Here is a 115,343-nt window from a genome sequence, read left to right as displayed (position 1 = left end):
AGCCAGCGATGGGGCAACCTGGATATGGGCCTCTCCAGTGACGGCAATTTGCCGCTGCGGTGACAAGTCCGCCGCCCAGCCCGGGCCGACAGACAGCGCAAACATCAGGGCAGAAACAAGAAATCGATTACTCTTCATGTGAAAATCCTCTCTGAACAGCGGATAATGGTGGTCATGATGGACACATACAAGACGGATCATGTGTGTTTTACTTTTCCTCGGCGATCTCCTGCTTTAGAGTTAGCGGGCAAGCCCACATGCTTGCAACACTGTCGTGGGCACAAACGATTTGGATGGTCAAACCACATCATGAAACCGGGCTTTGCGCTATCGCTGTCTCCGGATGGCATTTCCCTCCTGCACCGGGCCGCCGGAGGATGGCGGCTGGTTGGCCGCGTCGCATTGGACTCGTCCGATCTGGACACTGCGCTCGAAGATCTGCGGGCAAAGGCGCAACAGCTGGCCGCCGGAGTGATGTTCTGCAAACTGATCATCCCCAATAGCCAAATCCGCTATCTGACACTGGAAACAGGGCTTGTCGACGGCGACACGCGGATGGACATGGCGCGCACTGCGCTGGATGGGGCCACCCCCTATCCGGTGAGCGAGCTGGCCTTTGACCTATCACAGGACGGGGTTTTGACCCATGTGGCGGCGGTGGCCATAGAAACCCTGGAAGAGGCGGAATCCTTTGCCAACACTCATGGCTTTGGACCCACCAGTTTTGTTGCAGCACCTGGTGAGGAAGCCTTTTTGGGCGAGCCCTTCTTTGGCACCACACGCGCCATCCGCGGCACCGTGGTCGAGCCGGACGGCATCGCCGTGGTCAACATTGGCCCGGCTGATATTCCCGGTCCGCCGTCTGCCTCAGATCTGGATCCAGACCCGGACCCTACCCCAGCGGCCGAAGGGCAACCGGATAAGGCCGATGGCACCCCCCAACCGCCCGAGCCCAAGGCTTCGGGGCATCTGGTCGAGCCAGACCAGATGGATCAAGCCGAAGCCAGCAACACGCGCCCTATCCCAACCCCCGGGTTCAGCAGCCGCCGCCGCAAGGCCTCAGGCAGAGCGCCGGTTCTTGACGGGGCGAACCGGGCGCCTTCGGCAACGGACAGCCACGACACCATCTCTGCACCAGCCCTTTTGCAATCGGCCCCGTCCCTTTTGCAATCGGCCCCGTCCGATCATCCCCGGCCAGACGAGACAACGATACGGGTGGCGGCAGCGCTGCAGGAGCCATCAAAATCTCTCGGCGCCGCCACTGCCGCGCAGGTATCGGCGCCATCGGTCCCTGGTCACGACCAGGATCCAACCCCGGCATCAGCTGCCGACGACACTGGGTTGTCAATTCGCCAACAGACGGCGGCGGCCCAAGACCTGCCTCCTCAATCCCGCCAGCCAACAAGCCAGGCAAAAAGCGAGGCCGCAACAGGCGCGAAATCAAAGGCGACAGCCAAGCCTGCCCCCCCCCCTTCGGCCTCAGGCAACCACAGGACGTTGGCGGCAAACCACCATTCCTGGGACCGGTGTTGGTTGCCGCCCTGTTGCTGTTCATGGCTGCGGTCGCGGCCTGGGCTTTCTCTTCCAAAACCACATGGTTTTCTTCAGGCCAGGAACCTACCGCCGAAGAGACGGTTTCGGCCCCCGTGCCAATCGACGCCACTGTGGCGCCACAATCGCCCGCCCCGCCCCCTGTTTTGCCGGTCCCGGCGATCGAGACTGGTCAAGATCAACGGCCTGAAATTCTTCAACCTCAGGTCAGTGCCCGACCGGACGACCTGATAGACCGGATGGTTGCCCCTGTTGAGAGCGCCTCCCAACCAGCTGGCCTGACAGGCACCGATATTGCCGTTTTGGATGCCCTTCGGCAATCAGAGCCTACAGATCTGGTTGCCGAAGCCATCTTTGATGCGGTTGAAGGCCTCCAGGTTGCGCCCATTATAGAGCTGTCTCAGGCCGCCCAATATGCCGCTGTTGGTATTTGGCAAAGCGTTCCAGAGATGCCGGAGCTACCGGCGGTGATCGGCCTTGGTGATCTCTATGTCGCCTCCATCGACAATACAGACCTGTCGCAGGACGCCGTGGCCCTGCCCCTAGCAAGTGGCCTAGCCACCGACGACCCATTGGATTTCGTCACCTCCCCGACCATAGCTGGCAGTGCATTTGATCTGGATGAACGCGGTTTGGTACGCGCCACCCCGGACGGGACGATAAATCCCGACGGGGTGATGATTTTCCTGGGGCGACCCAGCCCGGTTCCACCGCCAACGCCCAACCGCCCCGATCCGCAGGCTGAGGCGCAGATCAATGAACAGCGATCGGTGCTGGCGCGGCTGCGACCGCGGACGCGACCGGATGATTTGCAGGAACAGGCCGAACGGGCGCATCTTGGTGGTCTCAGCCTGGCTGAACTGGGCCAAAAACGCCCGCGCTCCCGCCCCGCCAGTTCGCGCCCGGCAAATGAGAACAGCCTGCCCGCGACCGAGCAGGCCATTGCCACCTCAACTGTGCCCAGATCGCGACCGGTCAATTTTGCCAACCTTGTCGACCGGGCTCAGCGAAACACAAATAATACAGCGCCAGCCTCGGCCTCGGCCTCCATTGCCGGCATTCTGAATCAGCCCGCGACCATTGCCCCGACCACTGTGACCCCCTCGATCCCAACCTCAGCTTCGGTCGCCCGGCAGGCGACGATGGAGAACTCGATAAACCTGCGAAAGGTCAACCTGATCGGCGTTTATGGAACCCCCTCGAACCGCCGCGCGCTGGTTCGCCTTGCCTCAGGGCGATATAAAAAGGTCATGGTTGGCGACAAGATTGACGGCGGTCAGGTGGTGGCCATCGGCGACACCGAATTACGCTACCAAAAGGGCAGTCGCAGCCTGACCTTGAAAATGCCAAACGGCTAGGCCATTTGTCCAATACTGACGCGTTCGGCGCCGCAAAATGTTGGCTTGAATTGCGCGACCACCGCCATATACTCACCAAAAACGCGCAAATCTCCCGATTTCATGTGGGATTATGACACAGGTACGCAAATGCTGGATGCAATAGACACCACACTCCTCGCCGCCCTACAGAGCAACGCCCATTTGACCGCGCAGCAACTGGGAGACTTGCTTAATCTCTCGCCCAGTCAGGCTGGACGACGGCGCCAAAGACTGGAAAGCGAGGGCTATATTCAGGGCTATTTTGCCCGCCTTGACGCCACAAAAATAGGCCTTCTGATCCAAGGGTTTGTGCAAGTCTACTTGCACAGTCATGGCCCCGAACAATCCGCCAGTTTTGCAAGTCTGATCAGCACCCGCCCTGAAATCACCTCGGCCTGGACGATGACCGGAGACGCGGATTACTTGCTGCGGGTCTATTGCGCTGACCTACCTGGATTGAACACTCTGCTGCATGAGGTACTGCTGCCCCATCCAGCCGTGGCCCGGGTACACAGCCAGATCGTTATGGACCAATTAAAACGCGACGCTCCGCTGCCGACATAGGCGGCAATTAACCGTTTCGGAAGGAGTTACCTATAAGAATTTTGGCGAGCAACATAACCTGAATGGGATCGAACAAGTGTCTTTTCATGATCGTCGTAAAGAAAGCCGTCCAACATCTGGCGAAGCCCCATTTGGTTTGGGAGAGGTGTTCTTCTCCCGCACGGACGATCGCGGTATCATTCGGGCCTTCAATTACGTTTTCCAACGCGTGTCCGACTATCAATCTGATGATTTGTTGGGCAAACCGCATAATGTCATCCGTCACCCGGACATGCCTCGCGGCGTATTCCAAATTTTTTGGGACACTCTGAAGGCCGGAGGCTCCATGGGGGCTTACGTCAAGAACAAAGCAGCGGATGGGCTGCATTACTGGGTGTTTGCGGTTGTTGTCCCCTGCGGCGAGGGCTATTTGTCCGCCCGCATCAAACCCACCAGCCCTCTGTTCGCTACAGTCGTGACCGAATACGAAGCCCTTTTGGCGGCAGAACAGGCTGAGGGTTTAAGCCCCGAAGACAGCGCCCAACGTCTGTTAGACCGACTGAAGACACTCGGCTTTGACGATTATCACAGCTTTGCCGGCCATGCGCTGACCGAAGAATTGATGGCCCGGGATACTGGGCTGAAAAATGAAGAAGACCGGAAAATAAAAGACTTCAGATCAATGCTGCAAAACTCTGATGATCTGACCAAGGAAACAGCGGCTCTGGTTCAGGAATTTGAGGCGATGCGAACCATCCCACATAATTTGCGTGTCATCGCATCTCGGATCGAACCTGCCGGTGGACCCGTGACGGTTCTCTCTCAAAACTACGGCACCATGTCACGCACTATGTCTGACTGGTTTGCCACCCATGTCTTGGGTGAAGAAAGCAACTTTGCCTCGATCAAAAGCGCCGTAAACGACAGTATGTTTGTTGAATGCATGGCCCGGATTTTGGTCGAATGTGACGTTCAACTGAAAAGTGAACAGCGGTCCGCGACTGGAATTGTTATGGAGGACGAGCGCAAAATCCTTGCAAAACTGGTCTCTGAACAACGTGATCGCGCCCGCGTCGGCATGGTCAATGTCAATTCCGAATCTGACCGTATCTTGAATGCCTGTAAAGTCATGCACCGCCACTTCCTCGGGCTCAGCTCGACGCGTGTTTTGTGCAAAATCGAAAGCGCCCGCCTGCCCACCGAAGGCGAGGCACTCACCGCCATCATCGATCAACTTGGTGTCTTTCAGGGCAGGATCTCGGCCCAGCTAGACCGGATCGTCACGCTCAGCACAGAGATCCAAGCCGTCGATTTCTAGCCATAGTTTCGAAAATTGGACAGCAAAGCCGCCCGCCCCCGGTCCTCCCTCTTTAGAACAAGGGACGGGCGGCTTTGGGTCTCTTGGTCACGGCTTCGGTTTGGGCAGGCGGGTCGGGCTGGGGAGCCTAAGCTCGACGCCATATAAGGGCCGCGCCGACGGCATTGGCGACCTCAATCTTCGGGTCTGCGGGTCAAAAAACTGTGACCCTGTCCAGCCTGCCCAGATCGTCATCCGGCCAGGCCCACAGACCAATGCCAAAATCCATTTCAGTCAAACGCGCGACGCGCCTGTGCATGGGCCTGTGCATGGGCCTGCCTGGCCACAGCATATCCCGTCGCAGCCAGTTGAAAAACCTCAGGGTTTCCGTGTTGTCCGATTAGGCGTCGCGTTCCAGAATCCATTCGACCTCTGGCGCCGCAACAAAACGCCACTTGCGCAGCGGTCCTGCCATCACGTTCAGATAATACATCTCAAAGCCATAGGGTGCTCCGCAGGGATGGTGACCACGCGGCACGCAAACCACGTCACCGTCCTGAACCGCCATGGTTTCGTCCAATTGCAGATCATCGGTATAGACACGCTGGATTCCAAAGCCATTGGCTGGATTTAACCGGTGATAATAGGTCTCTTCGAGATAGGTAATATTGGGGTAATCATCCTCATCATGGCGGTGTGACGGGTAGGACGACCAGTTTCCCGACGGGGTAAAGACCTCGGTCACCAGCAGGCTGTCGCAATAGTCTTCGTTTTCCATGGCGATATTGTTGATGTGGCGGGTGTTGGAGCCCTTGCCGCGGGAGGTCAGTTCGATCCCATCCGGGCCAATCCGCCGCGCCTCATGGCCCGATTTTCCGGGCGCGGTGCACACGGCGATGGTGCAGTCGGTTTGCGCAGTGGCTTTCCACTCGGTGCCGTTGGGCAAATACAGGCAATGCGGAGCGGTCTTTTCAAAGACATTCATCCGGTCGCCCAGCACCCCCCAGTCCTGACCAGCGCCAGTGATCGCCGCCTTGCCTTCGATCATCACCAGAATGACCTCTTTATCACCGGTCAGCTCCTCGGCGGTCTCGCCCGGGCGCAGCTTATACAGACCAAAGCCAACGTAACGCCAGCCAGCCGATTGCGGCGTGATGTCATGCACCTTGCCGTGGTTGCCAAATGGTTTGTTCAGAAGATCTCTCATGTCAGCCCCACTTCGTTTGCAATAGATTTCAGGGTTTTAAGCCCCAGAGATTGATATTTCAGCGGGTCGTGGACAGCGGGGTCCTGTTCGGCCTCGATCACGATCCAGCCGTCATAACCCTGATCCGCAAGGATACCGAGAAGAGGCGTGAATTCAATGCCGCCCTCGTCATCACCCGGCACGGTAAAGACACCCCCGCGCACGCCATCCATAAAGGACAGGCCGTTATCGCGCACCTCTGCCATCACCGCAGGGCGCACGTTCTTGGCATGAAAGTGGCTGACACGATCGATGTATTTCCTCAAAATCGGTGCCGGGTCCTGGCCATTGGCACCAAAATAGGCATGGCCGGCATCAAACAGCAGTTTGGTCGCCGGGCCAGTTGCCGCCATAAAGGCATCAATCTCAGCCGGAGTTTCAACCACCGTGCCCATGTGGTGGTGATAGGCCAGTGCGATGCCCTGATCAGCGCAATATTGCGCGATCTCTTCGACCTTGGCCGCAAACGCCACCATCTCGGCGGCAGACAAAACCGGTGCGTCATTGACCGGAACCGCCGAGCCCTGCACCGAGTTCGAAGTCTCGCAGACGATCGCCACCTTGCAGCCATTGTGCTTTAGCTTGTCGAGATGCGGCTGAATGGCTGCTTTCTCGTCCTCGACGCTATGCGCCAACAGGTTCAGCGAGTGCCAGCCCGAGATGAATTTCAGCCCGTAGCTGCCCAGCAACTGTTTCAGCGCCTCCGGGTCGTCCTGCGGCCAGCGATGGCCGTTCTCGATACCCTCAAAGCCAATCACCTCGCCGGCCTCGTGCAGAATGCGCTTGGTCGGGATATCCGCACCCAGGCTCTGGTCGTCATCATTCGCCCAGGCAATTGGATTGGTGCCAAATTGGATCATAGTCGTCTCTCCGAAACGGGACATGTTGCCCGCAAGATTGGTCGTTCAGCGTTTAGTTCACCAAGTGCTGACGTTGTTTGTTTGCAAGATATGCCGCATAGGCCTGTTGCTTCTTGTCGCTGGAGCTCTGCTCGGGCACCGCCACATCCCACCAGGAACCAGCCTCGCCAAAGCCCGGACCATTGGTCGGGTCGGTGTCGATGACGATCACGGTGGGGATGTTGCGGCCTCGGGCCGCGGCAATCTGGGCTTCGAGATCGGCGATATCGCGGGCCTTGACCGCATGTGCGCCCATTGATCCGGCATGGGCGACATAGTCGATCTCGGGTTGCTGCTCGACGTTGCAGTCCTTGTAAAGATTGTTGAATTCTTCACCGCCGCAGCCCTGTTGCAGGCGGTTGATACAGCCATAACCACGGTTGTCGGTCAGCACCACGGTAAAGGGCACCCTGCGCATGACGGCCGTGGCCAGTTCCGAGTTCGCCATCATGTAAGAGCCATCGCCGACAAAACAGATCACCTCGCGCTCGGGGCTGGCCAGTTTCAGGCCCATGGCTCCGGCAATCTCATAGCCCATGCAGGAATAGCCATATTCCATGTGATAGCCCCCCTGCGAGGGCTGCCACAGCAGTTTCAGCGCCCCCGGCATGGTTCCGGCGGCACACATCGCTACGGCATTTTCACCGGTTGCGCGCTGCACCGCCCCGATGACTTCGCAGTCCATTGGCAGGTAGCCCTCAGGTGTGCCGGTGCGCGGCGCACAGTGCGCCGTCACCGCATCAAGCCAAGCCGCGCGGGCAGCGGTATCAGGTGACGCTGCCTTATGATCACCCAGTGCCGCCGAGATTTTATCGAGCGCCACTTTGGCATCCGACAGCAGCGGAACTGCGCCGTGTTTCATCGCGTCATAGGCGGCGACATTGATCGAGACAAGCTTGCGGTCAGGGTTGCTGAACAGCGACCAGGATCCGGTGGTGAAATCCTGAAACCGGGTGCCAACACCGATGACCAGATCGGCCTTTTCCGACAGGGCATTTGCAGCCGCTGACCCGTCCACACCCGAGGCGCCAAAGTTCAGCGCATGGCTCTGCGCCAGACAGGACTTGCCGGCCTGGGTTTCCACCACCGGAATGCCATGTTTCAGGGCAAAATCCCCAAGGGTCTGTTCCGCCTGAGAATAGATCGCACCGCCGCCGGCGACGATGATCGGGTTTTGCGCGCTGCGGATCAGGCTGATCACCTCGGCCAGTTCATGCGCGTCGGGTTCCGGGCGACGAATGCGCCAGATCTTGGGTGCAAAAAAGGCTTGTGGGTAGTCATAGGCCTCGGCCTGCACATCCTGGCAGAAGGACAGCGTGACAGGGCCACAACTGGCCGGGTCTGTCATTGTTGCCAAGGCGCGCGGTAGGCAAGTCAACAGCTGTTCCGGCCGGGTGATCCGGTCAAAATAGCGTGACACCGGGCGCAGGCAATCATTGACCGACATCGCCCCATCGTCAAAATCTTCGACCTGCTGCAACACCGGATCCGGGCGCCGGTTGGCAAACACATCGCCGGGAATCAACAACACCGGCAGCCGGTTCACATGTGCCAGCGCCGCCGCCGTTACCATATTGGTGGCGCCGGGCCCAATGGACGAGGTCACCGCCTGCGCCCGAGTGCGCTTTTTTGCCTTGGCATAGGCGATGGCCGTATGAGCCATGGTCTGCTCGTTCTGCCCACGCCAGGTGGGAAAGTCATCCTTAGCGCCGTGCAGCGCCTCGCCCAGACCGGCCACATTGCCGTGGCCAAAGATCCCCCAGATACCGTCGATGAAACGCGCGCCGTCTGCGGTCATTTGCACCGACAGCCATTTGACCATGGCCTGGGCAGCGGTCAGGCGGATTGTCTTGCTCATGTTGTTGCCTCCACAGTGCTAAACTGGGCCTCTTTGCGGGACAAGTCCCAGATGTTGCACAGGTCTTCATAGCGACTTGCCATCTCTTCGACCGCCTCTTGATCGGTGATTGTCCCGGTCATCCAGGCCCGTGCCGCATCGCCAAAGATGGTCCGGCCCACCGCAAAGCCTTTGACCAGCTTGTGCTTGGCCGCCAGTTCAAAGCTGGCTGCAAGTTCGGCCTCGGGCGCATCAAGCCCCAGCACCACAATGCCACGGGTATAGGGATCGTTGCGCTCAATCGCGTCAACAGCGCGGCCCCAGGCAGCATCCGATTTCAACGGCTCCAGCTTCCACCAGTCAGGGTAGACGCCCAGATCATAGAAATGCTGGATCAGCGTCGCCGTGGTGTCATCATCGGTGGGCATAACCTTGGAGGGGATCAGCTCCAGCAGGAACTCCAGCCCATTGCGCCGGGCGGCTTCAAACAATCGCAGCACCACCTCATCCTGTTTGGCCCAGGTTTGTGCATCGTCATCCGGGTGGCAGAAGCACAGCACCTTGACGACGTTTTCGCGTGCCCATTCGCGCAAGCCCCCGAAATCAGTGCCCAGTTCCGGTTCCAGCGTCAGCGGCCGAGAGCCCGGCCATTCAGTTGGCCGACCAATCCACAGGCCAGAGCCACTGGCCGCATGCAGCGCCGCCTTGCCGATGCGGTTGTCACACAGGATGCCATAACCGCCCTGCCCGGCCTGCACCTGTTTTGCGGCGTTGAGGCAAAGCGTTTTGAACGCGCCGCCTTTTTCCAGCGTATAGCCGTCCATTTCCTCGAGTTGCAGGCGGTGATCAAAGGCAAAAACCCGCATGGTGGACCAGTCGCCGGCGTTGCGGGTGTGACGGGTGGTCGCCCAATGCAGCTGCTCCAACGCGGCATCATTGCGCAGATCCGCCTGCACAACCCCACGTTCCAGAAAAAATTCAAGCTCTGTCGCCGAGGGGTACGCCGGGGTGCAGCCATGACGGCTGACCGCGAAGGCACCGCAAGCATTGGCGTATTTCAGCGCGGTGGGCCAATGGGTCTTTGCTGGATCATCGGCCTCCATCCAGCCTTTCATCAACCCCGAAAAGAACCCGTCGCCTGCGCCCAGAACATTGAACACTTCGATCGCAAACCCCGGTCCGGTCTGGCCGTCCTCCAGACTGGCGGGAATGTCCGCCTGAAACGCGACAGCGCCCAGTGCGCCGCGTTTGCAAACAAGGGTCGCAGCCGATTGCAGGCGCACCCGGCCCAATGCGGCCAGCGTGTCGGTGGTGCCGCCTGCAATGTGGAATTCTTCTTCGGTGCCCACGATCAGGTCAAACAAATGCAGCGTCGACAGCAGTTTCTCGGTCACGGTATCACTGGCGACAAAGCGGCTTTCGCCGTCGCCGTGGCCCGCAACACCCCAGAGGTTCGGGCGGTAGTCGATATCAAGTGCCGTGCGCAGCCCGTGTTTGCGCGCCAGCGTCAGCGCCTTCAGCACCGCGGCCTCGGTGCGTGGATTGGACAGATGGGTGCCGGTGACAACCAATGCCCGCGCGCATTTGATGAAATCTTCGTCGATGTCGTCTTCGCAGAGCGCCATATCTGCGCAGTTCTCACGGTAGAAAATCAGCGGGAATTGGTCTTCGTCGCGAATGCCAAGGATCACCAGCGCGGTCAGCCGGTCAGGATCGGTCACAACGCCATCGGTACAGACCCCCTCGCGGGCCAGTTGTTGCAGAATGAACCGGCCCATATGTTCGTCACCGACCCGCGAAATCAGCGCCGACTTCAGCCCCAGCCGGGCGGTGCCGCAGGCAATATTCGTTGGCGAACCACCGATATATTTGTCAAAGGACCCCATATCCTCCAGGCGGCCCCCAATCTGTGAACCGTACAGGTCAACGCCGGAGCGTCCGATGGTGATTAGGTCAAGTTCTTTGGTCATAACGTTCATCTCTCACGGGCTTCGTTTACGGTACTAACATCTTTTGGCCTGCGCAGGGCGAAGCGCTGCAATCAGGCTCGCGAGGCAACACTGGCTCAAGTCATTTGGCCCAAATCATTCGGCTCAAGTCGAATTTGGTGCTGCCCGAGCAAAGTGGCCCGGCAAAATCAGCTGAGGCCGGGCGTGTATGCGCCCAGCCTCAAAAATTACAGAACCTCGGCAAGCCTGACCGGTTGCCCCGTCTGCGCGGATTTTGTCGCGGCTTCGGCCATTGCCAGTGCTGCGACGCCATCATCCAGGGTCACCGGCATCGGCGACCCTGATGTGATTGCCGCAACAAATGCCGCCCATTCAGCCCTGTAAGCCGCCATGTAGCGTTCCAGGAAGAAATATGTCGGCTTGGCACTACTCACCCCCGCCGCCGTCGATTTGACAATCGTATTTTCCAGCACATTCTGCACTTGAAGCAGCCCCTCGGAGCCCAGCAGTTCAACCCGCTGGTCGTAGCCAAAGACGGCGCGGCGCGAGTTCTTGATGACGGCAATCCGACCATCGGCATAGGTCAGCGTCACCACTGCCGTATCCACATCGCCAGCTTCACCGATCGCCGGATCAACAATTGAACTGCCAACTGCGGTCACCGTCACCGGCGCATCGCCCATGATGAAATTCGCCATGTCGAAATCATGCACCATCATGTCGCGGAACAAACCACCCGAAACCTTGATATAGCTGACCGGCGGCGGCGCCGGGTCAAACGAGGTGATCGACAGCAGCTCGGGCTTGCCAATTTCACCAGCATCCACAGCGGCTTTCAGGGCGTCAAAATTCGGATCAAAGCGACGGTTAAATCCGATCATCACCGGTTGGCCGGTGGCAGCGGCCGCCTTTTGACAGGCCTGCGCCCGCTGCAGGCTCAGATCAACCGGTTTTTCGCACAACACAGCCTTGCCTGCTGCGGTGGCGGCTTCGATCAGTCCCGAATGTGTGTCGGTCGAGGTGGCGATCAATACGGCATCAATCGAAGGATCGGCGATGATCTCCTCCGAGCTGCGCACCTCGGCGCCGTATTCAGCCGCCAGTTTCTCGGCGTTTTCGGCGAAGACATCCGAGACCGCAATCAATTGACTATCGGGGTGAGAGCTAATGGCCGTGGCATGCACACCGGCAATGCGACCGGCCCCAAGAAGTCCTACTTTAAGCACGATTTACGCCTCCTGATTCTGTGATTGAAACCAGATAATCCACTCTTGCACGCGCGTGCAATGCAATTGTGCACCCGGGTGCAAGAACCGACTGGTGAGCCGCGCGCTTTGCCATTAACGTCGCCTCAGGAGGACTTGATGACCGACACGCCCGATGAACAGAGGCCCGAAACCGTAACCGCTGACGATGTTGCCGCGCTGGCAGGGGTTTCACGCTGGACGGTCAACCGCGCCTATAAGCAGAAAGCCTCCATTTCCGCCAAAAGCCGCGAGAAAGTCATGTTGGCCGCCAAGCAGCTGGGCTATGTGCCCGACCTGCTTGCCGCCAGCCTGGCGTCGGACAAAAGCAATCTGGTGGCGTTGCTGATCGACGACTTTTCCAATCCGCATAAACTGGTGATGCTGGAACGGCTCACCCGCATTCTGCGCCAAGGCGGTTGGGATACTCTGCTCGTCAACACCCTGAACGAAAGTGACCCCTCGTCGGCATTGCTGAACGCCAGCCAACGTCGTGTCGATGCCGCCATTTTGATCGGCAGCCGGTATGATGACAAGGGTCTGGCAACAGCACTAGGGGCGCGCCGGGTGCGGAAACTGATTGTATTCGCGCGGTTTTCCGAGAACCCAGACACCATTTCAATCTGCTGCGACGACCAGATCGCGATGTCGACGGTCGCTGATTATGTTATACAAAAAGGCTACCGCCGCCCGTTTTTCCTGGCCGGCCCCCAGACCTCAACGGCGCATTTGATGCGCAAAGAAACATTTTTCAGCCGCTGGCATCAGGAATACGGGGTCAAACCGGATTTTATCGCGGTGCCAGCCTATGATCAGCGGCTCGCCTATGATCAGCTCGCAGACCATCTGAGCACACAACAAGCCGCAGATCTGCCGGATATCATCGTCTGCGAGAACGATGCTCTGGCTATGGGCGCGGTTGACGCGATCAAACACAAATGCGGGTTGCGGGTGCCCGAGGACATTGCTGTCATCGGCTTTGACGATGTTCCGCAGGCCAGCAGCCCACACTATAGGCTGACCACCTACCGCCAACCCATCACCGCAATGGCCGAAGCGCTTGTTCAGGTGCTGCAAGGCAATCACGGCGCCGGGGCGCTTTGCCAGTTTTCCGGCGAGCTGATCATACGCAGCAGCGCCTGACCAACCTGCCGGAAAATGGCGCATTCAGGACGCGGCTGAAAGAGAGGCAATGGTCCGCCCCTGGGTCAATCCAGCAACCGAGCGGACCAACGTCTGCGCATCAATGCGGAAATGCGCGTAGAGCTCAGCCACCGTGCCGGTCTGGCCAAAGTGTTCAACCCCATGCGGCACCGTCTGATGACCCTGCACCGAGCCCAGCCAGGACAGCGTTGCCGGGTGGCCGTCAATCACCGTGATCAGCTTGCAATGACGCGGCAGATCTTTCAGCAGCGTCTCCACATGCGAACACGCCGAGGCATTGCCGTTTGAGCGCGCCCGTTGTGCCGCCGTCCAGCCCGCGTTCAGCCGGTCGGCGGATGTCACCGCCAAAACCCCGACATCGCGACGGCCCTCGCCGATGATGCCAGCAGCCTTGATCGCTTCGGGGGCGACGGCTCCTTGATAGGCGATCACAATCTCGCAATTGGCGCCGGGTTTGCGCAGCCAATATGCGCCGTCTATTGCCCCCTGCCGAAACGCCTCATCAACCCGTTTTCCGGGTTGCTCAATCGGGTTGGTGGTCAGGCGAAGATAGACAGAACCGCCGGTTTCATCGCGCAGCCATGTGCGCTCATCCGGGTCGCTTTCACCGTCTTTTTGCAAATAGCCAAAGGCCCATTGCATGATCACGGCCAGCTCGTCTGCAAAGGCAGGTTCAAACGCCGCCAACCCATCTTGCGACATGCCAATCAACGGCGTGCCAATGGATTGGTGCGCACCGCCTTCGGGGGCCAGTGTCACACCGGACGGAGTACCAACGATCATAAACCGTGCATCCTGATAGCAGGCATAGTTCAGCGCATCGAGGCCACGGGCGATAAACGGGTCATAGACGGTGCCAATTGGGATCAGCCGTTTGCCAAACACCGAATGGGACAAGCCAGCCGCCGCCAGCAGCAAAAACAGGTTCATCTCGGCGATGCCCAGCTCAATATGCTGGCCGTTGGGGGCAAATTCCCATTTTGCGGTGGACGGGATATTCTCGGCCCTGAAGGTATCGGCCTGATGGGTGCGGGCGAACAGTTTGCGCCGGTTCACCCAGGGGCCCAGATTGGTGGTGCCGGTGACATCGGGCGATGTGGTTACAATCCGCTCGGCCAGCAGGCTGTCGCCCTTTGACAGATCATCGAGAATTTTACCAAAAGCCATCTGGGTCGAGATGTCCCTGCCAGGGGTCAGCTCAATACTCGGCACCTCAATGATATCATCGTGGTAGCGACGCGCACCTTTGGCAAAGAACGCGGTCTGATCACAAAAATCCTGCAACGCCGCAGGGTCGGCAACGGTGGCGAACTTTTCCCACTCCTGCCCCGGCGCAACACCCATGCGCGTTTGCCAATCTGCCATTTGGCTCTTGTTCATCAAGCCGCCGTGGTTGTCCTTGTGGCCGGCAATCGGCGTGCCCCAGCCCTTGACCGTATAGGCCAAAAAACAAACCGGGCGATCATGATCAATGGCGGCAAAAGTCTCGGCCATGGTCTGCACACAGTTGCCGCCAAGGTTTTCCATCAACGCCGCCAGATCGTCATCGCTGCGGCGCGCGATCAAGGCGGTGACATCGCCCTGATCACCCAGAGTTTCCAACAACCGGTCCCGCCAGACAGCACCGCCCATATAGGTCAGCGCCGAGTACAGCTGGTTGGGGCAATCGTCGATCCATTGCCGCAATTTTTCGCCGCCCGGTTCCTCAAATGCGGCGCGTTGCAAAAGACCGTATTTGACCCGCACGACATCCCAGCCAAAGGCGTCAAAGATCTGCTCGACCCGCTGGAACAAGCCTTCGCGCACCACCCCGTCCAGCGACTGGCGGTTGTAGTCGATGATCCACCAGCAATTGCGCAGATCGTTTTTCCAGCCCTCCTGCAGGGCTTCGTAGATATTGCCCTCGTCCAGTTCGGCGTCACCCACCAGGGCAATCATCCGGCCAAGTGTCTGATCCTGCCCCCAGGATTTGGCCTGAATGTAATCCTGCACAATCGAGGCAAAAGAGGTGATCGCAACGCCCAGCCCGACAGAGCCAGTGGAGAAATCCACATCGTCAATATCCTTGGTCCGCGACGGATAGCTTTGCACCCCGCCAAAGCCGCGAAAGTTCTCCATCTTTTCGCGCGACAGGTTGCCCATCAGATATTGAATGGCATGAAACACCGGCGAGGCATGCGGCTTTACCGCCACCCGGTCCTCGGGGCGCAGCGCCGAAAAATAGAGCGCCGTCATGATCGACACCATCGAGGCCGACGAGGCCTGATGGCCACCGATCTTGATCTCGCCACTCTTGGGCCGGATGTGATTGGCGTTGTGGATCATCCAATGCGACAGCCACAGCAGCCGTTGTTCAATGATTTTCAGATGGGTCTTGTGGTCAAGCATATGAGGATCCCCCGTCAAGCTGCTTTGATCATTGAAGATTGCGGCAATGCTTGGCGCAGGTCGGCCAAGATATCATCGACACCTTCCAGGCCGACAGACAGCCGTACCAGCCCTTCGCTGATACCATGCACCGCGCGTTCTTCGGGTGTATAGGTGGAATGTGTCATGCTGGCCGGGTGCTGGATCAATGTTTCCGCATCGCCCAGCGACACCGCCCGGGTGATCAGTTGCAGCCTGTTCATCATCGCCCGGCCTGCCTCCAGTCCGCCCTCAAGCTCAAAGGCAATCATGCCGCCGGACTGGGACATCTGGCGCTGCGCCAGATCGTACTGTTCAAAACTGGCCAGGCCGGGATACCAGACTTTTACCACCCCCGGCGCTGCCTCTAGCATTTCGGCAATTGTCTGGGCGCTGGAGCAGTGCCGGTCCATGCGCAGTTCCAGTGTCTTCAAGCCGCGCAGCACCAGCATTGCATTGAACGGCGCCATCACAGCCCCCGTCATGTCCTTCATGCCATAGAGCCGGATTTGCTGGATCAGCTCAGAGCTGCCAACCAGCAGGCCCGCAATAACATCGCCGTGACCGCCAAGATATTTGGTGGCGGAATGCAGCGCCAGATCGGCACCAAGTTCGATTGGCCGGGTCAGATAGGGGGTCGCATAGGTGTTATCGACAACCACATAGGCATCGCCTTCGTGGGCAATATCCGAGATCGCCCGGATGTCCACCAGCCGCATATTCGGGTTTGCCGGGGTCTCAAAATAGACCACTTTGGTCTTGGCACTGATCGCGTCGCGCAGGTTCTTAGGGTTGGTCAGGTCAACATGGGTGACGGTGACACCGAATTTGGCCAGCCCGTGCTGCATAAAGGAAAAGGTGCAGCCATAAAGCGTCTTATCCAGGATCACCTCGTCACCCGGGGCCACCAATGTCCAGATCGTCGAGGTGATCGCCCCCATCCCCGAGGCCAGCGCCAATCCGGCCTCGGCGCCTTCCAGCACCGCAATGCGCCGCTCCAGCAGATCACATGTGGGGTTGGAGATGCGCGAATAGATGTGGCCTGCACGTTCGCCCCCGAACATCTCACCGCCGGCCTCGGCCGTCTCAAATGCAAATGTCGATGTCAGATGCAGCGGCGGCGTCAGCGACCCCTCATTGTCCATCGGATCATAGCCATGGTGGATGGCACGGGTGGCAAAGCTGTCGGATTGGTTGCGCATGGGGTTCTCCTGAATTCTTTACAGAAGATTAGATCGATCCGCCGCAGTAGATATTGCGATTACTGCCACTATTGATCTATATTTTGGCATATCCTGCTAACGGAGTGCCAAATGGACCATAAAGACCGCCAGATAATCCGGGCATTACAACGCAATGGCCGAATGACGAATCAAGACCTCTCGGCGGAGGTCAACTTGTCTCCATCACCCTGCCTGCGTCGATTAAAGATGCTGGAAAAAAGTAGCGCGATCAAAGGCTTCAGCGTCGAAGTTGATGCTGCCGCCTATGGGTTGCCGGTGACGGTCTTTGTCCGGGTCACCCTGGAACATCACACCGAAGACTGTGTCCAGAAGTTTGAGCAAAATATCCGGCAGGTTGACGAAGTGCTGGAGTGTTTCGTGATGACCGGCATGTCGGATTACCTGCTGCGGGTGGTGGTGGCGGATCTTGCCGATTACGAGAATTTTGTGCGCAAGCGCCTGCATCCCATTGGTGGCATCGCCTCAATTGATACCAGTTTTGTTTACGGCGTGGTCAAAAAGACCAATGTGTTTCCGGTGGTCGCATGAACGCTGCGCCGGATCATTTTTGGCTGTTGCGCCGTCGATAGGCCCCCGGGGTGGTGCGCGTCCACCGCTTAAAGGCGCGGTGGAAATTTGCCGCCGAAGCAAAGCCGATATCTTGCGAAATCGCCTCTATACTCTTGTTACCATGGGATAAATCCCGCAGCGCAATGTCCCGGCGCAGCCCGTCCTTGATCCCCTGAAAGGATGTGCTGTCCACATCCAGCCGCCGGATCAAGGTGCGGGGGGTCAAATTCAACGCCCTCGCCGCATCGCCAAGATGATACTCCAGCCGGTCAGACAGCAGTAGCAACTCGCGCACCCGCAGCGGCAAGGCGTGTTCGCGAGAGCTGGTGAAAATCCAATCCCGCGGTGCCCGGATCAGGAAATCCTGCATCTCTCCCTCATCGCGGGACACCGGCAGGCTGCCCAACACCCCGTCAAAGGTGATAGAGGATTGCGCCTGGCCAAAGCGGATCGGCGCCGGAAAGAGAATGGGATAGTCCCCCGCGAAATCGGGGCGCTCAAAAACAAAGCTGACATCGCGCAGCGGCAGTTCGCGCCCGGTAAGCCAGCAGGCAATTCCATGTGCCAGCTTCAACAGCAGCATGTGACCAAACCGTTGAACATCCTGACACCCGCGCGGCACCAGCAGCAGCCGCAGCGCATTCGCCTCAGTCTCGAGCACAACGGCGTAGTCATCCAGCAAAAGGTTCCAGAACGAGGAAAACCGGAACAGCGCCGCCGAAAGCGATGACGCGCCGCGCATCGATGCACAAAGATGCTTGAGCGCGCCGGTGCGCACCGTGCGGCTCCACAGGCCCATCATCTCATCCCCGGTTTCAACCGCAACCAGCTGATACAATCGCACGATCTGATCATGAGTCACCCGCGCATGCGGCTGCACGGTGCTGGCCAGCCCGATCTGATCCAGAAAACCTGCCAGTTGCGGCGGCGGACAGTATAGACGCAGCGCCGCCAGCCAATCCTCAAGAAAAGCGCGGGAGACGGTGGGCAGGATCGGGATCGGATTTTCAGAAATCATAACAGCAACTGTGTTGCAAGAATTGTCACTTTTTGCAAGTTTTGCGTCTGTAAGAGAGATAGCCAGCCGGTAGACCTTGGTATATCTGGCTCAAATAGCAAATCCAGTGAAGGAGGTCAGCCAATGACTTTTGAGGCCCCTATCAAAGACATGCTTTTCAATATTGAGCACCTCTCGGGGTGGGCCGAGGTCAATGCCCTGCCCGCTTTCGGGACACTGGATCTGGACGATGTCGCCGCGGTCCTGTCGGAACTGGGACGGTTCTGCGCCGAAGAAATCGCGCCGCTGAATGCGCCGGGTGATGAGGTTGGATCGCAGTTTGCGGATGGCAAAGTGATCATGCCACCTGGGTTTGACACTGCCTATGGGCAGTTTGTCGATATGGGCTGGCAAAGCCTGCCGCACCCGGAACAATATGGCGGACAGGGCCTGCCACGGGTTGTCGGCGCCGCCGCCACCGAGATTCTGAACGCCGCCAACATGAGCTTTGCGCTGTGCCCGCTGTTGACCGACGGCGCAATTGAGGCGCTGCTGACGGTCGCCTCGACTGAAACAAAAGACACCTATCTGGCCAAGCTGATATCCGGTGAATGGTCCGGCACCATGAACCTGACCGAGCCTCAGGCGGGCAGCGATCTGGCGCTGCTGCGCAGCCGCGCCGAGCGGCAGGATGACGGCGCGTATCAAATCACCGGCACCAAGATTTTCATCACCTACGGCGAACATGACATGTCGCAGAACACCATTCACCTGGTGTTGGCGCGTACCGCGGATGCGCCTGCGGGTGTCAAAGGTATCAGCCTGTTTCTGGTGCCGAAATTCATGGTGAACGCGGATGGCTCGCTGGGCAACCGCAACGCCGTGCGCTGCCAAAGCATCGAACACAAGCTGGGCATCAAGGCCAGCCCCACCGCCGTGCTGGAATTCGAAGGCGCGACAGGTTTTCTGATCGGCGAGGAAAACGCCGGTCTGGGCTATATGTTCAAGATGATGAATGCGGCACGTTATGCTGTCGGGTTGCAGGGGGTAGCAATCGCCGAACGCGCCACGCAAGCAGCGCTGGCCTATGCAAAAGAGCGCATTCAGGGCCGCCCCGTTGATGGCTCCTCTCGCGAGGCCGTCACCATCGTCAACCACCCCGACGTGCGCCGCATGTTGGCGCGGATGCGGGCGGTGACCGAAGGCGGTCGCGCCATGGCGGCCTTTACCGCAGGCTGGCAGGATCTGGCCCAACACGGCGCCACCCCCGAGCTCAGAGCCGAGGCCGTGGCCCTGCACGAGTTTCTGGTGCCGCTGGTCAAAGGCTACTGCACCGAGATGAGCGTCGAGGTCGCATCGGCTGGGGTACAGGTTCACGGCGGCATGGGCTTTATCGAGGAAACCGGCGCCGCGCAGCATTACCGCGATGCCCGTATTCTGCCAATCTATGAGGGCACCACCGCCATTCAGGCCAACGATCTGATCGGCCGCAAAACCCTGCGCGACGGTGGTGCCACGGCGCGGCGCCTTGCGGCAATGATCGAACAGACCGAACAGGATCTGCGCCAGGGATCCGCCAGTGCCCGGGCCATCGCGGCGCGACTGTCACGCTCGCGCATTGCGTTCCTGAGTGTTGTGGATCATCTGCTTGATATCGGCAAACAGCACCCAAACGCAGCCTTTTCTGGCGGCGTTCCCTATCTGATGCTGGCTGGCAACCTGATTGCGGGTTGGCAACTGGCCCGCTCAGTCCTGGTGGCAGAAAAGGCGCTATCGGCTGGCAGTGACCCCGCCTTCATGGCCGCCAAAATCGCCACCGCCCGGTTCTATGCCGATCACCTGCTGCCCGATACCGAGGCGCAGCGCGACCGCATCATTGAGGGTGCCGACAGCCTGCTCGAGCTGGTTCTTTAACCGCTTGAACGCTGCCGCCTCCCCCTTCTAACCTGCTGAAAAGGATCCCAACATGACCCTGAAGATCGACCTCTCCCGCTTTGAAAACCTTTCCATTGAGGCACATGACGACGGGGTATGGGTGGTGACGCTGAACCGCCCCAAGAAACGCAACGCGCTGGATGCCGACACTATCGAAGAGCTGGTTGATTTCTTCTCCACCGCGCCGCGCGCCGGGGTGCGGGCGGTGGTTCTGGCAGGTGCAGGCGATCACTTTTGCGCCGGGCTTGACCTGATTGAACATCACGACGCCGATCGCAGCCCGGCTGATTTCATGCATGTCTGCCTGCGCTGGCACGAAGCCTTCAACAAGATGGAATACGGCGGTGTGCCGATCATTGCCGCCCTGCAGGGCGCGGTTGTTGGCGGCGGTCTGGAACTGGCCAGCTCGGCCCATATCCGGGTGATGGATCAAACCGCCTATTTTGCCCTCCCCGAGGGTCAGCGCGGATTGTTCACCGGCGGTGGTGCCACCATCCGGGTCACCGATCTGGTGGGCAAGTCGCGGATGATCGACATGATGCTGACCGGTCGTGTGTATCAGGGACAAGAGGCGGTTGACCTTGGACTGGCGCAATACATTGTCGAGGGCTCCAGCCTGGAGCGTGCGATGGAACTTGCGCGCCAGGCAGCTTTGAACCTGCCACTGTCGAATTTCGCCATCTGTTCGGCGGTCAGCCATATGCAAAACATGTCGGCGATGGATGCCGCCTATTCCGAGGCGGTGGTGGCCGGTGTGGTGAACACCCAGCCCGAGGCGCGCGCCCGTCTGGCGGCCTTTGCCGACAAAAGCGCCGCCCGTGTGCGGCGCAACAGTTAAAAGTTAACAGCGATCGGCAAGCGGGCCTCTGTTTCAGAGGCCCGCACCTGGTTACAGCCCCAATCCGCGTGGCCTCCCCCCTCTTATCGTCTGCAAGCAAACGACTGCCGGGCAGCGGCACGACTGGGTCTTTCGTTACGGCATTTGGGATCACCTCTCTCACAAGGTGATCCACCATACCTACTGGGCGCGGCTTATTCCGCCGCGACCTTCTTGGGCTGCAGCATCGCCTTCAGGTAGCGCCCGGTATGGCTGCGCGGATCTTCGGCCACTTTTTCCGGCGTCCCAACCGCCACGATCTCACCACCGCCATCGCCACCTTCGGGGCCAATATCGATGATCCAGTCGGCGGTCTTCACCACGTCCAGATTATGTTCAATCACCACAACCGAGTTGCCCTGATCCACCAGTTCATGCAGCACTTCCAACAGCTTGCGCACGTCCTCGAAATGCAACCCAGTGGTGGGTTCATCCAGAATATACAGCGTCCGGCCGGTTGACCTCTTGGCCAGCTCCTTGGACAGCTTGACCCGCTGCGCCTCACCGCCCGACAGCGTCGTCGCTGACTGGCCGACCTTGATATAGCCAAGCCCCACCCGTTTCAGCGCGTCCATCTTATCGCGGATCGGCGGCACCGCCTGGAAAAATCCCTGCGCGTCTTCGACCGTCATATCCAGCACATCAGCAATCGACTTGCCCTTGAACTTGATCTCCAGCGTTTCGCGATTGTAGCGCGCCCCCTGACAGGTTTCGCAGGTGACATAGACGTCGGGCAGGAAATGCATCTCGATCTTGATCAGCCCGTCGCCCTGACAGGCCTCGCAGCGGCCGCCCTTGACGTTGAAACTGAACCGCCCCGGTTTATAGCCGCGTGTCTTGGACTCGGGCAGGCCGGCAAACCAGTCGCGGATCGGGGTGAAGGCGCCGGTATATGTCGCCGGATTGGAGCGCGGCGTGCGCCCAATGGGGCGCTGATCAATGTCGATCACCTTGTCCAGATGCTCCAGCCCCTTGATGGTTTCACAAGGGGCCGGAGTTTGCCGCGCCCCGTTCAACCGCATCGAGGCGGTTTTGAACAGGGTTTCAATGGTCAGGGTCGATTTACCACCGCCCGACACCCCAGTGACACAGACGAATTTCCCCAGCGGGAATTCAGCGGTGACATCTTTCAGATTGTTGCCGCTCGCCTTGACCACCTTGATCTTTTTCTTGTTGCCCTTGCGCCGTTTGCCCGGCACCTCAATTTCGCGGGTTCCGGCCAGATATTGCCCGGTGATCGAGGCCGGGTCGGCAATCATCTCAGCCGGAGTGCCATGACTGACCACCTGACCGCCATGCACACCAGCGCCGGGACCGATATCAAAGACATAGTCCGCCTCGCGGATCGCCTCTTCGTCGTGTTCTACCACAATCACCGTATTGCCTTGATCACGCAGGTTTTTCAGCGTGTCCAGCAGCCGGTCATTGTCGCGCTGGTGCAACCCGATTGAGGGCTCGTCCAGCACATAGAGCACGCCCGTAAGGCCTGAGCCGATCTGGCTGGCCAGACGAATGCGCTGGCTTTCGCCACCCGACAGAGTACCCGAATTACGACTAAGCGACAGGTATTCCAGGCCGACGTTGTTCAGAAAGCCCAGCCGTTCGCGGATTTCCTTGACGATAGCACGGGCGATTTCCTGCTTCTGCACGCTCAGATGGTTGGGCACATCCTCAATCCAGGCCAGCGCCTCTCGGATCGATTTCTGCACCACCTGCCCGGCATGATCGCCGGCAATTTTCACCGCCAATGCTTCTTCGCGCAGGCGATAGCCGTTGCAGCCGCCACAGGGCCGGTTGTTCTGATAGCGTTCAAATTCTTCGCGGATCCAATTGCTGTCGGTCTCGCGATAGCGACGCTCCATATTGGGGATCACCCCCTCAAACACCCGCTCGATCTGATAGACCCGGCCGGAATCATCATAGCGGAACATGATTTCCTCGTCGCCCGACCCGCGCAGGAACACGTTCTGCACCTTGGGCGACAGGTCCTTCCAAGAGGTGTTCTTGTCGAACTCGTAATGCTTGGCGATGGCCTCGATTGTTTGCAGGAAATAGGGCGACTTGCCCTTGCGCCAGGGCGCCAGCGCTCCGTCATAGATCTTTAGCGTCTGGTCCGGCACCACAAGGCGCTCGTCAAAGAACAGCTCAACCCCCAACCCGTCACAGTCCGGGCAGGCGCCAAACGGCGCGTTGAACGAGAACAGTCGCGGCTCGATCTCGGAAATGGTGAAACCGCTGACCGGGCAGGCAAATTTTTCCGAGAATGTGATCCGCTCGGGGGCATCGCCAAGGGTTTCCAGAATGGCGATGCCATCGGCCAGATCCAGCGCCGTGCGCAGACTATCCGCCAGCCGTGTCTCTAACCCTTCCCGCACCACCAACCGGTCCACAACCACGTCGATGTCATGGCGGTATTTCTTGTCCAGTGTCGGCGGCGCGTCCAGCTCATAAAACTCGCCGTCCACTTTGACCCGCTGAAAGCCCTGTTTTCGCAGCTCAAGAAAGTCTTTGCGGTACTCGCCTTTGCGGTCGCGCACGATGGGTGCCAGCAGATAACCGCGGGTGCCCTCCTCCAGCGCCATGACCCGGTCGACCATATCCTGCACCTGCTGCGCCTCGATCGGCAACCCGGTTGTGGGGCTATAGGGGGTGCCGGCGCGGGCAAACAGCAGCCGCAGATAATCGTAAATCTCGGTCACGGTGCCGACGGTAGAGCGGGGGTTCTTGCTGGTGGTCTTTTGCTCAATCGAGATCGCCGGGCTGAGACCACTGATATGGTCCACATCCGGTTTTTCCATCATATCAAGGAATTGCCGGGCATAGGCGCTTAAGGATTCCACATAGCGGCGCTGGCCTTCGGCATAGATGGTGTCAAACGCCAGACTGGATTTACCCGAGCCGGACAGGCCGGTGATCACCACCAGCTGATTGCGCGGAATATCCACGTCAATATTCTTTAGATTGTGCTCGCGCGCGCCGCGCACTTCGATGAAATTCAGTTCAGCCATAATGCCCCCCAGAAGACCTCTTAGACATAGGCAAAACCGTTCCGCTTTCCAACCGGAAAATAGGAACGTTCAGCGAACATTTTAATATCGGCGGCGCATTGCCAATAGGCCATGCACCACAAAGCCACCAACAAACAGTGCCACAACAGTGGCCAGCATGCCGGCGTAACCGGCCAATGACAATGCCGTGACCATCAGCGGAGTGCCGATGGTATTGCCCAGATTGCCCGCCTGCGCCATCGCGCCGCTGGCCTGCGCCCGGTCCGCCGCGGTTTCGTTCAGCTGCGGCACCATGGAAAAGCTGCCGCCCTGCACCAGCCCCATCGCGCCCGCCAGTGCAATGCAGGCCATCGGCGACCCCGGCACCAGCAGCAACCAGACCCCGATCAGCGCGCAGAGAGCAAAGCCGATCTGCACCAGACGCACCGCCGCCAGATAGCGCAGCAGAAAGACACCCAGGGTCATCGACACCGCAATACTGGTCAATGGCATCGCCCCCAGCACAAATCCGCGCAGGTTTTCGTCGATAAACGGCGGTATCACCGTCAGGATTGCCACAAAACACGCGGTGTAGAACAGCCATCCCGCCGCCGGTGCAACCCTGTGGGATGAGCGATAGATCTGCCAGTGCAACGCCGGCAGCCTTGCCAGTTGCGGCACCGGCTGTCGCTCTGGCACTGGCACATTGCGCAGCGCCACGGTCAGCAGGATCGCCAATCCAGCCATAATAGCAGCATGGGCGCCAAACAGAGACAACACCCCAAACTGATCTACTAGCGGCAGCCCCAGCCAGGCCAGCAGGGTAAAGGCCACTCCAAAAAATGTGCTCCACAAAGTCATCGCCAGACCTCGGGATTTGTCGCTGGCGACCTGTGCAATCAGCGTCGGCCCGGCCACCACCAGCCCCAGATGCGACAGGCCCTCAATAACGCGGGTGGCCAGAAAGGCGGGAAATGGCAGGTGCAACGCCTGCAAGGCGGACATCAGAGCGCCGATCCACAGGGCCCAGACCAGGGTGCGGCGATAACCAAACCCCGCGACAAACATGCCGGCCACCACGCCAAACAGGATCCCCAACAGCCCAACCAGCGACACCGTAAAGCCGATGGATCCGCCGGCCAGCGGGTACAGCTCGGCCATCCGGTCAAACACCACAGAGATCTTGCCATATTGCGCCGCCGCCCCCAGGCCCGCCGCCCAGATCACCAGGATCAGCCCCCAGCGGGTACTGTCAGAAGATGTCATTGATATGCCTTTGCTCCTGCGCCGGGACGATCCCTCCGCAAGTCTTGGTTCCGCCAGCAGTAACCAAAAGCGCCGCCACCGACCAGCGCATTAGCTGTGGGACTTTGCACAGGTTGGTCGCGCGTTCTCAGGTTTTCTGGGCAATGGCCCAGGCGCAGACCGGCATGTCAGGATCATTGTCCAGCGGGTCAGTCGATTCATCGTATTCTGGCGGCCAGTTAGCCTCCAGATTGCGCAGTGCCGCATTGCGGTTGCCCCATTGCTCGGCCCGGATCGCCTCCGGCTCAAATCCGCATTCAATCAGCAGGTTGGTCAGCCCCCGCGCCGACCAGCGCGAACAATCATTGGGGGCGGCATGGAAGGGTATGTGAAACGGCACCGCCAGCCAGAAATGCCCGCCCCGCCGCAACATCCTGCGAACGTTCTTGGTCGCGGCATAAGGCCGGTCCAGATGCTCCCAAACCTGATTGGCCAGCACCAGGTCAAACTTCTGCGGCCTGCCATCGTCGCCGCAAACCGGGCCCTGACAGATGTCATACTCGGGGTAGCGAAACTGCTGATACGAAGCGAAATCGAACATCTGCCCCCATTTGCCCGAGATCTCGGCCACCTGCAGCTTTTTGGGCCCCAGTTGACGGATCATGCCGCGACTGGACTTGCCCATGGCAATGCGATTGAGACTGGGCATTGTTCCCTCCGGTTGTTGCCGCCACAGGACCACAATCGCCGCGCCGAGTATAGAGAATGCGTCTGCGGCCAGGTCAAAAAAATACCCCCGGCCAGGCCGAGGGCATTCAAAATCACAATGGACCCACGGTTACATGTGAATCACCCGGTCAAAGGCGTCCAGCACGCTTTCATGCATCATCTCGGACAGCGTCGGATGCGGGAACACCGTGTTCATCAGGTCTTCCTCGGTGGTTTCCAACTGGCGGCCGATCACATAGCCCTGGATCATCTCTGTCACCTCGGCCCCGACCATATGCGCGCCCAGCAATTCGCCGGTTTTGGCGTCAAATATGGTCTTCACCAGCCCCTCCGGCTCTCCCAATGCGATCGCCTTGCCATTGGCCATGAACGGAAAACGGCCAACCTTGATGTCATAGCCCAATTCCTTGGCCTTGGCCTCGGTATAGCCGACGCTGGCCACCTGCGGATGACAATAGGTGCAGCCTGCGATGGTTTCGGGTTTCACCGGATGCGCGTGTTTACCGGCGATCAGATCGGCAACCATGACGCCCTCGTGCGAAGCTTTGTGCGCCAGCCAAGGGGCGCCGGCGATGTCGCCAATCGCATAGAGCCCGTCGATGCCGGTGCGGCAGAATTCATCCGTCACAACATGGGTGCGGTCGATCTTGACGCCCAAAGCCTCCAGCCCAAGACCCTCAACATTGCCGACGATGCCCACAGCCGAGATCACCGTGTCAAACTCCTGCTTCAAGATCTTGCCGCCCACTTCGATATGCGCGGTGACGGTGCCCTTGCCACGATCCAGCTGCTTGACCATGGCTTTCTCCATGATCTTCATGCCCTGCTTTACAAAGGCCTTCTTGGCAAAGGCTGAAATCTCGACGTCCTCAACCGGCAGCACCCGGTCCATCACCTCAACCACAGTGGTGTCAGCGCCCAGCGTATTATAGAAACTGGCGAATTCGATGCCAATCGCGCCCGAGCCGATCACCAGCAGTTTCTTCGGCATATGCGGTGGGTTCAACGCGTGCTTATAGGTCCAGACCAGATCGCCATCCGCCTCCAGGCCCGGCAATTCACGAGCCCGCGCGCCAGTGGCGATAATGATATTCTTGGCCGTTAGTTCCTCACCACCCTTGTCGGTTTTAACGCTGACCTTACCCTTGGCCGGGATCGTCGCGGCGCCCATAATGACGGTGACTTTATTCTTCTTCAGCAAATGGCCAACGCCGCCGGACAGCTGCTTGGCCACCCCGCGTGAGCGTTTGACAACCGCATCAATGTCATAGCCGATGTTGTCCACTTTCAGGCCAAACTCTTTGGCCCGGTGCATCAGGTGGAACACTTCCGAGCTGCGCAACAGCGCCTTGGTTGGGATACAGCCCCAGTTCAGGCAGATGCCGCCCAGGTGTTCCCGCTCCACGACGGCAACCTTCAGCCCCAGCTGGGCGCCGCGGATGGCCGCAACATAGCCCCCCGGTCCGGCGCCGATAACGATCAGATCAAAGGATTTGGTAGCCATTGTAATTCCCTCAGCACTGCGGTTAAAAAACTAGTTCACCATTAAACTATTCTTTTTCTGACTGCAATCATTCAGTGCCGCGCTGCGCCCGGCCGCTGTTTTTCGCGGTTCTCAATAGCATTTTACCCCCGGGTCTGAAACCATGTGTCATAAACACACTGTCCATTTCCCGCGGCGCATATTCAAAGCAAAGGCCACTGCCATGACAAAAACCATTCTGGACCTGTTCAAGGCCATGATCAATGCCACGCTATTGCTGCTGGCGCTCTGTCTGTTTTTGGGCTGGATGCTGATGTCGTCGGTCCAGGACGTGACCGCAAAACTCACTGATGCGATCGCTCAGGTTGCCCCGGTTCAGCACCGCATCGAAGGCCTGCGGCTTGAAATCGCCGGGCTGCGCAGTGACATCACCAGCCGCCCTGAACTGGCGGTGAGCGGCCAGTTGGACGCACTGGACCAGCGCCTGACAGCGCTTCAGCACGAGATGTCAGAGCTGCGTCAATTGCCCGGTGACATTATTCAGATCGCGGCGCAGACGGCAGCCAGCGAACTGGTCGGGCACTTGGGCCAACTGACCAGCTGCCAACCACCGCCGTACTGATAGCCTTAGCCTGCGGCCTGCAACAAGCGCACGGTTTCACCATAACCGCCCGCGATGACATAGTTCATCTCCGGCTGGGTACTGCTGCGCTCCAGTGCTTCGTTGCGGTATGGGAACCGCCCAAACAACCGGATCACTTCGCGGTGGGCGCGGGCGTGCAACATGTTTGAGGGGCCTTCAACCGGCATCCGATCCTTCATCAGCCGCACACAGCGGTCCTGATCACAGAGGTTTTCGGAATGCATCAGTGGCAGATAAAAGAACTGCCGGGCCGGCTCGTCGATCTTCATGTCCCATTTCTTGCTGATCGCGGCCTTGGCGGCGGCCAGCGCCCGCTTGTCGCTGGCAAAGGCGGTGCCAGAGCCACGGAACATATTGCGCGGAAACTGATCTGATAAGATGAGATAGGCCAGCGCCCCGGTGGGATAGGTCAGCCACATGGAGAATTTCCCCTCGCACAGCCCCTCCCAAGCCTCTTCAAACCGGTTTCTTATCTCAGCGTCAAACGCCGCGTCCTGTAAATACCAGCTCTTCGGTCCAGCTTCATCGAGCCAGAACTCCAGAACCTCATCGGGACCAACCATGGGTCATACTCCAATTTTTGCCTGCCTTTATAGTCAGTCTATTTTGCACCCAATTTACAAGCCTGTTACGGTAACATTTTGCAACATGTGTGACCATTTTGTGAAAGTCCCGGCAAAGTTTCGGCGAGTTTGCGCAATCATCCTTAACCCTGGGCTGCATCCTGCTCTTCCAGCTCCGTTTCGATTGCGTATTCCTGGGCCAGTTCAACCATGACCGGCGAACCGGCTGGCCACATCGGAGCCATGGAACCGGTGTCTTCTACCGGGATCGCGGGACGCTGCGTGATACGATAGCCGGCATAGATCGCCAGAGCCGCCAACAGCACCGCCATGAAGATGAAAAATCCCGCAGGCCCGAACACGGTGTCGCTCATCAGCCCGCCAATGATCAACGGCCCGGCAATCGCCCCCAGACCGTTGATAAACACCAACCCCCCCGAGGCCGCCGCCATATCATCATGGTCCAGATAGTCGTTGGTATGGGCAATCAGCAGCGAATACAGCGGGTTTGCCAAACCGCCAACCAGGAAGGCCGCCATCAGCAACATCCAGAAATAACCACCAAAGACGATGGCCAGGACCGACCCACCCGAGGCAAATGCCGCGACAAACAACACCAGGACACGGCGGTCCATGCGATCTGACATCCATCCTATCGGGTACTGAAGCAACACTGCGCCGACATAAAACGTCGCCACAAAGGTCGAAACCTCAGCCAGGCTCAGCCCAGCCTTGACGGCATAAACCGCGCTCATCCCGAACTGGGCCGAAAACACGCCGCCCAACAGGAACATGCCAACGCAGCCCAGCGGCGACGCCTCCATCAAGCGGCGCAGGCTCATCGGTTTAGCGGTATCAAAGGCCGGCGTTGGTGAAATCGACAGCAAAATAGGTGCAAATGAAACCGAAATCAAAACCGAGGCCAGCACGAAGATTTCATAGCCAGCCGGATCGCCAATCAGCAGCAGGCCCTGCGCCGAGACGATTCCGAACATATTCACGATCATATACAGCGACAGCGCCTTGCCCCGGTTTTGATTGTCGGCAGCGTTGTTGAGCCAGCTTTCAGCGGTGACATACACACCGGAAAAGCAAAAGCCGATCAACGCCCGTCCCAGGCTCCAGGCTATCGGATTGGTGAACGCCGGGTACAGGATCATCACCGCCGAGATGAACGAGGCCAGCGCCGCAAACACCCGCACATGACCAACCCGCCGGATCAGTTCTGGCGTCATGCGTGACCCACCCAGGAACCCGACAAAATAGGCCGACATCACAAAGGACATCTGCAGCGTCGAGAAGCCCTCGATTCCCCCCCGCACTCCCAGCAAGGTTCCCTGCAGGCCGTTCCCGACCATCAGCAAACCCATTCCCAGCAACAACGCCCACGCGCTCGACAGAACCTGAAACATCTTCGATATTCCTTCTCGTTTAGGGACAGTACCATCCGGCCTGCCCTAATGGGGCACAACCTCTCAGTTGCGCGCTTGTCCCCGAGAATTATGCGTCGGTCTGCGTGGTTTCCGTCATCCGGGGATCAAAAGCGACGCATCGCCATAGGAAAAGAACCGATACTCAGCCGTGACCGCATGATCATAGATCGCCCGCACCCGCTGCTGGCCAATCAGTGCCGAGACCAGCATCATCAGGGTTGATTTGGGCAGGTGAAAGTTGGTCATCAGCGCGTCAGCCACGTGAAAGGTGAAGCCGGGATAGATGAAAATATCGGTGTCGCCTTCCCAGGGTGCGATCTCGCCGCCGCGCGCCGCGCTTTCGATCAGGCGCAGGGCTGTGGTGCCCACCGGGATCACCCGGCCTCCAGCCGCCTTGGTTGCGGCGATCTCCGCCGCCGCCTCAGCGCTGACCCGGCCCCATTCTGCGTGCATTTTATGGCTGGTCACTTCTTCGACCTTGACCGGAAGAAAGGTGCCCGCGCCCACATGCAGGGTGACATGGGTGAACGTTACCCCCTTGGCTGCCAATGCCGCCAGCAGGGCGTCATCAAAATGCAGGCTGGCGGTGGGCGCCGCCACCGCTCCGGAATGGCGCGCCCAGACCGTTTGATAATCCTGTTTGTCCTGCGCATCCGCCGGGCGTTTGGCCGCAATATAAGGCGGCAGCGGCATCGCCCCGGCATGGGCTAACGCGGCATCAAAATCATCGCCCGCCACATTGAACCGCAACCGACCCTGACCATCGGCGATTGCCTCAAGCGTGGCGCTGAACCCATCGCCGAACACAATGTCTTCGCCGATCTTGATCTTCTTCAGCGGCTTCAGCAAGGCGCTCCAACAGCCATCGGCCCGCGGCTCTAGCAAGGTCACTTCGATCTTGGCGGCAACGGCCCCCTGGGCGCTGTTGCGATGGCGCCGCCCGCTGAGACGCGCCGGGATCACCTTGGTGTCATTCAACACCAGCCGGTCGCCGGACTGCAGCCAATGCGCCAGATCGGTGACCGTGCCATCATGGATCACATCGCCATCGGCCACCAGCAGCCGCGCCGAGCTGCGGGGGTTGGCAGGCCGGGTGGCAATCAGCTCCTCGGGGAGCTCAAAATCAAAATCACTCAGTTTCATGCCCGCGCTATAGGATGTTCTCAGCCGCTTGGCCATATTTGATTGCCACTGAAGCCTAACGTGCGGCCTAACGGTCTTCGCTTGCACGTTGGGCTGGCGTCAAGCCGTCACCGGGTTCCGGTTGTGCGGGCTCAACCTGCCCCGGTATGGTTGGCGCCTGGCCGCGAAAAATCTCACGCAGCATCCCCGGTGCCAGCCCTGACAACGGGTTCACCTTGACCTGAGGCGCGTCCGCCGTGCCGCGCAGGGTAAAGGCAAAGCCGATCAACCCTTCTCCCTTGCGGGTGAAAACCCGGCCAATGGCATTCAGCATATAGATCGGCGACAGCACCCCGCGCATGTTCAGCACCCCGGTCAGCAGATCATAGTTGCCATCCATCGACAGCCCCATTGAGGGCCCCACCGCGCTGCTTTCATGCACCACCAGATGCGAGGCCCCAAGGCGGAACCGTGCATCGACCTCAGTGAACAGTATCCCCTGCCCGGTCAACTCATCGAACAGGCCCACCAGACTTATGGAATTGATCAAAGCGGCAATGGCCGGCGCGTCTTTGACCCGGATATTCTGCACCTTCAGGCGGCCATCATATTCACCTTGGGTGTTTGAGGGGGTCAGGGTCATATCAAAATCACCGCCCCGGCCATGATGCAAAACCCCCGCCGAGCGGAACACGCCGCCCGCATTGGCCGAACGGAGCCGGGTGGCCACACCGCCGCTTTTCGGCACCACCTGCCCCTGGATCACCGTCTGCCCATTCAAGGCGCCACTGAATTGGCCGTTGAAGCCGCCTTGGGTTGAGAAGTCTCCGCGAAACCCATGCAGCGCAAAGCTATCGGTCACCTGCAACCGGTCCAGCTTCAGGCTGATCGGGCCACTGCCGCCGCCGCCGCCCGTTGCCCCACTTGCGCCGGAAAACGGCATATGGCGCATATCCAGCACACCGCTGGTCACATTGACCGCAGGCCCGGCGTCGCCCCGTCCCACCAACTCAGCTGAACCGCGCAGCCAGTTGCCCACTGTCACCTCACTAAACCGGGCGCGATCCAGCCCGCCGCCGTCCTTGGTGCTGATCGTGCCTGCCACCGCCAGGCCCGGCGCGGTCAATGACAGCTGGTCCACCTGAGCAGTTTTGCCCAATTGCGCCGTGAGCTTTAGCTCCCCCGTGGCCGCAGCGCCCATCGACCAGCCCAGCGATGGGATGCGCAGCCCGGCGCCGGCCAGATCTGAGTGCAGCGACAGTATGGGCGCTGTCTCGGGGGCAAGATCGACCGAAAATGCCCCCCTTGCCTGACCGCTGATGGTGCCCGCCGGAAGCCCCAGATTGAACGCATCGACCGCAGCCTGCGACAGCTCCACCGTGCCCTCGACCCGGCTTGCCTTTGACACCCCTTTGCCAAGCGCCATCCGCCAAGACGCCGTGACCGGCACCCCGGACATCAAGCCATCGCCCTGGATCTCAACGCCATGATGATCGCCGCTCAGCTCCAGCCGCGGCGCTGTCAGATCATGCCCCGGCACCAGGACAGTGCTGCGCAACTGCTCAATCTGCCCCCGGTAATGATAGGTGATTTCTTCAACCGGAACTTTCTCTTTCAGTGGCAGCGACAGGGTTCCGGCCACCCGCACCAGCCCCGAGGCCAGATCCACCGGCAAATTGCTGTTCTTCAGCACCGATAACGGTGGCCGGTTCAACAGGGATAACACAGCCGTGACCGGCCCCGAGGCCACCACCCGGGCAATCCCCGGCCCGCCCTTCTTGACCGACATATCGGGGATAATGAACGAGGTGCCGGCGACATCGATCTCGCCGCCCTGATCCGCCGTCACCGTGCCTGCGGTCGCCATCGCCACCAGGCGCTTGCCATAGATGCTGAACTGGCCTGATGCATTGCGCAGCGGCGGCAGGTTCTTTTGAAACTGCACCACGCCATTCTCAAACCCAAGGTTAAGAGACACAAATGGCTTTTTGCCGCCCCGCCCGCGCAGCGCCAGATTGACATCCCGCGCAGTGCCCTGCCACAGGTTCTCGCGCACCCATTTGCGCGGTTTTGGAGGCGCCGCTTGCGGCCACAACTGCTTGACCCGCTCCACATCCACCTGGTCCACATGGCCGGTCAGATCATAGTCCCAGCCCTCGCCCCCGGCGCGCAATTCACCGCTGAGCAGAATAGTGCTGTCGCCATCCTCGATCAGCATCTCGCCCAGACGCAGTCGAAACGGGTTATACCCCACCTTGAGATCAGCACTCACCCCGGTCAGCTCCAGCGGCGCGTCATACATGTTTTTGGGATTCAGCCGCAGGTCGGAAAATTTCAACTGCCCGACCAGATCGGTCAGCTGGCCCGTCTCGACGCCGCTGAGATGCGCCTGCCCCACCATGGTCCCAGAGCCCCAGCCGCTGTTCACCGTCAATTCATCAAAGCTAAGGATCTGAGTTTCCGGCGCATAGGTGACATAAAGGCTGGCGCCCTGGAACGGGATCGGCAGGGTCTGGTCCGTCGGCTGCAAAACCCCGGTGCCGATCACCAGGCTGGAGGAAAACGGCAAAATCGCCCCGTCACTGCCGATGCCGCCGCGCAAGGATCCCGAGATCGGCGCCCGCAGCACCTGCAACCAGCCCAGTGCTGGGCTCTGCAAGGCGATATCCTCGCTGGCAACCTCACGGACCAAAATGCCAAACTCCGCCGCCGGGTCACCAATCACCGAGCTGTAACTGGCCTCGACCGTACTGGCATAATCACGGCCGCTCAGAACAGAGAAGCCGCCGGCAATTTCAAGATCCTGACTCTCGCGCCGTAACCGCATATGGCCGCCATCGAGGGTCCAGGCCCGGTCCTGCCGGAGGTCTTCATATTGCAGGGTCAGGGCCTCGGTCTCAATCTCAACCAAAGCCGCCAAGGCAGGCAGCATCAGCAGGCTGTCAAATTGCTCGATCAATTGCGGCAGCCCTGCCGCCTGGCGCAATGGCGCCTCGCCCCGGGACAGGCTCAGCGCCACCTCACCGCTTGCGTCTCGCCGCAGGGTGGCAAACAACCCGCTGATGCTGATCCGCTTGGGCTGCACCTGCCCCAACAGCAGCGGCCGCATCGCCAAGGAAACCTGTGCATCCGACAACTGCGCCATCACCGTGCCATCCGCCTGGCGCAGACTGACATCCCGCAGCCCCACTCTGGGCCGCCAGCCATGATTGACCACCATATAGATCTGGCCAAATTCGATCTGCATCCCGCCCAGGCTGCGCTCAATCCGCGCCTCAACCCGCAGGCGCAGCCATTCAGGCGCGTCGAACCGGCGGCCAAGACCAAAATAGATGGTGCCCGCCAGCACCGCGCAGAGCAGCGCCAAAGCCCAGCCCAACAGGCGCAACACCAGCCGACGCCGACGCCACCTGCCGCCTCCGCTACCGAATGCGGCAACAGTTGACCCTGCGGGATCTGGGTCTGGGCCCGGTATCTTCACGGCACGCGTAATCTTTGTTTTTCCTTTGCCTGTGGCCACCGATCTGTGGCAGCCAGCCCCCACAGTATTCCATGGAGACGTCAAAAATGCTCAACACCTCAGACCCGGCCCCCGATTTCACGCTGCCCCTGGCGCCAGATGGCGGCGAGGTTTCTCTGACAGACCTGCGAGGCAAAGCCATTGTGCTGTTTTTCTATCCCCGTGATAATACGCCGGGCTGCACCAAGGAATCCATCGGATTTTCCAATCAGTTGCAGGCTTTTGCCGAGGCCGGGGCACAGGTGTTCGGGATCTCCAAGGATAGTCTCAAAAAACATGACAATTTCATCGCCAAACACGGGCTGACCACGCCGCTGCTGTCTGACGCAGAGGGCACCACCTGCGAGGACTACGGCACCTGGAAAGAGAAAACCCTGTACGGCAAGACACACTGGGGCATTGAGCGGTCCAGCTTTCTGATCGACGCCGAGGGGCGCATTGCCCAGATCTGGCGAAAGGTCAAAGTCGATGGCCATGTGGATGAGGTTCTCGCCGCCGCCCAGGCCCTGTGACCTGACCCTGTGCGCTGACCCTGTGAGCTGACCCTGTGAGCTGACCCTGTGAGCTGACCCTGCGATCTGTCGCAACCGCGCCGCGCGCCAGCGCGGCGCCACCGCCAAGGCCGCCAGGGGTCAGCTCGGCTGATCCTGCGGCCGCGGCAGCTCCCGCCCGTCGCCGGGTTTTGTAAAAAAGCCCGCTCCCGTTGGGCCGGGCGCCGCGCAAAAGCGCGGCGCGGCCGTGGCGAAATCTGGGGCCAAATCTGGGGCGGTGGTCTGAGGCTGGATCTGGACAAAGCCCCCTAAATCAGGGCAAGCGGGGTTGGCAACCACCGGACATCAGCCATGACCCAGCCAAACCTCTCTCTTGCCGACCGCGCGACACAGGTGCTGAACACCGCAGACGGGGTTGAGAAAACCGCCCTGTCACGCCGCCATGCCGCCGATTGGCAGGCCTCCCGGGCCGGCACCCATGCGCCAATCGAGATCGGCACCGCCAAACCGCCCCTGCACCCGGCCCGGCCAGAGCATCCGGTCTTGCTCTCACCCCGGGATGTGCCCAAACGCAAGCCCGGAACCCCGGCCGGCCGGATCGCCCTGCTGCATGCCGTCGCCCATATCGAGCTCAACGCCGTTGATCTGCACTGGGATATCATTGCCCGATTTTCGCATGTGCCGATGCCGATGGGGTTCTTTGACGACTGGGTCAAGGCCGCCGACGAGGAATCCAAGCACTTCAATCTCATCTGCGATTGCCTTCATAGGCTGGACAGTCACTATGGCGCCCTGCCAGCCCACCATGGCATGTGGCGCGCCGCCGAAGACACCGCCGACGATCTGATGGGCCGGCTGGCGGTGGTCCCCATGGTGCTGGAGGCGCGCGGGCTCGACGTCACCCCCGGCATGATCGAGATCTTCCGCAAGGCCAAACTGCCGCAGGTCACTGAAACGCTGGACATCATCTATGCCGAGGAAGTCAGCCATGTGGCCTATGGCAGCAAATGGTTCCATTTCCTTTGTGGCCGCGAAGACTGCGACCCGAAAGAGACCTTTCACCGCCTGGTGCGACGCTATTTCCACAGCACGCTAAAGCCCCCCTTCAACGAGGAAAAGCGCGCCGAAGCCGGAATTCCACCGGATTTCTACTGGCCGCTGACAGAAGACTGGCCAATGACTGGTCGCTAACAGAAGATCCGGTTGGTCCTCGCCGCCGCGAGACAAAGGACTAGCCCGCCCCCGCCCGCACTGGCCTGCGCACTGTCGGCGGGTTGTTGCCCATGACTGCCGGTCGCCGCCCAGACAACGGCGCAATTGGTCAATAGACTTGCCCAATCTCTTGCGGCTGGCTATTCATTGGCGTCGAGGGGGCGGCCGCAGACAGGCAGCGGACCCTTTGTGTTGGGATGGAACAAGGATCAGCGCGTGCGCACACGTCTGGCTATAAAAATTCACGGCTTTCTGGAGCGGCGCTTCCCCGAACGGCGCGTTTTCCTGAAATCTGACACCGATACGCGCTTTATCCGGCTGCGGCCTGAAACCCAGTTGGTTGCGGTGGCCGGCACCTGCGTCATTGTCGCCTGGGGCATCGTCGCCACCGCCATTGTGCTGATGGACAGCATTGGCTCGGGCAATTTCCGCGAACAGGCCAAACGCGATCAGGAGACCTATCGTGAACGGTTGAACGCGCTCTCCATAGAACGCGATTCCCGGGCCGTCGAAGCGCTGGCCGCTCAGGACCGCTTCAATGCGGCACTGACCCAGATCTCGGTGATGCAATCTGAAATTCTGGCGTCGGAAACCCGTCGCCACGAGCTGGAAACCGGCATCGAAGTGATCCAGACCACGCTGCGCAAAACCATGCAGGACCGCAAGGCCGCCGTGGTGCAGCTGGCCCAACTGCAAGACCATAGTGACACAGACACTCAGGCCCAGGCCCAGGCCTCCGCAGCACCGGCGCAGATGGATTTTGTCGCAACGGTGCTGGCTGAAACCGCGCTTGAGCGCGATCAGATCCTGGCTGACGCCCAGACGGCCTTGGATGCCCGTGACGCGCTAGAGCTGGAAATCCGGCTGATGGATGACCGCAACGACCAGATTTTCCGCCAGCTCGAAGAGGCGATGGTGATTTCGGTTGAACCGCTCGACAAAATGTTCCGCTCGGCCGGAATGCCCACCGATCGTATCCTGGAACAGGTGCGGCGCGGATATAGCGGTCAGGGCGGTCCGCTTGACCCTTTTTCCCTGTCCACCCGCGGTGAAGAACCCACCGCGGATGAGATGCGCGCCAATCTTCTGCTCAATCAGATGGACCAGCTGAACCTCTATCGCATTGCTGCCCAACAGGCGCCCTTTGCCGCCCCGGTCAATCTGGGTGCGGTGCGGCAGAGCTCGGGCTACGGTTATCGCCGCGACCCCAAAACGGGCGGTCGTCGGCTGCACAAGGGATCAGATTTTGCCGGCCGTAGCGGCACCGACATATTCGCCACCGCCGATGGTGTTATCACCCATGCGGGCTGGCAATCCGGCTACGGCAAGCTGGTCACCATCCGCCATGCCTTTGGCATCGAAACACGATATGCCCATAACTCCAACATCCGCGTCCGCGTCGGCCAAAATGTCTCGCGCGGCGATCACATCAGTGATATGGGTAACACCGGACGGTCCACCGGGACCCACCTCCACTATGAGGTTAGGGTCAATGGAAACCCAGTTAACCCGATGATCTATATCAAGGCTGCACGCAATGTTTTCTAAAAGCAAAATCAACGAACCCAGCGCTAAAACCCCCGAAGCCAAACCGACATCCTCGGTTCCGTCTTCGACCCCTGCCGCGCCGGCACCAAGCGATTTCCGGGCCAGCGCCCCCAAGGCCAAACCGCCGGTCTCCATTTTGTCTTCTGACCTGCATGTGACTGGCAACATGAAGACCACGGGGGACATTCAGGTCGAAGGCACCGTCGATGGCGATATTCGCGCTCATCTGCTGACCATTGGCGAATCCGCCACCATCAAAGGCGAAGTGATCGCCGATGATGTGGTCATCAACGGCCGTATTGTTGGTCGGGTACGCGGTCTCAAGGTCCGCCTGACGGCCTCGGCGCGGGTTGAGGGTGACATCATCCACAAGACCATCGCCATCGAAAGCGGCGCCCACTTCGAAGGCTCTGTTCAACGTCAGGACGATCCGCTGAACCCCGGCCGCACGGCCCCTAAGACCGCCGCACCAGCCGCCGCCGCGCCGGCCGCCGCCAGGCCCAAGGGCTGACAGCGCCCGCGGATCTGACCATCCGGACCTCACATTCTAAAACGCCGCCGGAACTCTCCGACGGCGTTTTTTTAGGCAATCAACAGCCGATCCAACACGCGCAGGCACCAGCGCCCTCATTCGCCGCCCAGCATCCAACGCCCATCCGGCCAAAATGCGTGATAGGCAAAGGCAAACATCACGTCATGGGCCAGATCGCGCCCCCGCCGGTCCCGCACCCGGATTGACCCCACATCCCGGCCTTTGCCAATCTGTCCGCTATCCAGTGCCGAGGCCTGCCCGGCGCGCCAGGAGATCACCACCCCCCCCTCGCGCAGCTCACCCAGTTCAGCCAATCGCTGCAACGGCCAGGCGCGGGTACCGACCCGCACCACCCGCGCCAATGGCGAGATACCATGCGGCGGCATCTCGCCATTGTACAAGAACGGCCGCGCAGAACTGTCATAGCCCCGATACGGATTGCGCCCATAAGCGCGGTTATAGCCGGGCTCGGCCATCACCAGGCCATCAGGGTTGCGCTCAACAAACTCCTGCCAGCTTTCCATCCAGCTGGGCAGCGTCTTCAGCGTGACCCCGGTCATCTCGCCGACAATTCCCTGCCCGATCGCCTGCTGCCACCAGCTCTCGGTCTCGCGATCAAACATGATCATGTCCGAGTTACGCAGCTTGCCAGACACCCCAAACTCCAGCACCCCGGCCGCAGTGCGCCGATCGAAAGTCATCGCTGAATTACACAGAGGGCAAAACGTCACCGCCACCGGAACACCGCCAATACGGTCATTGACGATTTCATGCCAGGTCAGATACCGCAGCGGATAAGCCCGCGCCACCTGTCCGGTCATTTCAACGGTGATCACCGGCTCACGCGGACCAATGCCACGTTCTTTGCCAACCCGAATGAACTCGGGATTACTCAGCGCCGGAATGCCATCCCTGGGCGGTCCCCCCGATAGGATTTCAGCCCAATCGCGCACATTTGTTCTGGAGAAATCTGTATGCGGCCATTGCCGCTGCCACTGTTCAGGATCAGCCGCAACAAAGCTGCCCAGCCAAATCAGTGCTATACTCAAAATGGATCTGATTGCCATCCTACGCCCCCAGTCTCAGGGGTAGAATGCGCTGTTGCAGGGTAACACGCACCCAACAATGACGTGAGCAGCCGACGACCGTCGGCTGCTCACGATTTAAACGGCAGACCTTCCCCCAAAAGGAAGGCCGGGCAGTTTAGTCGGTCACAGTGACCGTTTTCATCACATCCGGCGCGCCAACAACCGAGCCATTCTGGCCCCGCCCCAGCTTGATCGCATTGACCACATCCATGCCTTCGGTGACCCGACCCACAACGGTATATTGCCCGTTCAGGAAGTGCCCGGCATCAAACATGATAAAGAACTGCGAGTTGGCACTGTTGGGGTTCTGGCTGCGTGCCATGCCGACAACGCCCGCATCAAACGGCAGATCCGAGAACTCGGCGTCGATATTGCCCAGATCAGATCCGCCGGTTCCGGCCCGGCTCATGTCCTGGCCCTCAAGACCATACTGCACGTCACCGGTCTGCGCCATAAAGCCATCAATAACACGGTGGAACACCACCCCGTCATATTTGCCGTCCGCCGCCAGCGCGGTGATCTGCGCCACATGCTTGGGTGCGACATCCTCCAGCAGGTCGATCACAACCTTACCGTTGGCACCTTCACCCGCAATGGTGATCTCAATGCCCGAGGCCAGCGCCGGGCTGGCCAACAGGGCAATCGCCGCTGCTAACTTAAGCATCCGCAGCCACCTTGACCGAGATCATCCGATCCGGATCGGTAGGTGGCTCACCGCGCACGATGGTATCCACGTGTTCCATGCCTTCAATTACCCGGCCATAGACCGTGTACTGGTTGTTCAGGAAATGGTTGTCGCCAAAGTTGATGAAAAACTGCGAGTTGGCGCTGTTCGGGTTGGCCGAACGGGCCGCACCAATGGTGCCACGGTCATGCGGCAGCTTGGAAAATTCGGCCGGCAGATCCGGCAGTTCAGACCCACCAGTGCCCGCACTGCGCAGGTTGAAACCCTCTTCCATGTTGCCATTGGCCACATCGCCGGTCTGCGCCATGAAACCGTCGATCACCCGGTGAAAGCAAACATTGTTATAAGCACCACTGCGGGTCAGCTCTTTCATCCGCTCGCAGTGTTGCGGCGCAACATCCGACAGCAGCTCGATAACAACATTGCCGCCTGTCAGCTCAATGATGATGGTGTTTTCTGGATCTTTGATCTCGGCCATTTGGCTCTCCTGACTTAACTGATTGCGCCGACAATTAATCTGCGCGCCGCCAATTGCCAAGGGGCATTGACCTCACAGCCAAAAGCCCTGACATAAACCACAGACTGACATAGGTTTTCAGAGGAGACACACATGGGCTGGAACACGCTGGACGATATGGAACTGGCAGGCAAAAAAGTGTTGCTGCGCGTTGATATCAACGTACCGATGGAAAACGGACAGGTCAGCGACGACAGCCGCATCCGCCGTGTAGTGCCCTCTGTCAGCGATATTCTGGCACAGGGCGGCACCCCGATCCTATTGGCGCATTTTGGCCGACCCAAGGGCCAGGTGGTGCCCGAGATGTCCCTGCTGCCACTGCAACCCGTGCTGGCGGAAGCCTTTGGCGCGCCGGTGGTCTTTTGCGCCGACTGCCGCGGCCCTGCCGCCCAGGCCGCCATTGCAGCCCTGCAACCCGGTCAGATTCTGCTGCTGGAAAACACCCGCTTCCATAGCGGCGAAGAAAGCAATGACCCGGCTCTGGCCGCCGAGATGGCGCAGCTTGGTGACATCTACTGCAACGATGCCTTCTCCGCCGCCCACCGCGCCCATGCCTCAACCGAAGGCCTGGCCCATTTGCTGCCCGCCTGTGCCGGCCGCCTGATGCAGGCCGAACTCTCGGCGCTTGAGCGCGCACTGGCTCAGCCCAAGCGGCCCCTGGTGGCCGTTGTCGGCGGTGCCAAAGTGTCGTCCAAACTGGACCTGCTCGGCAATCTGGTGGAAAAGGTGGATCACCTGGTGATCGGCGGCGGCATGGCCAATACCTTCCTCGCAGCCCAGGGCCACGCGGTTGGCAAATCCCTGTGCGAACATGAGTTGACCGACACTGCCCTCGCCATCATGGCCAAGGCCAAGACCACCGGCTGCCAGATCCTGCTGCCCAGCGACATCGTGGTGGCCCGCGAATTCAAAGCCGGTGCTGACAATGAAACCGTCGCCGCCGATGCCTGCCCGGCGGATGCGATGATCCTGGATGCCGGCCCCGCCACCGTCGCCGCCATGGCTGCCATATTGGCCACCGCCAAAACTCTGATCTGGAACGGTCCCATGGGCGCATTCGAGCTACCGCCCTTTGACGGTGCCACCACAGCCGCCGCTCAACAGGCCGCCGCACTGACCAAATCCGGCGACCTGATCAGCGTCGCAGGCGGAGGTGATACGGTTGCCGCCCTCAACCAGGCCAATGTCGCCGCTGATTTCAGCTATATTTCCACTGCAGGCGGTGCCTTTCTGGAATGGATGGAGGGCAAAACACTGCCCGGCGTTGCCGCCCTGAGCCGCTAACACTGGCCACCACCCCCGGCCAACTACACAGCCCACTGCCCCGGCTTCATCTGGCCCGGCTTCATCTGGCCCGGCTTCATCTGGTCCGGCTTCATCTGGCCCGGCTTCATCTGGCCCGGCTTCATCTGGCCTTAAATATCAACGCCAGCCCCAAAAAAAAACCATTGTGCGAAACCCCAGAAAGTCCGTACATCACAGTGCGATAAGCCGGGTTTGGCGCCAAATTTGAATCGGTGCAATCACCGGGGATAGTAGCAAGAATAGGTAGCAAGAACACGGTGGCGCAGCCCAGTGTAAAAAACCTATTGTCTCCTCGGGTTGGGTGTCCCGAAACCGAAGTCGAATGATTGGACATGAAAACCTCCTGTCGCTGGATTGAGAAGATCCCAATTCAACGACAGTCGCGCCCATCCACAAAATCAACGGTCCAAATGACTCGCTACCAGAGCAACAAGCGCCTCTACCGCAAGAGCGGTTTCGTCCTTGTCTGCAATCTGGCCACTGGCGCTGATCCCCAACCGTTCAGCAACTTCACTGACCGCGTACCCTCGCTCAACAACCTGCACCACAGCATCCCGTTTGAACTCGTCCGTAAACGCATTCCCTTACTTATGTACGTCTCTCCCTGGTTCCAAAATTACCAAGCAAAGCGTCGATAAATCTAGGGGCACCTCACTCTCATCGAATGCGATGCATTCGACTGTCGGGCAGTGGACAGTCAGGCGGTGGACGAGTTGCTGATGCGCGGCAACACCGCCTCCGGGGTCAGGGCAGATGCAGCTTACCGGTCGGAAGAAATCGAGGCGAAGCTCAGGGCAAGAGGACTGACCAGCCGCATCCATCGCAAGGGAAAACGAGGCAAGCCTTTGACCGAACAGGCAATGAAAAGCAACAGGACGAAATTCTCAGTTCGTGTCCGTGTCGAGCATGTGTTCGGCGCGCAGGCGAACGACATGGGTGGCACGCTGGTGCGAACCATCGGCCTGGCGCGGGCCAAGGCCAAAATCGGGATGAAAAACCTCGTCTACAACATCCGCCGACTTGGCCAGTTGCACCGCCTGAATCCGTTCCCGGCGTGAAAACACCAGGATGTGGGCGCGATCAGTACTACCAATGCCCGGTGAGGATCAGTGATCGTCACTGACCTCCTCAAATCCGGTGAGGCCGATGACCCAAAGCACCAAAACAAGCCCGTTACGCCCTCAGAAGGTCAATAAATCGAGTTGCCCCGTATATTGGGCTTGCTGTCGTGTAGGGGCGTCCACGCCAACACCAAAGACTAGCTTTGGGATCGAGGTTCCGAAAGATATGCTGGACGCCTTCTACGTGGCAATTATTAAGCACCGGCAGTTTACCAACGACCGCTGCGGGCTTCAATTACAAGAGGAAGTTCCCGGCAATCACATTGCAGGGATTTAAAACGCACTTTATCCTTCAAGTTGAACGACCATCAGGTGTGCTGGCGCGTCGCTTGCAACGGACATGGTATATGTCGAGCAATCTGTTTTTCTCAATCGCGCAACGCTCCCGGGCACCAGATCTTGGGTATCACCATCATCTGTGGAAATGCTCAACTTGCCAGATAGGCACACTACCATCTGGTCGATATCAGTAGATCGCGTCTCGCTGGAAAATCCAGGGGCCAACTCGATGAAAACCAGTAGTTTACAGTTCTCATGTGCCGACATTCTGGGCATTCCTTCAATCAAAGCATGGTCCCCAGATCTGAATTTGACCAATGCTTTATCAAACTGCGGAAGCCCATCTTCCCCTGTCAGAATTTCCAGAATGCTTAAGTCCAATGTTTCTCTCCCTAAATAAGAACCACACGGTTGGCGGGTATGCTTACATCGCCGCGACACCGTCTATTCACGCCAGCTCAAGGCCTTGGCGAACCGTCCGTGGTTCATGCAGACCTTGAGCCCTGCGATAGGCTGACCAGTTCACAGTTTCGCTCAGATATCCCGCGCATAATCACTACAAGGTTTTTCGTCTGGAAGGATCAACGGGCCGAAGAACACAATCTCAGATTCAGAGTAGACTATCTGACCCTTGGGCAAGCGTCCAACGCCGACTTGGGGTGATTTTCTCACTTGCCGTCGCTCTCATGATTCTTAGTTTTTCGATATTGATTTGGTGTTATTCCAAGTTGGGATTTGAAGAACCGCGTAAAATTGGCAGGTTCTGAATACCCGATTTTCGCGCCAACGTCTGCGATGGGAGATTTAGTGTCTGCTAATAATTCGCAAGCAACCTCGCACTTCAGGGTCTTAATTTCGCGATTAAGAGACGTGCCTTCGCCAGTAAGGGTTTTTTCCATCAGATTCATGCTGACACCAAGGGCATCCGCAATCGCCTGGCTCAGATCGCCTTCATGTGACAGCAACGGTATTGCAATGGCGCGGGCAGCGGAAACGAGGGAAGGTCTGGTTTCCCAAGTAGGCGAATATTGCAGAAGAAAGGCCTGCCGAATGGGAAAAGGACGTTGTGCTTGCCGTTGAGGAAGTGCGCAACTCAATGTTTGCCTTACACCGGCATCAGCGGGCTATTAAACAGGCAGCATTGGCGGAGGACGCGACACGCAAAGTTCTGGTCCTCGCCAGACAGCATTTTTTGGTCGGCGAAGCCAATTTTCTGCAAGTGCAGGACGCCGAACGATCCTCTTTGGCTGCTGAAAACAGTCTTGCATTGGACCGACGTAACCTGGCGATAGACTACGTTCCTTTGAACATCGCCTTGGGCGGCATTTACAGGCCAGCCGGAGGTTTGATGTGAATTTGGGTCTAAGAATATCTCATAAATGCCTTCTCCGGTCGGCATTCGACAGTTGTAAGTAACAAGTATTTTTTTGTTTCCGCACAGCGGAGAGTTGAGGGGCAGCAGCTTAATATACCTCGGGCAAGCTGCCTCTCAACAAAACAAGAAAAATGCAGAGAGGGCGGCGGGAGATGAAATATTTAGCAAGCCATACTAAACATGTAATTCTCCTGTTCTTATCGTATCTGGTCTGTTCTGTGACACTCGCGCAGGCGCAAGAAAACCAACCCAATGTCACAACAAAGGCCTTTGCTTCTCTTGAGAGATCGCAGAACGGCACGGTCAGTGAAGATGAACTTTCAATCTACTTGGTCCCATTAACTGCCGAGAACCTATCTTTGGTCGCAGACGCTAGGCAGAGTCATCTTCAGTCCCGGATGGAGGCGTTGGCCCAGATCAATATCGCTTTGAATAGTGCCTCTGATGGACAGGCAGAAGAATTACGGGCCCGTCACGTTGTCAAACTCGAGGCAATGTCTGCAACAGCCACCAATTATGAGATGGTTCTGGGCGCTTGGGAGCAAAAAGGCGGCAGCGATGCAGACCTTCAACAGCATCGGCTGTTTGCCTCCGCTCTGGCTGCAGGCACGCTACGTGCAACCGACACAAAAACATTGTTGAGGATCGCACTCAACTGGCTAACCGCACCGGATGGTGGGGTGTGGGTATTGCTGATGTTGCTGGCCATCCTGACGTCGATCTGGGCAATGATGTTCTTGGCCAAGCTTGTGCGCAATATGGTTCGCCGTGGGCTGGAAAAAGTTTCGACCCTGTCTCTTCTTTTAAAATCCTTCATCGTCACAACCGTTTATTGGTTGGTGTTCGCCTTGGGCATCTTGATTGTACTGGGTCTTTTTGGTGTCAACGTCACGCCGCTCTTTGCCGTGTTTGGTGGCTTGTCCTTCATTCTGGGATTTGCGCTCCAGGACACGCTGGGCAACCTCGCCAGTGGGCTGATGATCATGGTTCTCAAGCCATTCGATACGGGCGATTATATCCACACTGCCGGCGTCTCGGGCACTCTGGATGCCATGTCCGTCGTCTCGACCCGGATCCGGACATTTGACAACCAAGTCATTGTGGTGCCAAATTCCAAGATCTGGGGCGACGTCATCACAAATGTCAGTACCTCAGCGGAACGCCGCGTCGACCTGGTGTTTGGCATCGGTTATTCCGACAACACCGCCCAGGCAATAGAAGTTTTGTCATCGCTGGTGCAAGCGCACGATCTGTGCCTTCTCGATCCAGGGCCAGAGATCTTCGTGGGCGAGTTGGGCGAAAGTTCCGTCAATATTTTCTGCCGCCCGTGGGTGAAGTCAGATGATTACTGGACCGTTTTCTGGGACCTCACCGGACAGGCCAAGGAACAGTTCGACGCAACCGGCATCTCGATCCCGTTCCCACAACGAGATGTGCATTTGATCCCCGTCCCACAGGAGTAGGTGAGCATGATAAAGACGAAGGCACGTAATAAGTGGCCACACCGTATCCAGAAAGCGATGGGGTTAATGCTTTTAGTCTGCGCCTTGTTGCCGGTGCAGACCTCCCCTGCCCTCACACAAACGGCACCGGCTACCCTGCCCGAGCAACCCGCCGACGAGACCTATCTGGCACCGGTTGTGATCGACGGAGACACTCTTTTTGTTGTGCGTGGATCCAGCGCGCTGCCTGCCGTAGAGCGCGCCGAAAAGGTTCAACAACGGATCATAGCCGCTGCTGAAAGATCTGATGTAAAATGGGTGAAAATCGACATTCTCGATAACGAGTTTGGCCAGGAAATCGAAGTCGATGGACGCATGGTCACGATTACCACACAGGCCGATGCCGAGCACGAGGATCTGGAGCTTGAAGTGCTGGCCGGGCTACAGTCTGAAGCAATTGAAACCGCGATCCTAACCTATCGAGACAACCGTTCCGGCGCAGCTCGGGTGGGCAGCGCACTGGCTGCACTCGGTTGGACTTTGGGTTTTGCGGTGATCACATTCGCATTCGTTCGCAAAAGGAAGACCTTGATTGCCTATGCAGCCGGATTAATCGAAAAACGCTCTGCTAATCTTGAGCAAGCAACCAAATCCTTGGTGCGCAGCAACGCTATCGTGGCGATCCTAAGTTATCTGCTTAATATCCTGCTTTGGATTGGCTATTTGACCCTGTTTTATTACTACTTGTCTTTCGTTCTCTTAGCATTTGCTGAAACGCAAGCCTTCGCCGAACTGCTCCTGGCCAATGTCAGCCGCCCGATGATGAGTGTCCTTCGCGGGTTTGTCGCCTATATACCAAATTTAATCACTCTTACCATTATCGCCTTTATGACTCGCTTCGCCATCCAGAGGATAAAGTTATTCTTCAACAACGTCGAGAACGATACTTTCGACCTCGGTGAATTTGAGAAACACTGGATAGCCCCCACCTTCTTCCTCTCCAAAATGCTTGTCATCCTACTCGCGCTGGTCTTTGCCTACCCCTATATTCCCGGGTCGGACTCCCGCGCATTTCAGGGAATGACCATTCTTGCCGGCATAATGTTGTCGCTGGGGTCGAACACCGTAGTCAGCAATATGATGGCCGGTTTGTTCGTTATCTATCGGCGTAGCACCAACATCGGAGACCGCATTCAGGTCGGTGACAAGGTCGGCGACGTTGTTGAAATCAAGTTGATGGAAACGCTGCTGAAGTCTGTGAAAAACGAGATGATCAGCATTCCTAATGCACAGCTGCTGAACTCGGAGGTGGTGAACTATTCCCGACAAATCGACGGCAAGGGACTGTTGGTTCATACGACGGTTGGGATTGGTTACGAGGAGCCGCCCAAGAAGGTAATCGCGATGCTTATCGAGGCGGCGCACCGCACAGACGGATTAAAGAAAAGGCCGACGCCTTTCGTGCTTTGGACACAGTTGGCTGATTACGCAATCAATTACGAGATAAATGCCTACACCTCGCGTGGGTCCAGCCTGCCACAGATCAAATCCGATCTGCACGAGAACATCGTAGACGTGTTCCACGAGAACGGCACCCAGATCATGACACCGTCTTACATAGCCGATCCAGCCACGCCCAAAATTCCTGATGCACCATGGAATGGTGAGCTGAAGGTCACTGAAAACACCAAAGTACGAAGTGGAAAAAAGGGAGCCGCAGAGTGAAACTGGCATTCCCTGCTGCAATCGCATTTGCGGTATTTACCACGGCCGCTAACGCTCAGGTTGGTCCAAATATTGATGAGTTGGCCAAAGAACTGGCAAACCCTGGGGCAGCGAATGCAACGATGAATTTTAAGTTTGAATATCGGACTTTTAGCGGAACGTTACCGGGTGCCGACAATCAAGATAGCTTGACTGTCACCTTCCAGCCAGCCCTCCCCTTTGTGCTGCCCAACGGCCATAACTTAATCTTTCGCCCTGCCCTTCCCTATGTGATCGGTCAACCCGCCTTCGAGGGCAGCGCTTTTGATAGTCGTAGTCAATTTGGCGACATCGCCTATGATTTGCTCTACTCGTGGGGTGGCAATGGCTGGACTTTTGGCGCTGGCGTAGTGGGATCGGTTCCGACAGGCAGCAGTATTTCCTCGGAAAACTGGCTGTTGGGACCAAGTGCGCTGGCGGTTAAAACAACGGACTGGGGCGTCTTGGGCCTATTCCCGTTTCACAACGAAAAAGTCGGTGGTTCCGGGGCTGACGTGTCCCTCACTTCGCTCCAGTATTTCCTGTTCTATGGTTTGGGCGACGGTTGGCAAGTCGGAACTGGACCAACAATTTCTTATGACTGGAACGCGGTGTCCGGGCAGGAATGGACTGTTCCGTTTGGCCTGTCGGTCGCCAAAGTTACGTCGATTGGCAAGCAGTTGGTAAAACTTAACTTTGCCGCAGAATACAACGCAGTGCGGCCTGATGCTTTTGCGTCCGACTGGAAATTCACCTTTACCTTCAGCCCTGTGGTCAAGAACCCGTTTCAAAAAAATCCACCTACTCCCGTACCTGACGCCGTAACCCGTGCGGCAGTTTTGGAGCCAATTCGAGGCTAAGGGGCGCAATGCTTATGGAACTACTGATCGCATCCATCCCGATTTCGGTCAGTAATCGGAGGGGCGGCGAAATACCTCGTCCTGCCGCCCTTCCGAACAATAATTGAAATGGAGAAAACATGAACAAGGCAAATATCGCTCCCACCAGATATTAGGAGAGTAAACTCATGTCCAAGACCATCATTTCCGTCATCCTGGCTGTCTGCGTCGGGGCCGCCTTATTCTTTTGGTTTACCAAACCTGAACCCACCCCGGGTGAGCGGCTCTCTGAGGCGGTCGCAACTGCTGGAGACGCCCTACAAGACGCAGGCGAAGCCATTTCTGACAGCGCAGCGGAAAGCGCCGAGCAAATCACCAGTGATGTTCAGGCTGCTGCAGCTGACATCGCCGAAGACGTGACCGCGCAGGCGACTGCGTTCAGCAACGAAGCTGCTAGGATAATCGCTGCCTGGGACGAAACCGATATCCTTTCCGCCGATGGCTACAGCCATGACAACGCGGTCAAGGCTATCAAGACAAGCACTCTGGACGATGAAACCAAAGACCAGATCCTCGCTCTGCTTCAACAGATCAAGGATGCCCCAGAAACGCTTGAGCAAAAGGCAGCGGAAATCCGGGAGATTCTGACGAAGTGAGACAAACGCTCTCTCGATGTTGCGCCCCTTGTGGGCTCGGCATCGGGGGCACAATCCCAAAATTGCATTCCGAACATCCTGCAAATTTCAAAGAGAAACTGAGAACACGAACTCATAAGAAACGGTGACAATAACTGCATACGTAATCAATAAAGGGAGAGAAATCATGCGAAATAGAACCACAGCGGCGGCCATATTGCTGCTATCAACCAGCTTGGGAGGGATGGCCCCGGCGCAGACAGTGCCGCAGCTCGGCATGGACGCGGGAACACAAGCCATTGGCGACATGACTGAGGCGCAGGTGCTAAGCGCTCTGCGCTCGGATGGGCGAGTGGCTATGAGCGGCGCCTTCTTTGAGACCGGTAGCGCGGCGCTGACCGCAAACTCTGCCAATGTCATTGCCAAACTGGCGGGTGTCCTCAAGGTGCTGCCTGACGCACGGTTGGCGGTCGTCGGGCACACAGACAACACCGGCGATTTTGAAACCAACCGCACGCTGTCTGAAAACCGGGCACAAGCCGTCGTGACAGCTCTGTCAGCAGATAGCATCAACCCAGACCGATTGGTCGCGGTTGGTGTGGGCTCCATCGACCCGATTGCCTCGAACCTGTCGACTGAGGGCAAGGCACTGAACCGGCGCGTCACCTTTGTTCTGATCGACGAAGACGAGGCGGGCCAGGCCACCGCCGGACCAGACGGCTCATGGCTGCGCGACCCGCTGACGAACTGCATGATCTGGACCAGCGGCGACAGCGTCACCGGTGAAGGCGCAACCTGGACAGGATCTTGCATCAACGGCATGGCCAACGGTCGTGGTAGCCTTATCTATTGGGACGCCAAGGGATTTGAGACACGCTATGACGGCGATGTTCTCAACGGTAAGGCCGACGGTGTCGGCAAGGTTTGGTATCGCAACGATGATGGTAGTGGGTTTGAAAGCATCGAAGGCACTTTCAAGTCAGGAGAACCAATCGGAAACGTCCTGGTCCTATCGAGCAACGGCTATTCCTTCGAAGGCGAGCTGATCGCGGGCAGTGATCATGGCATTGGTAAGTTGACGACGCCCGAAGGCTGGGTGGTCGATGGCGAAATCATGGATGGCACCGGGGTTGGGCCGCTGCTTGTCTACTACGAGTCAGACGAGGGCGAGATATACTTTGGCGATGCCGAAAACAACCAACGCCATGGTTTTGGCACTTTGGTGAGCACTGATGACACCAGCTATGTAGGTGAATTTGAGGAAGGCTCTCCCAGCGGATCCGGAATGTTAGAAAGTGCAAACGGATCTTCGTTCCTTGGGAAATTTGCTGGTGGATCGCCCAACGGTGCCGGAACGGCATTTGATCCAGATGGCACCTCGTACCAAGGGAGTTTCATAAACGGCAAACCCGAGGGGATCATTTTGGTCACGATGCCTGACGGCAGCCAATCGGTTGAAACATGGAACTCCGGGAGTAAAGTGGAATGACTTATCTTTTGACCCACCGACGGATGATCGGCGTTGCCTCGGCATTGGCCTTATGCGCCACTTTTTCTGCGCCGCTTCCGGTTGAGGCCGGCATAATTGGCAAACGGGCGCTTCAGGGTGCTGTAGCGGGTGCTGTGATCGCAGAAGTAACCAACGGTGATCCCGCGCAGGGCGCCGCAATAGGTGCCGCCGTCGGAGCCGTATCCGGCGCGATCACAAAAAGCAGGGTCCGCAAGCGGGTCAGGCGCCGGGCCGGGCGTCCCCGCCGCCGTTAAAATCAGGGCCGGTTTGTCGGAATCCTGAAACCGACTATGATTGAAATTTTGGCGGGCGGAGTATTATCGCCGCCCGCGTGAGTAGATCAATTTCGAATTAGGGGACGTTGGGCTATGGCTAAGTGGATTTCCCGGATCGTAAAATGGGTACTTGGGGCGGCAGTCCTCCTGCTTGTCCTTGGTTGGATGCTCCTTGCGGCACCGTTCTTTTCCGGTTTTCGGCGCGGAATTGTGGAAACGGTACTATCCGAGCAGATTGGCCAACCGCTACACGTCAAGGACGATGTCAGTGTGGTTCCTGGCCCCATCAGCCGGATTACCGTCGCAAGGGTCGTTATCCCCAGCGAGAATATTCCCGATACCAACCTGGCAGAACTGAATTTTCTGGAATTGGACCTGAACCTTGTCGAGCTCCTGAACGGGCACGTCGATCTGGACAATCTGACGGTGGATGGTCTGCAACTGAACATGCTGACCCAAGCGGACGGAACCACCAGTTGGACACCAAGGAACAGGACCGCAAAACCAAAGACTGAGACGGCGGAGAATGCACAGACAGAAGCTCCGGACAGCCAGAAGCAAAGCAGCGGTGGCATCCTTGGATTTTTGCGGCACCGAACGGTCTCCTTCACCTCAATCGGGTTGACCATCGACAACCGGGTGTCAGGGTTTTCCTTTGTCTTTGACCTTGAGAACCTGAACCTTGACCAGCTGAACGACGGCAATCGTCTTGGTGTCACCAGCCTTGGCTCGGTCAATGGGCAGGTCTTCGAGATTGAGGGCAGCTATCCCACCGGCGCCCCCTTCACCACGCAGGCGAAATTTGGCGAGTTGAAGCTGAATTTTGACGGCAGTGCCATCCCGCCAGACCAAGGCGGAGGATTCACCGGAACGCTGGACCTGGATACCGGCGAGTTCGGCGATTTTCTGGATGTGATTGGTTTGGACCGGGTTCTGGAAGGCACCGGCAAACTCTCTGCCGACCTGACAAGCCAGTCGGGAGCATTAAAGATTTCGAATCTTTCTGCCGTCGTTGATCTCGCGGAAGGCCAGCAGATAAAGGCGGAAGGATCGGTGGAAAACCTGCTGGAAGCGGACGGATTTGACGTAGCTTTCAACGCACGATTTCACCCTAAAGGACAACCTCCGGAACCAGCCAAAGAGTTGAAAGACCTCAAACTGGCAGGCATTTCGGCGCATATCGTCAGCGAAGGACAATCGCTGGAGTTTGACGAATTGCTGCTGGCCACCAATGCCTTTGATCAGGGGTTGGATCAAGTTGGCCCAGTTTCAATCGGACGTGTCCGCCGCACGCCCGAAGGGCAGCTTGCACTTGAAGATATCTCGCTGCAGGCCGGCCCGCGCGACGCACCCTACATTGTCGCCAAAGGTAATATCCTGAACTTGTTGCAGCTAATACAGCTTGATCTCAGTGGCAAACTCGCCGCCCCAGCTTCGCTGGTTCTGAAGGGCTTGGGCGACGATGTCGCAGAGGCTTTTGGTGGGGTTGAGGCGGATTTTGCAGTTGATGATGCCCAGGGGTTTATTAGCTTGAACAAGCTCGACGCTTATACTGTCAACACAGAGGTCTGGGCACTGAAGGCCCACGTTGCTCTTGGAAATGTCATTGATATTGACGGCTTGGAATTCGACTTTGACCTCGATATCACGGACGGTGCTCAGTTTCTTGGAGCGCTTAAGCTGGAAGAGGTGGATACTGGGCCGTTGGAAATCAGTGCTTCGGCCCTCGGACAGGGCAAGGAATTCTCGACAAAACTTGGGCTGGCGGCGGGAACTTCTCGGCTTGAGGCCTCGCTGGAAACCACCGTGACCGAGGGTCGCCCCCAGATTGACGGGCTCATATTCAGCGACCGGCTGGATATCGACGACCTGAAAAATGCGATTGCTGGCGTTGTGCAGCTGGGCCGCATTGGAGAAACAGATGAAGTAGGTGTACCCGAAGCAGACAAACCAGAGGAACCTGAGGTTCAGCCCCTGGTTCTGCCCAAGGAGGAGGGAAAACCAACCGATCTGGTCGATTTTGAGAAACTGTTTCTGGACACCGATCTGACGGTGTTGATCGACATAAAGGAAATCACCGGTCAACTGGGTGTTTCGAGCGTTTCAAGCGAATTTATCGCTCGGGACGGACAGGCCCATTTGGGTCCACTCGAAGTGACCTATGGCGGCGGGTATTTCAAGATCGAGGCCAAAATGGATCTACTGGAAACGCCCGAACTTTTGTCGGTATCTGGTGCCACCGGCGGATGGGATTTTGGAAAAATTCTTGATGCAGTCGGACTTAGCATCGACGCCCACGGTAAGCTGCGCGGTCGTTTTGATGTCACCGGTAACCGAAGTTCGATCAGCACCTTCATTAATTCCATGTATGGCTCGGCCTCGATCTCGATGAGCAAAGGGGATGTGGCCACCAGCCTGCTTGAATTGGCCGGTCTTGGGATTTTCCCATGGCTGTTCTCGGAGGAGCTGCACCAAGGGTACACCGATATTGTTTGTGTGGTCGCCCCGGTGCGGATCAATGCGGGGAATGTGACATTTGACTCGCTGGTTGCCGAGACCGCCAGTGTTCAACTTGTCGCCAGAGGAACGGTTAACTGGAGAAAGGACACAATCGCACTGCGCGCAGAGCCCCGCCGGGTTGGCAAGCCACTGGCCCGCAGCGCCTGGCCATTTGAGGTAACGGGTAAACTCTCAGAACCGAATTTCAAGATGGATATTGGCGGTTCACGGAGCAAACGGACAGATGGAGCGGATGAAATGCCAACTGATCGCAAACCCTGTGTGCCCGATCTTGAGCAGTTAGAATAACCTGACACATCAATTTGAGACAGGTTCTGGCTGTTCTTTTTGGCAGTCTAAAACCGCCTCTATTGCGCGCTTGGATCCGGTTAGATCAATCTCGATCAACCGACCAGTTTCGCCCGATATCATGACCGATTGGCGCTCGCCAAATTCGGTGACAAAACTCGGATTATCGAAAAATGCGTACCCGCCCGGCAAGTTTTGGTTGATCTTGCCAACCACGTCACCGGCAAACCGAGCATCGCCAAAGTCAATATTCACAATGCCGATCGCTCCGTCCTTAATATCGGACCACTCGGCATTGTAAGCCGCGAAGAAACCGCCATTTCGCGCCGGTTCTGCGCCTATCTGCACCAGGGTTCCGTCTTCAAAAATCCGCTGCGCCAGGCAACCATTGCCAACAGCGGCATCAACCAGAATTTCCCAGACACCTATTTCTCCCCAGGTTTCCAGATCAGACGCTGATACTGAAATACCAAATGAACATAGTATAGCAACCAGTACTCGCATTTTGGTCCCCTCTCTCAATAGCACGCCCATATGTTGTACCGGGCTGCCTGAAAAACCAAGCTCGACATTGCCAGCGCCAGAGGATTTTCAGAAACGAGCGCCCTAACGATCCCGTTGGAAACCCCAGACAGCCTCTATGCTTTTTGACGTTCTTTTTCTGGCCAAAATTCATCCACGACAACATATGCGAGAATGACGAAAAATAATGCACTTGCAATCTGCAAGACGCGGGTCACGCTTTTGACGTCTGCTTCGTCTGAGAAGGGCGCGATTGAACCGCCATAGATAATCAGGGCCGTTGTAATTGCCGAGCCCGCTGCCGGGGCGAGACGGTTGCTGGATTTACCCAGTCTGCCCAGAGACAGGCAGAGCAAGAGGCAAAGAAGTGCTGGGGTTACGATGCTTGGAGCAAGAACATTGATCTCAAAACACAAAATCGCGACGCCGGCGCCTAACATGTTTGCCGTTAGCATGGCCTTGGCAACGTTCTTTCCTGCTGCGGGCATCGCAGCCAGTTGTTGACTGAGTAAGGCTACAAAAAACAAAACCAAAAGGGCCGTGCCGCCGGAAACAAAGAACACAAAAGCAAATGGAACGGTTACCAAGGACATTCTCAGCATTCTTCGGCCCGTGTCGAATTCCGGTGCCGGCTGTTTAGTCTTTTGTGACGCGGCCTGTGGCTTTGCTGGAAAGAGCGTGAACATCAAACCTGAGGTAAATCCTGCAATCAACAGGTTCACTGGAATCCAGCCCGCAAGCACAAGAGCCAAATCTCTCGATTGCAAGACAAGATTTGGAACCATCATAGCCGCCATCAGCGCAAGAACACCGGGTAACAGTCCTGCTCCGGACAGGGACCAGGCAAATGACATCACAATCGCAATGCAGACCGCGGCCAGATAGACAACCGGATATGGTACGAGGATTGACGACAGTAACCAAGAAAACAGCATCACGGCGAGCCCAAAAGCAAACAGGATTCCTGACGCTCTCAAGGTCAGTCCAGCAGGGGCTTGCAAAAAGAGCGCGGTAAAAACTGCGCCGATAGAGGCCAGCGGCCAGCCCAAAGCTAAACCAAGTGTAAACACCCCCGTAGTTCCGAGGGTCAGCCGAATAACAGATCGCTGGTCTTCAGTACGCATAAGACAAGACGGACACCACGCAAATATATGCACGCCCGATCGCGTTCATCAACTTATTATCACTGAGATACATGATGATATCCGCCTGCCCATTCAGCTGAAACCGGAGGTCACCATCCAGGCTCCCGGCTTCATAGCCTGGCAGTACGATCCGCACAGGAAAGCGTTCGGGTTCTCGCAGGAATCCTTTCGAAGTGGGGGCACTGGCCAATTGGCCTACTTCGTCACCGCCACTGATCGAGACAGCACTGCTGAAACTCTCGACAACGCCCCGAACGACCCTGCCGGGATGCATATCAAGCACGACATCAACCGGGGAGCCGACCTTTGCGAGACCCAGATTATTTTCCGTCAGATAGGCTTCGATCCAAACATCCGTAGCATCAAGAAACGTCAAAAGCTCGCGTCCGGCGCGGGCATACGTTCCTGGAGCGATCAATACATTGGAAATGACCCCTTCGGCAGGCGCCTTCAACTCGGTCCACTCCAAGTTCAACTCCGCCTCTGCCAGAGCGGCGAGGGCCCGTTGAATTTTGGGGTTTTCCTGACCTTTTTCACCGAGTTGTTGTTTTGCGCGTTCCAGATCCGCCGCGGCATTTTCCAGATTGGCCGCAGATTTGGCCAGCTCTCCGCGTGCGTCATCGGCGCGTACAAGTGAAATCAGGCCTTTCTTCTCTAACGCAAACACCCGTTCTGCCTGCAGACGTATTGTGTCGAGATCGCTTCGTGCCCGGGCCATACTTGCTTGCGCAGCGCTGACCTGCGCCGAAGACGCCCCGACTTCCTGGGTTGCGGTTTCCAGATCAGCTTGGGCACGGGCCTTGCCAATCTCATACGGCCTGCGGTCGATGCGCGCCAGAACAGTACCGGCGGACACGACTTGGCCATTCTCGACCAGAACCTCGGTCACTGTGCCCGACACTTGCGGCACAATGTAAGTGACAACGGCCTTAACCCTGGCATTTCCAGTAAATGGAGTCCGTCGATCAGCCGTAATATACCAGCCAAGGAACAGCACCAAAATGGCCAGCGTCGTCCAGATTGCGCGTTTCATCCTGCGTCTCCTGGAACCACCTCATCGACTTCGGACTCAGCTTCTATCCAGAGGACAAACAACTCATAGAAAACGGCTAACAACACCGGGCCAATGAATATACCGACCAGGCCATAGGCCATCATCCCGCCCAAAACGCCAATCAAGATGACGAGCATCGGTGTATCTAAGCCTTTGGAAATAAAGACCGGACGCAGGAAACTGTCCATAATGCTCACCGGAACCGCCAGCACGGTCAGCGCAAGAGCGGCACCGCCCGACATAGAGCTCCACGCGTAGATGATCACAGGCAACAGAACGAGGCCAGGGCCGATCTGAATGATCGACAGGATCAGGCTGATCAAGGCAAGCGTAGAGGCCGACGAAATCCCAAACATCTTTAGTAGGATCCAGACAACAACCGCTTGAATCGCGGCAACTCCAATGACTCCTTTTGTCACGTTCCGCACAGTGGCGCCCGCCAAATCAACGAACTCACCACCGCGCGGAGCAAAGACGCGGTTGCCAAATTTTCGCAGGCCCCGCACGAGATTTGGCCCCGGTACAAAAAGTACACCCATAATAATCACAGAAAGTGCCATTCCCAGCAGACCGAGACCAATCCCCAAGACTTTGCCAAAGACTGTTTTTGAGACGTCCAGAATCTGGGGGGCGTATTTTGCCAGTGCCCCATCCAAGTTTCTTTCGAACATCGACCAGATGCTAGCAGCTTTGGCGCCAACGACAGGAATATCCTTTAGGCCTTCAGGTGGCGGTGGAACCTTTAGTCCCCCGGCGGCGGCTTTGTCTGCGAATTCCGACCAAAGCTCTGTAGCTCCAAACATGGCCGAAGCCACAGGCCCCAATGTGAACGCCAAACCAATGAGGGCCAGTGCAGTCGCCGCCACTTTTTTTCGGCCGCCAAGCTTGCTTTGAAGCCAATCGTATAACGGGTATAATGCCACACAAAGAATGAGTGCCCAGATCACCGCACTTGCCAATGGGGCCACCATTAAGAAGGCGCTGTAAACGAATAGCCCCAAAAAAATCATTCGAATTGCCAAGTCTACAAACTTTGCATTTTGCGTGCGTTCCATCCCAAGTCCCTTTCAATCACTGGCGTCAATTTTTAGTGCAGGATCCAACCATCAGGTTTTTCGCATTTTTCTTCACTGTATCTTCAAAAAGCTTGATATGCATATCCAAAGGTTTTGAATGTTCGCGGATATCTTCCTTTGTGCAGTTCCGACTGACCCCGCGACACTCCCGTTAATACGCGTTTCTTCCGTTCTTCATCTTACCAGGCGAGAACAAATCACGCGGAGTAAATGTCTGCATATTGCCCAAAAACTGGGCGCGATTCCCTGTGGATATAGAAGGCCAGTGAATGCGTTGGAGCTGCAGGGCCCATCGGAATCGCACGTGTCTTCACTGTTCGTCGCTTTCTCCTTCGCCACTTTGAGATAGAATTGAATCCGCTACTGTCGTTACTGCGGTCACAAAAATTCCGAGACCAATGACAATGTAGAACATGGTGAAGATCTTACCAGGCGCGGTCTCAGGGGAGAAGTCACCGAACCCAACAGTCGAAATTGTTACGACGGAAAAATATATGGAATCCAACCAACTCCATCCCTCGACATAGCGATAGAAAACTGAGGCCCAAAGCACGATCGCTATCGTAAAGGCCAAAATACTCTTTACCCGGCCATCCCTTAGCGCCACGCGCAATCCACGAAATAGTTTCTTCAGAGAATTCAACTTTTCCTCCTATTGTTGCTATTTCTGGACAACTATAGATGCAATTTTTCTCGCATCCTATGCAAAAAATAAGCGCCAAAAAAAATGCCCGATAGGCTTTCGGTTTCACATTGAAACGCTGGGCTATGTGGGCTTGATGCGGCCGACCTTGCACGCCCAACCCTTTTTGCGCTTACATGACCTCTAATAGTGGAGGGAATATATGAGCGCGTTCAAACAGACGGTTCGGGGCCTTTACGCAGGGTCCGGGTCCACTTCGGTCAAGTTTCGCTATGTGCTGATCATGTTTGATGCTGTCACAATCGTGTTCTTTGTTGGCACCGCACATATGGAGCAGGGTCGTTTTCTGAGCACGACCAGCTTTCTGGTGGGAGTGGTGATCTTGATGGATTTCTCAGCCCGCCTCTGGATCGCCAAAGATCGCCGCGCCTTGCTGAAACAAATCTACACGCTGGCTGATCTGGTGGTGGTTCTGTCGCTATTGCTGGATCCGTTGTTGTCCGGAAACTTGGCGTTCCTACGGATTTTGCGGGGGTTGCGCTTGATCCACTCCTATCATCTGCTGCGCGATCTACGGCGGGACAGCCCGTTTTTTCGCACACACGAGGACGCGGTGATCGCCGCTATCAATCTGCTGGTTTTTGTCTTTGTCACCGCAACGTCGGTGCGGGTCTTTTTTATCGACGTGGACAGCAGTGACACGCCCTATATTGATGCGCTCTATTTCACCATCGCGACATTGACCACCACCGGGTTTGGCGACATCACTCTGATAACACCTGCGGGTAAGTTGTTTTCAGTCTTTATCATGGTGGTTGGTGTGGCTCTGTTTGTGCGGCTGGCGCAGGCTATATTTTCGCCCCAGAAAGTGCGTCACAGGTGCAAGGCATGCGGCCTGTATCGTCATGACCCGGACGCGGTGCATTGCAAACACTGCGGTGAGGTAGTGAACATCGAAACCGGTGGCGTGGGTTAGACCGGCACCACTGCCTTGGCCTACAACGGTGTTACCATTTATTACTTTGGAGGATTGATATTGGCACCATCCATGAAGGACGCGCCGTCTTGATGACCCGCGCCCCCAACCCTGTCAGCAACGATGCGGTCTTGTGAGCAAGATTGCTAACCAAGATCACTTGGTCCATTTTGAAGTCTCGAAATCAACTGTATCAATTCACCAAACCGTCCAGAAGTTTCTCACTGGAGACTTTGCGCTGTTCGTCAGACCCAAAAACTCTGCCGACGTACAGTGTCTGACGTCAGCACCCGGTGTTTGTCAAAGAAGTTGTCCGCCGATTTCATGCGGCGTCTCTTATTTCTGGGGCGCCGGTTTCGCGTTCAGGGTTCAGCCAGACGGCTCCGGCGGGCTTCCAGTTGCGCGTCTTTCCTGACCATCGTTCTGGTTTTTGCGCCCGTGCATTTGCATAGAGAATGGCACGGTTTGCGAGAGCATCGAGGTCTTTTCCGCCGTGGCGCATGTTTGGCGTGACGAAGCGGATCGCGCTGTGGAAGTGATCATTGTTGTACCAGGTTGCGAAAGATTTCACCCAGGCCTGGGCATCGGTCTTCGTGGAAAAACCCTTTTTGGGCCAATCCGGGCGATACTTGCAGGTGCGAAATAGCGCCTCGGAAAATGGGTTGTCGTTGCTGACGCGCGGGCGGCTGTAGGACGCCGCGATGCCCAGCTTTTCGAGCGTTACCTTCATTGTCGCGCCCTTCATAGGGCTGCCGTTATCAGCATGCAGAACCAGTGGTCGCGAGATGCAGGCTTCGGACCAGACTGCCTTTTGGATCAGCGTCGCTGCCAATTCCGCAGCTTCGCGTTCATGGACCTCCCAGCCCACAATTTTGCGACTGAAGATGTCCACGATCAGATACAGGTAGAAGAACATGCCTGCCACCGGCCCCGGCATCCAGGTGATGTCCCAAGTCCAGACCACGCAAGGACCGGCAGCTCTGTAACTGGTTGGCGGCTTGCGCCGGGTGCTTGGCCTTGCCCGGCCACGGTGCTGCTGCTGTCCCTGCGCGCGCAGGATGCGGTAAAAGCTGGATTCCGAGGCCAGATATTGCCCTTGATCGGCCAATCTGGGAACGATTTGGCTGGGCGGGAGGCTGGCAAACTCCTCGCTATTGCAGACAGCCAGAACGGCGGCGCGTTCTTCTGCGCTAAGCTTGTTGCGCGGCTCCGGACGTTGGGCCAGGGGGCGCTGGTCAGCCTGAACCTGACCGCCCTGCGTCCAGCGGCGCAATGTCCGCGCGCTGAGTTTCATCTCGGCACAGGCTTTGAAACGGCGCGCGCCAGCGGTGACCGCTTCTTCGATCAGCAGGGCGGCGGTTTGGCGATGTGGGGTACTGATCATGCGTCCTCGTCGCCCCCCCAGATCGCTGAAGCCATTTTTCTGAGAACCAGAAGGGCGGCGGTTTCTGCCAGGGCGCGGTCCTTGCGGGCCAGTTCCCGCTCCAGAACCTTGATCCGCTTCTTCTCTTCCCTTGTGGCCTGGCTCATTCGGGCCGTGCTGCTGCGATCCCAGTCGTTCGCCTGCTCGCAGGCCACGCGCCACGTCTTGATCTGTTCGGCAAAAAGGCCGCGCTGGCGACAGTATTCCGCCAGATCGGCGTCATTCATCGCAGCCGTCTCCAGCACCGCCGCAAACTTGTCGCGCGAGGCCCAACCCTCGGGGCCAGCATCGGCATTCGGCAAAAGCTGACCCTTGCCACGCGCCTGAGACCGCCATTTGTGCAGTGTCGCCTCCGAAATCCCCTCCTCCTGCGACAATTGCCGCACAGGTAGGTTGTTCGGCGGAAGCATCCGCTTCAGCACAGCGGCCTTGCGTTCCGGTGAATATCCCATGTCATCGTCCTATCCCGCCCACCTGAAAAATAAAGGAAAAGTAGAGCAGCGGACAACATCCCTGACATAGGGGGCACCTGTGGGACAGAATTTAGGATTTGAACAACAGAGGATTTCTGGGTCATCGTAACTGTTAAGGAGTGAAGATGAACATGAAATCCGGAACCAGCAAAGCTTCGGCTACCAAGCTGGTCAAATCCATGCACCGCAAGACCCGGCAAACCTATTCATCCGAGGAGAAGATCCGTATTGTTTTAGCGGGCTTGCGTGGCGAGGAAAGCATCTCGGCACTGTGCCGCCGCGAAGGCATTTTTGAGGGGCAGTATTACAACTGGTCCAAGCACTGCCCGGCAGTGCATGTTTATATGCATGAGAGGGGAGTTCCTTGAATCTGGGAAGCGGCGTTTGTCCGGTGATACGGCCCGTCAGGCCACTTCGCCTGAGGTGAAAGACCTGCGATCCGAGGCGATGGCACTGAAGGAATGCGTTGCGGACCTCACATTGGAAAATCGCCTGCTCAAAAAAAGCATTACAGACCCCTCTCGGGATTGCTTTGCAATGCCCTGCCGGGCAGTGGATGGGGGATACGAGGAATGAGGTGTCTGTCACCCGGCAGGTGATTGCGCGGCAATCTGCCGGGTGACAGAGAAACTGGAAATCATCCGCACCGTTGAGTGGTTCCATCTGTCCCGTTGCCCGGCAGGCGATGTTTCCATTGCCGAGAGGGGGGGGAGCAGACTTTGGATATGTTGGGCATCCCGCGCACCACATTCTACCGCCCCTCTCGGTGAATGCTTGCATTCACTGAGAGGTCAACGGGATATGATCGCTATGTCGAAGGTGGCTTTGACGCCTTGGCGGATCGCTCTCCCCGCCTAAAGTCTGTCTGGAACAGTATCCCTCAGGCCAAGCGGGATGATCTGATCGAGTTCGCGCTTGAAAATGAAGCGCTGACGACACGCAAGTTGGCGGCAAAATACACGGATGAGAAGAGGTATTTTGTCTCTGAATCATCGACTTACCCCTTGCCTAGCAGGGTATGCGCAGCATGCCCGAGAAGGGTTTTCTGAAGAAAGCTGACCTGATCACCTCTCCGGATTAAATCCGTGATCAAAACTGCCGCCGAGTTCACGGACAAAACCACTGCTATTAGCGAAATGTGACAGACCGACTTCACCTATTTCAAGATCATCGGTTGCCGGAAGTATAACGTGTCTAGTTTACGATGCGGCCTAATAGTCCCCGCCAGAGTTGGCCTGCAATGATCCCGCCCACCTCGTCAATGAGCACGGTAATTGTCCAACCCCATTCCTTGATCGAGGCGGCAATCTCTTTCACCTGTTCGGCGCTGTGCGTGCGGGCGTTGCGGGCATAAGGCACGAGCCTTTCAACCTTGCGCTTGGTGATTTTGTTGGCTGGCCAGTCGATCATTCGACCCCCTGTTGAAGTTTTGGCATTGTTAGGAGAAAGCTCCGCCGCCGGTGTGGGGGAAATCGGGGCTAAGGATCGAGCCTCCCCCCCTCCCTACGCAGTGCGACAGACACGGGCAGCGGGCGGGCCATGGGAGGCATCGGAGTGGCGAGTGGGCGGTGGTGCTGGTGATCTATCCCCACCTACACGGGCCGGATATGGGCTGTGTGGGCGTTTTGGGATGTACCTGAATTCGGGCTGTTTACGCTCGGCTTTGGCAAGGGCGATGGCGTCATATCTATAGCTGACGCGCGCTGTCCTGCCTCTGTGGAGCGGATGACTATATGCGGCCTTGTGTGTCGCCTAGCGCCTTAGGTCCGCTGTAGCTTGTGCTTGTGCGGCAGGGAGGGGCGAGTGGAAGCGGGTTGGAATTCTAAGCTGTCTCGCCGGTTGTCCAGTGGTTGTGCGGTCGGTCAGCGGGGCATGATGGACTCATATCTGTTGATTTTAGCTGTGCACAATCGGCCCGCTTCCCTCTCCCATTACTGTCAAGAACGGCCCTTAGTACCTATATGTGCATTGTGCAGCAATTGGGCCACTTCACTCGCCTATAAATGTCGAGAACGGCTGGGACTGTGGGAAAACTCGGTATTTCGAGAATTCCGCGGGAGGATATTCTCAGTACACACCAATGCTTCAGAGCCTTCGGGAAAGTGCTCTCCAGAGCGGCTGATACTGGAATAGTATTCTTAGAAATCGCGGCCGAATTGAGTTTTCACACAGCCTCGGCCCATTCCGGCCTTTGGCGACAAGAGTGGATAAATACCTATCAGTCATGCGGAGCGCCAAAATTTCTGCCCATCAGTTCTTTCTAACTCACCTCCACAGTGACAAACTCGTATGGCACTCCGTATCCAGCTTCGGCCCAGACGTCGGCGATCGGGCCCAAGCTGGTGCGGAGCGCGGCGGGCTGAACTGCCCCGCCATCACCAAATGTATGATCCAGATTATATGAACGTCGCCCGTAGCGTGACATTGCCTCCTGGCGCTCTATTTGGCGGATATCGGCTAAGAATGCCGCAGTTCGACTTGCGTTCCGGAATGTCAGACATGGTGTCGGCGTGTGGTTCGCGAGTCTGCTACCTCAGGGAGGATTCATCCATGCCAAGATATATCGTAACCGGCAGCTACACGGCTTCGGCCATGAAGGCGATGGTCGAAAATCCGAGTGACCGAGAAGCGGCAGCCCGCTCCCTTGTCGAAGCAGCGGGCGGCACGCTTGAAAGCTTCTACCTGACTACTGGCGACAACGATTTCTCGATCAAAGTCACCATTGATGACGCTACCGACCTGATCTCCGGGCTTATGGCGACTGGTGCCAGCGGCGCGGTCAGCAATCTCAAGACCATACGGGCGTTCACTTCTGACGAATTTACCGCGATGCAAACAAAGGCGGGTGAGATTGCCAAAGCCTACAAAGCACCGGGTAGCTGACGGCAATACGTGTCGGGGCAGCCAAGAGACCGCCTCGGCACAAATCAGCAAGCCCCGATGTGGCGGATTTAGTCTGGTATTTAAGTGACGTGGCGAAGCGCAGACCCAAGACCACATCCGATGCTTCCTAATCTAACAATATCCATCAGCTCCTCTCACCTCACTTCCACGGTGCCAAACGCCTGTGGCACGGCATAGCCACTCCCGTACCAAGCGCTCTAGATCCGGTCCAACTGGTGCTTCCAGCATATTCTGTTGAAATGCTCCCTCACAAGAAAAACGCCGCCATAATTCGGAACAACTGCTTCGTGGATGCGCGTCCAGCAAAATTTATTCGCAGAATGGCGCGTCGGCGGGACGGTGTTCCGCCAAAATGCACCCAATTGGCCAAACACTGAGTTTTTCAACAGAATAAGCCCGAACCGGCCGTTCATTACCACCGCAGCGAACGGCGGCTCCCCGCCCTTAGTACCTATATGTGCATGGTGCAATAATTGGGCCTCTTCACTCGCCTATAAATGTCGAGAACGGCCCTGACCTGCCGTTCGTGACAAACCCGTCTAACGGCAGCTTCCAGCCCTTCTACGACATTCGTGCTGGGTGCAGCATGACGCGGTATATCGAGCACAAAGGGCGGGGAGCCGACATTCGCTGCGGGCTGCACTAACGGCAAGTCAGCGGACGAAGCTGCCATTCGCCGCAGTTGCGCCGACGGCGGCTATGGGAAAGTTGCAACGAGCTTTGTGGGCACGGCAGCCTTCAAGGTATCACACCTTGATAGGGTCATTGCCATACATCCTATTTCAGGATGTCGACAATTTCGGTGTAGCCGCGTGACGTGGCGTGTTGCAGCGGTGTAACCCCATCGCGATCTCCGATGGATTTATCTGCGCCCGCCTCAACGAGGATCTGCACCGTTTTGATGTGGTCTGTGCCACCGTCACCCAAGACAACCGCTTCAATCAAAGCCGTCCACGTCAGATTGTTGATATGATCCAGTGGTGCGCCACCAGCCACCAGACGCGCCACGACATCATGGTGCCCAAGGTGGGCCGCGGCAATCAAGGCGGTGCCGTCATAAACGCTGGTGATCAGATCGGGCTTATTGCCAAGCTGCATGGCAAGCGAGACCATCTCAGGATCATTCACCACCGCTGCTATCGTCAGAACATCATAGATACCGTTTTCCAAGGCATTCATATCTGCGCCACCGTTTGCGAGAGCTGTCAGCGCGTCATCATGTGAGGCAAAGGCCGCGATATGCGCAGGGGTGCGCAGGGACCGATCACGGATGTTCAGATCAGCACCTGCTGCGATCAGACGGTTGATCTCATCCACATCGCCCTCATGGGCTGCAAGATGCAGGCCGGTATAAGACACGATGTCCGACGCAGACGGGCCCGTTTGTGCATGGGAAGCGCCAGCGATGCCAATTGCCAAAGCGAGCAGCAAAAAACGAAGCATGATTTTTCCTTTCAATGAGATTGGCCCGTCCCAATTCGGGACGGGCCGCGATTGGATTATTCAGCGCCGATTGCGTCAAGACCTGCGCGCGCACATGTCTCGTCAATCGCACCGGATGGCGCGCCACCGACTCCGATGCCACCGACCAAAGCGCCACCGATTTTGATCGGTAATCCGCCTGCCTGGATCACCAGACGGCTGTCCATATCGCGCAGGCCGCCGTTTTCAGGTTTGGCGCCGATAAAGCCCGCAAGACCTGCCGTGTCACGGCCCATGCTAGCGGATGTGAAGGCCTTACCTGTGCTGGAGCCAACTGTGTGCGGGCCTGCGTTGTCAGCGCGCAAATGCACTTTGGTCACGCCGCTGCGCGCAACGATTGCGACGCTGACATTGTAGCCCTCGGCAGAGCAAGCTGCGACGGCGGCTTGTGCGGATTTGGTTGCCATATTGAGCGGCAGATAGGGCGCTGTCGGCAGGTCTTGGGCAAAGGCCGCGATTGGTGTCAGCAGGGCTGTCGCAAGAGCAATAGAACGGATCATCGTGTTTCTCCTTTTGTTGAACTGATGCTCCGGTTCTAATCTGCCATGTAGATTGGCGGAATTCGTAGCCTCCGCAAAGGAATCCGTAGTTCTACTGATCGGCCTGTGCATCCAGCCAATACCGTGTCAGTTCGGCCGCCGAAGACGTGCCCGCTTTGGCCGCAATCGCTGCGCGGTGACTTTCTACCGTGCGGGGCGACAGGGTGAGCGCATCGGCGATTTGCTTGGTTGTCAGGCCCTTCGCGATCATCTCCAAGACTTGTTGTTCGCGTGTGGAGAGATGCTGCACCAATGCCACCGCCTCCGCGCGTTCTGCTGACGCCTGCTGGAGGCTCTCAAGTTCTCGGTGACCCTTCTGGATCGCGTCGATCAGGTCTTGTTCGTCTACCGGCTTGCTCAAAAAATCGATCGCGCCATTGCGAAACGCGCGCCTGCATGCCTCGATATCGCCATGCCCGCTGATAATAACAGTGGGCCATGATACGCCCAGGTCGGTCAGCTTTTCTTGTAGTTTCAGGCCCGAAATCGCGGGCATCCTGATATCAAGGATCAGGCAGCCCGGCGTCAGATTTGCCGCTTGCGTCAAGAATGTCTCGGGCGATGCAAAGCTGCGTACATTCAGCCCGACGGTTTCCAACAGCAGGCTTAATGCGTTGCGGACGGCTTCATCATCATCAACGAGGTAAACGCGATCGCTCATGTTGCCACCGCCTTTGTTGAAAGCGGCAGGGACAGACGGAAAGTGGTCTGGTTGGTGTCGTCCAACAGCATGATATCACCGCTCATTTCCTCGACCAGCCTTTGACACAGCGCGAGGCCAAGCCCCGTTCCGTCCGGTTTACCTGTCACGAAAGGTTCAAAGATGCGGGGCTTGAGGTGTTCAGCCACTCCTGGCCCGGTATCGCTGACATCCAGAACAGCCGACGGACCATCGATATGCGTGCTGATCGTGACCTGTGCCGCATCCGAGGCATCAAACGCATTGCGCACGAGATTAAACACAATCTGTTCCAACTCAACCGGATCGGCGTCAACAAAGAGGGGTTCCTCATGCAACGATAGTGTAATCGCAGCCCCCTTCGTCTTGGCCTCCAATGCCAACAGGTTCTGAACGCTTTGGGCGGCTTCGTGGACAGAACAGCTCTCAGAAGGCGCACGGTTGGGTTTGCTCCAGCGTCTCAGGCGATCAAGGATATTCGCTGCGCGCCGTGCTTGGGATACCGTGTCGTCCAACACAGTGCCAAGACGTTCAACATCACCGCGCCGCGCCAAATGACGTCCTGCCTGTGCTTGGCTCAGGATTGCGGTCAGCGGTTGCGCCAGTTCATGCGCCATGCCGCTGGCCATTTCGCCCATTGCATTGACGCGCGACGCATGGGCGAGCCGCGTTTCCTGCGCGCTGAGTTTGGCGCGGTTTTCTGCATCTTTGGTGCGCGCGCGTTGTTTGAAACCGAAGGCCGACAGCAAAAAGAGCGTTGTGACCACTGCGATCACAGAGAACATTTTCCTGGCTGGCAAGAGGTCAGACAGCCCGATCGCCAAAGAGGTCTCAAATACCAAAGGCTGAGACACACTTCCAAGCGGTTTGGAAAACCCAGTTTCACCTGATGCAACCTGACCCACCAATACCGTTTGGCCGTCTGGTGTGGATAGACGCAAAGAAGTCGATGGCGCTTCCCAAAACGGATCATCTGTGGCAATCAGCGCGCGGGCGTCGATCACCAGCGCCAAACCATGCTGCGCCACGTCAGAATTGGGTGTGCGTTTCACAAGCAGGTAATGATCCGACAAATCTGGCATTTGCCCAATTTGCAGAGCCCCTGTCGAGCGGCGCGCCAATTCAACGACACGTTCCCTGGCCTGTGCCGAGAGACTGGGCTGCGTTTCTATCATCGGTTGGGACGGATCATATGGGACGACATTCACCGAGGTAATACGTGGATAGAAGCGCGTGATTGTTGCCGCGACATCCAGTACCAAATCTTGCCGCTCAACCCCACCCGCCACAAAAATCGCAGACAAAGATGTCAAATGCGCATCATGTTGATCCGCCCGCTGGGAGGCCAAGCGATGCAGTGTTGCACTTTTGACCGTCAGTTCACGGACCACGTTTTGCCGTTCAAAAAACGCCACCCCGCTGAGCCCGAGTATGACGGCAAACGCCCATAGCAAAGCGTTTCGCCGGGAAACTATTGAGTATAAGACTGCCATTTGCATTCATCGCAGGTGTGGGCACAATCACCAATCCGTATTTCTACGGTTACATGGCTTTGCTGCAATGACAGCTCGATTGAGATTCCATATCGAAAGGACCCGTCACATTCACATTTTCTTCAGCGCAAAGGAGCGGACATTGATGCAGCGTGCAGCATTTTGAAACTTGGGCTCTGACCTGCCATTCGCTACATGTCGGCGCGCCCTGGGGGCCGACTTTGCAAAAGTCAATAACTGCGCATTGCTGCCATTGGTGCCGATAGCAGCGAAGGGCTGGTTCGAGACTTTTGTGGGAGTGGTGCAGTTGTTGTAACGTCTGTCGCGACAACTGATCGGTATTTAGGTCTTGGTAGCAGGTTCAATTCCTGCCGCTGCACCCAAAGTGATCTAGGTCACAGATGAAATTATAAAGCGCCGCTAGCCTGACACGGACGATGCAAGTCATATTCAAGTAGGGGCAACACATGGAAATTCTGGCGCTGATGATCTTTGCCCATGCGATGGCGGACTATCCGTTGCAGGGAGATTTCCTAGCTCGAGCCAAAAACCACACAGCTCCGATTTGTGGAGTGCCCTGGTATCACGCCCTTGGGGCCCATTGTGCAATCCACGGTGGGTTTGTTGGTATCATCACTGGTTCGCTTGCCTTGGGCATTGCTGAGTTCGTTATTCATGCCGCCACGGATTACGCCAAGTGTTCCGGACGTATTTCCTATAACACTGACCAAGCTATCCACGTCGGCTGCAAGGTGCTGTGGGCTTGGATCCTTCTTGGTTGAGCAACCAGGGTGTGCTGGGAAGCAATACATTCTGGGCGACCTGATTTATTTGCAGAACAAAAAACGGGTTCGTAACTAACCCAACACAGTGCTCTGATCGCGAAAGCCTAGTGCCGAAATGTGTCTAATGCAGCAATTGGGCCACATCACTCGCCCATAAATGTAGAGAACGGCCCTGACCGGCCGTTCGTGCAAAACCCGTCTAATGGCCGGTTCCAGCCCTTTTAAGACCTTGGTGCTGGGTGCAGCATGACGCGGTATATCAAGCAGGAAGGGCGGGAAGCGGGAGTTCGCTGCTCTTTGCATGAACGTCGGCTATGGGGGGGCTTTGTTGCACAAATCGCATGTTGGACCCCACCTCCGAGCGGGAGGTGTGGTCGGAAACAGCAATTCAGTGACGCCGCTATTCAATCTTGTCTGACGTTGAGGATCGTGTTTGGTCTGCCACTTCGGCTAGGCATCTGGGTTCGTCCAGAGGTTGCTGCGGTTAGTTGGAATTGTTCATCTACTCACGGCCACTTATCTCTGCTGAGAGTTGGCTTGATAGCTGATCTTGCAGCTTGCGGATTGCCGAATTTGCCACGTCTGTCTGTCGTCTAACAAGCTCACATCATTGTAATTTTGACGATGCTGCAATGGCTCTAATGGCTATTGTTCGGAATAGGATCTTTAACCGTTACAGCTCTAAGCCCATTGTATGCTGGCTGTAAAAAATCCTCACGTCGCGCAATAATTTTTGTATAGAAATTTGGAAGGCGTGGGTTTACCTGCCCCGCGATTGCCATGAAAGATTGAACCTGCGTTTCCAAGCTGCTGTTAGCTTTGTTGTCGCAAAGATCTTTGATCAAGTGTTGGTGAAGAGATCTAAGTTTTGTGAACTCTTTAGATTTTGCGATCTCGTTTCCACCAACGACGATGTAAATGGGTTCTCGCTCGGTTTTGCCCTTGAGCTTAACGATGCCAGCTTCGAGCATCCCTATTTCACCGCCAATTGCTTCCATCACAGTTTTGGAGACAACAATATCAAATTCTACGTGCCTGCAGATATTTTCGATGCGTGAAGCGACGTTTACAACATCTCCGATCGCGGTGTAATTGAAACGGCTTTCTGAACCGATGTTCCCGACACAAGCCTGCCCCGAAGCACATCCGATAGCGAGTTCAATGGGTGGGAGCCCCTGCCTTACTGAGGCTTGATTGAAATCCTCCAAAGAGGATCGTAGTCGAAGCGCTGCGCGAACCGCATGCAATTGATGGTTCTCGATTTTGAGTGGTGCATTCCAAAACGCCATGACCGCATCGCCAATAAACTTGTCGACCGTGCCCTTTTCAGCCTGGATCTCGCGGGCCAGACACGTGAATAACTTGTTGAGAAGATCGACCAAATCAATTGGTGAAATGCGTTCGCTCAACGGCGTGAAATTGCGAATGTCAGAAAAGAGCACCGTAATGTTTTGTGTTTCCCCTCCTAGGCGTAATTCCTGCCCGGTTCGATCCAACTCCTCTAGCACTCCTGGCGCGACATAATGCGAAAGTGATCGGCGGATGGCTCTTTTGTCGCGTTCGGCAACGCCATGAAGGTAACCTGAAAGTACTGCGAAATTGACCATTCCTCCCGCAAGAGGAAAGGTTGCGTCAAACAAAATCGAACCGTGTTGAAAGCCAAGCCAACTGGCCAACAGAACCAAGGCTGCTGCGACACCTCCTGCAACAAATGACATCACCGCTCCACCAAGAGACATGACGGTTGTTACAACAAGACCAAGTGCGACATAGGACAAGATCTCTAATCCGGCGACCGTATCTGAGCGATGCAATGATTGACCTAGAAGCAATTGCTCGATGACTTGAGCATGTATGGATACTCCCGGAACGGCTTCTCCAAGAGGTGTCTGGCGGATATCAAGCAATCCGGCAGCAGATGTGCCGACCAGAACGATCTTTCCTTCAATCTCATTTCGCATCCATTCGTCATTTGATTTGGTCATCACATCGACAGCGGAGATGTACAAATCAGGGTTGTCATGGCGAAATCGAACCCATAGCTCGCCTTGCTCGGTCGTTGGAATTACCAAGCCACCTAGCTCGATGAACCGAACAATTCCCTCCTCCTCATGTGCTCCCTCCAGTATGATGTTGGGTTCTTGCATCGTTACACGGAGCGCCTCGAGACTGAAACTTGGCATCAAGCCGTTGGGGCTTTGCCATAGCAAGGGAACGGTACGGACAATGCCAAAGGTATCCCCCGGCGCAACGTTGATACTGCCTATCCCACTTGCGGTTTCGGCAAGTGGAGGTGCCAGTGAAGTCCACGCGGCTACCCAATTCAAGCCGTTACTGGGGTTGTCCCCGATTTGAATGACTCCTGCCTTTGACTGAATGTTACTTTCGTCGGCGGTAGGTTTTAGTGCGACACCCAGGATGACTGGCAACGAAGCATTCGCATTTGCAAGTCTGACATCATTGTCGAGCAGTGAAAGTTGATCTGTTCGCGCAAAAAGTTCTGCATAATTGGGATCTTGGGCAAATCTTGCGGGAGAATACCTATCGGGTTCGGCAAAAAGAACATCGAAGCCAACACTTGCCGCGCCATAGGCGTTTAGTTGGTCAACCATATCGGCCACTAATGTCCGTGGCCAAGGCCATTGTCCAAGGATTGATAGCGAAGTCTCGTCAATGTCGACGACACGAACCGGCAAATCTGGTTCAAACAATCGAGGGGAGAGACGTTGCAAATAGTCGAAATAGATGAGCCGTGTTGCAACAACAGGATATGGATCCAAGATTCGCACATAAACGCCTGAGCAGATTAAGATTAATCCGCCAAATCGAAGAAGCCAACGACTGCGCCACTTTAGCGCTTTTTTTGCACGGCTTCGGCGTAAGAACCTGAAAAACAAACCTAACGATCCTTCCCTCTACCTCCATTTTCCGCAGAGTTTCCGTGACCATTTGCGTTGCCTCGGTTTTTACCTCCAGCGTTGTCCCGGCCCTTTCCACCATTGCTATTTGAACTTTCTTCTCTTTTTGCAGCGCCCTGGCCATTTCCGGTGCCAAAACCGTTTTGGCCTTCGCTAACGCCGCCACCTCGTCCTTGGCTTGGTCCGTCATCACCACTTTGGCCCGGAAATCCAGTCCTTTCGTCGTCGGGTGGTTCTGGTTCATCTGGTGTCGAAGGAGGAACTGGCTCAAGCCGTGGGGCAGGAACCGGTGGCTGCACAAAGGGAACCAAAGGTGGTGGGGGGCTGATTAGGGGATTAAAAATCGCTCGATTTGGTGGAACTTGGTGCCGCCTGCAACCGGCTGTTGGTGCATGCAATTGTTCATTGAGCGCCCTTTGTGACAAGATGAAGGGGAAACCTAAAGAAAGTAACGCGCTTGCTTGTTGCGGTCCGTTCGGGACGCCGATGGTTCCGCGAGGTGTAGTCGCTGCAATTTTGCAGGACCCTCTCACCAACGAACAACTCCCACTACTCCCACACATGCGCACTGAGCCCTTAAGTATTGCCATTGACGTTTGGCGATCTGACAAAACCCAAAAATCGAATATTGTCCCTCGAACACCCATCGTGGCAGTTGGGGTGGTTACAGTGTATGCTTTGCGTCTGCTATTTCCTGATACAAAACGGAATGATCCTCCAATGGCGCTAATGTTAAACTGGCTTGCCCGATTGCTTCTACGATTGAATGATGCGTCAACGGTCATCGTGGAATTTGGGCCCACTGCAATTTTTGTGCCATCATTGAAAAGTAGTTGAACTAGACCGGTCTTGTTGGTTTTGATGACGTCTCCGGTATCCACCGACATGCCAGCTGAAATGCGCTGTCTTCGCCCGTCACTCGTAATATTTGCGCCGTTTTTGACCTCAAGCACCTTCCCAATCGATGCCTCGGCAGAACTAAAGTGCGTCGCAATAAGCGCGCAGATTCCATATCGTAATATGAGGCCGCACCAAGTCACGTAGTGTCTCCTCCTAGAGACTACGATGGGCTGGTCGCTATCGGGACCGCTTCTATTTGTCGGTCCTTCAGGACCAATAACGTGCCTGAATCTTAGCTTTCTGCGTGGCACAGAGTTCTACACATTTTTTAGATTTTTGCAAGAATAGCTAGGCTGGTTGGTGGCGTGCCGCAGAAGCCGTTGACGGGCTCTAATGATGTAACCGCCGCCCGACGGCATCGATGTGCCAAGGTGGGCCTAGAGCGCTTCAAAATGCTGCGCAATGCGTCAAACGGCTACTTTGGGGAAGCTGCACTGCGGCATTCTTGCTCATGGTCAAGGGGACCCAGGGCCGTTCGCGCTCTGCCTGGGCGTCCGGCGGGCCCAACTTTGCAAAGTACGCAAACTGCGCATTGCTGCCGTCGGAGCTGACTGCAGCGAAGGTCCGGAACCCGTCCTTTGTGTCGAAATGTGCAGGGTGCAGCAATCAGGCGACTGTCCTCTCCCCTCACAGTCGAGAACGGCCCTGAGCAGACGTTCGTGACAACTGCGGCGAATTCCTGGTCTGAGCTTTTATTACCGAATTTCTGCAACGCGGCGAATGTCTTGTGTGGATGGCTCCTGCATAGCAAGACATTTTTGCGGTGATCCGCGCATTTGTCAGAAGCAGTCTTGTGTCCGGCCTGTTTGCGCGGTTTTGACCGCTGGCCCTCCCTTTCGGGACATTGCTGCGCAATGCCCTGCCGGGCAGTGGATGGGTTCCGCGAACCAAGTCCCTTTCTGCTTTGCGGGCAATAACGCCCGGGACATTCGACGGGGTGTCTTGGTTGTTGCGGCTGACTTTTGCACCATCACTTCGCAGGTCTTGCTATCTCGTGTTGTTTAGGTCTTTTCAGATTGTTCTCGGCGTGTACGGCTCATTCTTTGTCAAAACTGCCCAGACGATCCGTGCCGTTTTATTCGCCATTGCCACAGTTGCTAAGCGTGCTGGTTTGCGTTCCAAAAGGGCTGTAAGCCATTTGCTCGCCCGTTCCGGGTGGGATCGAGTCTGTCGCACAAGCGATGTCATTCCTACGACAAGGAGCTGGCGCAGATATTGATCACCCATCCCTTGCCCGGCAGGGCATTGCGCAGCAATGTCCCGAGAGGGATGGTGATCCGGCCTAATCGCTCTTTCCCACCACTCGATTTGTTGGCAGGCGTCAATCCTATCCACGCAGCAAACTCTCGACCATTCCTGAACTGATGGCCATCGCCAATGCTAGCAGCGATCGCAGATGCCGTGACAGTGCCGACGCCAGGTATTGTTTGCAAGAGCCTCACGCGCGCGTCTCGCTTCGCCTCCAATCTCAGACGTGTCTCATACCATCTCACCTGCTCATGAAGGGCTCCAAGCCGCTGGCACAGATTGCGGAACACGTCCTGCGCAATAGTGGGAAGTTCCAGTTCAACGCCTTCGACCACACTTTGCGCAAAGCTGATCACCCGTGCGAGGCCACGGGCAATGTAGATACCAAACTCGGCCAACAGACTGCGAAGCGCATTGATCAATTGGGTGCGTTGTCGAACAATCAGACTTCGTGCCCGGTGCAAGGACAGAAGCGCTTGTTGGTCAACCGATTTGATTTCAACAAACCGCATCGTGGGCCGCGTGACTGCTTCGCAAATAGCCTCCGCATCAATCGCGTCAGACTTGCCGCGCTTCACATAAGGTTTGACATACATCGGCGGGATAAGCCGTACTTCATGTCCCACCTGGCTCAGCTCGCGCGCCCAGTGATGGCTGGTACCGCAGGCTTCAATCCCGACCAAACAAGGATCAAGGCGCTTAAAAAATGCCAGCACCTGCGCACGGCGCAACGGGCGATTGAATGCGACTTCACCTGCATCAGTGATACCGTGCACATGAAAGATGTTCTTGGCTAGGTCGAGGCCAACTGTTGTAACTTGCATTGGGTGGCTCCCCTCATTCGCAGATTTCGACACCTGCATTATGGCGCAAAGCGACGCCGGTCGGAGCAGGAGCCATCCACCCCATCTGCTCAACATGGTCGCTGGGTAAATAGGGGGTTTTCTTCTAAGATACTTATGCTCGGCAAAAGGCCGTCGGGATGACCAACCGCAGGGGAGGATAACAACATGGAAGCCAACTTAAGGTGGCAGGTCTCTTGGGGAGCCGCAGAGCGGTATGAAGAGAACTTAGTTCCTGTCATATTCATTCCTTGGGCGCAGGAACTACTAAATCGCGCTGAACTTGTCGCTGGAGAAGCTGTCCTCGATGCCGCTTGTGGCACCGGAATTGTGGCGCGAATGGCGTCTGATCGAGTTGGGCCAGATGCAAAGGTGGTCGGTGCGGATATCAACGCTGGAATGCTGACTGTAGCCAAGTCGAAGTCGAAAGAAGAAGGTAAAGTGATCGACTGGGTCGAAGCAGACGTAGGAAATTTGCCGTTCGACGATGCAAGCTTCGACGCTGTCTTTTGCCAACAAGGTCTTCAGTTCTTTCCTGACAAGCTTTCTGCCCTGAAAGAGTTTCGTCGTATTCTTACCGTCGGTGGACGGTGTGTGATCTGTGTAGCGCGAAGCCTTGAACACAATCCGTTGATGAACGGCCAAATCGAAATCCTCACACGGTACATTGGCGAAGACGCCGCAAACGCCATCCGCGCAGTTTGCAGCTTGTCGGATTCCGGTGTGATTAACGATCTGTTTGCTGAGGCTGGTTTTACCGAAATCAGCATCGAGAGCGTTACACTTACACTGCGGCACTCTGATGGGAGGGCTTTTGTGGCAAGGAACATGTCCTCAACGCCTGCCGCCGATGCGATCTCAAATCTGCCCGAAGAGACACGCCAAAACCTTCTTCAGGAATATCTGGATACTTTTGGCTCCTACTATGACGGCCACGCCTTGGCATTTCCGCATGTCTCTCATGTTGTACATGCGCGAGTATGACCGCAAAGTGTTTTGTGCGATCAATAGTCACCCATTTTAAGCTGGGTCACTACGCACTGTTTTGGCGCTCTGCCGCTGAAAGCCGACACTCGGTCGGATTAGGCGAAGTGCATCAAGGTCCGCGCAGCCGCCGTTCGACGATTGGTACCTTGGCGTGCCCTGCCCCCAAAGTCCTCAGCTTGGACACCAATGCGATAGCCGTGGTTCCTAAGGGCTACATCTTCCATTTTTTGGAGACTGTATGCCTGAGCCTAGCATCTTACACAGACGCCGCAATGTGTCCAAACTCGCTGTTCAAGATGACAATTTTCACGAAAAAACTGAGAGGTTTTCGCAATGTCCAATTCGATCATCGAAGAAGCCCTGACCATCGAAGGTAACATGAAATCGGAACAAGGGAGCGTCGAAGTCAAGGGAAAGGTGATTGGCGATGTTTCCGCCAAGTCAGTCGTAGTTCGGACCAATGGATCACTAGCCGGGGCAGTATCAGCAGAAACCGTGACCATCGAAGGCAAACAGACCGGCAGCATCAAATGTGCTGACCTCACACTTGCGTCGACGTCGGACGTTCAAGTGGATGTCGAAGCTCAGACCATGACAACCCAAAGCGGCGCGAAAGTCAGCGGAAAGCTTCAAATTACCGGAAGCGCGTAAGCCTGAACCGAAGAAAGGTCAGCCCCCAAGCCGTCACCGCTCAACCTCTTCTTCAACGTAGTGCTGGCGCTCCCGCGGAATAATATCGTGCCAAATACTTGAGAATGTCTGTTTCGAGCCCTACTCGACGTTGCGTGGATCGGTGCTGGCCCAGGACGCGGCACACACGACGCTCAGAAACCTTCATCTGGCTATGGACCTTGATGCAGCGCACCTTGCTCCATCCCGGCCAATGAGTTGAAACCCGCCGCATGTCGGTGACGCCCACAGCCAGATCTTCGGTTGTGCCGGAACTGGGATCATACCGCCAAGCCCTTCAGCATCAGAGCAAATGCGCCTTTGTCAAAGGTGCCACAGGTACTGATCCGGTGACCGCGGGTGTTATGATTTTGCCGTGCGATTGGGCGGAGCTGTGCCAATGCTGCCAATTGCGGCCCATTGAGAAAAGTTCGTCATCCTGTTTGGCGGTCCAGTTGGGATGCGGCGGCAAGGGCTGGCGTTCGGGGGCTGTGGCCTTGTTCACCTCAACAAGCAGGCGGCCTTGATTGTTGCGCTTGGGCAGCCCAAAGCGGTTGGAGCGGCGGCGGATGGTGGCCGTGGTCATTTCGATCAGCTTGGCAATTTTCTTGAGCTTTACTTGCCCGCGCCACAATGGCTCCAACAGGTGCCGGGTGATCGTTTTAACCATTTTATTCACTCCTCATCGGTTCGGGGGTTCCATCACGCTCGACGGCCTCTGTGAATGTTACGCGCCACAGGCGAGCTATTATCTCCATATGCCGGGTCCATTCGTCGTGACCCATGGGCTGTTCTTTGGCGAATTCGTTTAGGTCGTCGCTCAGCATGAAATTCGCGTTGCGCGCTTCGCGGGCAGTCATCACGCCACGATCCACAAGCGCTGCCGTGCGGGCCGTTGATCCCATGGCGGGCATTTGGTCGCCAAACTTGCGATACCAGTCTGTCAGCATGGCAAGCGCGTTCTCTTCGGCGTCCCCATTGTTTGGCTTGGTTGAAATCTCTTTCAGCACGTCAGTCAGGGCGGCTAACAAAACCTTGGTGGTTGGCCATGTGCGCGAACCATGACGGCAGCGCAGCGCCGGGCGCAGGGCGTCCAGCAGCCGGGCAATGTCTGCCTCGCTAGTGTGGTCGGGAATGTTGCTGTTGAGGTCTTCAACCAAGTCGTTAATTTCATCGCGGGCTTGGTCGGCGTCCAGATGCTTGGGGCGGGTGTAACGGTGCAGCAGGCCGGTGTGCTCGTCCATGAAAAAGGCGAAAATCTTGGTGGTGCGGGCCTGGTAATTCATTTGCCGCCCTCAACCCGTTTGGGCACAAAGCCGTTCGGGAAAAGCACGTTCAAATCTTCGCTGCGGGTCTTACCCACCAGATCATTCAAACCTTCGCTGCTGGTTATTGAGCGGTTGGCCGCGTGGCTTTGGTCGTCAAGCCAACGGGTTTCGTTCAGCCAGGTTGAGAGGTGGGGGATTTTGGAAATCTCTGTGCTTTTCACTGCCCTGATGAAATGGCCAAGCGGTTGAGTGATTTCATCGCGTTGCGTTTGCTTGCGGGCCTTGCTGTAGGCTTTGAGGGCTGCGCCTTTGCCCACCTTGCGGGGGTAGTAGGTCCAAAGATAGTCAAACTCGGCTTGCAGGTCTTTTGCACACGGGCCCCCTTGGGGGGGGTGGGGGTTCTTAATTGTATTAATTGTATTGTTTGTATTGTTTGTATTCTTATTTGTCCCGCTGCTGTCCCGCTCGTGGCCCGCTGCTGTCCCGCGGCAGTCCCGGTCGTGTCCCGCCGCCGTACCGGGGGCTGCATCATCGCCTGTATCGGTCGTCAATGGTTCGGTTTGAAATTTCTCATAATTACAAACAGTTATGGTGATCCGGCTCGTCCCGCTTTCTACCTCAATCATTGTCTCGGTTTGCAACCGGGTAAGATACCGGGCGACGCTGGTCTTGCTCCACCCCCATGCCTTCGCCAGGAAACGCACCGAATAGGTCATTTGGCCGCGTTGCAGTTCCACGATTTTCCCCGCCACGCTGACACGGTGCGGCTGGTAACAGGCGTGGGCAATCAACCAATCCCAAGCGGAGAGGCGGCACAGCTTTTCACCTGCAAAGAGGGGGTGCTCAAAGCGGCTGCGTTGTGCGCGAACCCACCCCTTCATACCGGCCACCACACGGCGAAGGTGCCATCGGCACGCAATAGGGCCGCCTCATACCGCCCCCCAACAAGCGGGCGGAGCAGGAACAGGGCAATATCGTCGACGCCAGAGCCTGCCCGCAGGTAGGCTTGCACCCGAAACTGCCACACAGGTGTCATACAGGCGACACAGCGATTCATGGCTGCCCTCCCGCTGAATAGGGACATGGAGGCCACGCTGTGTGCCCGTGATAGGGTTTCACAGCCATAATCCCCAATTGCCGCCGCGTCGGTCATGGCGTGATCGTCCTTGCCGTTGTCGCCGGTGCAATCCCCGACGAATGCGGCAACGTCTGTTTTCAGCTTTGCGGTTTGCATTTGTGTTCCTCCAAATTGTCAAGGATCAGGCGCAAGCGGGCAGCGGCTTCAAGAGCCTCCGCAAGTTCCCAATCCAACATGTGTTCGAGCAAGTCGGCGTTGCCGCTCAACTCCGCGACGGCGCATTCAAGCGCACTGGTGAAGTGAATGATCCGGTTGAACACTTTCGGGTCGCGGCCCCCGGTGTGGTCGATCACGATGACTTCGCGCTTCTGCGTGCCGCGCTCTGCTAACTCAGTGACGGTCGGTTGCGGCCCGTCACGCTTGGTCAATTTCTCAAATTCATTTTCGGGGATTTTCGCTAGGCGCAAGGCGGTCGCTTTTTGGTTATTGGAAAGCCCCGCCTGCGCCGCTGCCTCTGTGCGTGAAAGCGTATGGGTGCCCATACGCTTTAGGTGTGCCCCGGTCGCTGGCTCGATCTGTTCAAGAACCTGTCCCATGCGCCGGATTGCCCGGTTGCGGATAAGGCGGGCCTTTTTTTCAAGCGTCTCGTCGTTCGCCTGTTTGGCATAGCTCGCCAGCGCCGCCGCCCGATCTGACCAATCCTTGCACTCGTCAATCGTCTCGCATTGGGTCAGCGCCGCCTTGGCCTGTTCATACACCGCAGGCAACGGCGCATCTAATACTTGGGCCGGGGTGAGCGGGGTTTTCATTCAGCCACCGCCGGGTCGAACATATCGGTGGTGTCGGTGTCCCACTTGCCCGCCCGCATTGCGTCCAGCATGGGGCCAAAGGTGCGCAGGAAATCGGCCCGCTTGGTTTCAGACATTTTGTCGATTTCGCGGATCACACCGAGGGCGCGCTTGTGGTAGCCCTCTTCGTCAACAATCTGTTTGATGAGGCTGCGCAGATCGCCGTTCGCCTCGCTGACCGTGCCGCCCAAGTCTGCCAGTTCGTCAAGCTGAACCTGCAAAGCGCTGGCGCCTACCTGAAATTCCTCATTGCTCAAATTGCCGTCCATCTTGTGGGTTCCTATGGTTTTGATAGGCCGCAAGAAGCCGTGGACCGAACAAGGTTCGACCCGCCTCTTTTGGCTGGTGGGACTTGGTTTTCGTGATTGGCGCTAATTTGCGTCGATGTGCTCAATTACCGGCAGTGCGGCGCAAAAGGCTTGATTTATCTGGTATGGTCTTGCATTCGGTGGGCAAGGTGATAATTTTTTTGTCAACACACCTCGTCAAGGAGCGGGCGCATATTGAACAGAGGGAGTGGGCAATCAATGCCTTTTTCAAAGCACATAATGCTGAGTGGCCCGTACCAATTGGCGGGAAAACTCTGCGCCGTATTGGCAGCCCTGACTGAGTACCAGGACACCCCGATGCGCCGGATGATTTGCTTTTTGCCGACGCACGCGATGACCTGCTTGGCTGTGATGTTTGCTGTATCCATGCTATACTTGTGACAGCCAAATTGTCATCAATCGACGGTCGGATTGATATTTGTGGCAACTTTGTTGCCATCCCAGAGCGACAAGTAACATTTTTGGAGATTAAAAGATGAAGGAAATGCGCAAATTTTCGGATATTGCTCAACGGCTTGTATGGCATCGGAAGCTAACCGGGCTGACGCAATTGGAATATGCCACAAAAGCCGGGTTAAAGCGGGCGCAGCTCAACAACTGGGAGAACGGCGATTACCGAATAAGCGTTGACGGTGCATTGGCGCTTCGAGAAACCTACGGGATGCCGTTGGACTTCATTTATCTAGGTGATCAAAACGCTTTACCGATGGCCCTGCGCAATGCGCTTATTGAGGCAAGGAGCGGCGGAGAGAATGGCGGCTGACCCCGCCCCCAGTTGCCCAATCTGCGGCAGACCCGCCGAACAGATTGGTGCCGAAATAGCCAATACTGCCAAACGACGGGCCGGGAGAGGCCTGAAAGCTGGGTTTATCCGGGCTTTCACGTGCGGATGAAGCCCTGCGGCCTGCGAGTGGCAGCCAGTTTGCCTTACCTCCATGTCATCAAGGCAATTTTTTTGTCGTCACCTCTATGAAGTCAATTGTAACCCGAGCCCTTTTGGCGGCGGATTATCAAATCCGCCCCTGAAATCTGGTTTTGCAGTTCACAAAAATTTAGTAAAAAATTTTCCGTCCTGCTGCTCAGTTTGCACCGCTTCGATTCATATCCAGCCGTTGCACCCATGCCAGTCGGCCACATATTGCTTTACGACTCAATGCAAAGAGGTTCGCCACTGATGATTGTTGGGGCAACGTTTTTGCCATAGATCGTTGAAATTGGAGCCGGGGAAATGCCGTGCAACAGTTCGCCGTCAAACACGTCTTGGGTGGCCGCGTGGCGCGCCGAGGGGGCTCTGCAGGTGCTGGATGACGGCGCGCGCTGCGCCGGTGCTATCAGTGACGGACCCCTTGGCCCGCATAGACGGCCCTAGCGCAGCACATGACTCGGCGAGGGGCTGGGGATAGCCCTTATGGGTCAATTTGGGAGTGGATATAGGAAATCAGGGCCGCGCTGCTGGTTCGGGGCTCCCCACATTTTCGGGCGATGGCGTTGCTTCAAACCAAGGCTATCGGCGCAAGTGCGGCAAGCTTTGTGTCTAGATTTGAGCCTTCGCCGTAAATCATTTTTTCGGGCTTGTGGCCCATAATTTCTTTCCGAACCCGATCTTGGCACCCGCTGTTAAGCAAACGGTCGCTTATAGAGTGACGCAGTGAATAGGCGGTATGTTTGTCGCTTTCCAGCAGCCCACTATCCCTTAAATGTCCAGTCGCATGGTCGGTCCAATCGCCAAAGGTCCTGTATCGGGGGAAGCCATCAGGAAAGGCCCGCATGGCCTCAAGGGATACGCCCAACAGCGGCACATCACGGGAGGAATATTTGTTTTTAAGGGTGCGCCCCTCGGCCCGGATTTGGATGTGCGGGATATTGGCGTCAAGCCTGATGCGTTCGGGTAGCAGATTGATAATTTCTGAAGGCCGCGCGCCGGTGTTTACCACAACAAGAAAAATCGCCCGCTCCTCATCGCTCATATTATCAAGCGCGCCGGGGGCTAGAATTTTGCTACTGATCCATTCTGCTGAAAACGCCGGGCGGCGCTCACCATCTGGTTCAAACCAAAGCCGCAAAAACGGGTTCGCCATATCCCATCCTTGTTTCATGCAAACCTCACTCACCATTGAACTGAGATTGCCCAAATCGTGGTTCCCTGTGGCCGCTGACCGGCCTTCGCTCTGCATTCGGCTCCACCAGTGAGCGCGGAAGGTTAGGGCGTGCTGGCGCGTGATTTCCTGCACTGGCATATCGCCAATAACGCCGATCAAATTGGTGACGGCGCGCAAGCGCGGGGAGCGCCATTTCCGAAGCTGTTGCGCGTCCTTTTTTCTGATCTTGTCAGCAACGAAACCGGCGTAGGCGTCAAACAAGCCCGAGAGAAGCAGCTTAGGCACCTCGGCGGCCCCAAGCACTGCGGCGCACTCCGAGGCAGTCCCAGCTACCCCGGCTTCAACCCGCTGCAAGAATTCCTTATCCGGCAGGTCTGCCACATCGGCTTCGGGCAGGTAGGCAAAGCCCATCGCCTGCGCCAGCGTCCGCAACTCAGCATATAGGGCCGATGCCTTTACGGTTTGCTTGGCCAGTGCGGCCTCCCATTGGGCATCCTGCAAAAACACAATCGCCCGCGCCTTTTGAAGTGCCTCCGCACGGGCGTCGGTGTGCAAGGCGGTCCAAACATATGCCCGCCCTTCAATTTCCCGGTAACGGGTAGGAACGGGCCGCTTGTGAGTGAATAACCCTTTTTTACCCCTGCGCATCAGTTCCATATTTAGACCCCTCAAAAGCTGTGATTAAAGTTGAGGTAGTAGCAAATATCAGTAGCAGATCGGAGGGAGGACTGGCAAGTTTTCTATCAAAACCCAACGATAGCCCTATAAAACAAAGGGAAACGCCGAAGCAGCTTTCCTATTTTGTTGCCAAATCGGCCTTAAATATCCCCGCCGGAGGCAGTGGCCCGCAGGGCCGCCCTCTAAACCCCTAGCAACCCCCAGCAAACCCTACCAAAACCTTAACGAAAAAACTTGCCCCATAGGGCTCAAAGGGGATTCACAAGCTGATTCGCTTGTGTCATACCAGTGACAGACGCGGGATCAACCGGCGCTACATAAAACTTGAGCAGACCATACAGGCACTTCCAATTGACCCGAAACCATCGACCCAACCTTGGTTCATTGCCCTTCTTTGCCGCCGCATTTGCGCTTAGCGCATATTTTACATTTGCGGCGGTGCAGGGGGATTTCGGGTTATTTCGCAGGGTCGAGATCGCGGCAGAGGCAGAGACCTTGAACCGCGATCTCACCCGGCTCAATCTTGACATCGCGCAGATGGAAAACCTCACCCATCGGCTGTCCGACACCTTCCTTGATCTGGACCTCCTCGACGAACAGGCCCGGTCAGTTCTCGGCGTATTGCGCGCCGACGAGATCGTGATCCGTTAACCCCCCCCCTGCACCACCAGCGCCACCGACGCTGACCCCTTGCAACAGGCAGCGGTTCATATGGGCCCTACGGCGGTCTCCCGGCCAAAACTTAGCGGTCCAAAACCTCGCGTCACAAAATCTCTCGCCACCGGCTTCAAAATCCTTTATTAGATAGTTTAACACTAAACTATCTAGCCTACAGGGGGAGTTTGCCACCATGGCTGCGAGAAAAAGCGTTAAGAAAACAAATGTTTCCGCCGAGGAACTGACCGAGCACTACCGCTCGATGTTGCTCATTCGTCGATTCGAAGAAAAGGCCGGCCAGCTCTATGGCATGGGCCTGATCGGCGGTTTCTGCCATCTCTACATCGGTCAGGAAGCGGTGGTTGTCGGCCTCGAGGCCGCCGCCGAGGAAGGCGACAAACGTCTGACCTCCTACCGCGACCACGGCCATATGCTGGCCTGTGGCATGGATGCCGGCGGTGTCATGGCCGAGTTGACCGGCCGGACCGGCGGCTTGTCCAAGGGCAAGGGCGGCTCCATGCACATGTTCTCGAAAGAGAAACACTTTTACGGCGGCCACGGTATCGTCGGCGCCCAGGTGCCCATCGGCGCAGGTCTGGCTTTTGCCGACAAATACAACGGCAACGGCCGGGTCTCCTTCACCTATTTCGGTGACGGCGCCTCCAACCAGGGTCAGGTCTATGAGACCTTCAACATGGCCGCGCTCTGGCAGCTGCCGGTGATCTTTGTCATCGAGAACAACCAATATGCCATGGGCACCTCGCAAAAACGCTCCTCTGTCACCCCGGATATCTACACCCGTGGCGAGGCCTTTGGTATCCCCGGAGAAGCGGTCGACGGGATGAGCGTGCTGGCCGTGAAAGAGGCCGGCGAACGCGCCGTGGCCCATTGCCGCTCCGGCAAGGGCCCCTATATTCTCGAGGTCAAAACCTACCGCTACCGTGGCCACTCGATGTCGGATCCCGCCAAGTACCGGACCCGCGAAGAGGTGCAGAAAATGCGCGAGGAACGCGATCCGATCGAACAGGTCCGCACTCTGTTGCTGGACAATAAATACGCCACCGAGGATGATCTCAAGGCGATCGACAAAGAGATCAAAGCGGTTGTCAACGACGCCGCCGACTTTGCCCGCACCAGCCCGGAACCAGCGCTCGAAGAGCTCTGGACCGACATTTACGCCTGAGGGGGACCATACAACATGGCAACTGAAATTCTGATGCCCGCACTGTCCCCCACCATGGAGGAAGGCACGCTGGCCAAATGGCTGGTCAAAGAGGGCGATACGGTCAAATCCGGCGATGTGATGGCCGAGATTGAAACCGACAAGGCGACGATGGAGTTCGAAGCCGTTGATGAGGGGGTGATCGGCAAGATCCTGATCGCCGAAGGCAGCGAGGCGGTTAAGGTTAACACCGCCATCGCCATCCTGATTGAGGAGGGCGAAGCGCTGGATGCCGCACCGGTGGCCGCAGCTCCACCCGTCACCGCCGTCCCGGACTCTGCGGCAAGTGCAGAGCCCGCCGCTCCAGTTGCAGCTGTTGCTGCTGCACCGGTGGTCGACCTGACCCCGGATTGGCCCGAGGGCACCGAACTGGTGAAAACCACCGTGCGCGAAGCCCTGCGCGACGCCATGGCCGAAGAGATGCGCGCCGACGAAAACGTCTTTCTGATGGGCGAAGAAGTCGCCGAATATCAGGGCGCTTACAAGATCTCGCAGGGTTTGCTGGACGAATTTGGCGCCAAGCGCGTCATCGACACCCCAATCACCGAGCACGGCTTCACCGGCATCGCCGTCGGCGCCGCCTTTGGCGGGCTGAAACCGATTGTCGAGTTCATGACCTTCAACTTCGCCATGCAGGCGATGGACCAGATCATCAACTCGGCAGCCAAGACATTGTATATGTCCGGTGGTCAGATGGGGGCGCCCATGGTGTTCCGCGGTGCCAATGGCGCCGCCTCCCGGGTTGGCGCCCAGCACAGCCAGTGCTTTGCCGCCTGGTACATGCAGATCCCCGGTCTCAAGGTGGTGACGCCCTATTCGGCCTCCGACGCCAAAGGCTTGCTGAAATCGGCGATCCGCGATCCAAACCCGGTGATCTTTCTGGAGAATGAAATGCTCTATGGTCGCGCCTTTGACGTGCCCAAACTGGATGATTTCACCGTGCCCTTCGGCAAGGCCAAAATCTGCCGCACTGGCACCGACGTCACCATCGTCTCCTTCAGCATCGGCATGCAATATGCACTGGAAGCCGCTGATAAGCTGGCCGAAGAGGGTATTTCAGCCGAGGTCATCGACCTGCGCACCCTGCGGCCGATGGATCTGCCGACGGTGATCAAATCGGTGATGAAGACCAACCGTCTGGTCACCGTCGAGGAAGGCTGGCCGCAGGGCTCGGTCGGCAGCTACATCGCCTCCGAAGTGTCACGCGAGGCGTTTGACTATCTGGACGCGCCGATCATCACCTGCACCGGCAAGGACGTGCCGATGCCCTATGCTGCCAACCTCGAAAAACTGGCGCTGATCACCACCGACGAGGTGATTGCCGCAGTGAAACAAGTGACCTACCGGTAAGGAGACAGAGCTATGCCTACAGAAATCCTGATGCCTGCGCTGTCCCCCACCATGGAGGAAGGCACCCTGGCGAAATGGCTGGTCAAAGAGGGCGACACCGTGTCGTCCGGTGACTTGATCGCCGAGATTGAAACCGACAAGGCAACGATGGAATTCGAAGCTGTTGACGAAGGGGTGATTGGCAAGATCCTGATCCCTGAGGGCTCCGAAGGGGTCAAGGTCAACACTGCCATCGCCGTGCTGCTGGAAGACGGCGAAAGCGCCGATGACATCTCCACCAGCGCCGCGCCGGCTGCCGCTGCAGCCGCGACGGGTGAGGCCGCTCCTGCAGCGGTTGAGGCCGCCGCACCTGCGTCAGCAGCAACCGCCCCGGCTACAGCAACCGCCCCGGCAGCACCCGCTGCGGCAGACGGCAGCCGCCTGTTTGCCTCGCCTCTGGCCCGTCGCATCGCGGCGGACAAAGGTCTGGATCTGACCACACTGTCCGGCTCCGGCCCGCGTGGTCGTATCGTCAAGGCCGATGTCGAAGCCGCCGCCGCCGCGCCCAAAACGGCTCCGGTTGTCACCGCTGCCGCTGCCGCCCCGACTGCTGCAACCGCTATGCCAACCGGGGCTTCGGCCGAAATGGTCGCCAAGATGTACGCCGACCGCGACTACGACGAAATCAGCCTCGACGGCATGCGCAAGATCATCGCCGCACGTCTGACCGAGGCCAAGCAGACCATCCCGCATTTCTACCTTCGCCGCGACATCCAGCTGGATGCGCTGCTCGTCTTCCGGGCCCAGCTGAACAAACAGCTCGCAGCCCGCGGGGTAAAGCTCTCGGTCAATGATTTCATCATCAAGGCCGTCGCCATCGCCCTGCAACAGGTGCCCGAGGCCAATGCGGTCTGGGCAGGCGATCGTGTGTTGCAGATGAAATCCTCGGATGTGGCCGTGGCGGTCGCCGTTGAGGGCGGCTTGTTCACCCCGGTGCTGCAAGATGCCCACATGAAATCTCTGTCAGCCCTGTCGGCGCAGATGAAGGACATGGCGTCGCGTGCCCGCGAGCGCAAACTGGCGCCCAGCGAATATCAGGGCGGCTCCTTCGCGATCTCTAACTTGGGGATGTTTGGCGTCGACAACTTTGACGCCATCGTCAACCCACCCCATGCCGGTATTCTGGCGGTCGGGGCTGGCAAAAAACAGCCGGTGGTTGGCGAAGACGGCGAGCTGAAAGTGGCCACCGTGATGTCTGTCACCATGTCAGTTGACCACCGTGTCATCGACGGCGCAGTGGGGGCCAACCTGCTGAAAGCCATCGTTGAAAATCTGGAAAACCCCCTTGCCATGCTGGCCTGAGCCAGACAGTGACACAGAAATTGAAAAGCCCCGGTCACAGCGACCGGGGCTTTTTAGTAAGCCATGCGCGGTATGAAACCAGCGCCCTGCTTCTTTTTGCCAAAAATACTCAAATCCCACAGTGGCACCAAGCACAGCCTGGGCATTTGTGATGCCAAGACCGCCACCTGTGTCTATGCAAGAGAGAGCTTGCCCCTTGATCAGTACCTGAACCCCGGTGTTGACTGCGACAGCGCCAGCTCAGCCGCGTCCATCTCGGTCTCGATGCCGTCAAACAGCGGCGTTGACAGATAGCGCTCGCCGGTATCCGGCAGGATCGCCAGAATGACCGAACCCTTGGGTGCAGTCTCCGCCACCTTCACCGCCGCCGCAACCGAAGCACCGCCGGAAATCCCCGCCAGAATGCCTTCCTCAGCCGCCAAACGGCGCGACATGGCAATGCTCTCGGCGCCGCTCACCGGCTGCAAGCCGTCGAAATAGCCCTGATCCAGCGCCTCTTGCAACACCAGCGGGATAAAGTCAGGTGTCCAGCCCTGCACTGGATGCGGCGCAAACGCCGGATGGCTCTCGCTCGGCTCGCCTTCGTCGTTGCGCGCCTGCGCGGTGCCCGATCCAACCAGTGTGGCGTTTTCCGGCTCGCTCAGGATGATCTTCAGACCGGGACGTGCCTGTTTCAGCACCCGCCCCAAACCGGTTGCAGTGCCGCCAGTGCCAAAGCCCAGCACCACTTGATCCAGTGATTTGCCGTTAAAATCACCCAGAATTTCACGCGCCGTGGTGACCTCATGAATATCGGCGTTGTCCTTGGTTTCAAACTGATGCGCCAGAAACCAGCCATTGGCCTCAGCCAGCTCCTTAGCCTTGAGCACCATGCCCAATCCCTTGTCTTCCTTGCGGGTCAGCACCACCTTGGCCCCCAGCATCCGCATCACCTGACGCCGCTCAACCGAGAACCCGTCATGCATGGTGATCACCAGCGGATAGCCCTTGGCGGCGCAGACCATCGCCAGACCAATGCCGGTATTGCCGCTGGTGGCCTCGACCACGGTTTGCCCCGGCTGCAACCGACCCTCGCGCTCACCGGCCTCAACGATGTTCAGCGCCAGCCGGTCCTTGACCGAACCACCGGGATTGAAAGCCTCAAATTTCACATAGATATCAACACCCTGCGGCGCTACCCGGTTCAGGCGGATGGTCGGCGTGTCGCCAATGGTCTGCAAGACGTTGTCAAACAGCCGCCCCCGGCCTTCAGTTGTATAGATCATCCAAAATCCCCCATCCCACCGCGTCCAGAATTGGCCCGCGTGTTTGCCAGTCATATTCATTTGCCAGTCATAATCATTTGGCCGGCCCAAGGTTGCAAGGGAGGCCGCTCAATTCAGCGCACAAACATGGCCCAGGGCGGCGACAGGTCAGCGCCAAAAGAGACCCCCAACACCAATATCAACCCGCAAACCTCTGTCAAATTGGGACAGCGACACTGCCATTGGCCGTGACCTGCCCCCCTGATTTGCCCCCCTGATTTGCCAACTGATTTGCCCGCCAAGGCTCCCTCATTCACAACGAGTGTCTGCGGGTTGCGTCATCCAACGTATCGATCAACTCCCTGTTCAATCACTCGTCCATTGCCCGGCAGGGTATCGCAAAGCAATCTGCCGAGAGGGGCGCAGGCTAACGTTGAAAGACTCGATAAAGGCGTTCCACCGAGGTTTTCCAGGATCGATATAATGTCATTCCTCATCGTCATCGCCAGCCCACTTCAAGATCGCGAGACTGGTGATCTCCGTTCCGCTGGCCATTGTCCTCGGACCAATGGCGGACATTGGCTCGCTCACTGACAATACAAGCTGGCTTTGAACTTTTAGAACGACGCTGGACACAGACCGTTCCTGCGGCACAGCTCAGCAGCTGGCATCCCACCTTCTTGTTCCCTAATCATCCCCTCTCGGGACATTGCGACGCAATACCCTGCCGGGCAGTGAATAATCTGCGCCTCTGTAAGCCGGCTCTTTCGCATCTGTTTGCTCCTCTCAGAGGTTGCGCAAACTCTTCTTCAAAGTGAGGGACGTTTCGGGGGCAGGTCAGCCGCGGTGCGCGAACGGTGTTTTTTGTGCGGCAAGCTTTGGCATCCGCCAGACCCAGCCGCGTTCAACAAATCAGGCGGCGAAAACCGCCGCCCATTGGTTGTTTTGAGGTCTAATCAGTCCCTTAGTCGGGATTGCTGCCGCCGCAGGGCACCAGCTGATCCATGTTGACCGCTGGCTGAGCGCAACCCGCCTCGCCGACGATTTTAGCGGGCACCCCGGCTACAGTGGTGCAGGCGGGTACGTCCTGCAGCACCACTGACCCGGCAGCAATGCGACTGCAGCGCCCCACTTTGATATTGCCCAGCACCTTGGCCCCCGCCCCGATCAGAACGCCGTCAGCGATCTTGGGATGGCGGTCTTCCTCTTCTTTGCCGGTGCCGCCCAGAGTGACCGAATGCAGCATCGACACATTGTTGCCAACCACTGCCGTTTCACCGATCACGATGGAGTGGGCATGGTCGATCATGATCCCCTGCCCCAGTCTGGCGCCGGGGTGGATATCAATGCCAAAAATTTCCGAGGTGCGCATCTGAAAGAAAAACGCCAGGTCCTGCTGTCCCTGGGTCCACAGCCAATGGCTGACCCGGTAGGCCTGCACCGCCTGATAGCCCTTGAAATACAGTACCGGCTGCAACAACCGGTGACAGGCGGGATCGCGGTCATAGATCGCCATCAGATCGGCGCGGGCGGCCTCCACAATCGCCGGAGACTTGGCAAAGGCATCATCGGCGATTTCACGCAACACCATCATCGACATCTCGTTCGAGCTCAACTTGGCGGCAATCCGGTACGACAGCGCCTTGGCAAGCGAGGTATGGTGCAGGATACAGGCATGGATCAGCCCGCCCATCAAAGGCTGGGTGGCAACCGCCTCCTGGGCCTCGGTGGTGATCTGGTCCCAGACCGGATCCAGAGAAGTGACGGAGTGCTGTATGTCAACCATGGTTCTACGTCCTATGCTGCGCTTAACTCTGGCACTTAGGAAGTCTTTTGCCAAATGCAAAGTCCTTTGGGGTCACATTGTCGTTTGACAGGGCGATTTCACCTTATGAGGGATGCCTTTAATCCAGCGTCGCCTCCTGGTCGCCGTTGTGCGCCTTATGCCCCAGTGTTTCCCGTGCCCCAGTGTTTCCCGTGCCCCAGTGTTTCCCGGTTTCCCTTTGGGCTTTGCCCAAAGCGATCCGCGCCGGGCCTGCGGCCCGGCGCGGAAAAACAGAAGATCGTCTGAGGGTCACATCTGCCCTCAGAGAGCCCGATCAAGGATAGACTTGGATTCTAATGGCTCGTTGCGACAGTTATCCCTATCTCAGTTTCATAAACTCGTCCCTGAAGGCCTCAGTTGGAGTTCTCCATCCCAGGCACTTTCCTGGCGTGCCATTCAAGCACTCGCAAATCGACTTCATATCTCGATTTGCGGGTGCGGCCACGGGCCTGTCCCTTGGCCGATAGCGGCGTGCCCGCTAGTTTAGATTTTCGACGGAACCCTATTGCCATGCATTGCCCTGCCGGGCATTGCGCAGCAATGTCCCGAGAGGGGCGCTTGCGGATCGCAAAACCAGGGCTTTGTTCCAATCCCTGGCTTGCGCTTACGCCAATCGCGGAACTCAATCCCGCGATCAAAGGTGATGGATTTGCGGGCTGGTTGGGACAGGATTTCGAGAACCATCATGAGTTTGTTCATCAGGTGCGTCGAGCCACGGTCGTTGTCGCGCAACAGGACCGCAAAGCGTGTCTTACGTTTGACCAAGGAGGCCACATTCATATTGCCCTGTGCAGGTTCAAAGATCGTGATATCGCCTTCCCACTCACCAAATACCTCACCGGTTTTGACGTAATCAGGCCGCTCATGGATTGGCCATCTGGGCCGCAAACGTAGGCATGGATTGTCTCATGACCTGCACACACAGGTTGGCCCTCAAATTGCAGACGGCCGGAGATCTGTTCGGACGATCTCTTTGCCCGGCAGTCGTTTGTTTGCCAACGATGAGTATCCGTATTGGTCAAGTTTGCAATTCAGTCCATTTTGACCGTCAAGTAGCAACCCATTTGCCATGACGACAAGCTTGCGCATGACCGCTGTAATCGCAAGTTTCTTGCATTTTCCGTTGGCGACCAGTTCATGGTATTTGGCTTTCATATCCGCATTGAGGCGTGCGGCGACCACGGCAGGTAGGTAGATCGCTCTTCGCAGGCAGGCCCGCCCGCCCTGGATGCGCTCTTTGCCCTGCCATTTGCCCCTTGGTTGGCAGGTGATGCTTGCATCGCTGAGAAGGAACCCGATCCGTTTTGGCCATTGTGCCGGTCCCTTCGGCGAAGCGGCGCGCCTGACGTGGGTTAACCCGTGCAAAAGGTAAGTCATGCATTGCAAGACTGGTGTCCAGCAGCCGATGATAGACGCCGTTTGACGGGAAATTAATTCACTGGATCAATTCCTTGCCCGCCTCACCCTCGAATACGACCAAAGATACCTCCGCCTCTCGCACCCAGCGGATGAGCGATCTCAAGCCCGTCTTGGTGTTGGCAAATTGTTTGGGCTTACGGTTTGAGAGCCAAAAGGTGTCGAGCGTATCTTTCGAAACCCCTCTCGGTGCATGCTCTGCATACACCTGCCGGTCAGCGATCGATTCCGCCTCGTTCATTTGTCTTTTCCTGACCTCGTCTTGTCATGCAAGCCCAAAGCCCATGTATCCGTTCATCCCTCTCGCGGTTTGCGCGCAATCCTCTGCCGGGCAGTGGTCTGCAGAAAAGACGGGGGCGACCATACTCAGCAACGGTCCACAACGGTCAAGAGGGGAGCGGCCCGACCCCCGTCACCGCCCGTCATAAATGACGTGCCGGGCAGTGGCTCCACAATCACTCGGGAGCCTGGCTACTTGTAAGACAAGAGGGAGCCTTCTTTGAGCGGTGTGATGATCGCCTTACGCAGGTCACCCAACCGCGCTGCGCCGATGCGCAGCGCCACGCCCAACGGGAGCCAAGCATCGCGCAGATGCCTGGCGACGGGCGGGAGGTTTTGCTGTCATGCGGCACCTTTACCGTGGTTGATCAGCGCCAGCAGCACCGTCACCACACAATGACAATAGCCCAGATCGTCAAACGTTGGTTCATCCGCCAGCGGATAGCCCCGCGCCGCCGCCATCAGCGAGCCATTGCCATAGGCGCGGTGCAGGCACCCATATCGCTGCACATGGGCCTCGGCCAGATCAGCCTGTGCCAAGATCTGCGCACAGCGGGCGCGGCGTTTGCCGGCCCTGAGCGGCAACAGCGCCCGCGCCACCGAGATCACATCGCCGTGCAGAACCGGTCGCATCACGTGAGACTGATCCGCCCAGCCAGCCCGGCGCCATAGCGGGCCGAGATCTGCGCCACCTCGAGCTGATCTCCGGCACTCGCACCATCCGCCAGTTGCGCACCGATGCCATAGGTCCAGCCCGGGCTGCTCACCTGATATTCCCCCAGCAGAGTTCCGCCACGCAGAACCCGGATCCGGTAGCCTTCGGCCTCTTCTCCCAGCGCCACCTCGGGCAGATCCCAGCTATCGCCCTCGATCCGGGTGCGGCGGATCCAACCGATCACCACTTCACCGCCCAGCGCGCCGCTTTGAGACAGGTGCACCGGGCTATAGGGCCGCAATCCGTTGCCGTCAAAACCCGCCACCAGATGCACATAAGACGGATCATCATAGCTGCGCCGGGCCGGGCCAATGCGGTAATGACGCGCGATGCGGCGCTGCACCGGGCTCAGATCTGGCTGCACCGCCGCGCCATCCAGCAGCACCAGCCAAGATCCCGCAGGCCAGATGGCTGGCATCAGCGCATCGCTGCCCAGCTGGCCGCGCAACCGGCGTCGCAGCAGATAGCTGTCAGGCGCGATCAGCTCAGCCTCCTGAAACTGCATCAGTTCCCAATTGCCCGGACTGCCATCGCCAATCGCCACCAGATTGGCGCCACTCAGCACTGCGCCAGAGTCGCGGCTTTGCAGGCTGCCGGATATCATCGTGACCTGCAGGTCACTGCCCAGATCCCAGCGCCCTGCCGGGGAAGCCAGCAGCGCGGTCTGGGTCACCCCGATAGATGATGCCGCAGCGATGATCTGATCCAGCGCATAGCTATCATCCGAGGCTGAGGAATACAGCGCCACGGTGCCCGGCCAGGGCTGTGCAGTGACGGCCAGATGTGGTGCATGGGGCTGCTCGTCACCGCCCATCAGCGGCAGGTCCATGAACAGCGGCAGCACCGGAACCGGCGCCACAAAGGCGCTTTGGCCCGGCAGCTCCTCGGCCATCTCTGAGGCGGTATAGACTTCGGGCTCGATCCGCACCGCCTCGGCCAATTGCAGTTCGGTCTGTTCCAGCTGGTCGATCCGGTACAGCACGCCATTCCCGCTGGCATCCGGCAGCCGCACCACATCGCCAGCGCCCAGCGCCAGCGCCGAGGGCGGCAGCGCGAATTTCACCGTATCACGCGCCACGCGGGCCTCGGTCAGCCAGCGTTCAACCACCTGACGTCCCTCAGTACGGGTCAGCGCCATCGGCAGCTCGGTCTGGCTCACCGCATGGGTGGCGTGGTCCGGCAGTACTGCCTCTTCGGCAATCACCTGATGATCGCCCCCTGACAGCACAAAGCGCAGCCTGACACGGCCCGCCAGTTCGGCCTCGCTGTCGCGGCTCTGCTCGATGTCACCGTCCAGCTGGTCACTGATCGCCAGCAGATCCGGGTCCAGATCCACCGCTGCCAAGCCGCTGCGCAGCTGGAACCGCAACACACCGTCGCGTTCAATCGCATCAAATCCGTGCCGCAGCATCAGCGGTTGCAGCGCCGCGCGGGCCTCGCCCACATCCGTCACCCCATAGCCGCGCACCACGCCGTGCAGCTGCGACACATCGTAACTTTCGGCCTGCAGCCCAGCGCGCTGACAGATCTCAGCCACCACCGAGGCCAGGGTGCGTTGACCCACCCGGCCGTTCAGCCAGTGGCCACGGCTGTAGTTGTCGCCATCGCTCCACAGCTCCAGCGCATTGGGGAACACCGGATAGGGGCGGGTATCCCAGGCCCAGACATAGGCATTGCCCATATCCAGCATCGGCGCGCCGTAGATATCCGAGACCGGGTTATTAGCCGCCTGCCCCCAGTGCCCCAACACAGTGCGCAGGTATTGGATCTGGATCAGGTCATCGCGCAACCCGGTTGAGCCCCTGGGCAATTGCGATTCCGAGCTTTTGGGGTCGAGAAACTTGTTGGGCTGGTTGCTGCCCTTGTCGATGGCAGCGCAACCCAGCTCGGTGAACCAGATCGGCTTGCTCTGCGGCTCCCATGGCGTGGCTATCGCCTGCCGCACCCCGTTGATGCGCTCATGGTGATCATTACCCCACCATTTGCGCAGATCCTTATAGCGCCAGATCCAGTGTTCACCGTGGACTGTGTCTTCAATCGTACTGCGGATCTGCGCCGCCTCGCCCTCGGGAGAGTGGTAGTACCAGTCATAGCCCTCGCCGCCCTGCACATTGGCGTCCAGATAGGCCGGGTCATAGATGCTGGGCACACCGGCCTGTGCGTCCAGATGGTCCTCACCCTCGCGCCAATCCGACAGCGGCATGTAATTGTCGATACCGATGAAATCAATATTGTCATCCGCCCATAGCGGGTCGAGATGAAACAACCGGTCGCCCTCGGGGGTATTATAGCCAAAATACTCGGACCAGTCGGCCGCATAGCTGATCTTGGTCTCTGCCCCCAGCAGGATGCGCACCTGTGCTGCCAGCGCAATCAGCGCCTGAACGGTGGGAAAGCCGCTGGCGCCCCGGATCTGGCTCAACCCGCGCAGTTCCGAGCCGATGCAAAAGGCGCTGACCCCTCCCGCTGCCGCGCAGAGCGCCGCGTAATGCAGGATGAACCGCGACAGCGTCCACTCATCGGGACCGCTATAACTCACCGCGCCATCGCCAAGGGTGAAATCCGCCGCCGTCACCGTGCCGACAAAGCTGGCAACCTCGACACCGGCCTGCGCGGTGCCATCCGGTGATCCGGGCCGCCCCGGAGCAGTCGACAGGGTGATCCGCCCCCGCCAGGGCAGATGCGGCTGATCACTGGCCTCGCTCCACGGATCAGCCAGCCCATTTCCCGCCTGCTGGTCCATCAGGATAAACGGGTAGAACATCACCCGCCGTCCCTGATCGCGCATATGCCGGATCGCCTCCACCACCGAGGCATCCGCAGGGGTGCCACCATAGAGCGGCCGGTCGTCTTCCTGTGCCACGGCTAGCGCAGCACTGCGGGTCTGGCCGGACACGCTCCAGGGCATATTGGCACCCTCAGTGTCGGCCTGTTCCACCTTAGGCCGCAGGCTACAGTCACCACAGCGCAGATCATTGCCAAACCACGACACAATCAGCGAGGCCGCATCACAGGCGGGCAGTTCCTCGCCCAGCGCTGCCATCGAGGTGATAAAATCACTCTGCCCCGAGGGCGCATGACTGTTGGCAGCTTGCGCCTGTCCCGGCCCGTGGTCGTAATGCACCGCAGTGGTGGCCAGCGCATATTCGCCGGTGCCCGGCATCAGCGCCACGCCCCGGATCAACTGTCCCAGATCCGATTGGTAACTGGCACTGTCGGGCTGCTCAGCCCGCACCACCTCAAACGAGAACTGCGGCACCCGGTTGCCAAAAGGCGCCAGCTGCAGATTCTCAAACACCACATAGGCGGTGCCGCGATAGGCGGATACCTGATCAGCGCCCTCAATGGCCGACATCACTGGATCCGGCTGCTGATCCCAGCTGCCGGGATGCAGGCTTATGTTGAGATCTGACAGCACCAGCTGCTCGCCATCAGCCCAGATCCGGGGCATCGCAGTGATCTCTCCCTCGCAGAGCGCAATCGCCAGCGACACCGAGTAACTGTAGCTGGTGGTCTGCGGCTGCGCGGGCGTACCCTTGCCGCCGCCACTGGTGGTCTTGCTCTCGAGGAACTGTGTTGCCCAGATCACCTGACCGCCAACCCGCATCCTCCCGTAAACCTGCGGAATGGGCGCACCCTCGCTGGCATCGGTCAGCCGGAACCGCTCCACCTTGCCGGTTTCCACCGCAGCTGAGCCGGACCCCAAAAGGCGCGCATCAATCGCCCGGCCCAGTGTCGCCCCCACTGCCCGGCCAATCACCACCGAGGACAGCCCGGCAAAGGTGCCCCCAACCGATCCCCCCAGTGCAGCGCCTGCTGCGGACAAAAGAATGGTTGCCATCAGACTGTCTCCTCAGGAAATTGAAACCGCGCCACGATGCGCCGCTGCCAAGGCGCGCTCAGCGGGCTTTCGACCACCCCGTGACCGCTGTAGGCATGGATAAACCTTGCATCTGCCCCTTGCGCTATGGCGCCAACGCTAGACTGCACCCCAAGATGCTTGGCCACCGCACCACTGCGCATGCGAAACAGGATCACATCGCCCAGCGCCGCCTGAGCCAGCGGTTTGACCAACAGATGCCGCAGCGCTGCCTGCCACAGGCGTTCCTCACCCTGGGGTTCCGACCAATCCATCGAATAGGCAGGCACCAGTTCCGGCTCTGCTCCGTACAGCTCACACCAGATGCCACGCAGCAGCCCCAGACAATCGCTGCCCGCCCCCCGGCAGGCGGCCTGATGCACATAGGGCGTGCCGATCCAATGGTGCGCCAAAGCGGCCACCCTGTGCCCCTGCGCCGTCATCGTCGACTGCCGCCGGTGTTGACACCACTTTGCTTGGGCACCGACATCACCCAGTCCTCTCCGGGGATATCGGCAAAGCCCTGATTGTTGATCAGATTGTTGAACTTCAGCCGACAGGTCTGCATCCGTTTGTCACAGCCCGCCTGCAGCCGCAGCATATCCCCCGGCAGCACCTCGGCCCGTATCGGCTGCCACAGCTCGATCACCCGGCCCGAGGCCTCGCTGCGGTCCTGTTTGATCACCCCGCGCAGCCCCCGCGCCGCACCTGACAGCACCTCAAGCTGGCCACGGGCAAACCAGCCCGGCTCAAACCCCGCCAGATCCTGCCAGCGATACTCTTGCCCGCGCGCCACCTGCTCGGCCGGCAGCTGTTCACTGTAACCGGGGGTATCCAGCGCAAAGCGGCAGGCGTAATCGCCCAGCACCGCAGTGCAGGGTTTCTGATACACCCGCCCCAAGGGCCGGTTCAGCGCCTCGCTCAGGCCCCGCAGTTCCGCATGAAAGGCACCACCAGCGCGGCGCAGCTGGCCGACGGAGCCGCGAAACATCAGCCAGCGCACCGAGACATCGGCCCAGTTCACCAGCCAACAGCGCACCTCAGCCCCATCAAACCGCCCGGCGTTTATATCTGCCTCGCGCACCGAGACATCGCTGAGACCGCCAATCACCTCGCTGTTGTCCACCGACAACCCGGTGCTCTGTTGCAGCGCCAGCGCGGTCAAGCCGGTGCCCGCCTTGAAACTGTAGCCGTCAAAAGCCAGCGACTGGTCATGATCGGTAAAGCCAAGCACAACGCCGTCGGTGCGGCTGATGGCCCAGGTCCGGCACAGGGTGGTCAGCCCACCCTGCACATGCGCCTGAAATCCCGGTGACAGGCCCGCCATCAGACCCGCACCTCGACCACCGGCACATTGGGCACATCCCCCGCCTGAAAGCTGGCGACGCTGGTCAGAATGCGGTCGGTGTCGAACCGCACCGGCACGTCAAACTCAAAACCCGCAACGATGGTCATGCCCTCACCCGGAGGATGCGCAAATGTCACCTGCCCCAGAGCATCGTCCAGAGTGAAATCCACATCCGTGCGCAGCTCATCCTGCTCAATACCAACCCGCACTGATCCGACAACGGGTTTGGCAATCGGCCGCTGGTAGCTGAAACTGCCGGAGCGATAGGTCTTGCACAGCTGAAACAGCACCGTGGCGCCATCGCCAGTGGCAATCACCTGATCGCCAAAGGCCACATCGGACGAGGCGCGGGCGGATTTATAGTCGGACCAGTCCTTCCAGCGAAAGCCGTGCATCTGGCCACGGCGGGCCTCGAAGAAGGCAATCAGCACTTCGATATCATCCAGCGAGCGCAACCCCAGCCCGGCGTCATAACGCCTGCGCGAATGGGCCCAGGGGGTGTTGCGCTCCTCGAACCCATTGGCCAGCGTCACCACATCGGTGCGCCGCTCGGGGCCGCCGATCGAGCCAAAGCTGAGACTGGCGGGAAATCTTACCTCGTGGAAATTCATAGACTTGTTCCTTTTGCCTCTTTAGCCCGGCAAAGCCGGGCCGCGCCTGACCTTCCCCCCGGGAAGGCGCTTTGCACCTCCCCGGGGGGAAGGTCAGGCGCGGCCCTTGTGTCTGTTTCACCGATTGCGACTTCCACGCCCCAAGGCGCGGCTCATCTGTGCGGCGATCTGGCCCTGACTGCGGGCAAAGCTCTGCACATCCGGGGTGGTGACATTCATCACCACCTTGACTGCACCGGCGCCGCCACCACTGCGCACGCCCAGTGATCCATCCGGCCCCCGTGCCAGCGGCAGGATCGCCTCGGGGCCAGCCTCGCCCATCAGCCCAGTACCGCCGCGCATGGGGAAACTGGTGGCACCGCTGACCACACCGCCGCGGGCAAAGGGCATCACCCTGCCTTGCGAAAAGGCGGCGCCATCACCAAAGGGCAGCAAGCCGCTGACCAGTTGACTCACCCCATCGGCCAGCACCCCGCCCACATGGTTTGTCACCGGTTTGATCGCGGTGTTATAGGTGGTCTGGATCATTGATCGGGCGACAGTTTCAAGCGCATCCGACAGTTTCATGCCGTCAAAGACCACCCCGTCAAAGGCCCGCCGCAACCCCTTGGACATGCCACGTTCCAGCGTCGCGGCGTCGCGGCTGGTGGCGGCGAATGCTTCGCGGACCCGGCGCAACTCGCTGTCGAAACTTGCCGCCATGCCAGCCGCATTTCCCAATGCGTCCCCCAGTCCCTCGCTTTGCAGCTCAAGATCGCCCATTGCCTCGCTATCACTCATCACTGTCTCCTGTCTTATCGGGATAGGCGCGCATCAAGGCATCCAGCCCTGCGCGCCCCATCGCAGACTGGCCAGCGTCATGGCCCAGCATCAAACCCAGCTCAGCCGGGGTCAGTTGCCAGAAATCCCGCGGTGACAGTCGCAGCCCCAGCATCCCGGCCCGCATCATCGCGGGCCAGTCCAAGGTATTCATGGCAGATCAGGGGTCATAAAAGCCCGCGCCAGAAGTTCTGCTGCCGCCCGTGCAGCTGCCATCGGCCCGCCGTCGATCTGAGCCTGCGCCAGATCATCGGGCGACATCGGAGTGCCACCGCCGCGCAGCCCAGCGCCAATCAGCGCCAGCACATCCAACGCTGAAAACCCACCATTTTCAAACCGTTGCACCAGCTCAACCAGCGACCCCACGGCCAGCGCCTGTTCCAGCTCAGCTAGGGCGCCCAGGGTCAGCTTCATGACCCGTGGGTTACCGTCGATCACCAGCGCCACTTCGCCTGTCCAGGGATTGGCCATACCTAAACGGCCGTAAAGCTCAGCACGCCGGCACTGGCCAGCGACAGCTCATAGGTAGCCTCGCCATTGTGGCTGCCGGCATATTCCAGCGCGGTGACCTGAAACGCCCCCGCCACAATGCCAAAATCCGGGATGATCACCTGAAAATCCGGAGTTTCACCGTCAAAGAACAATTGCCGGGCGCGCTCATCCGTTCCGGCATCGCGAAACACCCCCGAGCCCGAGATCGCGGCCGAGCGCACCCCGGCCCCCGACAGCAGCTCGCGCCAGCCGCCCTGGCTCTCCAGACTGGTGACATCCACCGTTTCCGCATTGAAACTGACCCGGGTGGCACGCAGCCCCGCAAGGGTTTCGAACTGGCCGTCACCGGTCATGTCCACTTTAACCAACAGGTCTTTGCCGTTTTGGGCTGTCATTTTGATTTCTCCAATAATTTCAGCGTGCTTCAAACGCTTACTCGAAAGCCGGGAGGGCTTAGGTGAAAGACACTAGTCGTCCTCGACCCGGGCGCGGAACCGCAGCTCGATCCTGCGGCTGCCATCGCTCATCCGGCGCGCGCGGGCGCGGTCAAACCAAAGCCCAATCAGATGCCCCCGCGACAGCATCAGCGGCGCATTGATCAGCCCATCACACAGGGTTGCCGCGAGCTGTTTTGCGGTTAAGAAACCGGCGCTATCCGAATGAATGGACACATTAAACCGATGCGAGGCCCCGCCGCCGGACACATCCGAGCGATCACTCACCTGCTCAGCCCCCAACAGCACATAGGTCTGTGGCACAGTGCCCGTGGGCAAGGCATCATGGATGGCAATACCAGCCAGATCGGGATCACTGCTCAGGTGCTGGAACACCGCCGCTTGCAGCGCCGCAGCCAGGGCGTAACTCATGCCGAGATCTCCTCTTGCACAAAACAGATCAGGTAACGGCCAGCACCGTCGGCCTCGGCCACCGCATGGATCAGGAACAGTCGCGCGCCCTCGCGGAACCGCTGATCCGGGCGCGGTCGGCTGGCAGATCCAACAGGCGTTGCCCGCACGGTGATCCGGTAGCGTTGCAGCGACAGATCAACTCCGCCTTGCACTTTGCTACGCCCAGTAAGCGATTGAATTTCCGCCCAGATCTCACCCAATCCCTGCCATGTTTCAACATGACCGCCACTGCCATCACTGGCGCGGGTCGGATCCTCCAGGGTCAGTTTGCGGGATAGAACCGGCACCCTCATTGCAGCCGCCCCAGGCCAAGCCGCACAACGCGGTAGCGTTCGATCAGGCTGGTGACGCCAAAGGACATGCAGCCGCCCGACAGCCCGGTGTCATCGCGGTAGTGATAATAATGCGCCGCCAGCATCAGAACCGCCTGCGCCAGATCAGCGGGCAGATCGCCCCAATCGGCAGCCATGCCGGCGGTCAATGTGATGCGCAGCGCACCACCGGACACCACCGTCGGCAGCAGGCTGCCCGCAGGGCAAAGCTGCGGATGCTGGCTGTCCTGGATCAGCTGATAGCGATTTGGCGAAATAATCTCTTCGCCGCCTGCGGCATCGATCAACACCACAGTGGCAATCGCGGTGACAGGCACCAAGGGCAGCGCCTGCGCCGAAGGGTCACTCCATTGATGCATATTCAGGTCAAACTGGCGCGACATCAGCACCTTACCGGTGCGCGCCTCGATTGCCGCAATGGAAGCACGCAGAAAGCTGATCAGCACTTCGTCCTGCAGGCTGTCTTCACCAAACCCGGTTCCCAGCCGTAAATGTGCCTTGAACGGCGCCAGCGGCAGCGCGGCCTCGGGCACCGGCGTCTGTTCGGTCAACATCATCACATTACTCCGGAAACTTGCGTCCGCTTGGGACAGATTGGATGTAGCAGGCGCGCATCATCCTGTGCCGCTCGGACGGAGGGGAGCAGCTGGACGACACAAGGATATGGGACACGCGCCTGCCGACGCCGCCGGGTTGCCGGCCGCGTCATCGGTCAGACCAGTTAGGTCAGGCCGAATTTCAGCAGCTTGATGGCTGCAAAATCGCTGACATCGCCGCCAACACGTTTGGTGGCATAAAACAGCACATGTGGCTTGGCGCTAAAGGGATCGCGCAGCACCCGCAGGTCGGGGCGTTCGGCGATGGTATAGCCCACCGTGAAATCCCCAAAGGCAATCGAGAAACTGTCACTGGCGACCCCGGGCATGTCCTCGGCCACCAGCACCGGATAGCCCATCAACCGCGCCGGTTCACCCGCCGCCAGACCATCGGACCACAGGAAGCGTCCATCGCCATCTTTCAACTTGCGGATAAGCCCGGCAGTTTTTGAATTCATTACAAAAACACCATTGGCGCGATATTCAGCACCCAGCGCATAAACCAGATCGACAATGGCGTCACCGCTGCCAATACCGCCATCGCTGCCGGTGGCGACATAGCCGATATTGCCCCAGCTCCAACTGTCATTCGCAACCACTCCGTGAGTCAAAATGCCGGTCGGTTTGTCGATGCCATCACCGTTCAGAAACGCCGCCGCCTCGGCCCGTGAGAACCTGTCGGCAATGCGCCCGGCCAGCCAGGACTCGATATCAAAGGCACTGTCGTCCAGCAGCCGTTGCGAGGCCTTGGGCAGCGCGCTCAGCTCATGCAGAGGAATGCTGATCCGGTCGATCACCGGAGTGCCAGTCTCGGCGGTGGGATCGGTTTCCGTGGCCCAGCCCGCTCCCACATCGGTATGGTCGATCAGCACATCGTACGAGGTCGCCTCGACGGTGACCACAGCGGCAATTGAGCGGATTGAGGCGGTCGCCTGCAACACCGATGTCACCGTCTCGGAGGTCACCGGATCAACCAGATAACCGCCGTCGCTGTTCACCGCCGAGGACAGGGATTTCCCCTCCATCTGCAAGCCCCGCAGCCCGTCGTCATCACCGGATCGCAGATAGGTCATAAAGGCCTTTTGATGCGGTGCGCCAGCGTCGTTGGCGGCAGACAACTGCGGACGCGCCGCGATTAGAGTTTTTCGATCCAGCATGGTTACTCGCTCTTCGGTCAGTTTCAGTTTAGCCTTAATGTCATCCCGGAACCCTTTGAATTCTTCCACAAATCCAACCATTGATTGGGTTATATCCTGGATCAAGGGGGCTGCATCTGCAGTGGCAGAGGTCGGTATGTTGTTGCTCATCTGAGTGTCCTCATGATTGATGTCGTGCCCGGATCAGCGCTTTGCGATTTCACTGCGGGCCTGAGTCAGAACGTCCGCCATATCGCGCAGCGCCGCGGCGACCGGATCCTGTGCCCCTTTGCCCGTCACCCGCGCCGTCGGCAGCATCGGAAATGTCACCAGCGACACCTCCCACAGCTCCACCTCACTCAGGCGGCGCTCGCCGTTGTCGCCCTTGCTGGCGCATTTGGTGCGATAGCCAATCGACAGCCCGTCGATGGCACCAGCGGCAATCAGCGCTGCGGCCTCGCCGCCACGGCGGGTTTCCAGCAGCAAACGTCCCTTGACCCAGAGCCCGTGACTGTCTTCGCGGACCTCGTCCCAGATCCCGATGGGCTGTGCCGGATCATGTTGCCACAGCATCTTGACCTTGCTGCCCCGCGCCGCCAGCGCCGCCAGCGAGGCGGCATAGGCCCCCGGCAGCACCACATCGCCACATTGATCGACCTCGCCAAACCGGCTGGCATAGCCTTCGATCACCTGGCCCTCGGTCAGGCTCAACCCCGATTTAGTGGCCATGAATTTATGTTCCAGATGGGTTTCAATTTGCATGAGAAACCTCCTCTAACATGATGTTAATAAAAACTATTGAAACAACATCAACGACCGAACTGTTTGCCCCAGAATGACCGCGACAACGCCGTAGACGGTGAACCACAAACGCCGATCCAAGCGCTCCATCATCTGTTCCAACCGGTCCAGCCGCCGGTTCAGATGCTCCTGTTGCAGCTGCATCAGCCGCTCATGCGCCGCCAGACGCAACCCGGGGGCGCAGTCAAAGGCAGGCGGAAATCCATCACCCATCGCCCGGCCCTCCATCCTCGGGCGGCAACCCCAACAGGCTGCGCTTTTCACTGCGGCTCAGGAACTCAGCCTTGGCCACCCGCGCCCATTGCGCATCGCGCTCAGTCGACAGCGCGGCCACCTGATCCAGATCCGGCTTCAGCGTCAGCATCGCGCCGTCAAATCCCGACAGCCAGTCCATCAGCGCCGCCGCCACGCGGGCAACCAGCGGCACCACGGTGAGCCGGTAAAAGGCGCGATTGGCCTCCTGGTAGTTGGCGTAGGTGGCATCTCCCTGGATGCCCAACAGCATCGGTGGCACCCCAAATGCCAGGGCGATTTCACGCGCCGCCTCCTTGGTCTGCTGAAACTCCATATCACTGGGCGAAAACCCCATCGGTTTCCAGTCCAGGCCACCTTCCAGCACCATCGGCCGGCCAGCATTGCGCGCGCCCTGAAAATTCGCTTCTATCTCATCGCTCAACCGGCGGAACTGATCGTCCCCCATCACCCCCTGGCCGTCGCTGCCCTTCCAGACCAGTGCCCCTGAGGGGCGCGCAGCATTGTCCAGCAACGCCTTGGACCAGCGCGAGGCGCTATTATGCACATCCACAGCCATCGCCGCCGCCTGTAGCGGCGACAGGCCATAATGATCATCCTGCGGGTGAAAACTCTTGATATGACATATCGCAACGCGGCCAGTGACCGCCGCAAAGTGATGCTTGCGACCCGCCACCTTATAGTCATAGCCCAGCGGCCAGCCATCGGTCCCAGGCACCACAGACATGCGCTCCGAACGCAGAACATGCAGCTCCAGCGGCAGCCCCTGGTCACCCGCCACCGCCTCGACATAGGCATTGCCGGTCAGCAGCAATTGGCCAAACAGCGCCTCAAGCAGTTCCGCCCGACCCTGCGCCATATTCGGTCGCGCCAGCAGCCCCAGCAGTGGATGCTGCTCAAAACGTTGCACCTGATCCTGCAACACCAGCGGCAGCGCCGCGGCGGCCTCGGCGATCAGTTTGACGCAACGAAAGCCAACCGGATTTCCGATGAATCCGCTGCGGATCAGTGATTGACTGTCGCGCGGGCTCCAGGCCGCCCGCCCCGCAGCTTGCCAGGACACCACGCGAGCAACGGCGCTGGCCTTCTGCTCGATAGGGGGTTGTTTGCGCCGCAACACGTCAAAGACCATGACCATTCCTCATTTTCGCCTCTGGGACACTGTTGCCCCCTTGCTGTGACCCCTTATCCCGCAAGCGCCTGAAGATTCCCGGTGCAGCCCGCCCGCTCCCTGCGCAACACCCACCGCCGCCCAGGCTTCTTTTTGCTGAAAATACTCAAATTGACCGCCTGCCAATGCAGCAGACGGTCAAGGTTACAGCGCCCGCAGCCGAGGCCTCAGCACCAGCGATGCGGGCTGAATGATCAAGTCGTGCAGCGCCCAGACCAAAGCATCCAGCCGATCTGGCGAGCCGCTGCCGTGATAGCCCTGCGGGGTCATCTGGGCCATCTGCTGCTCCAATGCCGCCAGACCCGGCAGGTGGTAGACCCGGCCCTGTTCATACAGTGCCGCCACCGGCTCGGCGCGGGCAGATTTACCGCGACTGGCGTGCAGCGGCTTGTAGGGCACCAGCGGGTCCACCTGGCGCAGGACCGTCTCGACCAATGCGCCGCCCTGGTTGACCTCGGCCACCAAGCGGTCGGCGCCGTAGTCCTGCATCGCGGCAATTGCCGCCTGGGCCCAGGCCAGTGGCCCAACCCCCTGCACCGTGCGATCCGCCAGCACATAGGCGCGCCAGTCCTGCGGCGGCCCCTGCAGGCTGGCCCCCACCACCACAATGCCGCAGGCATCCGAGTCTTTGCCAGCGCTGACCGCCGGATCAACCGCGACAACAATGCGGTCCATCTCCGGGGCCTGCTCCCGCAGCACTGCCTGCAGCATTTTGCCGGACCAGAGCGCGCCCTCGATATCCGACAGCAACAGCCCGTCCAACTCCTGCTGTCCCAACCGGGTGCCGGCATAGCGCCTGCGCACCTCGCTCAGAAACGAGGGCGCCAGATTGGCACGGTTGGCCTCGGTCGGGGCGTGGCTCTGCACGGTGGACGACAGACCAAGGATATCGCGCAGCACCGGCACATTGCGCGGCGTGGTGGTGACACAGATCCGCGGGTCCGGCCCCAGCCGCAGGGCAAACTGCAACATGTCCCAGCTGGAGCGCGCCTTTTTCCACTTGGCCAGCTCATCCGCCCAGGCGGCATCAAACTGCGGCCCGCGCAGCGCCTCCGGGTCATGCGCCGAGAACGCCTGCGCGGTGGCACCATTGGGCCAGATCAGCTTGCGCTCAGTTGCCTTCCAGCTGGGACGACGATCGGGGGGCGAGCAGGCCAGAATGCCGCTGTCGCCCATGATCATCACATCGCGCACCTGATCATAGGTCTCCCCCAGCAGCGCCACGCGACGGGCTGCACCTGCATCCATCGGCAGGCTGCCTTCGACCTGCGCGCGCACCCATTCCGCCCCGGCGCGGGTCTTACCGGCGCCGCGCCCGCCCAGAATGATCCAAGAGCGCCAGTCGCCGCCGGGGGGGACGCTGATGCGGCAGCGCCCAGTGGTCGAACAGATAGGGCAGCGCGATCAGCAGCTCATCCGGCAGTTCCTGCAGAAACATCTCGCTCATCACAGCAGGCACGAAGGGTAGCAAGTCGGCAGCGCAGATCGGCGCGCAGGGCATCGAGGTCAAGGCAGGGGCCCGTTTCGGCGAGGGATGCAAATTGGCTGCTTTGTGCGACAAGGGTTTTCTCCACTTTCTGGCAGTCCCGGATAAGCCCCTCAAGCTTGGCGAGTTGTGGTTTTGAGATGTCGCCGCCCACCTCTTGGTCCGCCTCCAGCTGCTCGCGCAGGGCCTCGGCCTCGTGGCGCAGCCGCAGAATGGAATCCTGCAGCGACCGGAGCAGGTCGGCGGTTTTTTCAATTTGCGGAGTCAGGGGGTTTTGCACCATGACTTGGGTTTCCTCATGCGATCCGCATGACAGACGCAAAAACAGCCGACGGGAATTACTCCGAGGCTGTCCTGATGTCTTCCAACTGCAATGCAACTTATACGAGATTATCGCGCAAAAGTCAAGGCTTGGGTGACGGGGAGCGTACGGTGGGTGGGCAACGGGGCGAGCAAAGAGCGGGCAAGACTGACGCGGCCGATGCCGAGGCGATATGCGAGGCAGTTCGGCGGCCTTCGATGCGGTTTGTCGAGATAAAGTGGACGGACCAACAGGCATTCCTTGCAGTGCATCGCTCCCGCGACCTCGTGGTCCGGCAGAAAACGCAAGTCGTAAATATGATCCGTAGCGTCCTGCGGGAGTTTGGGCATGTACTGCCGACAGGCGTAGAAGCTGTGAATCGCTTTTCCCAAAGCCATATGGATGGGGATCAATTGGACATGCCCGAGCTAGCCAACGGTATTCTGGGAATGCTGTGCTATCAACTTTTGGGGCTCAATGCGCGGATCGAAGGATACACCCGGCTCATCAAGCAACACGCTTTGCTGGATGCAAACTGCCGACGTCTCACTAAAATACCGGGTATCGGTCCAATCACGGCCTCAGCGATGGTGGCGACAATTGGAGACGGGAGCCAGTTCAGAACCGGGCGTGATCTCGCCGCATGGCTCGGCTTGACCCCACTCAACAAATCCAGTGGCGGCAAAGAGAGGCTCGGAAACGGGCGACAGATACCTTCGAAAGCTACTGGTTGTCGGGATGACATCGCGCGCGTTGCAAGCAAGGAACCATCCTGAGCGTGCAGACCGTTGGACTGCGAATATTCTCGCTCAAAAGCCGTTTAGACTTGCGACGATTGCCATGGCCAACAAGCCAGCGCGAGTGATCTGGCCAGTTTTATCGAAAGGTCAGCAATACAGGCAGCCAGTCGCATAGCGCGATAAGGCGGCCACGAGATGCAAGACGGATAAAGTGATTATGCGGCACAAGGCTTGGCCGTGAGCGATTTGAACTCGACGAAAATAGCCTCGCTCCGTCACCATTTGATGGCTTTTCCTTCAATTCAGTCCAGTTCATTTCCTCAGGCAGGACCCTGTCTTCATCCGCAACACAGCAATCGCTTAGGGAGGCAATCTGATGACAACACACAAGGGCTATTTACTGATCGCGGATATCTCCGGCTACACCCAGTTCCTGACATCCTCTGAACTTGAGCACGCGAATCCGATCCTGCAATCGCTGCTTAGCGTTATGGTCGAACAGGTCGGCGAACCGCTGCATTTCTGGAAAATGGAAGGCGACGCGGTGCTGGCCTATTCGACACAACAGGGATTTCCGTCCGGCGAGACCTTTCTCGCCACATGTGAGAACCTCTACAACGCTTTTGCGACGCGTCGGCAAAACATCATAGCCAACACCACTTGTACCTGTCAGGCCTGCGCCAATGTGAACGCACTGGACCTTAAAATCATTGCCCATCACGGAGACTTCGACGAAATGCACGTTGGCCCGATGAAGGACATCTCAGGTGCGGACGTCATTCTGGTACACCGGATGACAAAGACCGATGTCAGCACTGTCACTGGTATCCGCAGTTACGCGCTGTTCAGTGACGCTGCCGTGAATGCCATGGGGATCGAGGTCGCGCTGGTGCCCTATTCCCAACCTTTCGAGTACTTCGGCGAGGTCGCGATGCAGGTCTATGATCTGGCCAAAGCCTGGCAGAGTTTTCGTGCAGGGCGCGAACATTTCTTCTTGCAAGAGAAGGATGGCGTCTGGACCTATCATCGCCACTTTGAACTGCCGCAAGTCGCGATATGGGACGCCCTGACCGCGCCGGAACTGAAACAACGCTGGATGGATGGTATGATTTCAGTGACGGTTGAGCGCCCGAAAGGCCGAATTGGCGCCGGTTCGGGCTATCACTGTGCGCACAAGGCAGCGGATTTTCGCTATTGGGTCACCGATTGGGAGCCCTTTGAGTATTTTTCCACCCGTATCCACGATCCAGGGCGGGAGGGCATCAGCATGCCTGAGACGTATCACCTGAAACCGACCAAAACCGGAACCGACTTTCGCTACACAATCGGCCTGGCCCATGACGCCAATGGCAATCGTTCCGAGATTTCAGAGCTGGAAGCAGTCGGATTTCTTTCCGATTTCTGGCCGATTTGCTTCGACGAGATGGAGGTACTGCTCAGGAACGCGGATTAAATCGAGATCCAAAAACTTGGACTTGGCAGATGCTCATATGCATGTCTTCCCTTTTGCCAGTTATGGGGGCTAAAAACTCGAAAAAAAGCCAGTCAGCCAGTCTGTATGGCGATCCGGTGCAAGTGAACTATCTTAACTCGAACAAGTCGCACATCGACGGCTCGTTCGAAACGGAGGACATCATGACAATTAGGCAAACCGCATGGGACTTTTTTGATGCTTGTGAAACCGGGAAAGGGTGGGACACCTGCAAGCAATGGAGCCATGATGATGCAACCTTCTCTGCGCAGGCAGATGCCCTTGCTGACGTATCAACGCTTGAGGGTTATACCGATTGGATGAAAGGTTTGCTTACTCCCATTCCAGATGGCCACTACGAGCTAAAGTCCTTTGCCGTGGATGATGAGCGAGGCAATGTAACGGCTGCAGCAGTGTTCCACGGAACGCATACCGTTGATGCCGGGACAGGTGCGCCAACAGGAAAGTCTATCTCTGCCGACTATGTTTACGTTATGGATTTTGATGGTGGGAAAATCAAACACATGACCAAGGTCTGGAATGATGGTCACTCTCTGAAACAACTCGGGTGGGCGTAACAAGCGCATTGAATAAAACAACGGACGGCCGAGTGTTACTAAACATCTAGATGGCTTACTCTTGCTGTTGGCTCTGTTGCACAAATCTGGTGGGGGATTCATGTTGTGAATTCAGTGTGGTAGCTGGCGTGAACCTCGTCCTTGTTCCCGGACATTGGGGGACTTTACCCCGGTCCATGAAAGGGGCACCAAATGGGTCAACAGCGACGGAAATATACGGACGATTATAAGGCTGCGGCAGCTGAACGGCTTTACGAGCCAGGAGCGACGCAGGGTAGCGTGTCGAGCGAGCTTGGTATCACCGGTACACAGCTGAAGACGTGGAGGCTTGAGATTGAGGTCTTCTACAATCGCCAACGCCGCCACTCCGGTATCCAATACAAAACGCCCCTGCAGGCATTTGAAGATACAACCATGAAAATGGCCGCATAGGGTCAATAGTGAAACTGTCCGGTTTTAGGGACGAGGATCACTGCTTGGCTCTGACATTTGGCGATCCAACTTCCTTATGTTTCGGAAAGCTGGCTCGGAATTGCCTGCACGCTTTGGGCAATTACAGCAGGGTTGAGCAGAAATGGAGAGAATAAAAAAAGCAGCGCCACTGGCCGAATTACAATTGCCACTATTTGCCTTCCCGCATGCATTTTGCGGAGCAAACACCAGAGATACTTCTACTGCAACATGAAAGCCATGATTGCACATCCCTATATCATTGAAGAAACAGTCGAGCCACCAAAAATACCCACGGAGGGTTCAGCCGTAGGATCATTGACTTGTTTTGAAGCTAACGCTGTGCAGATTGACGGGCCGTAAATCCAGCTATGCTCGCGGACATCACTTTAATACTTCGTGCAGGCACTCCCAAGGTCATTTTTTACTGTGAGAAAGTAACCAATTGAATGACGTCAACAGCGTTATTGCAAAAAATGAGTATTGTTTGTAGGTTCATCCAAATGGTTAAGATATCGTTAAGAAATTTCAAAATCTTTTATTGTTGAGACATAGGGTGTGAAGAGTATGACTGAAAGACCAGCATTTCGACAGCAGGCCAATCATTCATGTGTTGAGGCGGCAAGTTTTTCAGCTTCCGACCTTCTGGAACTCCGCCAGTATCAAAATGGTATTAGGTTTCTGCTTGGCACAACTGCATTGATTGCGGTTCTGTCTGTGATGGCGCCAGAGGCGCAGGCGCAGCAGTATTGGGATGGTACGGATACGACCTCTGGCAACGGGGCTCCCACTGGCGGCAGCGGGACTTGGGATGGCGCAACAACCAATTGGACCGATGATGCCGTTGGTACAACCAACCAGTCCTGGGCCAGCGGTGATGCCGTGTTCGGCGGCACGGCAGGTACAATTACCGTTTCGGGCACACAGACAACAACAGGAATGACGTTTGACACCGGTGGTTACACGGTAACCGGCGGCACACTGGCGGTCGGGGGCGCAACCATTGACGGTGGCTCTGGTGCGACGACCATTTCATCGACCCTGACAGGTGCCGGACTAAATAAGGTCGGCACCGGCACACTTACCATTTCCGGAACCACCAATATTACCGGCAGATTTAAAGTTGCAGAAGGTGGCGTGGTTTTGGGGGTGGGCGCTTTTGACGATCCGTTGTCATCTATTTGGCTTCAGGATGATATCGACCCCGTAGGCAGCCAAGTAACGCTTGATCTGGGTGGCAATACGGTCGCCACAACAACCCTTGTTGTAAACGGCGTGGGCACGACCGAGCTCAGCAATGGCACCGTGGAGTTTTCCGGCACTGCTGATATATGGTATGCAACGGTCAGTGCGGATCTCACCGGCAGCGGGTCTCTCGTAAAATCGGGTTCGGGGACGGCCACACTGGAAGGTACAAATACCTATACCGGTAGCACTTTAGTGCGCCAACGAACGCTATCGCTGGCGGCGGGATCTTCAATTGCTTCTACAACTGTGACCATTGGGGACGCGAGTACAACGGCGAAACCTATTTTGATTGCGGAGACTGGTACACTGGCCACCGGCACAGATCTGACCATAAACACGGGCGCAGGGCTCGGCGGCGAATTTCGCAATGAGCGTGATAACAGCATCACTACTTTGAATACAAGTGATGCGGATGCTGAGGTCACGCTGAATGGCGGAACACTGACGATAACCGGCGGTGGAACCGTGGCTGGTGTGGTTGCAGGGGCTGCCAACCTGACCAACAATGGCGGTACGCTGACACTTACCGGCACAGCCAACACCGCAACCGGAACACTGACCAACACATCCGGCATAGTGAATCTGGCCGATTGGTCCGGAAGCATCAACAACAGCGCAACAACAAATTTCACCGGCAGCATGACACTGGGTGGGACTGTCACAAATAACAGCGGCGCATCGCTGAATAATGAGTCGGGTGCAGCTATCGTGGTTGGCGGGGTCACGACATTCACCAGCGCAGGCACAGTTACCGGTGCCACAGGCCTGACGTTCAACGCAACAAATGTCACTTATCAGGACGGCCATACCGAAGCTGGTACCGTTGACATCAATGTGGCAACTGGCGGCACCCTGACCGAAGAGCGTACTGGCGACCAAAACTTCAGCGGCAGTGTTGATTATAATGTTGTCACCGGGGGGGCTGCGAATTTCACTGCCACCTCTGGATTTACCACAACGGGCACGCTGACCCATGGCAGTTCCGGCACTTTTACCGTGGCGAATAATCAGACAGTGTCAGCTGCTACCATCAACTTGAATTCCGGAACGGCCATCATTGGTGATGGTGCAACTCTGCAGGGTACCGGCAATACTATGAATATAGCCGTCGCCACAGCAGCAGGGGCCGGAGCCACACTGACAGACGCCAATGACATCAATATCTTGGCCGCGGGCAGCGCCACCTATGCCGGGGCCGGAACCCTGTCTGTCAATACCGACGGCGCCGGGGCCGAAGGGATTACCATTGACGGCGCACTGAACGTGACTGGTGGGGGAACCGTCACTACGACGGTTGGGGGCACAGGCACCATTGTTACCCAGGGCACTGGAACGATTGATGTGTCCAACGCCGGTTCGCATCTGGATGCCACCGGAGAAACCATTACCAACAACAGCACCGCTGCAACGGGTATCAATGTAGGTGCTGGGTCGCAGTTGACGGCTGCCAACATTACCAATGGCACTGGCGCTACATTGTCAAACGCTGGGACAGTCACCGCGAATGTATCGAACACAACAGCAACCAGCACCCTGACCACATCCGATACCATCACCGGAGATGTGACCAATACACTTGGCACTGTGAATGCGGCAGGCGTAATTTCCGGGACAGTGACCCAGAACAGCGGAACCTTCACCTTGACCGCTGCCCTATCAGCCGGGGCCCTGAGCGGCGCTGGAGATATCACCAACGGTGGATCTTTACTGACACTTGATGGCGATGCGGACGCAACAGGTGAGACGGCAACCTATAGTGGGGCAATATCCGGGACTGGCGGCCTGACTATTAACGTCGGTGAGGATACCCAAGTTCTGTCGGGCGCGAACACCTATTCCGGGACCACAACGATCACGAGCGGCACACTGGAGCTGTCCGGCGGATCCGCAATTGCGGACACAGGTGAGATTGCCAATGCGGGCACGCTGCTGGTCAGTACGGCGGAAACCGTCGGCGCGCTGAATGGCGCGGGCGCGGTAACGCTGAGCGCAACACTGACCACCGGAGACGCCGGAGATGACACGATTTCTGGGAATATCACGGGTGCTGGCGGACTGACAAAGGCTGGCGCCGGGACGCTCACACTATCAGGGACAAATGACTACACCGGCACAACGACCGTTAGTGCAGGAACGCTAGAACTGTCAGGCGGGTCTGCGATTGTCGACATGGGTGAGATTGCCAACGCAGGCACATTGCTAGTGTCCACGGCGGAAACCGTCGGCGCGCTGAATGGCGCAGGCGGAGTGACACTGAACTCAACGCTGACAACTGGAGATGCCGGGAATGACACAATATCGGGGGTTATTTCCGGCAGCGGTGGCCTAACCAAGCAAGGGTCCGGCAACTTGATATTGTCCGGTGTAAATACTTACTCCGGAGCAACAACAGTGTCTTCTGGTCATTTGCAAATTGATCAATCCCTAACCGGTGGCGCAGTCGTAAACGCAGGCGCATTTCTGACCAACAATGGCACGATCGCAGGCACGGTTACCAACAACGGAACGGTTACATCCGCGAGTGCCATTTTCGGAGGACTTACAAATAGCTCCACGTTTAATGCGTCCGGGTCGACCGTCGTAAATGGTCCCTTCTCCAACTCGGGAACTGCCTCGATGCTAAATGGCGCGACCGGAGATACAATTACGGTCAATGGGAATATGTCGGGTGGAGGGCAGCTGAATCTGGATGTCAATTACGCCACAAACACAGGAGATTCCCTCTTGGTAAATGGCTCCACCTCTGGGGTTACTACTGTGTCACTAAATAGCCTGACCACGGACAATCCAGCCATAGGAAGTGAACTGACGGTTGTAACGGTTACTGGCACTACAAATGCAAGTGACTTTGTTCTGGCAGGTGGTCCCTTGGTTGCCGGTATCTATTCTTATGACTTGGCCTTAGCGAGCGGTGAATGGGCACTGAGTGGCCAGCTTAACGCGGTGGGGGAGGCATATGAGACTGCACCAATTGCATTGGGGGAACTCTTATACATGCCCACGTTGGAACAGCGTCGAGGCCAAGCGAGAAATTTGGCTGCGTCTGACGAAGGGAAAAGCTTGGTCGGTGGTTCTTGGGGGCGTGTGTTTGCTAATAAATTTGAATCGGAATTAGGTTCCAGCACAAATGGGACTGCCGTCGACGCCAATATAAGCGGCTTTCAGGCCGGTTATGACTATGTTGTTCCCGACGGTCAAAATGGAACTTGGGTATTAGGTCTCACGGGACAAGTTGGAACAGTTGGCAGCACGACGCCTAACTCCACCAGTGATGCAAAGAGCTTGGCACTAGGTGCAACGGCAACCTGGTTTGGGAATGATGGGTGGTACGCTGACGGACAATTACAATTCAGCTTCCTCGAAATCAATTTCTCGGCAGACGGCACCGAT

General features: G+C 57.8%; 100 protein-coding genes and 9 pseudogenes (2 of these 109 cut by a window edge). 40 read left to right on the top strand and 69 right to left on the bottom strand.

Going from position 1 to position 115,343, the window contains the following annotated elements; all coding sequences use genetic code 11:
* Positions 1 to 138, bottom strand: the 5' portion of a protein-coding gene (locus QPJ95_RS17145; RefSeq protein ID WP_270919528.1) for an SIMPL domain-containing protein. Its footprint begins 585 nt before the window's first position; the window shows 138 of its 723 coding nt (coding positions 1-138); it begins with the start codon at positions 136 to 138; its stop codon lies beyond the left edge, outside the window.
* Positions 139 to 309: 171 nt separating this feature from the next.
* Between QPJ95_RS17145 and QPJ95_RS17140 the strand changes: the two genes are divergently transcribed.
* From QPJ95_RS17140 to QPJ95_RS17125, 4 genes are all read left to right on the top strand, one after another.
* On the top strand, positions 310 to 1,782 hold the full coding sequence (locus tag QPJ95_RS17140) for a hypothetical protein (RefSeq protein WP_286018152.1): 1,473 nt from the start codon (positions 310 to 312) through the stop codon (positions 1,780 to 1,782).
* Positions 1,783 to 1,790: 8 nt separating this feature from the next.
* The gene (locus tag QPJ95_RS17135; RefSeq protein ID WP_286018151.1) at positions 1,791 to 2,909 is read left to right on the top strand and encodes a hypothetical protein; all 1,119 of its coding nucleotides are present in this window, start codon (positions 1,791 to 1,793) and stop codon (positions 2,907 to 2,909) included.
* Between the two features lie 129 nt (positions 2,910 to 3,038).
* The gene (locus QPJ95_RS17130) at positions 3,039 to 3,494 is read left to right on the top strand and encodes an Lrp/AsnC family transcriptional regulator (RefSeq protein WP_270919530.1); all 456 of its coding nucleotides are present in this window, start codon (positions 3,039 to 3,041) and stop codon (positions 3,492 to 3,494) included.
* Positions 3,495 to 3,570: 76 nt separating this feature from the next.
* Complete coding sequence (locus QPJ95_RS17125) at positions 3,571 to 4,791, top strand: PAS domain-containing protein (protein WP_270919531.1); 1,221 nt, start codon at positions 3,571 to 3,573, stop codon at positions 4,789 to 4,791.
* Between the two features lie 379 nt (positions 4,792 to 5,170).
* On the opposite strand, the gene iolB is transcribed toward QPJ95_RS17125, so the two are convergent.
* The 5 genes from iolB to iolG form a co-directional block, all read right to left on the bottom strand.
* Positions 5,171 to 5,977: a 5-deoxy-glucuronate isomerase gene (iolB, locus tag QPJ95_RS17120; RefSeq protein WP_270919532.1), complete on the bottom strand. Its 807-nt coding sequence runs from the start codon at positions 5,975 to 5,977 to the stop codon at positions 5,171 to 5,173.
* Complete coding sequence (iolE, locus tag QPJ95_RS17115; protein ID WP_270919533.1) at positions 5,974 to 6,876, bottom strand: myo-inosose-2 dehydratase; 903 nt, start codon at positions 6,874 to 6,876, stop codon at positions 5,974 to 5,976. Before iolE ends, iolB begins: the two co-directional genes overlap by 4 nt.
* Positions 6,877 to 6,928: 52 nt before the next feature.
* Positions 6,929 to 8,773, bottom strand: coding sequence for a 3D-(3,5/4)-trihydroxycyclohexane-1,2-dione acylhydrolase (decyclizing) (gene iolD, locus QPJ95_RS17110; protein ID WP_270919534.1), 1,845 nt, complete (start codon positions 8,771 to 8,773; stop codon positions 6,929 to 6,931).
* Positions 8,770 to 10,722 carry a bifunctional 5-dehydro-2-deoxygluconokinase/5-dehydro-2-deoxyphosphogluconate aldolase gene (locus tag QPJ95_RS17105; protein WP_270919535.1) on the bottom strand — a complete coding sequence of 651 codons (1,953 nt, stop codon included), beginning with the start codon at positions 10,720 to 10,722 and terminating at the stop codon, positions 8,770 to 8,772. Before QPJ95_RS17105 ends, iolD begins: the two co-directional genes overlap by 4 nt.
* A gap of 206 nt (positions 10,723 to 10,928) precedes the next feature.
* Complete coding sequence (iolG, locus tag QPJ95_RS17100) at positions 10,929 to 11,927, bottom strand: inositol 2-dehydrogenase (RefSeq protein ID WP_270919536.1); 999 nt, start codon at positions 11,925 to 11,927, stop codon at positions 10,929 to 10,931.
* Positions 11,928 to 12,065: 138 nt separating this feature from the next.
* Between iolG and QPJ95_RS17095 the strand changes: the two genes are divergently transcribed.
* Entirely contained in the window at positions 12,066 to 13,088 is a 1,023-nt protein-coding gene (locus tag QPJ95_RS17095; RefSeq protein WP_270919537.1) for a LacI family DNA-binding transcriptional regulator, read from the top strand.
* Between the two features lie 24 nt (positions 13,089 to 13,112).
* Here the strand turns inward: QPJ95_RS17095 and QPJ95_RS17090 are convergent, their stop codons facing one another.
* Together QPJ95_RS17090 and QPJ95_RS17085 are read right to left on the bottom strand one after the other, a co-directional pair.
* A complete protein-coding gene (locus tag QPJ95_RS17090) occupies positions 13,113 to 15,497 on the bottom strand; it encodes a 1-deoxy-D-xylulose-5-phosphate synthase N-terminal domain-containing protein (protein ID WP_270919538.1) in 2,385 nt (794 codons plus the stop codon).
* 14 nt (positions 15,498 to 15,511) lie between these two features.
* Positions 15,512 to 16,717, bottom strand: a complete 1,206-nt coding sequence (locus QPJ95_RS17085) for a methionine gamma-lyase (RefSeq protein ID WP_270919539.1) — start codon at positions 16,715 to 16,717, stop codon at positions 15,512 to 15,514.
* A gap of 111 nt (positions 16,718 to 16,828) precedes the next feature.
* On the opposite strand from QPJ95_RS17085, the gene QPJ95_RS17080 reads away from it, so the two are divergent.
* Positions 16,829 to 17,287: an Lrp/AsnC family transcriptional regulator gene (locus QPJ95_RS17080; RefSeq protein WP_270919540.1), complete on the top strand. Its 459-nt coding sequence runs from the start codon at positions 16,829 to 16,831 to the stop codon at positions 17,285 to 17,287.
* Between the two features lie 13 nt (positions 17,288 to 17,300).
* Here the strand turns inward: QPJ95_RS17080 and QPJ95_RS17075 are convergent, their stop codons facing one another.
* Positions 17,301 to 18,326 carry an AraC family transcriptional regulator gene (locus QPJ95_RS17075; protein WP_270919541.1) on the bottom strand — a complete coding sequence of 342 codons (1,026 nt, stop codon included), beginning with the start codon at positions 18,324 to 18,326 and terminating at the stop codon, positions 17,301 to 17,303.
* A 123-nt stretch (positions 18,327 to 18,449) separates the two neighbouring features.
* Between QPJ95_RS17075 and QPJ95_RS17070 the strand changes: the two genes are divergently transcribed.
* Together QPJ95_RS17070 and QPJ95_RS17065 are read left to right on the top strand one after the other, a co-directional pair.
* A complete protein-coding gene (locus QPJ95_RS17070; protein WP_270919542.1) occupies positions 18,450 to 20,219 on the top strand; it encodes an acyl-CoA dehydrogenase in 1,770 nt (589 codons plus the stop codon).
* 52 nt (positions 20,220 to 20,271) lie between these two features.
* Positions 20,272 to 21,078: a crotonase/enoyl-CoA hydratase family protein gene (locus QPJ95_RS17065; protein ID WP_270919543.1), complete on the top strand. Its 807-nt coding sequence runs from the start codon at positions 20,272 to 20,274 to the stop codon at positions 21,076 to 21,078.
* A gap of 194 nt (positions 21,079 to 21,272) precedes the next feature.
* On the opposite strand, the gene uvrA is transcribed toward QPJ95_RS17065, so the two are convergent.
* From uvrA to lpdA, 4 genes are all read right to left on the bottom strand, one after another.
* Positions 21,273 to 24,125 carry an excinuclease ABC subunit UvrA gene (uvrA, locus tag QPJ95_RS17060; RefSeq protein ID WP_270919544.1) on the bottom strand — a complete coding sequence of 951 codons (2,853 nt, stop codon included), beginning with the start codon at positions 24,123 to 24,125 and terminating at the stop codon, positions 21,273 to 21,275.
* Positions 24,126 to 24,206: 81 nt separating this feature from the next.
* Positions 24,207 to 25,370: an MFS transporter gene (locus QPJ95_RS17055; RefSeq protein WP_270919545.1), complete on the bottom strand. Its 1,164-nt coding sequence runs from the start codon at positions 25,368 to 25,370 to the stop codon at positions 24,207 to 24,209.
* A gap of 127 nt (positions 25,371 to 25,497) precedes the next feature.
* Complete coding sequence (locus QPJ95_RS17050; RefSeq protein WP_270919546.1) at positions 25,498 to 26,058, bottom strand: class I SAM-dependent methyltransferase; 561 nt, start codon at positions 26,056 to 26,058, stop codon at positions 25,498 to 25,500.
* Between the two features lie 129 nt (positions 26,059 to 26,187).
* Positions 26,188 to 27,582, bottom strand: coding sequence for a dihydrolipoyl dehydrogenase (gene lpdA / locus QPJ95_RS17045; protein WP_270919547.1), 1,395 nt, complete (start codon positions 27,580 to 27,582; stop codon positions 26,188 to 26,190).
* Positions 27,583 to 27,784: 202 nt separating this feature from the next.
* Between lpdA and QPJ95_RS17040 the strand changes: the two genes are divergently transcribed.
* Positions 27,785 to 28,183, top strand: a complete 399-nt coding sequence (locus tag QPJ95_RS17040) for a hypothetical protein (protein WP_270919548.1) — start codon at positions 27,785 to 27,787, stop codon at positions 28,181 to 28,183.
* A gap of 5 nt (positions 28,184 to 28,188) precedes the next feature.
* Here QPJ95_RS17040 and QPJ95_RS17035 read toward each other — a convergent pair whose 3' ends face one another.
* The 4 genes from QPJ95_RS17035 to QPJ95_RS17020 all read right to left on the bottom strand — a co-directional run bounded on the left by QPJ95_RS17035 (position 28,189) and on the right by QPJ95_RS17020 (position 34,713).
* Entirely contained in the window at positions 28,189 to 28,767 is a 579-nt protein-coding gene (locus QPJ95_RS17035; RefSeq protein ID WP_270919549.1) for a DUF924 family protein, read from the bottom strand.
* Positions 28,768 to 28,910: 143 nt separating this feature from the next.
* Positions 28,911 to 30,179 carry an MFS transporter gene (locus QPJ95_RS17030; protein WP_270919550.1) on the bottom strand — a complete coding sequence of 423 codons (1,269 nt, stop codon included), beginning with the start codon at positions 30,177 to 30,179 and terminating at the stop codon, positions 28,911 to 28,913.
* Positions 30,180 to 30,293: 114 nt separating this feature from the next.
* Positions 30,294 to 31,343: a tRNA preQ1(34) S-adenosylmethionine ribosyltransferase-isomerase QueA gene (gene queA, locus QPJ95_RS17025; RefSeq protein WP_270919585.1), complete on the bottom strand. Its 1,050-nt coding sequence runs from the start codon at positions 31,341 to 31,343 to the stop codon at positions 30,294 to 30,296.
* Between the two features lie 67 nt (positions 31,344 to 31,410).
* Positions 31,411 to 34,713 (bottom strand): YhdP family protein, encoded by a 3,303-nt coding sequence (locus tag QPJ95_RS17020; RefSeq protein WP_270919551.1) that lies wholly within the window; start codon positions 34,711 to 34,713, stop codon positions 31,411 to 31,413.
* A 176-nt stretch (positions 34,714 to 34,889) separates the two neighbouring features.
* Between QPJ95_RS17020 and QPJ95_RS17015 the strand changes: the two genes are divergently transcribed.
* From QPJ95_RS17015 to QPJ95_RS17000, 4 genes are all read left to right on the top strand, one after another.
* The gene (locus tag QPJ95_RS17015) at positions 34,890 to 35,354 is read left to right on the top strand and encodes a peroxiredoxin (protein WP_270919552.1); all 465 of its coding nucleotides are present in this window, start codon (positions 34,890 to 34,892) and stop codon (positions 35,352 to 35,354) included.
* Positions 35,355 to 35,684: 330 nt separating this feature from the next.
* Entirely contained in the window at positions 35,685 to 36,524 is an 840-nt protein-coding gene (locus tag QPJ95_RS17010) for a ferritin-like domain-containing protein (protein ID WP_270919553.1), read from the top strand.
* A gap of 237 nt (positions 36,525 to 36,761) precedes the next feature.
* Positions 36,762 to 38,093, top strand: coding sequence for a M23 family metallopeptidase (locus QPJ95_RS17005; protein WP_270919554.1), 1,332 nt, complete (start codon positions 36,762 to 36,764; stop codon positions 38,091 to 38,093).
* On the top strand, positions 38,083 to 38,604 hold the full coding sequence (locus QPJ95_RS17000; RefSeq protein ID WP_270919555.1) for a bactofilin family protein: 522 nt from the start codon (positions 38,083 to 38,085) through the stop codon (positions 38,602 to 38,604). The genes QPJ95_RS17005 and QPJ95_RS17000 overlap by 11 nt, the downstream gene beginning before the upstream one ends.
* Before the next feature lie 116 nt (positions 38,605 to 38,720).
* Here the strand turns inward: QPJ95_RS17000 and QPJ95_RS16995 are convergent, their stop codons facing one another.
* From QPJ95_RS16995 to QPJ95_RS16985, 3 genes are all read right to left on the bottom strand, one after another.
* Entirely contained in the window at positions 38,721 to 39,692 is a 972-nt protein-coding gene (locus QPJ95_RS16995; protein ID WP_270919556.1) for a DUF3179 domain-containing protein, read from the bottom strand.
* 136 nt (positions 39,693 to 39,828) lie between these two features.
* Entirely contained in the window at positions 39,829 to 40,377 is a 549-nt protein-coding gene (locus QPJ95_RS16990) for a peptidylprolyl isomerase (RefSeq protein ID WP_270919557.1), read from the bottom strand.
* The gene (locus tag QPJ95_RS16985; protein ID WP_270919558.1) at positions 40,370 to 40,876 is read right to left on the bottom strand and encodes a peptidylprolyl isomerase; all 507 of its coding nucleotides are present in this window, start codon (positions 40,874 to 40,876) and stop codon (positions 40,370 to 40,372) included. Before QPJ95_RS16985 ends, QPJ95_RS16990 begins: the two co-directional genes overlap by 8 nt.
* Positions 40,877 to 41,008: 132 nt before the next feature.
* Here QPJ95_RS16985 and QPJ95_RS16980 point away from each other — a divergent pair, with 132 nt between their 5' ends.
* Positions 41,009 to 42,199 (top strand): phosphoglycerate kinase, encoded by a 1,191-nt coding sequence (locus QPJ95_RS16980; protein ID WP_270919559.1) that lies wholly within the window; start codon positions 41,009 to 41,011, stop codon positions 42,197 to 42,199.
* A gap of 506 nt (positions 42,200 to 42,705) precedes the next feature.
* On the opposite strand, the pseudogene QPJ95_RS16975 reads toward QPJ95_RS16980, so the two are convergent.
* Positions 42,706 to 42,768, bottom strand: a pseudogene (locus QPJ95_RS16975) (hypothetical protein); the annotation flags it as partial.
* 138 nt (positions 42,769 to 42,906) lie between these two features.
* Between QPJ95_RS16975 and QPJ95_RS16970 the strand changes: the two are divergent.
* Positions 42,907 to 43,278, top strand: a pseudogene (locus QPJ95_RS16970) (transposase); the annotation flags it as partial.
* 348 nt (positions 43,279 to 43,626) lie between these two features.
* Here the strand turns inward: QPJ95_RS16970 and QPJ95_RS16965 are convergent.
* Together QPJ95_RS16965 and QPJ95_RS16960 are read right to left on the bottom strand one after the other, a co-directional pair.
* Entirely contained in the window at positions 43,627 to 44,001 is a 375-nt protein-coding gene (locus QPJ95_RS16965; protein WP_270919560.1) for a cupin domain-containing protein, read from the bottom strand.
* A 287-nt stretch (positions 44,002 to 44,288) separates the two neighbouring features.
* Positions 44,289 to 44,717: a helix-turn-helix domain-containing protein gene (locus QPJ95_RS16960; protein WP_286018150.1), complete on the bottom strand. Its 429-nt coding sequence runs from the start codon at positions 44,715 to 44,717 to the stop codon at positions 44,289 to 44,291.
* Between QPJ95_RS16960 and QPJ95_RS16955 the strand changes: the two genes are divergently transcribed.
* The 8 genes from QPJ95_RS16955 (at position 44,717) to QPJ95_RS16920 (ending at position 54,247) form a co-directional block, all read left to right on the top strand.
* Positions 44,717 to 44,974, top strand: a complete 258-nt coding sequence (locus QPJ95_RS16955; protein ID WP_286018149.1) for a hypothetical protein — start codon at positions 44,717 to 44,719, stop codon at positions 44,972 to 44,974. The genes QPJ95_RS16960 and QPJ95_RS16955 overlap by 1 nt on opposite strands.
* A gap of 173 nt (positions 44,975 to 45,147) precedes the next feature.
* Complete coding sequence (locus QPJ95_RS16950) at positions 45,148 to 46,458, top strand: mechanosensitive ion channel family protein (RefSeq protein WP_270919563.1); 1,311 nt, start codon at positions 45,148 to 45,150, stop codon at positions 46,456 to 46,458.
* Between the two features lie 6 nt (positions 46,459 to 46,464).
* Entirely contained in the window at positions 46,465 to 48,162 is a 1,698-nt protein-coding gene (locus QPJ95_RS16945; protein ID WP_270919564.1) for a mechanosensitive ion channel family protein, read from the top strand.
* Positions 48,159 to 49,040, top strand: coding sequence for a hypothetical protein (locus tag QPJ95_RS16940; RefSeq protein WP_270919565.1), 882 nt, complete (start codon positions 48,159 to 48,161; stop codon positions 49,038 to 49,040). The genes QPJ95_RS16945 and QPJ95_RS16940 overlap by 4 nt, the downstream gene beginning before the upstream one ends.
* A 167-nt stretch (positions 49,041 to 49,207) precedes the next feature.
* Positions 49,208 to 49,675 carry a hypothetical protein gene (locus tag QPJ95_RS16935; RefSeq protein ID WP_270919566.1) on the top strand — a complete coding sequence of 156 codons (468 nt, stop codon included), beginning with the start codon at positions 49,208 to 49,210 and terminating at the stop codon, positions 49,673 to 49,675.
* Positions 49,676 to 49,841: 166 nt separating this feature from the next.
* Positions 49,842 to 51,143 carry an OmpA family protein gene (locus tag QPJ95_RS16930; protein ID WP_270919567.1) on the top strand — a complete coding sequence of 434 codons (1,302 nt, stop codon included), beginning with the start codon at positions 49,842 to 49,844 and terminating at the stop codon, positions 51,141 to 51,143.
* A complete protein-coding gene (locus QPJ95_RS16925) occupies positions 51,140 to 51,418 on the top strand; it encodes a glycine zipper domain-containing protein (protein WP_270919568.1) in 279 nt (92 codons plus the stop codon). The genes QPJ95_RS16930 and QPJ95_RS16925 overlap by 4 nt, the downstream gene beginning before the upstream one ends.
* A gap of 114 nt (positions 51,419 to 51,532) precedes the next feature.
* Positions 51,533 to 54,247, top strand: coding sequence for an AsmA family protein (locus QPJ95_RS16920; protein ID WP_270919569.1), 2,715 nt, complete (start codon positions 51,533 to 51,535; stop codon positions 54,245 to 54,247).
* A 9-nt stretch (positions 54,248 to 54,256) separates the two neighbouring features.
* Here the strand turns inward: QPJ95_RS16920 and QPJ95_RS16915 are convergent, their stop codons facing one another.
* The 5 genes from QPJ95_RS16915 to QPJ95_RS16895 all read right to left on the bottom strand — a co-directional run bounded on the left by QPJ95_RS16915 (position 54,257) and on the right by QPJ95_RS16895 (position 58,687).
* Positions 54,257 to 54,781, bottom strand: a complete 525-nt coding sequence (locus QPJ95_RS16915; RefSeq protein ID WP_270919570.1) for a hypothetical protein — start codon at positions 54,779 to 54,781, stop codon at positions 54,257 to 54,259.
* Between the two features lie 104 nt (positions 54,782 to 54,885).
* Positions 54,886 to 55,839 carry a hypothetical protein gene (locus QPJ95_RS16910; protein WP_286018148.1) on the bottom strand — a complete coding sequence of 318 codons (954 nt, stop codon included), beginning with the start codon at positions 55,837 to 55,839 and terminating at the stop codon, positions 54,886 to 54,888.
* A 43-nt stretch (positions 55,840 to 55,882) separates the two neighbouring features.
* Positions 55,883 to 56,947: an HlyD family secretion protein gene (locus QPJ95_RS16905; RefSeq protein WP_270919572.1), complete on the bottom strand. Its 1,065-nt coding sequence runs from the start codon at positions 56,945 to 56,947 to the stop codon at positions 55,883 to 55,885.
* Positions 56,944 to 58,023, bottom strand: coding sequence for an AI-2E family transporter (locus QPJ95_RS16900; RefSeq protein ID WP_270919573.1), 1,080 nt, complete (start codon positions 58,021 to 58,023; stop codon positions 56,944 to 56,946). The genes QPJ95_RS16905 and QPJ95_RS16900 overlap by 4 nt, the downstream gene beginning before the upstream one ends.
* A 331-nt stretch (positions 58,024 to 58,354) precedes the next feature.
* Complete coding sequence (locus tag QPJ95_RS16895; RefSeq protein WP_270919574.1) at positions 58,355 to 58,687, bottom strand: potassium channel family protein; 333 nt, start codon at positions 58,685 to 58,687, stop codon at positions 58,355 to 58,357.
* 202 nt (positions 58,688 to 58,889) lie between these two features.
* Between QPJ95_RS16895 and QPJ95_RS16890 the strand changes: the two genes are divergently transcribed.
* Positions 58,890 to 59,663: a potassium channel family protein gene (locus tag QPJ95_RS16890; protein WP_270919575.1), complete on the top strand. Its 774-nt coding sequence runs from the start codon at positions 58,890 to 58,892 to the stop codon at positions 59,661 to 59,663.
* Positions 59,664 to 59,985: 322 nt separating this feature from the next.
* Here the strand turns inward: QPJ95_RS16890 and QPJ95_RS16885 are convergent.
* Positions 59,986 to 61,538 (bottom strand): IS3 family transposase gene (locus QPJ95_RS16885; protein ID WP_270919576.1). Its coding sequence is split into 2 segments (ribosomal slippage): positions 59,986 to 61,070 and positions 61,070 to 61,538, totalling 1,554 coding nucleotides; the frame shifts between segments, so codons are not numbered across the junction.
* A gap of 146 nt (positions 61,539 to 61,684) precedes the next feature.
* Between QPJ95_RS16885 and QPJ95_RS24285 the strand changes: the two are divergent.
* Positions 61,685 to 62,560 (top strand): annotated as a pseudogene (locus tag QPJ95_RS24285) (transposase); the annotation flags it as partial.
* Positions 62,561 to 62,753: 193 nt separating this feature from the next.
* On the opposite strand, the gene QPJ95_RS16875 reads toward QPJ95_RS24285, so the two are convergent.
* On the bottom strand, positions 62,754 to 62,969 hold the full coding sequence (locus tag QPJ95_RS16875; protein WP_270919577.1) for a ParB N-terminal domain-containing protein: 216 nt from the start codon (positions 62,967 to 62,969) through the stop codon (positions 62,754 to 62,756).
* Between the two features lie 1,140 nt (positions 62,970 to 64,109).
* On the opposite strand from QPJ95_RS16875, the gene QPJ95_RS16870 reads away from it, so the two are divergent.
* Positions 64,110 to 64,442 (top strand): GYD domain-containing protein, encoded by a 333-nt coding sequence (locus QPJ95_RS16870; protein ID WP_270919578.1) that lies wholly within the window; start codon positions 64,110 to 64,112, stop codon positions 64,440 to 64,442.
* A gap of 798 nt (positions 64,443 to 65,240) precedes the next feature.
* Here QPJ95_RS16870 and QPJ95_RS16865 read toward each other — a convergent pair.
* The 4 genes from QPJ95_RS16865 to QPJ95_RS16850 all read right to left on the bottom strand — a co-directional run bounded on the left by QPJ95_RS16865 (position 65,241) and on the right by QPJ95_RS16850 (position 68,578).
* Complete coding sequence (locus QPJ95_RS16865) at positions 65,241 to 65,906, bottom strand: ankyrin repeat domain-containing protein (protein WP_270919579.1); 666 nt, start codon at positions 65,904 to 65,906, stop codon at positions 65,241 to 65,243.
* 56 nt (positions 65,907 to 65,962) lie between these two features.
* Positions 65,963 to 66,445, bottom strand: a complete 483-nt coding sequence (locus QPJ95_RS16860; RefSeq protein WP_270919580.1) for a GlcG/HbpS family heme-binding protein — start codon at positions 66,443 to 66,445, stop codon at positions 65,963 to 65,965.
* 91 nt (positions 66,446 to 66,536) lie between these two features.
* Positions 66,537 to 67,145 carry a response regulator transcription factor gene (locus QPJ95_RS16855; RefSeq protein ID WP_270919581.1) on the bottom strand — a complete coding sequence of 203 codons (609 nt, stop codon included), beginning with the start codon at positions 67,143 to 67,145 and terminating at the stop codon, positions 66,537 to 66,539.
* Positions 67,142 to 68,578, bottom strand: a complete 1,437-nt coding sequence (locus QPJ95_RS16850) for a sensor histidine kinase (RefSeq protein ID WP_286018147.1) — start codon at positions 68,576 to 68,578, stop codon at positions 67,142 to 67,144. The genes QPJ95_RS16855 and QPJ95_RS16850 overlap by 4 nt, the downstream gene beginning before the upstream one ends.
* A 545-nt stretch (positions 68,579 to 69,123) precedes the next feature.
* Between QPJ95_RS16850 and QPJ95_RS16845 the strand changes: the two genes are divergently transcribed.
* Together QPJ95_RS16845 and QPJ95_RS24280 are read left to right on the top strand one after the other, a co-directional pair.
* On the top strand, positions 69,124 to 69,438 hold the full coding sequence (locus QPJ95_RS16845; protein ID WP_270919582.1) for a DUF3307 domain-containing protein: 315 nt from the start codon (positions 69,124 to 69,126) through the stop codon (positions 69,436 to 69,438).
* A 348-nt stretch (positions 69,439 to 69,786) separates the two neighbouring features.
* Positions 69,787 to 69,937: pseudogene (locus QPJ95_RS24280) on the top strand (transposase); the annotation flags it as partial.
* 142 nt (positions 69,938 to 70,079) lie between these two features.
* On the opposite strand, the gene QPJ95_RS16835 reads toward QPJ95_RS24280, so the two are convergent.
* The 4 genes and pseudogenes from QPJ95_RS16835 to QPJ95_RS16825 all read right to left on the bottom strand — a co-directional run bounded on the left by QPJ95_RS16835 (position 70,080) and on the right by QPJ95_RS16825 (position 75,331).
* The gene (locus tag QPJ95_RS16835; RefSeq protein WP_270919583.1) at positions 70,080 to 72,230 is read right to left on the bottom strand and encodes a CHASE2 domain-containing protein; all 2,151 of its coding nucleotides are present in this window, start codon (positions 72,228 to 72,230) and stop codon (positions 70,080 to 70,082) included.
* The gene (locus QPJ95_RS16830; protein ID WP_270919584.1) at positions 72,145 to 72,603 is read right to left on the bottom strand and encodes a hypothetical protein; all 459 of its coding nucleotides are present in this window, start codon (positions 72,601 to 72,603) and stop codon (positions 72,145 to 72,147) included. Before QPJ95_RS16830 ends, QPJ95_RS16835 begins: the two co-directional genes overlap by 86 nt.
* Positions 72,604 to 72,982: 379 nt before the next feature.
* Positions 72,983 to 73,246 (bottom strand): annotated as a pseudogene (locus QPJ95_RS24275) (FecR family protein); the annotation flags it as partial.
* A 1,024-nt stretch (positions 73,247 to 74,270) separates the two neighbouring features.
* Positions 74,271 to 75,331, bottom strand: a pseudogene (locus QPJ95_RS16825) (IS110 family transposase).
* A gap of 186 nt (positions 75,332 to 75,517) precedes the next feature.
* Here QPJ95_RS16825 and QPJ95_RS16820 point away from each other — a divergent pair.
* Together QPJ95_RS16820 and QPJ95_RS16815 are read left to right on the top strand one after the other, a co-directional pair.
* Entirely contained in the window at positions 75,518 to 76,333 is an 816-nt protein-coding gene (locus QPJ95_RS16820; RefSeq protein WP_270920970.1) for a class I SAM-dependent methyltransferase, read from the top strand.
* A gap of 336 nt (positions 76,334 to 76,669) precedes the next feature.
* Positions 76,670 to 76,987, top strand: coding sequence for a bactofilin family protein (locus QPJ95_RS16815; protein ID WP_270920969.1), 318 nt, complete (start codon positions 76,670 to 76,672; stop codon positions 76,985 to 76,987).
* 322 nt (positions 76,988 to 77,309) lie between these two features.
* Here QPJ95_RS16815 and QPJ95_RS16810 read toward each other — a convergent pair whose 3' ends face one another.
* Genes QPJ95_RS16810 through QPJ95_RS16785 form a run of 6 tightly spaced genes read right to left on the bottom strand, consistent with a single transcriptional unit; the run spans position 77,310 to position 80,468 of the window.
* The gene (locus QPJ95_RS16810; RefSeq protein WP_270920968.1) at positions 77,310 to 77,675 is read right to left on the bottom strand and encodes a hypothetical protein; all 366 of its coding nucleotides are present in this window, start codon (positions 77,673 to 77,675) and stop codon (positions 77,310 to 77,312) included.
* 1 nt (position 77,676) lies between these two features.
* The gene (locus QPJ95_RS16805; RefSeq protein ID WP_270920967.1) at positions 77,677 to 78,291 is read right to left on the bottom strand and encodes a hypothetical protein; all 615 of its coding nucleotides are present in this window, start codon (positions 78,289 to 78,291) and stop codon (positions 77,677 to 77,679) included.
* Complete coding sequence (locus tag QPJ95_RS16800) at positions 78,288 to 79,154, bottom strand: hypothetical protein (protein ID WP_270920966.1); 867 nt, start codon at positions 79,152 to 79,154, stop codon at positions 78,288 to 78,290. The genes QPJ95_RS16805 and QPJ95_RS16800 overlap by 4 nt, the downstream gene beginning before the upstream one ends.
* Entirely contained in the window at positions 79,151 to 79,507 is a 357-nt protein-coding gene (locus tag QPJ95_RS16795) for a hypothetical protein (protein ID WP_270920965.1), read from the bottom strand. The genes QPJ95_RS16800 and QPJ95_RS16795 overlap by 4 nt, the downstream gene beginning before the upstream one ends.
* Complete coding sequence (locus QPJ95_RS16790) at positions 79,489 to 80,160, bottom strand: hypothetical protein (protein WP_270920964.1); 672 nt, start codon at positions 80,158 to 80,160, stop codon at positions 79,489 to 79,491. Before QPJ95_RS16790 ends, QPJ95_RS16795 begins: the two co-directional genes overlap by 19 nt.
* Positions 80,157 to 80,468, bottom strand: a complete 312-nt coding sequence (locus QPJ95_RS16785) for a hypothetical protein (RefSeq protein ID WP_270920963.1) — start codon at positions 80,466 to 80,468, stop codon at positions 80,157 to 80,159. Before QPJ95_RS16785 ends, QPJ95_RS16790 begins: the two co-directional genes overlap by 4 nt.
* A gap of 535 nt (positions 80,469 to 81,003) precedes the next feature.
* On the opposite strand from QPJ95_RS16785, the gene QPJ95_RS16780 reads away from it, so the two are divergent.
* Positions 81,004 to 81,291, top strand: coding sequence for a helix-turn-helix transcriptional regulator (locus QPJ95_RS16780; RefSeq protein ID WP_270920962.1), 288 nt, complete (start codon positions 81,004 to 81,006; stop codon positions 81,289 to 81,291).
* 730 nt (positions 81,292 to 82,021) lie between these two features.
* Here QPJ95_RS16780 and QPJ95_RS16775 read toward each other — a convergent pair.
* A complete protein-coding gene (locus tag QPJ95_RS16775) occupies positions 82,022 to 83,284 on the bottom strand; it encodes a site-specific integrase (RefSeq protein WP_270920961.1) in 1,263 nt (420 codons plus the stop codon).
* Positions 83,285 to 83,656: 372 nt separating this feature from the next.
* Between QPJ95_RS16775 and QPJ95_RS16770 the strand changes: the two genes are divergently transcribed.
* The 4 genes from QPJ95_RS16770 (at position 83,657) to QPJ95_RS16755 (ending at position 87,875) form a co-directional block, all read left to right on the top strand.
* On the top strand, positions 83,657 to 83,956 hold the full coding sequence (locus tag QPJ95_RS16770; protein WP_270920960.1) for an FtsB family cell division protein: 300 nt from the start codon (positions 83,657 to 83,659) through the stop codon (positions 83,954 to 83,956).
* A 199-nt stretch (positions 83,957 to 84,155) separates the two neighbouring features.
* Entirely contained in the window at positions 84,156 to 85,145 is a 990-nt protein-coding gene (gene pdhA, locus QPJ95_RS16765; protein WP_270920959.1) for a pyruvate dehydrogenase (acetyl-transferring) E1 component subunit alpha, read from the top strand.
* A gap of 15 nt (positions 85,146 to 85,160) precedes the next feature.
* Complete coding sequence (locus QPJ95_RS16760; protein ID WP_270920958.1) at positions 85,161 to 86,534, top strand: pyruvate dehydrogenase complex E1 component subunit beta; 1,374 nt, start codon at positions 85,161 to 85,163, stop codon at positions 86,532 to 86,534.
* A gap of 12 nt (positions 86,535 to 86,546) precedes the next feature.
* Positions 86,547 to 87,875, top strand: coding sequence for a pyruvate dehydrogenase complex dihydrolipoamide acetyltransferase (locus QPJ95_RS16755; RefSeq protein ID WP_270920957.1), 1,329 nt, complete (start codon positions 86,547 to 86,549; stop codon positions 87,873 to 87,875).
* 200 nt (positions 87,876 to 88,075) lie between these two features.
* Here the strand turns inward: QPJ95_RS16755 and QPJ95_RS16750 are convergent, their stop codons facing one another.
* The 24 genes and pseudogenes from QPJ95_RS16750 to QPJ95_RS16640 all read right to left on the bottom strand — a co-directional run bounded on the left by QPJ95_RS16750 (position 88,076) and on the right by QPJ95_RS16640 (position 107,448).
* A complete protein-coding gene (locus tag QPJ95_RS16750; RefSeq protein WP_270920956.1) occupies positions 88,076 to 89,140 on the bottom strand; it encodes a PLP-dependent cysteine synthase family protein in 1,065 nt (354 codons plus the stop codon).
* Positions 89,141 to 89,539: 399 nt separating this feature from the next.
* A pseudogene (locus QPJ95_RS24270) lies at positions 89,540 to 89,668 on the bottom strand (IS3 family transposase); the annotation flags it as partial.
* Positions 89,669 to 90,083: 415 nt separating this feature from the next.
* Entirely contained in the window at positions 90,084 to 90,905 is an 822-nt protein-coding gene (gene cysE / locus QPJ95_RS16745; RefSeq protein ID WP_270920955.1) for a serine O-acetyltransferase, read from the bottom strand.
* A gap of 358 nt (positions 90,906 to 91,263) precedes the next feature.
* Positions 91,264 to 91,912: pseudogene (locus tag QPJ95_RS24475) on the bottom strand (IS30 family transposase); the annotation flags it as partial.
* Complete coding sequence (locus tag QPJ95_RS16735) at positions 91,878 to 92,330, bottom strand: hypothetical protein (RefSeq protein WP_286018146.1); 453 nt, start codon at positions 92,328 to 92,330, stop codon at positions 91,878 to 91,880. The gene QPJ95_RS16735 and the pseudogene QPJ95_RS24475, both read right to left, overlap by 35 nt.
* Positions 92,331 to 92,379: 49 nt before the next feature.
* The gene (locus QPJ95_RS16730; protein WP_286018145.1) at positions 92,380 to 92,601 is read right to left on the bottom strand and encodes a hypothetical protein; all 222 of its coding nucleotides are present in this window, start codon (positions 92,599 to 92,601) and stop codon (positions 92,380 to 92,382) included.
* Between the two features lie 380 nt (positions 92,602 to 92,981).
* Positions 92,982 to 93,272, bottom strand: a complete 291-nt coding sequence (locus tag QPJ95_RS16725) for a DUF7742 family protein (protein WP_270920852.1) — start codon at positions 93,270 to 93,272, stop codon at positions 92,982 to 92,984.
* Complete coding sequence (locus tag QPJ95_RS16720) at positions 93,272 to 97,195, bottom strand: baseplate multidomain protein megatron (protein ID WP_270920850.1); 3,924 nt, start codon at positions 97,193 to 97,195, stop codon at positions 93,272 to 93,274. The genes QPJ95_RS16725 and QPJ95_RS16720 overlap by 1 nt, the downstream gene beginning before the upstream one ends.
* The gene (locus QPJ95_RS16715) at positions 97,195 to 97,656 is read right to left on the bottom strand and encodes a C40 family peptidase (protein ID WP_270920849.1); all 462 of its coding nucleotides are present in this window, start codon (positions 97,654 to 97,656) and stop codon (positions 97,195 to 97,197) included. The genes QPJ95_RS16720 and QPJ95_RS16715 overlap by 1 nt, the downstream gene beginning before the upstream one ends.
* Positions 97,653 to 98,540, bottom strand: a complete 888-nt coding sequence (locus QPJ95_RS16710; RefSeq protein WP_270920848.1) for a DUF2163 domain-containing protein — start codon at positions 98,538 to 98,540, stop codon at positions 97,653 to 97,655. The genes QPJ95_RS16715 and QPJ95_RS16710 overlap by 4 nt, the downstream gene beginning before the upstream one ends.
* Positions 98,540 to 99,172, bottom strand: a complete 633-nt coding sequence (locus tag QPJ95_RS16705) for a DUF2460 domain-containing protein (protein ID WP_270920847.1) — start codon at positions 99,170 to 99,172, stop codon at positions 98,540 to 98,542. The genes QPJ95_RS16710 and QPJ95_RS16705 overlap by 1 nt, the downstream gene beginning before the upstream one ends.
* A 117-nt stretch (positions 99,173 to 99,289) precedes the next feature.
* A complete protein-coding gene (locus QPJ95_RS16700; RefSeq protein ID WP_270920846.1) occupies positions 99,290 to 99,952 on the bottom strand; it encodes a phage tail tape measure protein in 663 nt (220 codons plus the stop codon).
* Positions 99,945 to 100,145, bottom strand: a complete 201-nt coding sequence (locus QPJ95_RS16695; RefSeq protein WP_270920845.1) for a rcc01693 family protein — start codon at positions 100,143 to 100,145, stop codon at positions 99,945 to 99,947. The genes QPJ95_RS16700 and QPJ95_RS16695 overlap by 8 nt, the downstream gene beginning before the upstream one ends.
* Entirely contained in the window at positions 100,142 to 100,462 is a 321-nt protein-coding gene (locus tag QPJ95_RS16690) for a gene transfer agent family protein (RefSeq protein ID WP_270920844.1), read from the bottom strand. The genes QPJ95_RS16695 and QPJ95_RS16690 overlap by 4 nt, the downstream gene beginning before the upstream one ends.
* 2 nt (positions 100,463 to 100,464) lie before the next feature.
* A complete protein-coding gene (locus tag QPJ95_RS16685) occupies positions 100,465 to 100,878 on the bottom strand; it encodes a phage major tail protein, TP901-1 family (protein ID WP_270920843.1) in 414 nt (137 codons plus the stop codon).
* A 72-nt stretch (positions 100,879 to 100,950) separates the two neighbouring features.
* Positions 100,951 to 101,349, bottom strand: a complete 399-nt coding sequence (locus tag QPJ95_RS16680; RefSeq protein ID WP_270920842.1) for a DUF3168 domain-containing protein — start codon at positions 101,347 to 101,349, stop codon at positions 100,951 to 100,953.
* Positions 101,346 to 101,684, bottom strand: a complete 339-nt coding sequence (locus QPJ95_RS16675) for a head-tail adaptor protein (protein ID WP_270920841.1) — start codon at positions 101,682 to 101,684, stop codon at positions 101,346 to 101,348. The genes QPJ95_RS16680 and QPJ95_RS16675 overlap by 4 nt, the downstream gene beginning before the upstream one ends.
* Positions 101,681 to 102,280 carry a head-tail connector protein gene (locus QPJ95_RS16670; protein WP_270920840.1) on the bottom strand — a complete coding sequence of 200 codons (600 nt, stop codon included), beginning with the start codon at positions 102,278 to 102,280 and terminating at the stop codon, positions 101,681 to 101,683. Before QPJ95_RS16670 ends, QPJ95_RS16675 begins: the two co-directional genes overlap by 4 nt.
* Before the next feature lie 164 nt (positions 102,281 to 102,444).
* On the bottom strand, positions 102,445 to 103,626 hold the full coding sequence (locus tag QPJ95_RS16665) for a phage major capsid protein (protein ID WP_270920839.1): 1,182 nt from the start codon (positions 103,624 to 103,626) through the stop codon (positions 102,445 to 102,447).
* Positions 103,627 to 103,659: 33 nt separating this feature from the next.
* Positions 103,660 to 104,217: an HK97 family phage prohead protease gene (locus tag QPJ95_RS16660; RefSeq protein WP_270920838.1), complete on the bottom strand. Its 558-nt coding sequence runs from the start codon at positions 104,215 to 104,217 to the stop codon at positions 103,660 to 103,662.
* Positions 104,218 to 104,250: 33 nt separating this feature from the next.
* Positions 104,251 to 104,469 (bottom strand): GTA head formation protein, RCAP_rcc01685 family, encoded by a 219-nt coding sequence (locus QPJ95_RS16655; RefSeq protein ID WP_270920837.1) that lies wholly within the window; start codon positions 104,467 to 104,469, stop codon positions 104,251 to 104,253.
* Positions 104,462 to 105,640: a phage portal protein gene (locus QPJ95_RS16650; protein WP_270920851.1), complete on the bottom strand. Its 1,179-nt coding sequence runs from the start codon at positions 105,638 to 105,640 to the stop codon at positions 104,462 to 104,464. Before QPJ95_RS16650 ends, QPJ95_RS16655 begins: the two co-directional genes overlap by 8 nt.
* Positions 105,641 to 105,823: 183 nt before the next feature.
* Positions 105,824 to 107,117: pseudogene (locus QPJ95_RS16645) on the bottom strand (DNA-packaging protein).
* Positions 107,092 to 107,448: a hypothetical protein gene (locus tag QPJ95_RS16640; RefSeq protein ID WP_270920836.1), complete on the bottom strand. Its 357-nt coding sequence runs from the start codon at positions 107,446 to 107,448 to the stop codon at positions 107,092 to 107,094. The pseudogene QPJ95_RS16645 and the gene QPJ95_RS16640 overlap by 26 nt, the downstream one beginning before the upstream one ends.
* 26 nt (positions 107,449 to 107,474) lie before the next feature.
* Between QPJ95_RS16640 and QPJ95_RS16635 the strand changes: the two genes are divergently transcribed.
* The 5 genes from QPJ95_RS16635 to QPJ95_RS16615 all read left to right on the top strand — a co-directional run.
* Positions 107,475 to 108,242 (top strand): IS110 family RNA-guided transposase, encoded by a 768-nt coding sequence (locus QPJ95_RS16635; RefSeq protein ID WP_270920835.1) that lies wholly within the window; start codon positions 107,475 to 107,477, stop codon positions 108,240 to 108,242.
* A 340-nt stretch (positions 108,243 to 108,582) separates the two neighbouring features.
* Complete coding sequence (locus tag QPJ95_RS16630) at positions 108,583 to 109,659, top strand: DUF2652 domain-containing protein (protein ID WP_270920834.1); 1,077 nt, start codon at positions 108,583 to 108,585, stop codon at positions 109,657 to 109,659.
* Between the two features lie 41 nt (positions 109,660 to 109,700).
* Positions 109,701 to 110,255, top strand: a complete 555-nt coding sequence (locus QPJ95_RS16625) for an ester cyclase (protein ID WP_270920833.1) — start codon at positions 109,701 to 109,703, stop codon at positions 110,253 to 110,255.
* Between the two features lie 192 nt (positions 110,256 to 110,447).
* Positions 110,448 to 110,687 carry a transposase gene (locus QPJ95_RS16620; RefSeq protein ID WP_270920832.1) on the top strand — a complete coding sequence of 80 codons (240 nt, stop codon included), beginning with the start codon at positions 110,448 to 110,450 and terminating at the stop codon, positions 110,685 to 110,687.
* A 585-nt stretch (positions 110,688 to 111,272) separates the two neighbouring features.
* A protein-coding gene (locus tag QPJ95_RS16615; protein ID WP_270920831.1) for an autotransporter outer membrane beta-barrel domain-containing protein crosses the window boundary here: on the top strand, positions 111,273 to 115,343 show its 5' portion. The gene runs 468 nt beyond the window's last position; the window shows 4,071 of its 4,539 coding nt (coding positions 1-4,071); its start codon is at positions 111,273 to 111,275; its stop codon lies beyond the right edge, outside the window.

The organism is Parasedimentitalea psychrophila, assembly GCF_030285785.1.
Classification (GTDB): Bacteria; Pseudomonadota; Alphaproteobacteria; order Rhodobacterales; family Rhodobacteraceae; genus Parasedimentitalea; species Parasedimentitalea psychrophila.
Note: the sequence above shows the minus strand (reverse complement) of the source record. Positions and strands in the feature narration are given on the sequence as shown.

Excerpts from the sequence above, each read along its gene's own strand:
- QPJ95_RS17140 (WP_286018152.1), top strand. The coding sequence starts at position 310 with ATGAAACCGGGCTTTGCGCTATCGCTGTCTCCGGATGGCATTTCCCTC.
- QPJ95_RS17135 (WP_286018151.1), top strand. The coding sequence starts at position 1,791 with ATGGTTGCCCCTGTTGAGAGCGCCTCCCAACCAGCTGGCCTGACAGGC.
- QPJ95_RS17130 (WP_270919530.1), top strand. The coding sequence starts at position 3,039 with ATGCTGGATGCAATAGACACCACACTCCTCGCCGCCCTACAGAGCAAC.
- iolB (WP_270919532.1), bottom strand. The coding sequence starts at position 5,977 with ATGAGAGATCTTCTGAACAAACCATTTGGCAACCACGGCAAGGTGCAT.
- iolE (WP_270919533.1), bottom strand. The coding sequence starts at position 6,876 with ATGATCCAATTTGGCACCAATCCAATTGCCTGGGCGAATGATGACGAC.
- iolD (WP_270919534.1), bottom strand. The coding sequence starts at position 8,773 with ATGAGCAAGACAATCCGCCTGACCGCTGCCCAGGCCATGGTCAAATGG.
- QPJ95_RS17105 (WP_270919535.1), bottom strand. The coding sequence starts at position 10,722 with ATGACCAAAGAACTTGACCTAATCACCATCGGACGCTCCGGCGTTGAC.
- QPJ95_RS17095 (WP_270919537.1), top strand. The coding sequence starts at position 12,066 with ATGACCGACACGCCCGATGAACAGAGGCCCGAAACCGTAACCGCTGAC.
- QPJ95_RS17090 (WP_270919538.1), bottom strand. The coding sequence starts at position 15,497 with ATGCTTGACCACAAGACCCATCTGAAAATCATTGAACAACGGCTGCTG.
- QPJ95_RS17085 (WP_270919539.1), bottom strand. The coding sequence starts at position 16,717 with ATGCGCAACCAATCCGACAGCTTTGCCACCCGTGCCATCCACCATGGC.
- QPJ95_RS17080 (WP_270919540.1), top strand. The coding sequence starts at position 16,829 with ATGGACCATAAAGACCGCCAGATAATCCGGGCATTACAACGCAATGGC.
- QPJ95_RS17075 (WP_270919541.1), bottom strand. The coding sequence starts at position 18,326 with ATGATTTCTGAAAATCCGATCCCGATCCTGCCCACCGTCTCCCGCGCT.
- QPJ95_RS17070 (WP_270919542.1), top strand. The coding sequence starts at position 18,450 with ATGACTTTTGAGGCCCCTATCAAAGACATGCTTTTCAATATTGAGCAC.
- QPJ95_RS17065 (WP_270919543.1), top strand. The coding sequence starts at position 20,272 with ATGACCCTGAAGATCGACCTCTCCCGCTTTGAAAACCTTTCCATTGAG.
- uvrA (WP_270919544.1), bottom strand. The coding sequence starts at position 24,125 with ATGGCTGAACTGAATTTCATCGAAGTGCGCGGCGCGCGCGAGCACAAT.
- QPJ95_RS17055 (WP_270919545.1), bottom strand. The coding sequence starts at position 25,370 with ATGACATCTTCTGACAGTACCCGCTGGGGGCTGATCCTGGTGATCTGG.
- QPJ95_RS17050 (WP_270919546.1), bottom strand. The coding sequence starts at position 26,058 with ATGCCCAGTCTCAATCGCATTGCCATGGGCAAGTCCAGTCGCGGCATG.
- lpdA (WP_270919547.1), bottom strand. The coding sequence starts at position 27,582 with ATGGCTACCAAATCCTTTGATCTGATCGTTATCGGCGCCGGACCGGGG.
- QPJ95_RS17040 (WP_270919548.1), top strand. The coding sequence starts at position 27,785 with ATGACAAAAACCATTCTGGACCTGTTCAAGGCCATGATCAATGCCACG.
- QPJ95_RS17035 (WP_270919549.1), bottom strand. The coding sequence starts at position 28,767 with ATGGTTGGTCCCGATGAGGTTCTGGAGTTCTGGCTCGATGAAGCTGGA.
- QPJ95_RS17030 (WP_270919550.1), bottom strand. The coding sequence starts at position 30,179 with ATGTTTCAGGTTCTGTCGAGCGCGTGGGCGTTGTTGCTGGGAATGGGT.
- queA (WP_270919585.1), bottom strand. The coding sequence starts at position 31,343 with ATGAAACTGAGTGATTTTGATTTTGAGCTCCCCGAGGAGCTGATTGCC.
- QPJ95_RS17015 (WP_270919552.1), top strand. The coding sequence starts at position 34,890 with ATGCTCAACACCTCAGACCCGGCCCCCGATTTCACGCTGCCCCTGGCG.
- QPJ95_RS17010 (WP_270919553.1), top strand. The coding sequence starts at position 35,685 with ATGACCCAGCCAAACCTCTCTCTTGCCGACCGCGCGACACAGGTGCTG.
- QPJ95_RS17000 (WP_270919555.1), top strand. The coding sequence starts at position 38,083 with ATGTTTTCTAAAAGCAAAATCAACGAACCCAGCGCTAAAACCCCCGAA.
- QPJ95_RS16995 (WP_270919556.1), bottom strand. The coding sequence starts at position 39,692 with ATGGCAATCAGATCCATTTTGAGTATAGCACTGATTTGGCTGGGCAGC.
- QPJ95_RS16990 (WP_270919557.1), bottom strand. The coding sequence starts at position 40,377 with ATGCTTAAGTTAGCAGCGGCGATTGCCCTGTTGGCCAGCCCGGCGCTG.
- QPJ95_RS16985 (WP_270919558.1), bottom strand. The coding sequence starts at position 40,876 with ATGGCCGAGATCAAAGATCCAGAAAACACCATCATCATTGAGCTGACA.
- QPJ95_RS16980 (WP_270919559.1), top strand. The coding sequence starts at position 41,009 with ATGGGCTGGAACACGCTGGACGATATGGAACTGGCAGGCAAAAAAGTG.
- QPJ95_RS16955 (WP_286018149.1), top strand. The coding sequence starts at position 44,717 with ATGTTTGCCTTACACCGGCATCAGCGGGCTATTAAACAGGCAGCATTG.
- QPJ95_RS16950 (WP_270919563.1), top strand. The coding sequence starts at position 45,148 with ATGAAATATTTAGCAAGCCATACTAAACATGTAATTCTCCTGTTCTTA.
- QPJ95_RS16945 (WP_270919564.1), top strand. The coding sequence starts at position 46,465 with ATGATAAAGACGAAGGCACGTAATAAGTGGCCACACCGTATCCAGAAA.
- QPJ95_RS16935 (WP_270919566.1), top strand. The coding sequence starts at position 49,208 with ATGTCCAAGACCATCATTTCCGTCATCCTGGCTGTCTGCGTCGGGGCC.
- QPJ95_RS16930 (WP_270919567.1), top strand. The coding sequence starts at position 49,842 with ATGCGAAATAGAACCACAGCGGCGGCCATATTGCTGCTATCAACCAGC.
- QPJ95_RS16925 (WP_270919568.1), top strand. The coding sequence starts at position 51,140 with ATGACTTATCTTTTGACCCACCGACGGATGATCGGCGTTGCCTCGGCA.
- QPJ95_RS16920 (WP_270919569.1), top strand. The coding sequence starts at position 51,533 with ATGGCTAAGTGGATTTCCCGGATCGTAAAATGGGTACTTGGGGCGGCA.
- QPJ95_RS16915 (WP_270919570.1), bottom strand. The coding sequence starts at position 54,781 with ATGGGCGTGCTATTGAGAGAGGGGACCAAAATGCGAGTACTGGTTGCT.
- QPJ95_RS16905 (WP_270919572.1), bottom strand. The coding sequence starts at position 56,947 with ATGAAACGCGCAATCTGGACGACGCTGGCCATTTTGGTGCTGTTCCTT.
- QPJ95_RS16900 (WP_270919573.1), bottom strand. The coding sequence starts at position 58,023 with ATGGAACGCACGCAAAATGCAAAGTTTGTAGACTTGGCAATTCGAATG.
- QPJ95_RS16890 (WP_270919575.1), top strand. The coding sequence starts at position 58,890 with ATGAGCGCGTTCAAACAGACGGTTCGGGGCCTTTACGCAGGGTCCGGG.
- QPJ95_RS16875 (WP_270919577.1), bottom strand. The coding sequence starts at position 62,969 with ATGATCGACTGGCCAGCCAACAAAATCACCAAGCGCAAGGTTGAAAGG.
- QPJ95_RS16870 (WP_270919578.1), top strand. The coding sequence starts at position 64,110 with ATGCCAAGATATATCGTAACCGGCAGCTACACGGCTTCGGCCATGAAG.
- QPJ95_RS16865 (WP_270919579.1), bottom strand. The coding sequence starts at position 65,906 with ATGCTTCGTTTTTTGCTGCTCGCTTTGGCAATTGGCATCGCTGGCGCT.
- QPJ95_RS16860 (WP_270919580.1), bottom strand. The coding sequence starts at position 66,445 with ATGATCCGTTCTATTGCTCTTGCGACAGCCCTGCTGACACCAATCGCG.
- QPJ95_RS16855 (WP_270919581.1), bottom strand. The coding sequence starts at position 67,145 with ATGAGCGATCGCGTTTACCTCGTTGATGATGATGAAGCCGTCCGCAAC.
- QPJ95_RS16845 (WP_270919582.1), top strand. The coding sequence starts at position 69,124 with ATGGAAATTCTGGCGCTGATGATCTTTGCCCATGCGATGGCGGACTAT.
- QPJ95_RS16830 (WP_270919584.1), bottom strand. The coding sequence starts at position 72,603 with ATGAACCAGAACCACCCGACGACGAAAGGACTGGATTTCCGGGCCAAA.
- QPJ95_RS16820 (WP_270920970.1), top strand. The coding sequence starts at position 75,518 with ATGGAAGCCAACTTAAGGTGGCAGGTCTCTTGGGGAGCCGCAGAGCGG.
- QPJ95_RS16815 (WP_270920969.1), top strand. The coding sequence starts at position 76,670 with ATGTCCAATTCGATCATCGAAGAAGCCCTGACCATCGAAGGTAACATG.
- QPJ95_RS16810 (WP_270920968.1), bottom strand. The coding sequence starts at position 77,675 with ATGGTTAAAACGATCACCCGGCACCTGTTGGAGCCATTGTGGCGCGGG.
- QPJ95_RS16805 (WP_270920967.1), bottom strand. The coding sequence starts at position 78,291 with ATGAATTACCAGGCCCGCACCACCAAGATTTTCGCCTTTTTCATGGAC.
- QPJ95_RS16800 (WP_270920966.1), bottom strand. The coding sequence starts at position 79,154 with ATGAAGGGGTGGGTTCGCGCACAACGCAGCCGCTTTGAGCACCCCCTC.
- QPJ95_RS16795 (WP_270920965.1), bottom strand. The coding sequence starts at position 79,507 with ATGCAAACCGCAAAGCTGAAAACAGACGTTGCCGCATTCGTCGGGGAT.
- QPJ95_RS16790 (WP_270920964.1), bottom strand. The coding sequence starts at position 80,160 with ATGAAAACCCCGCTCACCCCGGCCCAAGTATTAGATGCGCCGTTGCCT.
- QPJ95_RS16785 (WP_270920963.1), bottom strand. The coding sequence starts at position 80,468 with ATGGACGGCAATTTGAGCAATGAGGAATTTCAGGTAGGCGCCAGCGCT.
- QPJ95_RS16780 (WP_270920962.1), top strand. The coding sequence starts at position 81,004 with ATGAAGGAAATGCGCAAATTTTCGGATATTGCTCAACGGCTTGTATGG.
- QPJ95_RS16775 (WP_270920961.1), bottom strand. The coding sequence starts at position 83,284 with ATGGAACTGATGCGCAGGGGTAAAAAAGGGTTATTCACTCACAAGCGG.
- pdhA (WP_270920959.1), top strand. The coding sequence starts at position 84,156 with ATGGCTGCGAGAAAAAGCGTTAAGAAAACAAATGTTTCCGCCGAGGAA.
- QPJ95_RS16760 (WP_270920958.1), top strand. The coding sequence starts at position 85,161 with ATGGCAACTGAAATTCTGATGCCCGCACTGTCCCCCACCATGGAGGAA.
- QPJ95_RS16755 (WP_270920957.1), top strand. The coding sequence starts at position 86,547 with ATGCCTACAGAAATCCTGATGCCTGCGCTGTCCCCCACCATGGAGGAA.
- QPJ95_RS16750 (WP_270920956.1), bottom strand. The coding sequence starts at position 89,140 with ATGATCTATACAACTGAAGGCCGGGGGCGGCTGTTTGACAACGTCTTG.
- cysE (WP_270920955.1), bottom strand. The coding sequence starts at position 90,905 with ATGGTTGACATACAGCACTCCGTCACTTCTCTGGATCCGGTCTGGGAC.
- QPJ95_RS16730 (WP_286018145.1), bottom strand. The coding sequence starts at position 92,601 with ATGAACGAGGCGGAATCGATCGCTGACCGGCAGGTGTATGCAGAGCAT.
- QPJ95_RS16725 (WP_270920852.1), bottom strand. The coding sequence starts at position 93,272 with ATGCGACCGGTTCTGCACGGCGATGTGATCTCGGTGGCGCGGGCGCTG.
- QPJ95_RS16720 (WP_270920850.1), bottom strand. The coding sequence starts at position 97,195 with ATGGCAACCATTCTTTTGTCCGCAGCAGGCGCTGCACTGGGGGGATCG.
- QPJ95_RS16715 (WP_270920849.1), bottom strand. The coding sequence starts at position 97,656 with ATGACGGCGCAGGGGCACAGGGTGGCCGCTTTGGCGCACCATTGGATC.
- QPJ95_RS16710 (WP_270920848.1), bottom strand. The coding sequence starts at position 98,540 with ATGGCGGGCCTGTCACCGGGATTTCAGGCGCATGTGCAGGGTGGGCTG.
- QPJ95_RS16705 (WP_270920847.1), bottom strand. The coding sequence starts at position 99,172 with ATGAATTTCCACGAGGTAAGATTTCCCGCCAGTCTCAGCTTTGGCTCG.
- QPJ95_RS16700 (WP_270920846.1), bottom strand. The coding sequence starts at position 99,952 with ATGAGTGATAGCGAGGCAATGGGCGATCTTGAGCTGCAAAGCGAGGGA.
- QPJ95_RS16695 (WP_270920845.1), bottom strand. The coding sequence starts at position 100,145 with ATGAATACCTTGGACTGGCCCGCGATGATGCGGGCCGGGATGCTGGGG.
- QPJ95_RS16690 (WP_270920844.1), bottom strand. The coding sequence starts at position 100,462 with ATGGCCAATCCCTGGACAGGCGAAGTGGCGCTGGTGATCGACGGTAAC.
- QPJ95_RS16685 (WP_270920843.1), bottom strand. The coding sequence starts at position 100,878 with ATGACAGCCCAAAACGGCAAAGACCTGTTGGTTAAAGTGGACATGACC.
- QPJ95_RS16680 (WP_270920842.1), bottom strand. The coding sequence starts at position 101,349 with ATGAGTTACGCCCTGGCTGCGGCGCTGCAAGCGGCGGTGTTCCAGCAC.
- QPJ95_RS16675 (WP_270920841.1), bottom strand. The coding sequence starts at position 101,684 with ATGAGGGTGCCGGTTCTATCCCGCAAACTGACCCTGGAGGATCCGACC.
- QPJ95_RS16670 (WP_270920840.1), bottom strand. The coding sequence starts at position 102,280 with ATGATGTTGACCGAACAGACGCCGGTGCCCGAGGCCGCGCTGCCGCTG.
- QPJ95_RS16665 (WP_270920839.1), bottom strand. The coding sequence starts at position 103,626 with ATGAGCAACAACATACCGACCTCTGCCACTGCAGATGCAGCCCCCTTG.
- QPJ95_RS16660 (WP_270920838.1), bottom strand. The coding sequence starts at position 104,217 with ATGCAAATTGAAACCCATCTGGAACATAAATTCATGGCCACTAAATCG.
- QPJ95_RS16655 (WP_270920837.1), bottom strand. The coding sequence starts at position 104,469 with ATGGGTGATGGATTTCCGCCTGCCTTTGACTGCGCCCCCGGGTTGCGT.
- QPJ95_RS16650 (WP_270920851.1), bottom strand. The coding sequence starts at position 105,640 with ATGGTCTTTGACGTGTTGCGGCGCAAACAACCCCCTATCGAGCAGAAG.
- QPJ95_RS16640 (WP_270920836.1), bottom strand. The coding sequence starts at position 107,448 with ATGGTGCAAAACCCCCTGACTCCGCAAATTGAAAAAACCGCCGACCTG.
- QPJ95_RS16635 (WP_270920835.1), top strand. The coding sequence starts at position 107,475 with ATGACAGACGCAAAAACAGCCGACGGGAATTACTCCGAGGCTGTCCTG.
- QPJ95_RS16630 (WP_270920834.1), top strand. The coding sequence starts at position 108,583 with ATGACAACACACAAGGGCTATTTACTGATCGCGGATATCTCCGGCTAC.
- QPJ95_RS16625 (WP_270920833.1), top strand. The coding sequence starts at position 109,701 with ATGTCTTCCCTTTTGCCAGTTATGGGGGCTAAAAACTCGAAAAAAAGC.
- QPJ95_RS16620 (WP_270920832.1), top strand. The coding sequence starts at position 110,448 with ATGGGTCAACAGCGACGGAAATATACGGACGATTATAAGGCTGCGGCA.